The 110227-nt window shown below is 67.7% G+C and carries 110 protein-coding genes, 1 other RNA gene and 1 pseudogene (2 of these 112 running past the window's edge); 47 read left to right on the top strand and 65 right to left on the bottom strand.

Features of this window, described 5'->3' with window-relative positions; translation table 11 throughout:
• The 5 genes in view from AC1DF3_RS08480 to AC1DF3_RS08460 are tightly spaced (at most 38 nt apart) and all read left to right on the top strand, a layout consistent with a single transcriptional unit that may run on beyond the window.
• Nucleotides 1-884, top strand: partial view of a TRAP transporter substrate-binding protein gene (locus AC1DF3_RS08480; protein ID WP_478139341.1) — the 3' portion only. The gene continues 196 nt to the left of window position 1, outside the view; only the last 884 of its 1080 coding nucleotides appear in the window; the start codon falls outside the window, past its left edge; it ends in the stop codon at nt 882-884.
• A 38-nt stretch (nt 885-922) separates the two neighbouring features.
• On the top strand, nt 923-2143 hold the full coding sequence (locus tag AC1DF3_RS08475) for an SUMF1/EgtB/PvdO family nonheme iron enzyme (RefSeq protein WP_286535707.1): 1221 nt from the start codon (nt 923-925) through the stop codon (nt 2141-2143).
• A 33-nt stretch (nt 2144-2176) separates the two neighbouring features.
• Nucleotides 2177-2926 carry an ABC transporter permease gene (locus tag AC1DF3_RS08470; protein ID WP_286535522.1) on the top strand — a complete coding sequence of 250 codons (750 nt, stop codon included), beginning with the start codon at nt 2177-2179 and terminating at the stop codon, nt 2924-2926.
• Nucleotides 2923-3621 (top strand): ATP-binding cassette domain-containing protein, encoded by a 699-nt coding sequence (locus tag AC1DF3_RS08465; RefSeq protein WP_478139340.1) that lies wholly within the window; start codon nt 2923-2925, stop codon nt 3619-3621. Before AC1DF3_RS08470 ends, AC1DF3_RS08465 begins: the two co-directional genes overlap by 4 nt.
• Before the next feature lie 2 nt (nt 3622-3623).
• A complete protein-coding gene (locus tag AC1DF3_RS08460; protein WP_478139412.1) occupies nt 3624-4463 on the top strand; it encodes an ABC transporter substrate-binding protein in 840 nt (279 codons plus the stop codon).
• A 79-nt stretch (nt 4464-4542) separates the two neighbouring features.
• On the opposite strand, the gene AC1DF3_RS08455 is transcribed toward AC1DF3_RS08460, so the two are convergent.
• Genes AC1DF3_RS08455 through AC1DF3_RS08410 form a run of 10 tightly spaced genes read right to left on the bottom strand, consistent with a single transcriptional unit; the run spans nt 4543 to nt 12823 of the window.
• Nucleotides 4543-4950: a VOC family protein gene (locus AC1DF3_RS08455; protein ID WP_478139339.1), complete on the bottom strand. Its 408-nt coding sequence runs from the start codon at nt 4948-4950 to the stop codon at nt 4543-4545.
• Nucleotides 4947-5438: a helix-turn-helix transcriptional regulator gene (locus tag AC1DF3_RS08450; protein ID WP_286535526.1), complete on the bottom strand. Its 492-nt coding sequence runs from the start codon at nt 5436-5438 to the stop codon at nt 4947-4949. Before AC1DF3_RS08450 ends, AC1DF3_RS08455 begins: the two co-directional genes overlap by 4 nt.
• A gap of 55 nt (nt 5439-5493) precedes the next feature.
• Nucleotides 5494-6294 (bottom strand): ParB N-terminal domain-containing protein, encoded by an 801-nt coding sequence (locus AC1DF3_RS08445; protein WP_478139338.1) that lies wholly within the window; start codon nt 6292-6294, stop codon nt 5494-5496.
• 60 nt (nt 6295-6354) lie between these two features.
• Entirely contained in the window at nt 6355-7506 is a 1152-nt protein-coding gene (locus tag AC1DF3_RS08440) for an acyl-CoA dehydrogenase family protein (RefSeq protein WP_286535528.1), read from the bottom strand.
• Nucleotides 7507-7527: 21 nt separating this feature from the next.
• Nucleotides 7528-8313 carry an enoyl-CoA hydratase/isomerase family protein gene (locus AC1DF3_RS08435; protein WP_478139337.1) on the bottom strand — a complete coding sequence of 262 codons (786 nt, stop codon included), beginning with the start codon at nt 8311-8313 and terminating at the stop codon, nt 7528-7530.
• Between the two features lie 2 nt (nt 8314-8315).
• On the bottom strand, nt 8316-9146 hold the full coding sequence (locus tag AC1DF3_RS08430; RefSeq protein WP_301805413.1) for an SDR family NAD(P)-dependent oxidoreductase: 831 nt from the start codon (nt 9144-9146) through the stop codon (nt 8316-8318).
• Between the two features lie 19 nt (nt 9147-9165).
• A complete protein-coding gene (locus AC1DF3_RS08425) occupies nt 9166-9585 on the bottom strand; it encodes a MaoC family dehydratase (RefSeq protein WP_301805415.1) in 420 nt (139 codons plus the stop codon).
• Between the two features lie 12 nt (nt 9586-9597).
• The gene (locus AC1DF3_RS08420) at nt 9598-10038 is read right to left on the bottom strand and encodes a MaoC family dehydratase N-terminal domain-containing protein (protein ID WP_286535535.1); all 441 of its coding nucleotides are present in this window, start codon (nt 10036-10038) and stop codon (nt 9598-9600) included.
• A gap of 13 nt (nt 10039-10051) precedes the next feature.
• The gene (locus AC1DF3_RS08415; protein ID WP_478139336.1) at nt 10052-11236 is read right to left on the bottom strand and encodes a lipid-transfer protein; all 1185 of its coding nucleotides are present in this window, start codon (nt 11234-11236) and stop codon (nt 10052-10054) included.
• A gap of 27 nt (nt 11237-11263) precedes the next feature.
• A complete protein-coding gene (locus AC1DF3_RS08410; protein ID WP_478139335.1) occupies nt 11264-12823 on the bottom strand; it encodes a long-chain-fatty-acid--CoA ligase in 1560 nt (519 codons plus the stop codon).
• A gap of 130 nt (nt 12824-12953) precedes the next feature.
• On the opposite strand from AC1DF3_RS08410, the gene AC1DF3_RS08405 reads away from it, so the two are divergent.
• Nucleotides 12954-13976 (top strand): AraC family transcriptional regulator, encoded by a 1023-nt coding sequence (locus AC1DF3_RS08405; protein ID WP_478139334.1) that lies wholly within the window; start codon nt 12954-12956, stop codon nt 13974-13976.
• 7 nt (nt 13977-13983) lie between these two features.
• Here the strand turns inward: AC1DF3_RS08405 and AC1DF3_RS08400 are convergent, their stop codons facing one another.
• Entirely contained in the window at nt 13984-14451 is a 468-nt protein-coding gene (locus AC1DF3_RS08400; RefSeq protein ID WP_286535539.1) for a winged helix-turn-helix transcriptional regulator, read from the bottom strand.
• 129 nt (nt 14452-14580) lie between these two features.
• Here AC1DF3_RS08400 and AC1DF3_RS08395 point away from each other — a divergent pair, with 129 nt between their 5' ends.
• From AC1DF3_RS08395 to AC1DF3_RS08385, 3 genes are all read left to right on the top strand, one after another.
• Complete coding sequence (locus AC1DF3_RS08395) at nt 14581-15891, top strand: D-amino acid dehydrogenase (protein ID WP_286535541.1); 1311 nt, start codon at nt 14581-14583, stop codon at nt 15889-15891.
• A gap of 112 nt (nt 15892-16003) precedes the next feature.
• A complete protein-coding gene (locus AC1DF3_RS08390; RefSeq protein ID WP_301805428.1) occupies nt 16004-16381 on the top strand; it encodes a nuclear transport factor 2 family protein in 378 nt (125 codons plus the stop codon).
• 41 nt (nt 16382-16422) lie between these two features.
• On the top strand, nt 16423-17208 hold the full coding sequence (locus AC1DF3_RS08385) for a TOBE domain-containing protein (protein ID WP_478139333.1): 786 nt from the start codon (nt 16423-16425) through the stop codon (nt 17206-17208).
• 7 nt (nt 17209-17215) lie between these two features.
• On the opposite strand, the gene AC1DF3_RS08380 is transcribed toward AC1DF3_RS08385, so the two are convergent.
• The 3 genes from AC1DF3_RS08380 to AC1DF3_RS08370 form a co-directional block, all read right to left on the bottom strand.
• Nucleotides 17216-17542 carry a thioredoxin family protein gene (locus AC1DF3_RS08380; RefSeq protein ID WP_478139332.1) on the bottom strand — a complete coding sequence of 109 codons (327 nt, stop codon included), beginning with the start codon at nt 17540-17542 and terminating at the stop codon, nt 17216-17218.
• Between the two features lie 52 nt (nt 17543-17594).
• Nucleotides 17595-18764, bottom strand: coding sequence for an ABC transporter substrate-binding protein (locus AC1DF3_RS08375; RefSeq protein ID WP_286535546.1), 1170 nt, complete (start codon nt 18762-18764; stop codon nt 17595-17597).
• 109 nt (nt 18765-18873) lie between these two features.
• Complete coding sequence (locus AC1DF3_RS08370; RefSeq protein WP_478139331.1) at nt 18874-19992, bottom strand: helix-turn-helix domain-containing protein; 1119 nt, start codon at nt 19990-19992, stop codon at nt 18874-18876.
• A gap of 181 nt (nt 19993-20173) precedes the next feature.
• On the opposite strand from AC1DF3_RS08370, the gene AC1DF3_RS08365 reads away from it, so the two are divergent.
• From AC1DF3_RS08365 to AC1DF3_RS08335, 7 genes are all read left to right on the top strand, one after another.
• A complete protein-coding gene (locus tag AC1DF3_RS08365) occupies nt 20174-20668 on the top strand; it encodes a (2Fe-2S)-binding protein (protein WP_286526348.1) in 495 nt (164 codons plus the stop codon).
• Between the two features lie 10 nt (nt 20669-20678).
• Nucleotides 20679-23111 (top strand): xanthine dehydrogenase family protein molybdopterin-binding subunit, encoded by a 2433-nt coding sequence (locus tag AC1DF3_RS08360; RefSeq protein ID WP_301805444.1) that lies wholly within the window; start codon nt 20679-20681, stop codon nt 23109-23111.
• Nucleotides 23112-23131: 20 nt separating this feature from the next.
• Nucleotides 23132-23923 carry an FAD binding domain-containing protein gene (locus AC1DF3_RS08355; protein WP_301805448.1) on the top strand — a complete coding sequence of 264 codons (792 nt, stop codon included), beginning with the start codon at nt 23132-23134 and terminating at the stop codon, nt 23921-23923.
• A gap of 106 nt (nt 23924-24029) precedes the next feature.
• Nucleotides 24030-24959, top strand: coding sequence for an AAA family ATPase (locus AC1DF3_RS08350; RefSeq protein ID WP_286535550.1), 930 nt, complete (start codon nt 24030-24032; stop codon nt 24957-24959).
• Nucleotides 24956-26161, top strand: coding sequence for a vWA domain-containing protein (locus AC1DF3_RS08345; RefSeq protein WP_478139330.1), 1206 nt, complete (start codon nt 24956-24958; stop codon nt 26159-26161). Before AC1DF3_RS08350 ends, AC1DF3_RS08345 begins: the two co-directional genes overlap by 4 nt.
• Nucleotides 26162-26198: 37 nt before the next feature.
• Nucleotides 26199-26771, top strand: coding sequence for an SRPBCC family protein (locus AC1DF3_RS08340; RefSeq protein WP_286526342.1), 573 nt, complete (start codon nt 26199-26201; stop codon nt 26769-26771).
• A gap of 3 nt (nt 26772-26774) precedes the next feature.
• The gene (locus AC1DF3_RS08335; protein WP_286535552.1) at nt 26775-27779 is read left to right on the top strand and encodes an XdhC family protein; all 1005 of its coding nucleotides are present in this window, start codon (nt 26775-26777) and stop codon (nt 27777-27779) included.
• A gap of 5 nt (nt 27780-27784) precedes the next feature.
• Here the strand turns inward: AC1DF3_RS08335 and AC1DF3_RS08330 are convergent, their stop codons facing one another.
• Complete coding sequence (locus tag AC1DF3_RS08330; RefSeq protein ID WP_286535554.1) at nt 27785-28012, bottom strand: hypothetical protein; 228 nt, start codon at nt 28010-28012, stop codon at nt 27785-27787.
• A 75-nt stretch (nt 28013-28087) separates the two neighbouring features.
• Between AC1DF3_RS08330 and AC1DF3_RS08325 the strand changes: the two genes are divergently transcribed.
• From AC1DF3_RS08325 to AC1DF3_RS08310, 4 genes are read left to right on the top strand one after another with little or no spacing between them, the layout of a single operon-like run.
• Nucleotides 28088-29086 (top strand): zinc-dependent alcohol dehydrogenase, encoded by a 999-nt coding sequence (locus AC1DF3_RS08325; protein WP_286535555.1) that lies wholly within the window; start codon nt 28088-28090, stop codon nt 29084-29086.
• Between the two features lie 25 nt (nt 29087-29111).
• Nucleotides 29112-29525 (top strand): 6-pyruvoyl trahydropterin synthase family protein, encoded by a 414-nt coding sequence (locus AC1DF3_RS08320; protein WP_286535556.1) that lies wholly within the window; start codon nt 29112-29114, stop codon nt 29523-29525.
• Between the two features lie 5 nt (nt 29526-29530).
• Complete coding sequence (locus tag AC1DF3_RS08315; RefSeq protein ID WP_478139329.1) at nt 29531-30595, top strand: glycosyltransferase family 4 protein; 1065 nt, start codon at nt 29531-29533, stop codon at nt 30593-30595.
• Complete coding sequence (locus AC1DF3_RS08310; RefSeq protein WP_478139328.1) at nt 30592-31479, top strand: hypothetical protein; 888 nt, start codon at nt 30592-30594, stop codon at nt 31477-31479. Before AC1DF3_RS08315 ends, AC1DF3_RS08310 begins: the two co-directional genes overlap by 4 nt.
• Here AC1DF3_RS08310 and AC1DF3_RS08305 read toward each other — a convergent pair.
• From AC1DF3_RS08305 to AC1DF3_RS08295, 3 genes are all read right to left on the bottom strand, one after another.
• Nucleotides 31476-32363 carry a RibD family protein gene (locus AC1DF3_RS08305; protein WP_478139327.1) on the bottom strand — a complete coding sequence of 296 codons (888 nt, stop codon included), beginning with the start codon at nt 32361-32363 and terminating at the stop codon, nt 31476-31478. The genes AC1DF3_RS08310 and AC1DF3_RS08305 overlap by 4 nt on opposite strands.
• Nucleotides 32360-33223, bottom strand: coding sequence for a hypothetical protein (locus AC1DF3_RS08300; protein ID WP_286535560.1), 864 nt, complete (start codon nt 33221-33223; stop codon nt 32360-32362). Before AC1DF3_RS08300 ends, AC1DF3_RS08305 begins: the two co-directional genes overlap by 4 nt.
• Nucleotides 33224-33284: 61 nt before the next feature.
• Nucleotides 33285-33974 (bottom strand): glutathione S-transferase family protein, encoded by a 690-nt coding sequence (locus tag AC1DF3_RS08295; RefSeq protein WP_286535561.1) that lies wholly within the window; start codon nt 33972-33974, stop codon nt 33285-33287.
• 150 nt (nt 33975-34124) lie between these two features.
• Between AC1DF3_RS08295 and AC1DF3_RS08290 the strand changes: the two genes are divergently transcribed.
• Entirely contained in the window at nt 34125-35348 is a 1224-nt protein-coding gene (locus tag AC1DF3_RS08290) for an NAD(P)/FAD-dependent oxidoreductase (protein WP_286535562.1), read from the top strand.
• 29 nt (nt 35349-35377) lie between these two features.
• Here AC1DF3_RS08290 and AC1DF3_RS08285 read toward each other — a convergent pair whose 3' ends face one another.
• Nucleotides 35378-35593 (bottom strand): hypothetical protein, encoded by a 216-nt coding sequence (locus AC1DF3_RS08285; protein ID WP_286535564.1) that lies wholly within the window; start codon nt 35591-35593, stop codon nt 35378-35380.
• 71 nt (nt 35594-35664) lie between these two features.
• Nucleotides 35665-36462 carry an SDR family NAD(P)-dependent oxidoreductase gene (locus tag AC1DF3_RS08280; RefSeq protein WP_286535567.1) on the bottom strand — a complete coding sequence of 266 codons (798 nt, stop codon included), beginning with the start codon at nt 36460-36462 and terminating at the stop codon, nt 35665-35667.
• Between the two features lie 146 nt (nt 36463-36608).
• Between AC1DF3_RS08280 and AC1DF3_RS08275 the strand changes: the two genes are divergently transcribed.
• Complete coding sequence (locus tag AC1DF3_RS08275; protein ID WP_478139326.1) at nt 36609-36803, top strand: hypothetical protein; 195 nt, start codon at nt 36609-36611, stop codon at nt 36801-36803.
• A 143-nt stretch (nt 36804-36946) separates the two neighbouring features.
• Here the strand turns inward: AC1DF3_RS08275 and AC1DF3_RS08270 are convergent, their stop codons facing one another.
• From AC1DF3_RS08270 to cyoA, 7 genes are read right to left on the bottom strand one after another with little or no spacing between them, the layout of a single operon-like run.
• Nucleotides 36947-37483 (bottom strand): response regulator transcription factor, encoded by a 537-nt coding sequence (locus AC1DF3_RS08270; protein ID WP_478139325.1) that lies wholly within the window; start codon nt 37481-37483, stop codon nt 36947-36949.
• Nucleotides 37473-38777 carry an ATP-binding protein gene (locus AC1DF3_RS08265; RefSeq protein ID WP_478139324.1) on the bottom strand — a complete coding sequence of 435 codons (1305 nt, stop codon included), beginning with the start codon at nt 38775-38777 and terminating at the stop codon, nt 37473-37475. The genes AC1DF3_RS08270 and AC1DF3_RS08265 overlap by 11 nt, the downstream gene beginning before the upstream one ends.
• Nucleotides 38761-39519 (bottom strand): SURF1 family protein, encoded by a 759-nt coding sequence (locus AC1DF3_RS08260; RefSeq protein WP_478139323.1) that lies wholly within the window; start codon nt 39517-39519, stop codon nt 38761-38763. The genes AC1DF3_RS08265 and AC1DF3_RS08260 overlap by 17 nt, the downstream gene beginning before the upstream one ends.
• A 23-nt stretch (nt 39520-39542) precedes the next feature.
• The gene (gene cyoD, locus AC1DF3_RS08255) at nt 39543-39944 is read right to left on the bottom strand and encodes a cytochrome o ubiquinol oxidase subunit IV (protein WP_286535571.1); all 402 of its coding nucleotides are present in this window, start codon (nt 39942-39944) and stop codon (nt 39543-39545) included.
• A complete protein-coding gene (gene cyoC, locus AC1DF3_RS08250) occupies nt 39941-40582 on the bottom strand; it encodes a cytochrome o ubiquinol oxidase subunit III (protein ID WP_286535573.1) in 642 nt (213 codons plus the stop codon). Before cyoC ends, cyoD begins: the two co-directional genes overlap by 4 nt.
• Nucleotides 40575-42578, bottom strand: coding sequence for a cytochrome o ubiquinol oxidase subunit I (gene cyoB / locus AC1DF3_RS08245; protein ID WP_286508204.1), 2004 nt, complete (start codon nt 42576-42578; stop codon nt 40575-40577). The genes cyoC and cyoB overlap by 8 nt, the downstream gene beginning before the upstream one ends.
• A gap of 2 nt (nt 42579-42580) precedes the next feature.
• Entirely contained in the window at nt 42581-43642 is a 1062-nt protein-coding gene (cyoA, locus tag AC1DF3_RS08240; protein WP_286535574.1) for a ubiquinol oxidase subunit II, read from the bottom strand.
• Nucleotides 43643-43788: 146 nt separating this feature from the next.
• Here cyoA and AC1DF3_RS08235 point away from each other — a divergent pair, with 146 nt between their 5' ends.
• Complete coding sequence (locus AC1DF3_RS08235; RefSeq protein ID WP_286535575.1) at nt 43789-45129, top strand: MFS transporter; 1341 nt, start codon at nt 43789-43791, stop codon at nt 45127-45129.
• 10 nt (nt 45130-45139) lie between these two features.
• On the opposite strand, the gene AC1DF3_RS08230 is transcribed toward AC1DF3_RS08235, so the two are convergent.
• From AC1DF3_RS08230 to gyrA, 22 genes are all read right to left on the bottom strand, one after another.
• Nucleotides 45140-45691, bottom strand: coding sequence for a DedA family protein (locus AC1DF3_RS08230; protein ID WP_478139322.1), 552 nt, complete (start codon nt 45689-45691; stop codon nt 45140-45142).
• A gap of 12 nt (nt 45692-45703) precedes the next feature.
• The gene (mnhG, locus tag AC1DF3_RS08225) at nt 45704-46039 is read right to left on the bottom strand and encodes a monovalent cation/H(+) antiporter subunit G (RefSeq protein WP_286526313.1); all 336 of its coding nucleotides are present in this window, start codon (nt 46037-46039) and stop codon (nt 45704-45706) included.
• Nucleotides 46040-46121: 82 nt separating this feature from the next.
• A complete protein-coding gene (locus tag AC1DF3_RS08220) occupies nt 46122-46400 on the bottom strand; it encodes a K+/H+ antiporter subunit F (RefSeq protein WP_286535577.1) in 279 nt (92 codons plus the stop codon).
• Nucleotides 46397-46891 (bottom strand): Na+/H+ antiporter subunit E, encoded by a 495-nt coding sequence (locus AC1DF3_RS08215; protein WP_436411548.1) that lies wholly within the window; start codon nt 46889-46891, stop codon nt 46397-46399. The genes AC1DF3_RS08220 and AC1DF3_RS08215 overlap by 4 nt, the downstream gene beginning before the upstream one ends.
• Nucleotides 46888-48588, bottom strand: coding sequence for a monovalent cation/H+ antiporter subunit D (locus AC1DF3_RS08210; RefSeq protein ID WP_478139321.1), 1701 nt, complete (start codon nt 48586-48588; stop codon nt 46888-46890). The genes AC1DF3_RS08215 and AC1DF3_RS08210 overlap by 4 nt, the downstream gene beginning before the upstream one ends.
• Nucleotides 48585-48938 (bottom strand): Na+/H+ antiporter subunit C, encoded by a 354-nt coding sequence (locus tag AC1DF3_RS08205; RefSeq protein ID WP_301805514.1) that lies wholly within the window; start codon nt 48936-48938, stop codon nt 48585-48587. The genes AC1DF3_RS08210 and AC1DF3_RS08205 overlap by 4 nt, the downstream gene beginning before the upstream one ends.
• Nucleotides 48938-51877 (bottom strand): monovalent cation/H+ antiporter subunit A, encoded by a 2940-nt coding sequence (locus tag AC1DF3_RS08200; RefSeq protein WP_478139320.1) that lies wholly within the window; start codon nt 51875-51877, stop codon nt 48938-48940. The genes AC1DF3_RS08205 and AC1DF3_RS08200 overlap by 1 nt, the downstream gene beginning before the upstream one ends.
• 42 nt (nt 51878-51919) lie before the next feature.
• Complete coding sequence (crcB, locus tag AC1DF3_RS08195; RefSeq protein ID WP_286535582.1) at nt 51920-52297, bottom strand: fluoride efflux transporter CrcB; 378 nt, start codon at nt 52295-52297, stop codon at nt 51920-51922.
• Nucleotides 52298-52313: 16 nt separating this feature from the next.
• A complete protein-coding gene (locus AC1DF3_RS08190) occupies nt 52314-53615 on the bottom strand; it encodes a TRAP transporter large permease (protein ID WP_286535583.1) in 1302 nt (433 codons plus the stop codon).
• The gene (locus tag AC1DF3_RS08185) at nt 53608-54114 is read right to left on the bottom strand and encodes a TRAP transporter small permease (protein ID WP_301805524.1); all 507 of its coding nucleotides are present in this window, start codon (nt 54112-54114) and stop codon (nt 53608-53610) included. Before AC1DF3_RS08185 ends, AC1DF3_RS08190 begins: the two co-directional genes overlap by 8 nt.
• A 20-nt stretch (nt 54115-54134) precedes the next feature.
• The gene (locus AC1DF3_RS08180) at nt 54135-55103 is read right to left on the bottom strand and encodes a TRAP transporter substrate-binding protein (RefSeq protein WP_286535585.1); all 969 of its coding nucleotides are present in this window, start codon (nt 55101-55103) and stop codon (nt 54135-54137) included.
• A gap of 172 nt (nt 55104-55275) precedes the next feature.
• Nucleotides 55276-55641, bottom strand: coding sequence for a ComEA family DNA-binding protein (locus AC1DF3_RS08175; RefSeq protein ID WP_286535586.1), 366 nt, complete (start codon nt 55639-55641; stop codon nt 55276-55278).
• Nucleotides 55642-55748: 107 nt separating this feature from the next.
• Nucleotides 55749-56933, bottom strand: a complete 1185-nt coding sequence (lapB, locus tag AC1DF3_RS08170) for a lipopolysaccharide assembly protein LapB (RefSeq protein WP_286535588.1) — start codon at nt 56931-56933, stop codon at nt 55749-55751.
• Complete coding sequence (locus AC1DF3_RS08165; RefSeq protein ID WP_286526303.1) at nt 56923-57240, bottom strand: LapA family protein; 318 nt, start codon at nt 57238-57240, stop codon at nt 56923-56925. Before AC1DF3_RS08165 ends, lapB begins: the two co-directional genes overlap by 11 nt.
• A 32-nt stretch (nt 57241-57272) precedes the next feature.
• Entirely contained in the window at nt 57273-57590 is a 318-nt protein-coding gene (locus tag AC1DF3_RS08160; protein WP_286508188.1) for an integration host factor subunit beta, read from the bottom strand.
• Between the two features lie 68 nt (nt 57591-57658).
• Entirely contained in the window at nt 57659-59344 is a 1686-nt protein-coding gene (gene rpsA / locus AC1DF3_RS08155; protein ID WP_286526302.1) for a 30S ribosomal protein S1, read from the bottom strand.
• A gap of 162 nt (nt 59345-59506) precedes the next feature.
• On the bottom strand, nt 59507-61501 hold the full coding sequence (locus tag AC1DF3_RS08150; RefSeq protein WP_478139319.1) for a bifunctional 3-phosphoshikimate 1-carboxyvinyltransferase/cytidylate kinase: 1995 nt from the start codon (nt 61499-61501) through the stop codon (nt 59507-59509).
• Between the two features lie 2 nt (nt 61502-61503).
• Nucleotides 61504-62382, bottom strand: a complete 879-nt coding sequence (locus AC1DF3_RS08145; RefSeq protein WP_286535591.1) for a prephenate dehydrogenase — start codon at nt 62380-62382, stop codon at nt 61504-61506.
• A gap of 82 nt (nt 62383-62464) precedes the next feature.
• Entirely contained in the window at nt 62465-63583 is a 1119-nt protein-coding gene (gene pheA / locus AC1DF3_RS08140) for a prephenate dehydratase (RefSeq protein ID WP_286535592.1), read from the bottom strand.
• Between the two features lie 113 nt (nt 63584-63696).
• A complete protein-coding gene (gene serC / locus AC1DF3_RS08135) occupies nt 63697-64764 on the bottom strand; it encodes a 3-phosphoserine/phosphohydroxythreonine transaminase (RefSeq protein WP_478139411.1) in 1068 nt (355 codons plus the stop codon).
• Nucleotides 64765-64814: 50 nt separating this feature from the next.
• Nucleotides 64815-65399, bottom strand: coding sequence for a DUF2059 domain-containing protein (locus tag AC1DF3_RS08130; protein ID WP_286535593.1), 585 nt, complete (start codon nt 65397-65399; stop codon nt 64815-64817).
• Entirely contained in the window at nt 65396-68047 is a 2652-nt protein-coding gene (gyrA, locus tag AC1DF3_RS08125; RefSeq protein WP_286535594.1) for a DNA gyrase subunit A, read from the bottom strand. Before gyrA ends, AC1DF3_RS08130 begins: the two co-directional genes overlap by 4 nt.
• A gap of 225 nt (nt 68048-68272) precedes the next feature.
• Between gyrA and ompA the strand changes: the two genes are divergently transcribed.
• The 15 genes from ompA to ntrC all read left to right on the top strand — a co-directional run bounded on the left by ompA (nt 68273) and on the right by ntrC (nt 82896).
• Entirely contained in the window at nt 68273-68920 is a 648-nt protein-coding gene (gene ompA, locus AC1DF3_RS08120; protein ID WP_286526293.1) for an outer membrane protein OmpA, read from the top strand.
• A 97-nt stretch (nt 68921-69017) separates the two neighbouring features.
• Nucleotides 69018-69737, top strand: coding sequence for a bifunctional 2-polyprenyl-6-hydroxyphenol methylase/3-demethylubiquinol 3-O-methyltransferase UbiG (gene ubiG / locus AC1DF3_RS08115; protein ID WP_478139318.1), 720 nt, complete (start codon nt 69018-69020; stop codon nt 69735-69737).
• Nucleotides 69734-70402 carry a phosphoglycolate phosphatase gene (gph, locus tag AC1DF3_RS08110; protein WP_286535596.1) on the top strand — a complete coding sequence of 223 codons (669 nt, stop codon included), beginning with the start codon at nt 69734-69736 and terminating at the stop codon, nt 70400-70402. Before ubiG ends, gph begins: the two co-directional genes overlap by 4 nt.
• A 12-nt stretch (nt 70403-70414) precedes the next feature.
• Nucleotides 70415-70802: a transfer-messenger RNA gene (gene ssrA / locus AC1DF3_RS08105) on the top strand.
• A 91-nt stretch (nt 70803-70893) separates the two neighbouring features.
• The gene (gene ggt, locus AC1DF3_RS08100; RefSeq protein ID WP_478139317.1) at nt 70894-72672 is read left to right on the top strand and encodes a gamma-glutamyltransferase; all 1779 of its coding nucleotides are present in this window, start codon (nt 70894-70896) and stop codon (nt 72670-72672) included.
• A complete protein-coding gene (locus AC1DF3_RS08095) occupies nt 72673-73431 on the top strand; it encodes a pseudouridine synthase (RefSeq protein ID WP_478139316.1) in 759 nt (252 codons plus the stop codon). It begins immediately after the preceding gene.
• A gap of 48 nt (nt 73432-73479) precedes the next feature.
• Entirely contained in the window at nt 73480-74451 is a 972-nt protein-coding gene (locus tag AC1DF3_RS08090; protein WP_478139410.1) for a YncE family protein, read from the top strand.
• 133 nt (nt 74452-74584) lie between these two features.
• Nucleotides 74585-75352 carry a polysaccharide deacetylase family protein gene (locus AC1DF3_RS08085; protein ID WP_478139315.1) on the top strand — a complete coding sequence of 256 codons (768 nt, stop codon included), beginning with the start codon at nt 74585-74587 and terminating at the stop codon, nt 75350-75352.
• 31 nt (nt 75353-75383) lie between these two features.
• Nucleotides 75384-76355, top strand: coding sequence for a sterol desaturase family protein (locus AC1DF3_RS08080; protein WP_478139314.1), 972 nt, complete (start codon nt 75384-75386; stop codon nt 76353-76355).
• 38 nt (nt 76356-76393) lie between these two features.
• The gene (locus tag AC1DF3_RS08075) at nt 76394-77266 is read left to right on the top strand and encodes an EI24 domain-containing protein (RefSeq protein WP_286535601.1); all 873 of its coding nucleotides are present in this window, start codon (nt 76394-76396) and stop codon (nt 77264-77266) included.
• Complete coding sequence (locus AC1DF3_RS08070; RefSeq protein WP_286535602.1) at nt 77263-78063, top strand: competence/damage-inducible protein A; 801 nt, start codon at nt 77263-77265, stop codon at nt 78061-78063. The genes AC1DF3_RS08075 and AC1DF3_RS08070 overlap by 4 nt, the downstream gene beginning before the upstream one ends.
• Nucleotides 78064-78211: 148 nt before the next feature.
• Nucleotides 78212-79627 (top strand): type I glutamate--ammonia ligase, encoded by a 1416-nt coding sequence (gene glnA, locus AC1DF3_RS08065; protein WP_286526283.1) that lies wholly within the window; start codon nt 78212-78214, stop codon nt 79625-79627.
• Nucleotides 79628-79768: 141 nt separating this feature from the next.
• The gene (locus AC1DF3_RS08060; protein WP_286535604.1) at nt 79769-80281 is read left to right on the top strand and encodes a hypothetical protein; all 513 of its coding nucleotides are present in this window, start codon (nt 79769-79771) and stop codon (nt 80279-80281) included.
• A 4-nt stretch (nt 80282-80285) separates the two neighbouring features.
• The gene (gene glnL / locus AC1DF3_RS08055) at nt 80286-81362 is read left to right on the top strand and encodes a nitrogen regulation protein NR(II) (protein ID WP_286535605.1); all 1077 of its coding nucleotides are present in this window, start codon (nt 80286-80288) and stop codon (nt 81360-81362) included.
• A 22-nt stretch (nt 81363-81384) separates the two neighbouring features.
• Nucleotides 81385-82896: a nitrogen regulation protein NR(I) gene (gene ntrC, locus AC1DF3_RS08050; RefSeq protein ID WP_478139313.1), complete on the top strand. Its 1512-nt coding sequence runs from the start codon at nt 81385-81387 to the stop codon at nt 82894-82896.
• Nucleotides 82897-83034: 138 nt separating this feature from the next.
• Here ntrC and AC1DF3_RS08045 read toward each other — a convergent pair whose 3' ends face one another.
• Both AC1DF3_RS08045 and xth read right to left on the bottom strand, forming a co-directional pair.
• Nucleotides 83035-83535, bottom strand: coding sequence for a hypothetical protein (locus tag AC1DF3_RS08045; RefSeq protein ID WP_286535609.1), 501 nt, complete (start codon nt 83533-83535; stop codon nt 83035-83037).
• Nucleotides 83532-84311 (bottom strand): exodeoxyribonuclease III, encoded by a 780-nt coding sequence (xth, locus tag AC1DF3_RS08040; RefSeq protein WP_478139312.1) that lies wholly within the window; start codon nt 84309-84311, stop codon nt 83532-83534. Before xth ends, AC1DF3_RS08045 begins: the two co-directional genes overlap by 4 nt.
• Before the next feature lie 608 nt (nt 84312-84919).
• Here xth and AC1DF3_RS08035 point away from each other — a divergent pair.
• The 7 genes and pseudogenes from AC1DF3_RS08035 to AC1DF3_RS08005 all read left to right on the top strand — a co-directional run bounded on the left by AC1DF3_RS08035 (nt 84920) and on the right by AC1DF3_RS08005 (nt 94979).
• On the top strand, nt 84920-86680 hold the full coding sequence (locus tag AC1DF3_RS08035; protein ID WP_286535612.1) for a polysaccharide biosynthesis/export family protein: 1761 nt from the start codon (nt 84920-84922) through the stop codon (nt 86678-86680).
• Between the two features lie 67 nt (nt 86681-86747).
• Complete coding sequence (locus tag AC1DF3_RS08030; protein WP_478139311.1) at nt 86748-89000, top strand: capsular polysaccharide export protein, LipB/KpsS family; 2253 nt, start codon at nt 86748-86750, stop codon at nt 88998-89000.
• Between the two features lie 56 nt (nt 89001-89056).
• Nucleotides 89057-89668, top strand: coding sequence for an acyltransferase (locus tag AC1DF3_RS08025; protein WP_478139310.1), 612 nt, complete (start codon nt 89057-89059; stop codon nt 89666-89668).
• 6 nt (nt 89669-89674) lie between these two features.
• Nucleotides 89675-90525: pseudogene (gene kdsA, locus AC1DF3_RS08020) on the top strand (3-deoxy-8-phosphooctulonate synthase).
• The gene (gene kdsB, locus AC1DF3_RS08015; protein WP_478139309.1) at nt 90522-91847 is read left to right on the top strand and encodes a 3-deoxy-manno-octulosonate cytidylyltransferase; all 1326 of its coding nucleotides are present in this window, start codon (nt 90522-90524) and stop codon (nt 91845-91847) included. Before kdsA ends, kdsB begins: the two are co-directional and overlap by 4 nt.
• A gap of 76 nt (nt 91848-91923) precedes the next feature.
• Nucleotides 91924-92916, top strand: coding sequence for a KpsF/GutQ family sugar-phosphate isomerase (locus AC1DF3_RS08010; protein ID WP_478139308.1), 993 nt, complete (start codon nt 91924-91926; stop codon nt 92914-92916).
• On the top strand, nt 92913-94979 hold the full coding sequence (locus AC1DF3_RS08005) for a capsular polysaccharide biosynthesis protein (protein WP_286535623.1): 2067 nt from the start codon (nt 92913-92915) through the stop codon (nt 94977-94979). Before AC1DF3_RS08010 ends, AC1DF3_RS08005 begins: the two co-directional genes overlap by 4 nt.
• Nucleotides 94980-95006: 27 nt before the next feature.
• Here the strand turns inward: AC1DF3_RS08005 and AC1DF3_RS08000 are convergent, their stop codons facing one another.
• The 12 genes from AC1DF3_RS08000 to AC1DF3_RS07945 all read right to left on the bottom strand — a co-directional run bounded on the left by AC1DF3_RS08000 (nt 95007) and on the right by AC1DF3_RS07945 (nt 106309).
• Nucleotides 95007-96071 carry a KpsE/RkpR family capsule polysaccharide export protein gene (locus tag AC1DF3_RS08000; RefSeq protein WP_478139307.1) on the bottom strand — a complete coding sequence of 355 codons (1065 nt, stop codon included), beginning with the start codon at nt 96069-96071 and terminating at the stop codon, nt 95007-95009.
• Nucleotides 96072-96193: 122 nt separating this feature from the next.
• Entirely contained in the window at nt 96194-96859 is a 666-nt protein-coding gene (locus tag AC1DF3_RS07995; RefSeq protein ID WP_286535625.1) for an ABC transporter ATP-binding protein, read from the bottom strand.
• Nucleotides 96856-97671, bottom strand: coding sequence for an ABC transporter permease (locus AC1DF3_RS07990; protein ID WP_478139306.1), 816 nt, complete (start codon nt 97669-97671; stop codon nt 96856-96858). The genes AC1DF3_RS07995 and AC1DF3_RS07990 overlap by 4 nt, the downstream gene beginning before the upstream one ends.
• A gap of 248 nt (nt 97672-97919) precedes the next feature.
• Nucleotides 97920-98909, bottom strand: coding sequence for a dihydroxyacetone kinase subunit DhaK (gene dhaK / locus AC1DF3_RS07985; RefSeq protein ID WP_478139305.1), 990 nt, complete (start codon nt 98907-98909; stop codon nt 97920-97922).
• A 9-nt stretch (nt 98910-98918) separates the two neighbouring features.
• Nucleotides 98919-99539: a dihydroxyacetone kinase subunit DhaL gene (gene dhaL, locus AC1DF3_RS07980; protein ID WP_286535629.1), complete on the bottom strand. Its 621-nt coding sequence runs from the start codon at nt 99537-99539 to the stop codon at nt 98919-98921.
• A 27-nt stretch (nt 99540-99566) separates the two neighbouring features.
• Nucleotides 99567-100607 (bottom strand): ABC transporter ATP-binding protein, encoded by a 1041-nt coding sequence (locus tag AC1DF3_RS07975; RefSeq protein ID WP_286535631.1) that lies wholly within the window; start codon nt 100605-100607, stop codon nt 99567-99569.
• On the bottom strand, nt 100600-101721 hold the full coding sequence (locus AC1DF3_RS07970; protein WP_286535632.1) for an ABC transporter ATP-binding protein: 1122 nt from the start codon (nt 101719-101721) through the stop codon (nt 100600-100602). The genes AC1DF3_RS07975 and AC1DF3_RS07970 overlap by 8 nt, the downstream gene beginning before the upstream one ends.
• Nucleotides 101722-101726: 5 nt before the next feature.
• Entirely contained in the window at nt 101727-101930 is a 204-nt protein-coding gene (locus AC1DF3_RS07965) for a hypothetical protein (RefSeq protein ID WP_286535633.1), read from the bottom strand.
• Between the two features lie 11 nt (nt 101931-101941).
• Entirely contained in the window at nt 101942-102898 is a 957-nt protein-coding gene (locus tag AC1DF3_RS07960) for a carbohydrate ABC transporter permease (protein ID WP_478139304.1), read from the bottom strand.
• Nucleotides 102899-102906: 8 nt separating this feature from the next.
• Nucleotides 102907-103860 (bottom strand): carbohydrate ABC transporter permease, encoded by a 954-nt coding sequence (locus AC1DF3_RS07955; protein ID WP_286526263.1) that lies wholly within the window; start codon nt 103858-103860, stop codon nt 102907-102909.
• 25 nt (nt 103861-103885) lie between these two features.
• Nucleotides 103886-105217 carry an ABC transporter substrate-binding protein gene (locus AC1DF3_RS07950; protein ID WP_478139409.1) on the bottom strand — a complete coding sequence of 444 codons (1332 nt, stop codon included), beginning with the start codon at nt 105215-105217 and terminating at the stop codon, nt 103886-103888.
• A gap of 60 nt (nt 105218-105277) precedes the next feature.
• Nucleotides 105278-106309, bottom strand: a complete 1032-nt coding sequence (locus AC1DF3_RS07945; protein WP_478139303.1) for a LacI family DNA-binding transcriptional regulator — start codon at nt 106307-106309, stop codon at nt 105278-105280.
• 147 nt (nt 106310-106456) lie between these two features.
• Between AC1DF3_RS07945 and AC1DF3_RS07940 the strand changes: the two genes are divergently transcribed.
• Nucleotides 106457-107953 (top strand): serine/threonine protein kinase, encoded by a 1497-nt coding sequence (locus tag AC1DF3_RS07940; RefSeq protein WP_478139302.1) that lies wholly within the window; start codon nt 106457-106459, stop codon nt 107951-107953.
• Nucleotides 107950-109146 (top strand): OmpA family protein, encoded by a 1197-nt coding sequence (locus AC1DF3_RS07935; protein ID WP_478139301.1) that lies wholly within the window; start codon nt 107950-107952, stop codon nt 109144-109146. Before AC1DF3_RS07940 ends, AC1DF3_RS07935 begins: the two co-directional genes overlap by 4 nt.
• A gap of 9 nt (nt 109147-109155) precedes the next feature.
• Here the strand turns inward: AC1DF3_RS07935 and AC1DF3_RS07930 are convergent, their stop codons facing one another.
• Together AC1DF3_RS07930 and AC1DF3_RS07925 are read right to left on the bottom strand one after the other, a co-directional pair.
• Nucleotides 109156-109647 (bottom strand): dihydrofolate reductase, encoded by a 492-nt coding sequence (locus AC1DF3_RS07930; RefSeq protein WP_286535643.1) that lies wholly within the window; start codon nt 109645-109647, stop codon nt 109156-109158.
• 3 nt (nt 109648-109650) lie between these two features.
• On the bottom strand, nt 109651-110227 hold the 3' portion of the coding sequence (locus AC1DF3_RS07925) for a thymidylate synthase (protein ID WP_286526250.1). It continues 257 nt past the right edge of the window; 577 of the gene's 834 nt are visible here — the last part of the coding sequence; its start codon lies beyond the right edge, outside the window — the gene reads right to left on this strand; it ends in the stop codon at nt 109651-109653.

The raw sequence follows: 110227 nt of genomic DNA, 5'->3' as shown, positions 1-110227 counted from the left end.
TCGAGGTCCATGCCGCCGGTGAACTGATGTCGGCGCGGGACGTGCTCGACGGCGTGCAGCGCGGCGCGATCGAGGCCTGCCACACCTCGGGCGCCTTGTTCGTCGACCACAACGAGGCCTTCGCCTTCGGCGCCGCGATCCCCTTCGGCATGAACGCGCGCCAACTGAACGCCTGGATGACCGAAGGCAATGGCCTCAGGCTCAGCCGCGAGTTCCACGCCGGCTTCGGCGCGGTCGGCTTTCCGTGCGGCAGCGCGGGGGCCCAGCGGCTCGGCTGGTTCGCCCGCGAACTGCGCGGCGCGAACGACTTCAAGGGCCTGAAGGTCCGCTTCGATGGCCTGGCCGGACGGGTGATCGCTCGCCTGGGCGGGGTGGTGCAGGGCCCGGCGTCGGGCAGCGACCTGCGCGAGGCCTTCTCCAAGGGCCTGGGCGCGGCCGAGGGCCTGAGCCCCTACGACGACCAGAAGCTCGGGCTGCCCAAGGTCGCGCGCTTCTGCCATACACCGGGCTGGTGGGCCGGCGCGATGCAGCTCGACCTGCTGGTCAACCAGAAGGCCTTCGATGCGCTGACGCCCGACTACAAGGCGATCCTGCAGTCCGCCAGCGCCACGGTTCACGCCGAGCTGATCGGCCGCTACGACGCCCGGAACCCGGCGGCGCTGCGGGAACTGGCCGGCGCGGGGGCGCAGATCAAGCCCTTCCCCCGGCCGCTGCTCGACGCCGCCTTCAAGGCGTCGATGGACCTGTGCCACGCCCTCGATCGCAGCAACCCGGCCTGGAAAAAGCTCCACGGCGACTACCGTGCCTTCCAGCAGGGCCAGCTGTTCGCGGACCGTTTCACCGAGGCGCCGTTCGACGCCTACCTGCAGGGCGCCAAGCTGTGAGCCCGGCCGGCACCTCGCCGTCGATCGACTCCCCCGACATGCGCCGGGCCGGCAGGGAACTGCTCTCGCTGGCATTGATCGATGCCCGCAACCACACGCTGCACCTGCTGTCGCTCTACGAGCAGGCGCTGGGCGGCGAGACGCTCGCGGTGCCGCGCGTCGCGGGCATCGACCCGCCGGTCTGGCTGGCCGGCCACATCGGCTGGTTCGCCGAATGGTGGATCGGCCGCAACACGCAGCGCGCCTTCGGTGAAGAGTGCCCGGTGCGTCCCACGCGGCTGGCGGCGATCGAGCCCGACGCCGACGACTGGTGGAACCCGGCCCAGCGCGCGCCCGCGGATCGGGATGCGCCCGGGCTGCCCGACCTGGCCCAGACCAAGGCCTATCTGCTCGACACGCTCGAAAGCACGCTCGAGCTGCTCGAGCATGCGGCCGAGACCGACGCCGGCCTCTACTTCTATCGGCTCGCGCTGTTCCATGAGGACCTGCGCGGCGAGCAATTGCTGGTCATGGCGCAGACCTTGGGCCTGCCGTTGAAGGTCGAGCTGCCGCCGGCCGCGGTGACGCGGCCGCCGCTCTCGCTGCCTGCCACGCCGTGGGAGCTCGGCCTGGCGGAGGGTGGCTTTGCCTTTGCACAGGACCGCGGCATCGAGCGCGTCGACGTGCCCGAGTTCGAGATCGATGCCCAGCCCGTGACCTGGAGCCAATACGTCGAATTCGTCGACGACGGCGGCTACGACCGGCCCGAGCTGTGGCGCACCGAAGGCCTCGCATGGCTGGCGCGGCAGACCGAAGGCCGGCGCGGGCCGCGCCATGTGGAGCAGATCGGTGCGGCCCGCCATGGCACCGGCGGCTCGGTGCTGCAGCAGCAGTTCGGCCGCACGGTGCGTGCCGCCGGCAACCGCAGCGCCGTCCATGTCGCCTGGTGGGAGGCCGATGCCTGGGCCCGCTGGGCCGGCCGGCGCCTTGCGACCGAGGTCGAATGGGAAATCGCCGCCCACACGGCGGCCCGGCGCGGCTTCCGCTGGGCCGACGTCCACGAATGGACCGCCGGGACGCTGCACCCCTGGCCGGGCTTTCGCGCCGATCCTTGGAGCCAGGGCGGCGAGTTCGATCCCCAGCCCGCCTTCGGCCAGGCCCGCGTGCTGCGCGGCGCCTCGTTCGCCACCCGGGCGCGGCTGCGCTCGCCGAAGCGCCGCGGCTTCGCGCTGCCCGAGCGCGACGACGGCTTCTTCGGCTTCAGGACCTGCGCGCTCTGAGCGCGCTCCTGCGCTTCGCCTCCCACGCCCCGCATGAACACCTTCGTCGACAGCGCCGCTGCCGCCTGGCAATTGGTCGTTGCCGCCGATCCGCTGCTGTGGGCCATCGTCGGGCGCTCGCTGGCGGTCAGCGCGACGGCTTGCCTGCTGGCCTGCGGCTTCGGCCTGCTGCTCGGTGCCTGGCTGGCGGTGGCGCGCTTCCCCGGGCGCGGCCTGCTGCTGACACTGCTGAACACGCTGCTGGCGCTGCCTTCGGTGGTGGTGGGCCTGGTGATCTACCTGCTGCTCTCGCGCTCCGGCCCGCTCGGCTTCCTGGGCTGGCTGTTCTCGTTCAAGGCCATGGTGCTGGCGCAGACCATCCTGGTGCTGCCGGTGGTCACGGCACTGACGCGGCAGGCGATCGAGGACGCCGACCGCGCCCATGGCGAGCAGCTGCGCTCGCTCGGCGCCCGCAGCCTCGCGCGCGGCCTGCTGCTGGCGGCCGACGAGCGCTATGCGCTGGTCACGGTGGTGATCACCGCCTTCGGCCGCGCTGTGTCGGAGGTCGGCGCCGTGATGATCGTCGGCGGCAACATCGACGGCTTCACGCGCGTGATGACCACCGCCATCGCGCTCGAGACCAGCAAGGGCGACCTGCCGCTGGCGCTGGCCCTCGGGCTGGTGCTGCTGGCGGTGGTGCTGGCGCTGAACCTGGCGATCGCGGCGCTGCGCGCCTGGCGCGAGCGGGTCGACGGCGGGGCGGCCGATGCGATGCGCGTGCGGGCGCTGGAGGTCGGGCCATGACGGCCGGGGCGCCGCTGTTCAGCCTGCGCGGGATCGTGCTGCGCTTCGGCATGGTGCAGGCCCTGACCGGCGTCGACCTGGAGATCCGGGCGGGCGAACGGGTGGCGCTGATCGGTGCCAACGGCAGCGGCAAGAGCAGCCTGCTGAGGCTGCTGCACGGCTTGCTGCCGCACGCGGGCGGCGCCTTCGAGAGCCATGTGCCGCCGATGTCGCAGGCCATGCTGTTCCAGCGGCCGCACATGCTTCGCGCCAGCGTCCGCAACAACGTCGCGCTGGCACTCTGGCTGAAGGGTTCGCGCTGGCGCGATGCGCAGCGCGAGGCCATCGTCGCGCTCGACAGGGTCGGGCTGGCCGAGCTCGCGGGGCGCAATGCCCGCACGCTGTCGGGCGGCCAGCAGCAGCGCATGGCGCTGGCGCGCGCCTGGGCGCTGCATCCCGAGGTGCTGCTGCTCGACGAGCCGACCGCCAGCCTCGACCCCACCGCCAAGCGCGATGTCGAGGCGCTGATCGCAGATGCGGCGCAGGGCCGCACGCTGGTCTTTGCCAGCCATAACCTCGGACAGGTCAAGCGGCTCGCGAGCCGCGTCGTCTATCTCGAGCACGGCCGGAAGGTGGCCGACCTGCCGGTCCATGATTTCTTCCACGGGCCGCTGCCCGAGGAAGCCCGTCTGTTTGTCAAAGGAGAACTGGTGTGAAGCTGTTCAATCTGTCCAAGGCCCTGGTGCGCGCCTTCGGGGCCGCCACGCTGGCGGCGGGTGCGCTGGCGGCGCCGGCCGAGACCCTCACGATGGCGTCGACCACCTCGACCGAGCAGTCGGGCCTGTTCTCGCACCTGCTACCGGCCTTCAAGCAGTCCAGCGGGATCGACATCAAGGTGGTTGCGGTCGGTACCGGCCAGGCGATCGACATGGCCAGGCGCGGCGATGCCGACGTGCTGTTCGTGCACGACACCGCCGCCGAGGAAAAGTTCGTCGCCGAAGGTTTCGCGGTCCAGCGCTTTCCAGTCATGTACAACGACTTCGTGCTGGTCGGACCGAAGGCCGATCCGGCCGGCGTCAAGGGCCAGGACATCGTGGCCGCGCTGAAGAAGATCGCGTCGGTCAATGCGCCGTTGGTCTCGCGCGGCGACAAGAGCGGCACCGACGCCGCCGAACGCCGCCTGTGGACGCAGACCGGCATCGGCGAGGCCGGCCAGCCGCTGCCGAACGACAAGAAGGGCACGGGCTACAAGGAGTGCGGCTGCGGCATGGGGCCGGCGCTCAACATCGCAGCCTCGAGCGGCGCCTATGTGCTGGCCGATCGCGGCACCTGGCTCAGCTTCAAGAACCGCGCCGACCTGGCGGTGCTGGTGGAAGGCGACAAGCGGCTGTTCAACCAGTACGGCGTGATGGTGGTGAGCCCGGCCAAGTTCCCGAATCTCAACAGCGCGGGGGCCCAGAAGTTCGTCGACTGGGTGATCTCGCCGGCCGGGCAGTCGACCATCGCGGCCTACAAGATCGGCGGCGAGCAACTCTTCTTTCCCAACGCCACGCGATAGGATGAAACACCCTGGAAGCGCCCTACGGCCGTTTCATGTGTCGTGGGTCACGTGATCGCTTGGAGCAAGCGCGCGCGCCTCAATCGCGCCGCTGGATGAGCTTCCACCCGTTGCCCGACGGGTCGCGAAACCCGGCGTCCACCGTGCCATAGCGATCCACCGGCTCCTGCGTGAACTCGACCCCCTGGGCGAGCATCCGGCCGTAGGCGGCGCGGCAGTCGTCGACGGTCAGCACGAGCGGCGGCATGGCGCCCTTGGCAACGATCTCGCGCACCGTCTGCGCCGTGGCCGCATCGAGCGCCGGCGGCCCGGGAATGAACAGGCCGAGCTGGAACGACGGCTGGTCCGGGTGCTGCACCGTGAGCCAGCGATAGTTGCCGTTTCCCACGTTCGTGTGGACGCGGAATCCGAGCTTCTCCGTATAGAAGGCGAGTGCTTCGTCTTGATCGCGCACGTACAAACCGACCACTTCGATGCCTTGATTCATGGAATCTCCTGTTGTTCGGGCCCGTTTGTACCGTCCATGGCCCGACGCCGCTTCTCCGAAACTGCGGTCTTGAGGTCGGGCCGGCGCGCGGCGCTGACGACGCAAGCCGGCACGCGTCCGAGTTCCTGCGCCGTCGCCTTCCCGCGCGCGCGGATCGCACCCGGGCTGTCGCCGGTGATGTCGCGGAAGGTGCGCCCGAACGTACCCAGGCTGGTCCAGCCAGTGGAAAAGGCGATGTCGGTGATGGACAGATCGGTTTCACGCAGCAGCGTCATCGCCCGCTCGATGCGCCGCGTGAGCAGGTAGCGGTGCGGCGGGATGCCGAAGGCCTGCTTGAACGATCGCGCGAAGTGGGCCATGGAGACGCCGCTCACCTGCGCCAGCCGCGCCACGGACCATGCCTCGTGCGACGCGGCGTCCAGCCGGTCCTTCGCTCGCAGCAATCGCCGCAGCAGGGCGGGGTCCTGGGTGGCCGAGGGGATGCTCATGGGACCGTGGGAGACAGCGACGCCATCGTTCTCGCGGGCGAGGACGCTGCGCGCGTCAGGCTTCGGCCGCCAGCAGCGCGTGCAGCGAGGCCACCTGGCGGCGCAGGTCCGCGTTCTCGGCCGTCAGTTCGGCGACCCGCTGCGTGAGGCGCTGAACCTCGTCGGGTTCATCCGAGGCTTCGGCCTTCGCAGGCTCCGGGCGTGCCGGGCGCTTCGCCTCGCGCACCCGCTTGGCGGCCTGCTTGAGCTCGTCCTTGCCGCCGTTGGCCGCGGCGATCTGCTCTTCGGCCGGCAGGGACGCCACGGCCGCCGCCGCATTGATCGAGATCGTGCCGGACTTGACCGCGGCCACCAGCTCGGGCGCCGCCTGCTTCTGGATCTTCTCGATCATCACGACCTGGCTGCTGCTCAGGCGCGCGGCCTTGGCGATGGCCTCGCGGCTGTTGAGCGGCGCCGCCGGCGGCAGCGCTGGATCGGCATCGAAGGGCGGGTCGTCGGCGTCATCCGCGGGCGCCGCGGCGGCCCGGGCCTTCTGGCCGGCCACGATGTCCTTCTTGCGCAGCGCGAGCACGCCGCGCAGGAAGTCCGATACGCTGCGCCGGCCCAGGTGCTGGTCGATCATCCACAGGTGCACGTCCTCGATGGACTTGAAGCGCGTGTTCTGCACCGTCTGGAACGGCAGCCCGTGCTTCTGGCAGATGCCGTAGCGGTTGTGGCCGTCGACCAGCACGTCGCCCCACAGCACCAGCGCATCGCGGCAGCCCTCGGTGAGGATGCTGCGCTCCAGGGATTCGTATTCGTCCGGGGTCAACGGGTCGATATAGGATTTCAGTTCTTCGTTGACGACGATGTTCATGGAGCGCGATGCGGACGGGGGACAAGGGGCGGGATTCTAGCGAGCCCCTGCCCGCACCCTTCAGGCGCCGAGTTTTCGCGCGATCAGGTCCTTCATGATTTCGCTGGTGCCGCCGTAGATGCGCTGGATGCGGGCGTCGGCGTACATGCGGGCGATCGGGTACTCGGTCATGTAGCCATAGCCGCCGAACAGCTGCAGGCATTCGTCGGTGACCTTGCCTTGCTGCTCGGTGCACCACAACTTGGCCATGTACGCCGCCTCGGGCTCGAGCTGGCCGTCGAGCAGGCGCTGGATGCAGTCGTTGACGAAGCTGCGCACCACATGCGCGAGGGTCGCGCACTCGGCCAGCTTGAAGCGGGTGTTCTGGAAATCGAACACGCTCTGGCCGAAGGCCTTGCGCTGCTGCGTGTAGGCCAGCGTGAGCTCGACCGCGCGTTCGATCACCGCGGCCGCCGGCACGCACAGCAGCAGGCGTTCGTAGGGCAGCTGGCTCATCAGCTGCACGAAGCCTTCGCCTTCTTTTTCGCCCAGCAGGTGGTCGGCAGGCACGCGCACGCCGTCGAAGAACAGCTCGGCCGTGTCGGATGCGTGCTGGCCCAGCTTCTCCAGCCTTCGGCCGACCCTGAATCCCGGCAGGTCGTCGGTCTCGAGCACCACCAGCGAGACGCCGCGGCTGCCGGCGTCGCCGGTGCGCACGGCCACCACCAGCAGGCTGGCGGTGAAGCCGTTGGTGATGAAGGTCTTGGCGCCGTCGATCAGGTAGGCATCGCCGTCGCGCCGGGCGCGCGTGCGCAAGGCCTTCAGGTCGGAGCCGCAGCCGGGCTCGGTCAGCGCGATGCCGGCCAGCAGCTCGCCGCTGGCGAGCCGCGGCAGCCAGCGCTGCTTCTGGGCCTGGGTGCCGTAGTCGAGGATGTAGTGCGCCGCGAGGTTGTGGACCGCGGTGTTGGCCGGCACCTCGGCCTTGGCGAGTTCGTCCTGCACCACCAGCTGATAGGCCAGCGAAACGCCAGCGCCGCCGTGGGCTTCGTCCAGTTCGGGCAGCAGGAATCCCAGCTCGCCGAACGGGCGCCAGACCTCGCGCGGGATGTAGCCCTGGCGGCGCCAGCCGTCCAGATGGGGCGCCAGTTCGGCCGCGATGTAGCGGCGCACGGGGGCGCGGAAGGCTTCGATGTCGTCGTCCATCCAGCGATGGCGCAGCAGTGTGGGGAGCATGGATCGGGTTCGTCAGTGACGTCAGCCCGCGCGGGCCAGGAAGCGCGCGCAGGCATCGTTGAAGAAGGGGCCGGCGACGTGCCGGCGCTGCGCCGTGCGCTCGCAGGCGAGCTGCTGTTCGAGGCTGTGGGCGGGGGCCGCGTCGATCAGCCGGCGCGTGTCGCGCAGCGCGGCCGCCGACGCGCGGCGCAGCCGCCGCGCCAGGGCCTGGGCTTCGGCCTGCAGTTCGGCATCGGCGATGCAGCGCCAGACCAGGCCCCATTGCTCGGCTTGCGCGGCGTCGATCCGCTCCCCGAGCAGCGCGATGCCCAGGGCGCGGCTGCGCCCGAGCAGGCGCGACAGCAGCCAGGTGGCGCCGAGGTCCGGCACGGCGCCGAGCTGTGGCACCTGCGGCACCAGGAAGTACGCCGAACGCGCAGCCAGCACGAGGTCGGCCGCCAGCGCGATGCCGACCGCACCGCCGACGCAGGGTCCGTTGACCGCCGCGACCACCGGCACCGGGCATTCGGCGATGGCTTGCGTGAGCGGGTTGCCGACGTCTTCCATGTAGCGGCCGATCTCGGCCTGCGCGTGCAGTCCGCCGCCGGCCAGAACCTCGCCGAACCAGCCGATGTCGCCGCCGGCCGAGAAGGCGCGGCCGGCGCCGGTCAGCACGATCGCGCGCGTGCGCTCGTCGGCGACGGCGGCACGCAGCGCCTGCGCGAGTTCGACCATCAATGGCGGCGAGAGCGCGTTGAGCGCCTCGGCGCGGTCGAGCGTGAGAGTGGTCACGCCGTCGTGGAGGGCACTGCGTACGAGGGCGGTCATCCCTAGATCCCGGTCAGCCCGCCGCTGCACATCAGCGTCTGGCCGCTCACGTAGTCCGACTCTGGAATGCACAGCAGGTACACCGCGCCGGCCGCCTCGTCGGGCGTGCCGCCGCGGCCGAGCGGGATGCTGCGCTCCATCGCGGCCATGAGGTCGGGGTTGACGCCGACCTTGATGTCGCGGCCGTCGATGCGGGCGGTGCCGCCATCGGCGGCGCTGCCTGTGAGCCGGGTCTTGATGAAACCGTAGGCCACGCAGTTGACCGTGACGTTCATGCGGCCCCATTCCTTGGCCAGCGTCTGTGTCAGGCCGACGATGCCGGCCTTGGCGGTCGAATAGTTGGCCTGGCCCGCATTGCCGAACAGGCCGGCCACCGACGAGATGTTGACCACCTTGCGCATCACGCGCTGGCCGGCTTCGCCTTCGGCCTTGGCGAGCGCCCGGATCACCGGCTGCGCCGCGCGCAGGATGCGGAACGGCGCCGTCAGGTGGCAGTCGAGCATCGCGTACCACTGCTCGTCCGTCATCTTCTGGATCACGTTGTCCCAGGTGTAGCCGGCGTTGTTGACGATGATGTCCAGGCCCTTGTATTCGTTCACCGCGGTGGCGACGAAGCGCTCGGCGAAATCCGGCGCCGTGACGTTGCCGATGCAGGCGACCGCCTGGCCGCCGGCCTCGCGGATGGCCTGCACGGCTTCCTGGGCCGGCTCCGCGTCGAGGTCGTTGACGACGATGCGCGCGCCTTCGCTGGCCAGCTTCAGCGCGATCGAGCGCCCGATGCCGCGGCCCGAGCCGGTGATGAGGGCGACCTTGCCTTCGAGTTTGCTTGTCATGCTTTTCCTTCTTTGGGTTTCAGGGCAGCGCGACCAGCGCCTCGCCGACGATCTTGGTCTGGCCGAACTGGTTGGCGCTCAGCAGCTCGATGCGCACGCAGCGCTCGCCGGCCTGCTCGAGCTTCTCGACCACGGTGCCGCTGCAGCGCATCGCGTTGCCCAGGTGGGTGATGCCCTGGAAGCGGGCGTCGAAGCGGCGCAGCCGGCTCTGCGGCGCCCAGGCGGTGAGCAGGCGGCCGAGCCAGGCCATGCCCAGCATGCCTTGCGCGAAGACGTCGGGCATGCCGGCGCGGCGCGCCACGTCGATGTCGATGTGGATCGGGTTGTGATCGCCCGAGGCGCCGGCGAACAGGGCCAGCGTGGTGCGGTCGACCGGGGGCGGCTGCAGCGGCGGCAAGGCGTCGCCGACCTGCACGCTGTCGAAGGTGGGAGGGTTCATTCGGACATGCTCCTAGTGGCGGCAGACGATGACGGTGCGCAGTTCGGCGACCAGCTCGCCGTGCTGGTTGGTGGCGCGCGCGGTCTTGACGACGAACTCGAGCGCGCCGTTCTTCTTGTCGTAGATGTCGCTGATCGTGCTGCGCACGGTCACGGTGTCGCCGGCGCAGGCCGCCACATGAAAGCTGAAGCCCTGCTCGCCGTGCAGCAGCTTGGCGATCGGGATCTGCAGGTCGGCGAGCAACTGCTCGGAGGCGCCCGAGTCGAGCTCGGCCGCGAACAGGAAGGTCGGCGGTGCCGGCAGGTCGGGGTAGCCGGCATCGCGCGCCGCGGCGACGTCGGTGTAGACCGGATCGGTCTCGCCGATCGCCTTGGCGAAGAACTGCAGCCGGCTGCGCTCGATCGGCAACACCGATGCGGGCAGTTCGTGGCCGATCCATTTCTTGTCGATCATGGGCGCTCCTTTTTCAGACGCGTTCGTAGAGGGTCACGACACAGGCGCCGCCGAGCCCGAGGTTGTGCTGCAGCGCCAGCCGGGCGCCTTCGACCTGCCGCTGTTCGGCCGTGCCGCGCAGCTGGTGGGTGAGCTCGTAGCACTGGGCCAGGCCGGTGGCGCCCAGCGGATGCCCCTTGCTCAGCAATCCGCCCGAGGGGTTGGTGACCACCTTGCCGCCGTAGCTGTTGTCGCCGTCGCAGATGAACTGCTCGGCGCCGCCGGGCCCGCACAGGCCGAGCGCCTCGTAGCTGATCAGTTCGTTCTGCGCGAAGCAGTCGTGCAGCTCGACGACGTCGAGCTCGTCCGGCCCGATGCCCGCGGCCTCGTAGACCTGCCGTGCCGCCGCCTGCGCCATGCCGAAGCCGACCACCTCGCGCATGTCGCGGGCCTCGAAGGTGGCGGGGCGGTCGGTGGTCATGGCCTGCGCCTTGATGCGCACACTGCGCTGGATGCCGTGCCGCTCGGCGAAGGCCTTCGAGCAGATGACGGCCGCGGCCGCGCCGCAGGTCGGCGGGCAGGCCATCAGGCGGGTCATCACGCCGGGCCACATCACGGGCGCATTCATGACCTCTTCCTCGGTCACCACCTTGCGAAGCATGGCCAGCGGGTTGTTGGCCGCATGGCGGCTGGCCTTGGCGCGCACCTTCGCGAAGGTCGACAGCTGCGTGCCGTACTGCTGCATGTGGGCGAGGCCGGCGCCGCCGAAGTAGCGCAGCGCCAGCGGGATCTCGTCGTGCCCGACGAGATCAGCGCAGGCCTGGTCGAAGCGCTCGAAGGGGCTCGGCCGATCGTTGAAGACCGCGCCGAGCGCGCCCGGGCGCATCTGCTCGAAGCCGAGCGCCAGCACGCAATCGGCAGCGCCGCTGGCCACCGCCTGGCGCGCCAGGAACAGCGCGGTCGAGCCGGTCGAGCAGTTGTTGTTGACGTTGACGATCGGAATGCCGCTCAGCCCGACCTCGTACAGCGCGTGCTGTCCGGCGGTGGAGTCGCCATAGACATAGCCGACGTAGGCCTGCTGCACCTGCTCGTAGCCGATGCCGGCGTCGGCGAGCGCCTGCCGGGTGGCCTGGGCCGCCATCTGCGGATAGGCCTCGCCGGCCCCGGGCTTGGTGAAGGGGATCATGCCGACCCCGGCGACGTAGACGTCCTGTGTCATGAAAGGCTCCTTGGTGTGGGTATGGGTTCAGGCCACGGCGCGCTCGCGGCCCTGCCAGAAGGGTTCGCGCAGCCGGGTCTTGAGCACCTTGCCGGCGCCCGACAGCGGCAGCGCATCGACGAAGTCGACGCTGCGCGGGCACTTGTAGCCCGCGATCAGGGACTTGCAGTGGGCGATCAGCGCGGCCTGTCCGACCGCTTGTTCGGGCCGCCGCACCACCACCGCATGCACGCTCTCGCCCCACTCGTCGCTCGGGATCGCGATCACCGCGCAGGCCAGCACCGCGGGATGCTGCGCCAGGGCGTTCTCGACCTCGGCCGAATAGACGTTCTCGCCGCCCGTGATGATCATGTCCTTGAGCCGGTCGGCGATGAAGATGAAGCCGTCGTCGTCCATCCAGGCGCCATCGCCGGTGTGCATCCAGCCGTCGCGCAGCGCCGCCGCGGTGAGCCCCGGCTGGTTCCAGTAGCCCTGCATCACGTTGGGCCCGCGCACGATGACTTCGCCGACCGTGCCGCGCGGCACCTCGACGCCCTGCGGGTCGACGATGCGGACCTCGGTGCAATGGCTGGCCCGGCCCGCCGAGCGCAGCTTGCCGAGGTGGCGGGCCTCGCGGGTGTGGTACCAGGGTGGATTGAGGGTCGCTAGCGGCGACAGTTCGGTCATGCCGTAGGCCTGCGCGAACTCGACGCCGGGCAGGGCGTTCATGGCGCGTTCGAGCACCGCCTCGGCGATCGTCGAGGCACCGTACGCGATGGCGCGCAGCGAACTCAGGTCGCGCGGCTTCTTCATCGCCGGGTGGTCGACAAGCATCTGGATCATGGTCGGCACCAGCAGCGCGTGCGTGACCCGGTCGCGCTCGATGACGTCGAGCACCTGCTCCGGGTTGAAGACCGGGATGATCGAATGCGTGTTGCCCTCGATCCAGTGCGGCATCGCCAGTCCCATGTCGGCCAGGTGGAACATCGGCGCGCAATGCAGGTAGGTGCCGTCGGGCCCGGCCAGGCCCTCGGCGCGCAGCGCCATGCCCGAGCTGCACATGTTGGTGTGGCTCAGCATCACGCCCTTGGGAAAGCCGGTGGTGCCGCCGGTGTAGAAGATGCCGGCCAGGTCTTCGCCGCGGCGCAGCGCGTCGGGCACCGGCACGGCCTCGGCCAGCAGGGCCTCGTAGCCGTGCATGCCGGCGGGCGCCTCGCCGTCGCCGCAGAACACGACCTCGCGCAAGCTGGTGGCCTCGCGCCTGAACGGCTCGACCAGCGGGGCGAAACTCGCATCGACCAGCAGGATGGTCGAGCCCGAGTCGTTCAGCGAATAGAGGATCTCTGCCGCCGACCAGCGGATGTTGCAGGGGTTGAGCACGCCGCCGCCCCAGGGCACGGCCATCTGGTATTCGAGGTAGCGGTCGGAGTTGAGCGACAGCATCGCGACCCGGTCGCCGCGCTGCATGCCGAGCGTCTGCAGGGCCGCTGCCAGGCGCGCCACCCGGTCGATAAGTTCGCCAAAGCTGCGTTGGCGGTCGCCGAAGCGCAGCGCCACGCGATCCGGATGCTGCTGCGCCGCGCGGTGCAGTGCTTGGGTGAGGTACATGCCTTTGTCTCCTTCCGACCCCGGGATTCCGTGGCCTTGTTCTGGGTGGGCTCATGGTAGAAACCGCCGGCCATGCGGACGATTGCGTTTCGCATCGATCCGATGGCAAAAGACCTCAAACCTCGCCCTCATGAGCCATCGATCGATGCTGCGTCCTCCGGTCACGATCTCGATCGCGTTCGTCAAGGGCATGGTGTCCGGCATCCAGGCGCGCGGCTGCTGCTGCGACGACCTGCTGGCCGAGGCCGGCATTCCGCCCGGGCTGCTGCAGGAACCCGGTGCGCGCGTCACGGCCGACCAGTACGTGGCGCTGTTCGGGCTCCTGATCGAGCGCTTCGACGACGAATGCCTGGGCTTCCTGTCGCGGCCCGTCAGGCGGGGCAGCCTGGCCCTCATGACCCGCGCCGCGATCGACGCGCCGACGCTCGAAGCCGCGACCCGCCGCGTCGCCCACGTGTTTCGCCTGCTGCAGGACGACCTGCTGCTGGAACCGGTGCGCGACGGCGCTCTGGCGGGCGTGGCGCTGCGCGTGGTGGATCCGTCGCAGGCGCGCCCGGCCTTCCTGCACGAACTGATGCTGCGCGTCATCTGGCGTCTGCTGGCCTGGCTGGCGGGCGGGCAGCTGCCGGCGGTGCGCTTCGATTTCGCGTTCCAGAGTCCGGCCTACGCCAGCAGCTACGGCAAGGTGTTTCCGGCGCCGCTGCACTTCGGCTGCGCGCAGTCGGCGTTCTGGTTCGACGCCGCGCAGCTGAAGAAGCCGGTGCGCCGCGACGAGGCCGCGATGCGGGCCTTCCTGGCCGACGCGCGGGCCCAGGTGATCGTGCCGCGGCGCGGCGACGACCTGTGCAGCGCGCGCGTGCGCGGCCACCTGCAGCACACCCAGCCGGCATGGCCCGACCTCGCGGCCACCGCCGAGGCGCTGCACATGTCGACCTCGACCCTGCAGCGGCGGCTGGCCAGCGAAGGCACCTCGTTCCAGTCGCTCAAGGACGAACTGCGCCGCGACACCGCGATCGTTCGCCTGATCTCGGGCACGGTGCCGCTCGCGACCTTGGCCTTCGAACTGGGCTTTGCCGACAGCGCGGCGTTCCAGCGCGCCTTCAAGGTGTGGACCGGCAGCGCGCCCGGCGCCTACCGCCGCGGCGGCCCTTGATGTCGAATCAGCGGTCCATCGGCAGGTAGAGGCTTTCCTTGATCTCCTCCATCACCACGTAGCTGTTCGACTCGGCCGGCACCGGCAGCTTCTTCAGCAGGTCGCCGAGCAGGTTGCGGTAGTCGCTCATGGCGCGCAGGCGGGCCTTGACGAGATAGTCGAAGCCGCCCGACACCAGGTGGCATTCCATCACCTCGGGCACGTGCAGGAGCTCCTGGCGGACCTTGTCGAAGACATCGGCCGACTTCGACGACAACGTGATCTCGACGAACACCAGCAAGGTCTTGCCGAGTGCCTGCGGGTCGATGCGCGCGTGGTAGCCGCTGATGACGCCCTCGCGCTCCATGCGTCGCACCCGCTCGGAGCATGGCGAGGTCGACAGGCCGATCTGCTCGGCCAGGTCGGTCATCGAGATGCGTCCCTGGCGCTGCAGGATGTCGAGGATTTTCCGGTCGGTGCGGTCGAGGTCGGTCATTTCACTCCTTGGAGCCCTCTGGCAGGCTTGGAACAGCTGAAAACACTGCAACGCGGCTGAATTTCAGTGGAGTTTACCGACGATCAATTCATAACATTGACTCCTTTCCTGCTTTCTTGGAGTTCTGCGATGAAAGTGATCGTTCTGGGCGGTGGCGTGATCGGCGTCACCACCGCGTACTACCTGGCGCGCAATGGCGCCGAGGTGACCCTGATCGATCGCCAGGGCGGCCCGGCGCAGGAAACCAGCTTCGCCAATGCCGGCCAGGTGTCGCCCGGCTACTCGACGCCCTGGGCGGCGCCGGGCATCCCGCTGAAGGCCCTGAAGTGGATGTTCCAGAAGCACGCGCCGCTGTCGATCCGCCCCGACGGCTCGCTGTTCCAGCTGCGCTGGATGGCGCAGATGCTCAGGAACTGCTCGCCCGATCGCTATGCGCTCAACAAGGAACGCATGATGCGCGTCGCCGAGTACAGCCGCGACTGCCTGCGCGCGCTGCGCGCCGAGACCGGCATCCGCTACGAGCAGCGCACCCAGGGCACGCTCCAGCTGTTTCGCACCCAGGCGCAGCTCGACGCGGTGCAGCGCGACCTGGCCGTGCTCGAAGAATGCGGCGTGCCCTACACGCTGCTCGACCGCAGCCGCCTGGCGAGCGTCGAACCGGCCCTGGCGCGCACCGGCGACCTGCTCTCCGGCGGCCTGCACCTGCCGAACGACGAGACCGGCGACTGCAACCTGTTCACCCAGGGCCTGGCGGCGATCGCCCGCGGGCTGGGCGTCGACTTCCGCTTCGACCAGCCGGTCGACGGCCTGGTCACGGAAGGCGGCCGGATCACCGGCGTGCGCCTGGGCGGCGCGGCGAGCGAAGTGCTCACCGCCGATCGCTACGTGCTGGCCTTCGGCAGCTATTCGCGCGACTTCATCGCGCCGCTGGGGCTCGACATCCCGGTCTATCCTGTCAAGGGCTATTCGCTGACGGTGCCGCTGGTCGAGCCCTCGCTGGCGCCCCAGTCCACGGTGCTCGACGAGACCTACAAGGTGGCGGTCACGCGCTTCGACGACCGCATCCGGGTCGGCGGCATGGCCGAACTCGGCGGCTTCGACCTGCGCCTGAACCCGCGCCGGCGCGAGACCCTGGAGCGCGTCATCACCGACCTGTTCCCCTGCGGCGACCTGCCGCGCGCCAGCTTCTGGACCGGCCTGAGGCCGATGACGCCCGACAGCACGCCGATCGTCGGCCCGACCCGCTACGGCAACCTGTTCCTCAACACCGGGCACGGCACGCTGGGCTGGACCATGGCCTGCGGTTCCGGCAAGCTGGTGGCCGACCAGGTGACGGGGCGGCGTCCGGAGATTCGCACCGACGGGCTGTCGGTCGATCGCTACCTGCCGGTCGCGCCGGGACGTGGCAGCGCGGGCCGACCGCAAGGCGTGCCGGCCTGAGAACCTGCTCGCAATGGGTCCATGACCTCCGGGGTCATCGACCCGCGGAGGCCGCACGGCGACCATTCGTTCACCCCGCGCTGTTGCGGGTCGTGAATCGAAAGGAAACGCCATGAACACCGCCACCATCGATGCCACCCGCGTGGCCGAGCACTACATCGCCGTCTGGAACGAGACCGATGCCGAGCGCCGCCTGAGGCTGCTCGAAACCCACTGGACCGAGGACGCGCGCTATGTCGATCCGCTGGCGCAGGCCAGCGGCCGCACGCAGATCAGCGCGCTCGTCGGCGGCGTGCAGCAGCGCTTTCCCGGCTTTCGCTTCGCCCTCAAGGGCCAGCCCGACGCGCACGGCGACCGGCTGCGCTTCTCGTGGACCCTGGGCCCCAGCGGCGCCGAGGACCTGATCGAGGGGACCGACTTCGCGCAGCTCGAAGCCGGCCGGCTGCAGTCGGTCACGGGTTTCCTGGACAAGGTGCCGGTCGGGGCCTGATCCGGGGCAGGGCGCGTGCGCGCCGTCGGCACAATGCCGCCATGGCGAAAGCACAAGCAACCGCATCCCCCCGCTTCGGCGACGCGCTCGGCCACGGCATGAGCGACAAGCGCATCGACATCCTTCGCGGCATCGGGCGCACCGGCAGCATCTCGCAGGCCGCGCGCGACGCCGGCGTCAGCTACAAGGCCGCCTGGCAGGCGGTCGCGACCTTGACCAACCTGGCCGGCGTGCCCCTGGTGGCGAGTGCGGTCGGTGGTGCCGGCGGCGGCGGCGCCACGCTGACGGCGCACGGTACGCAGCTGCTCGAGCTCGCACAGGCGCTGGAGGTGGCGCGGCGCGCGGTGCAGACGCACGCCGAAGCGGCGGGCGGCTCGGCCGCCGGCGCCGGCAACGCGGTGGCGCGGCTCGCGATCCGCACCAGCATGCGCAACCAGCTGCCGGCCACCGTCGAGGCGATCGAGTCGACCGGCCGGCTGGTGCGGGTGCGCCTGGCGCTGGGCGGGAGCCAGCGCCTTGCCGCCCGCATCACGCAGGAGAGCGCGGAACTGCTCGGCCTGGCCGAGGGCATGCAGGCGATCGCGCTGTGCAAGGCAACCGCCGTTCGGGTCGAGCGAGCCTCTGCCGAGCGCCGACCCAGGGGCAATCAGCTGGCCGGCGTGGTCGCCGGCGTGGCGCGTGGCGAGGACGGCGACGAGATCTCGGTGACGCTGGAAGGCGGCCTGCAGCTGGTGGGCTTCGCGCCCAGCGGCACGGCGCTGCGCGGGCGCCAGCGCGTGCTGGCGATGGTCGAGGAGGCGGCGGTGGTGGTGGCGCTGCCCGGCTGACCTGGGCTCAGGCCACCGTGCCGAGCCGGCCGAGTTCCTGTCGGATCAGCTCCGCGCTGGCAGGGCGCACCAGCCGGCCGACCTCCCGGCCGTCGCGCATGAAGACCAGCGTCGGCCACAGCTTGACCTTGAACGAACGGCCCAGCGCGCGGCCGCTGCCGTCTTCGATCTTGAGGTGGCGCAGCGCGGGCGCCGCGGCCAGCGCTTCGGCCAGCAGCGGCTGCGCCGCCTTGCAGAAGCCGCACCAGTCGGTGCCGAACTCGACCAGGGTGGGGCCGGGCAGTGCGTCGACCTCTGCGCGCGAAGGCGCGACCGTTGAATAGCTCGAAATCATCCGGCGATTCTGCGCGAGCCGCGCGAAACCCGCTCGCGGCCGGCGCCCCCGTTCAGCTGATCAAACGGCCGTTCGAGCTGATCACCGCGACATCCACGAACTGGTTGCCTTCGCGGTTGCCGCGGCCGTAGTTGATCTTCACGCCGCCCAGGTCGTAGCCCTCGATGTGCTCCAGCGCGGCGATCACGCCGGCGCGCGTCGGCGACGGACCGGCGCGGCGCAGGCCCTCGGCCAGCACGCAGGCGTCCATGTAGCCCTCCAGGCTCGGCAGCGAGAACTCCTTGACGCCGTTGGCTAGCATGTCGGCCTGGTAGCGCCGCACGATCTCGAACTTGGTCGCGAAGGGCGAGGGCACGACGATCGCGAAGCCCAGGCCATGGGCCAGGTCGCCCATCGCGCCGAGCGCGCTGGCCGTGATCGACAGGCCGTAGGCGCTGCTCTTGCCGCCGGCCTTGCGCAGCGCGCGAACGAAGGCCGGCGCGGTGCCGGCCAGGCCGATGATGACGATCTGCGGCTCGGCCGCTGCGATCTTGGCGGCGGCTGCGTCGACCTCCATGCTGGTGGTGCTCGGCGTGCTGGCGATCACCGCCGGCTCGAGCTTGGCCTTGGCGAGCGCGGCCTTGAAACCCGCCAGCAGCGACTGGCCGAGCGGGTCTTCCGAATAGACGATGCCGATGCGCGACTGTCCCAGCACGGCGGCGGTGGCGATCAGCCGGTCGAGTTCCTGGTCGTAGTTGGCGCGCACCCAGAAGGTGTTGGGTGCTGCCTTCTTGCGCAGCGAGACGGTGCCGGTGTTCGGGCCGACCACCGCCATGCCGGGCACGGCATCGCTGATCTCGGCGGTCTGCCGCGTGCCCAGCGGGTGCACCATGGCCAGCACCGAGCTGTCGGCGGCGAAGGCCAGGGCGTTGGCTTTGGCGATGTCGGGCTTGAACTGGTCATCGGCCATCACCAGCTCGACCTTGGTGCCATTGATGCCGCCGGCGCGGTTCAGGCCGTTGAAGTAGGCCGACGATCCCACGAAGAGGGCGATGCCGTTGGCCTTCTCGACGCTGCTGTTGTCGAACGAAGCACCGATGCGGATGGTCCGGGCCTGGGCGAACGCGGGCAGTCCGAAGCCGGCTGCGGCAGCAAGGCCGGCGGCGCCGGCGATGCGGGTGATGACTTGGCGCCGATTGGGTTTCGACGGCAGGGAAAAGCTATTGGCCTCGGGCTCACGCATGGTCAACGTCCAATCAGGCCGCCGGGTTCGGCGCGCAGGTTTTAACAGGCGCTGACAATAGCAACAATTTGTAAAATTGTCACTAGGGCGATGCCGGGCGTGAGGTCCGTCAGCGCCCCCGGCCGAGCTTTCTGTAGACGGTGGCGCGGCTGATGCCCAGGGCCCGCGCGGCTTCCGCCACATTGCCGCGGGCGTCGTCGACGGCCTTGCGGATCAGGGCCGACTCGACGTCGCGCAGCCGTGGCGCGCTGGCGCCAGCGACCGCGCCCGTCCTGGGCTGCCGCGCCAGCCGCGGCCGGGCCTGGACCCGCAAGCCCGACCACAGCGGCACCTCGAGCACGGCGTCGCCGCGCCGGGCGGCATCGAACAGCATCTGCGGCGGCAGTGCGAAGAGGTCGTTGCAATGGAGCGACGGTCGCCCGCCGAGCGGCTGGTGCAGCATCTGGCGCGCCGCGGCATTGGCGCCGCTGATGCCGCCGTCGGCGTCGATGCACAGCAGGCCTTCGGTGTCGGTGCCGGCGACGCTGCCCGGCCAGCCGATCTGCAGCAGCAGCTCGCAGGGGTGGCCTTGCACCAGTGCGTTCTCGATGCTGCGGGCCGAGGACGCCGCGAGGTGGCGCAGCTCGGGCCGCTCGACCACCTGGACACCGGTCAGGTCGAGCATCCCGATGCATTCGCCCCGCGGGCCGAACAGCGGCGCGCCGGCGCAGCTGTAGATGCTGGTGTCGTCGAAGAAATGTTCGCCGCGATGCAGCCAGACCGAGGCGTGCTCGGCCAGCGCCGCACCGATCGCCGTGGTGCCGACGGCGCGCTCCGACAGGTCGACGCCGATGCGCGCGATGTCGCGCGCATGCCGAGCGGCCGGGGTGCTGCCGGAGGGCAGGGCGCCGACGTCGACCACGATGCCGTCGGCGTCGGTCAGGATGGCGAAATAGCGGGTGTCGGCGATCGCCCGCGACAGGCGGTCGAGCACCGGCCGCGCTGCTGTGACCAGCGCGCGGTTGCGCTCGGCCACCCGCTGCGCCTGCTCGGCCGAGACCGGATCGAAGCTCACGTGCTGCCGCGGGCGGTGGCCGGCGGCCAGGCAGCGCTGCCACGAGCGAACCAGCCACGGCTCGACCGGCGCCGCCAGTGGATCGGCCGGGCGCTCGCCGTCGATCCATGCGCGGCGCGCCTGGGCGATGGACAGGGTGCGCTCGGGCGGGGGAGAAGCGAAAGAGGGCGTCATCGTGTGGACATCGGGCCTCGGCGGCGCCTGTTCGGGACTCGCCGGAGGGCGAGCTGTTTCATTTTGAGAATTTCAAGGACAACGCGCAAGCGCCTAGGGTTTTGCCTAGGATCGTGCCTTTGCCGCCCGTCCAAGATCATGCGGCCGAAGTTCAGCCATCACCTACAACGGAGACAGCCACATGCAGGTTCCTTTCACGGTCAACGGCCGCGAGGTCACGGTCGACGCCCCCCCGAACACCTTCCTCGTGCAAGCGATTCGCGAGCATCTCCACCTGACCGGGACGCATGTCGGCTGCGACACCGCGCAATGCGGCGCCTGCACCGTCCACGTCAACGGCCGGGCGGTCAAGTCGTGCAACGTGCTGGTCGCGCAGGTGGCCGGCGCCCAGATCACCACCATCGAGGGCATCGCCCAGCCCGACGGCACCATGCACCCGATGCAGGCCGCCTTCAAGGAGTGCCACGGCCTGCAATGCGGCTTCTGCACGCCGGGCATGGTGATGAGCGCCATCGACCTGTGCACCCACCATCCGAAGTCCAGCGAGACCGAGATCCGCGAACTGCTCGACGGCAACCTCTGCCGCTGCACCGGCTACCAGAACATCGTCAAGGCGGTGCAGATGGGTGGCGAGGCGATGTCCGCCGCGCCCGCCAAGACCACGGCCACCGCTTGAGGAGCACGACATGGGCGCACCCGACTTCGCAGGCCTGCCGCACATCGGCGAGGCCCTCAAGCGCAAGGAAGACTATCGCTTCCTGACTGGCGCCGGCCAGTACACCGACGACATCGACCTGGCCAACCAGGCCCACTGCATCTTCGTGCGCTCGCCGCACGCGCATGCCACGATCAAGTCCGTCGACATTGCCGCGGCATCGAAGATGCCCGGCGTGGTCGGCATCTTCAGCGGCAAGGACATCGAGGGAAAGATGGGCGGGCTGCCCTGCGGCTGGCTCATCAACAACCCCGACGGCACGCCGATGAAGGAGCCGATGCACCCGATCCTCGCGATCAAGAAGGTGCGCTATGTCGGCGACCATGTCGCGATGGTGGTGGCCGAGACCGTCGAGCAGGCCAAGAACGCGGCCGAGGCGGTGGTGGTCGACTACGACGTGCACCCGGCGCTGGTCAGCGTGGCCGATGCCGCGAAGAAGCAGAGCGGCGTCACGATCCACGACGAGGCGCCCGACAACCAATGCTACAAGTGGGCGATCGGCGACAAGGCGGCGGTCGATGCCGCGTTTGCCAATGCGGCGCACGTCACCAAGCTCGACCTGGTCAACAACCGGCTGATCCCGAACCCGATGGAGCCGCGCGTGGCCATCGGCAGCTACAGCCGCGCCAACGAAGAGTACGTGCTCTACGTGTCGAACCAGAATCCGCACGTCGAACGGCTCCTGATGACCGCCTTCGTGCTCGGCCTGCCCGAGCACAAGGTGCGCGTGATCGCGCCCGACGTCGGCGGCGGATTCGGCTCCAAGATCTATCTCTATGCCGAGGACGTCTGCCTGACCTGGGCCTCGAAGCAGCTCAACCGCAGCATCAAGTGGACCGGCGAGCGCTCCGAGTGCTTCCTGTCCGACGCCCACGGCCGCGACCACGTGAGCCATGCCGAGATGGCGATGGACGCCCAGGGCAAGTTCCTGGCGCTGCGGGTGCACACCAACGCCAACCTGGGTGCCTACCTGTCGACCTTCGCGACCGCGGTGCCGACCATCCTCTACGCCACGCTGCTGGCCGGCCAATACACGACGCCGCAGATCTACGTCGAGGTCGATGCCTGGTTCACCAACACCGCGCCGGTCGATGCCTACCGCGGCGCCGGCCGACCCGAGGCCACCTACCTGCTCGAACGGCTGGTGTCGCGCTGCGCCTGGGAAATGAACCTGGGCCAGGACGAGATCCGCAAGCGCAACTTCATCACCACCTTCCCCTACCAGACGCCGGTGGCGCTGCAGTACGACACGGGCGACTTCCACGCCTGCATGGACAAGTCGAGGCAGTTGGCCGACGTCGCCGGGTTTGCTGCGCGCAAGTCGGCCAGCGAGGCGAAGGGCAAGCTGCGCGGCATGGGCTACTCGAGCTACATCGAGGCCTGCGGCATCGCGCCGTCGAACATCGCGGGTGCGCTCGGCGCGCGCGCGGGCCTGTTCGAATGCGGCGAGATCCGGGTCCATCCGACCGGCAGCGTGACCGTGTTCACGGGCTCCCACAGCCATGGCCAGGGCCACGAGACGACCTTTGCACAGGTGGTGGCGGCGCGACTGGGCATCGCGGTCGAGGCGGTCGACGTGGTGCACGGCGATACAGGCCGCGTGCCCTTCGGCATGGGCACCTACGGCTCGCGCTCGATCTCGGTGGGCGGCGCGGCAATCATGAAGGCGCTCGACAAGATCGAGGCCAAGGCCAAGAAGATCGCGGCCCACCTCATGGAAGCCAGCGACGCCGACATCGAGTTCGCCAACGGCGAGTTCACGGTCAAGGGCACCGACAAGAAGATCCCGTTCGGCCAGGTGGCGCTGACGGCCTACGTGCCGCACAACTACCCGCTCGACAAGCTCGAGCCCGGCCTCAACGAAACCGCCTTCTACGACCCGACCAACTTCACCTTCCCGGGCGGCACCTACATCTGCGAGGTCGAGATCGACAAGCAGACCGGCGAGGTCAAGGTCGACCGCTTCACGGCGGTCGACGACTTCGGCACCATCATCAATCCGATGATCGTCGAGGGCCAGGTGCATGGCGGCCTGGTGCAGGGCATCGGCCAGGCGCTGATGGAAAACTGCGTCTACGACAGCGAAGGCCAGCTGCTCACCGGCAGCTTCATGGACTACGCGATGCCGCGCGCCGAAGATTTCCCGATGTTCAAGCTCGACACCGTCTGCACGCCCTGCACCCACAACCCGCTGGGCACCAAGGGCTGCGGCGAGGCCGGCGCCATCGGCTCGCCGCCGGCCGTGATCAACGCGGTGCTCGATGCGCTGGCGCCGCTGGGCGTCAAGGACTTCGACATGCCGGCGTCGCCGCACCGCGTCTGGGAGGCCATGCAGAAGGGCAGCGCGAGCACGACCCCGCAACCCTCGCTCGCGGCCAGCACCCAAGGCCGTCCGGCTCCCTGAACACCGAAGGAAAAAACACCATGTACGCCTTCACCCTCGAACGTCCCACCACCCTGGCCGACGCGGTCAAGCTGGCCGCTGCCGGCGCCAAGCCGCTGGCCGGCGGCCAGACCCTGCTGGCTTCCATGAAGCTGCGCCTCTCGGCCCCGGAGCAACTGGCCGACCTGAGCGGCGTCAAGGAGCTCACCGGGATCACTCGCGATGGCAACAGCTTCGTCATCGGCGCCATGTCCCGGCACCTGGATGTTGCCAACCACGCCGACATCCAGGCCGCCTTTCCGGCGCTCGCCTACCTGGCGGCGCACATCGGCGACCGCCAGGTGCGTGCCATGGGCACCCTCGGTGGCTCGGTCGCCAACAACGATCCGGCCGCCTGCTATCCCAGCGCGGTGCTGGCGACCGGCGCGACGGTCGTGACGAACAAGCGCGAGATCGCGGCCGACGACTTCTTCCAGGGACTGTTCACCACCGCACTTGAAGACGGCGAACTGATCAAGGCCATCCGGTTCCCGATCCCGAAGCGGGCGGCCTACGAGAAGCTGCGCCAGAAGGCCTCGAACTTCCCGCTGGTCGGCATCTTCGTCGCCCAGTCCGACAGCGGCGTGCGGGTGGCGGTCACGGGCGCTGGCAACGGCGTGTTCCGGCACAAGGGCCTCGAGGACGCGCTCGCCAAGGCGTTCACGCCCGAGTCCGCGGCCGGCGTCAAGATCGACGCCTCCGACCTCAACAGCGACTTGCATGCCTCGGCCGACTACCGGGCCAACCTGATCAGCGTGCTGACCCAGCGCGCGGTCGCCAAGGCCCTCGGCTGAATGTGGCCCCCACGCTCGGCACTGCGTGTCCTCGCTGCCCCCCGAGGGGGCCGCAGGCCGCCTTGGGGCGGCCCGGCGCCGGCCTGGCCGCCGGTATCCTCCCGTCATGACTGACACCACGCCTGCCGCGACCTCGCCTTTCTCCTCCATCGATGCGGTCGTGCAGGCGCTGCAAGGCGTCGGCTACTTCGCCGATCGACGGCTGGCGACGGCGGTGTTCCTGGCTCTCAAGCTGCAGCGTCCGCTGCTGCTCGAGGGCGAGCCCGGGGTCGGCAAGACCGAGCTCGCCAAGGCCCTGTCGGCCGCCCTCGGGCGCGAACTGCTGCGCCTGCAGTGCTACGACGGGCTCGAGCAGCGCGAGGCGCTCTACGAATGGAACTACGCGGCCCAACTGCTCCACATGCGGGCCGCCGAGGCGCAGGGCGCATCGAGCGACATCGAGTCCGAGGTCTACCAGCCGCGCTACCTGATCCGTCGGCCGCTGCTGCAGGCGCTGCAGGCCGCGCCGCCCGGCGCGGTGCTCCTCATCGACGAGGTCGACCGCGCCGACGAGCCCTTCGAGGCCTTCCTGCTCGAATACCTGGGCGAGTATCAGGTCAGCATCCCCGAACTCGGCACGGTGCGGGCGCTGGTGCCGCCGGTCACGCTGCTCACCAGCAACCGCACGCGCGAACTCAACGACGCGGTCAAGCGGCGCTGCCTCTATCACTGGCTCGACTACCCGGAGCGCGAACGCGAGCTGGCGATCGTGCGGGCCCAGGTGCCGGAGGCCGGCCGGGTGCTGTCGGAGCAGGTCGCGGCCTTCGTCGGCCGGCTGCGCACGGCCCCGTTCGCCAGCGCCTTCCAGCGGGCGCCGGGCATCGCCGAGAGCGTCGAATGGGCCAAGGCCCTGATCGCGCTCGACACGGTCGAACTCGACCCCGAGGTGGTGGCCGACACCGCCGGCATCCTGTTCAAGCAGCGCGACGATGTCGCCGCGCTGACGCGCGAGCTGGCCTCCGACCTGCTCAAGCCCGAGGAGGAGGCCCCGTCTTGACAGAGCGAGTGCAGCAGCTCGGCGATGCCCGCCACGGCAAGCTCGCAGGCAACCTGGCGGGCTTCGGCCGTGCGCTGCGGCGCGCCGGCGTGCGCACCGACGCCATGCGCATCGGGCTGGCGGCCGAGGCCGCGATGCTGGTCGGCGTCGACAGCCGCGGCGACCTGGCGTCCGCGATGGAGGCCGTGATGATCAGCCGCGAGGAAGACCGGGGGGTGTTCCGCGAGCTCTTCGACGCCTGGTTCCGCGATCCCGAGCTGGCCAACAAGCTGCTGGCCCAGATGCTGCCGAGCGCCGAAGGCAAGGCCGAGCCGTCGAAGCGCCGGCCGCGGGTGCGCGAGGCGCTGGCGGCCCCGCGCGATGCGGTCAAGCCAGCGCAGACCGAGCGCGAGATCGACTTCGATGCCGCGATGACCGCCAGCGACCGGCAGCGGGTCCACCATGCCGATTTCAACGCGCTCGGTGCCGCCGAATACCGGCTGGTCGAGCGGCTGGCGCGCGACATCGCGCTGCCGGTGCCGACCCTGCCCTCGCGCCGGCTGCGGGTGGCCGGCGACGGCGGCGTGCATTCGCGCATGCACTGGCCCGGCGTGCTGCACGAGGCGGCGCGCACCGGCGGCGAAATGCTGCGGCTGCCGAAGCTCTCGCGCCGCCGCCAGCCGCTGCCGCTGCTGGTGCTGATCGACGTCTCGGGATCGATGGAACGCTACGCCCGCCTGCTGCTGGCCTTCCTGCATGCGTCGACCCGGCGCGCGGGCCGGCGCGACGTGTTCGCCTTCGGCACCCACTTGACCGACCTGACACCGGCCTTCCGGATCGCCGACACCGATGCGATGCTGGCCGCGGCCGGCGCCGCCATCGACGATTTCGCCGGCGGCACCCGCCTGGGCGATTCGCTGGCCCAGCTGCGCCACAGGCACGCGCGTCGCCTCACCGGACGCCGCACGCTGGTGCTGGTGATCAGCGACGGCCTCGACACCGGCGAGCCCGAGGCGCTGGAGCACGAACTGCTGTGGCTCAAGCGGCATTCGCGGCGCGTGCTGTGGCTCAACCCGTTGCTGCGCTACGAGGGCTACGCTCCCCTTGCGCGCGGTGCGGCCATGTTGCACCGCCATGCAGACGCGATGCTCGCGGTCCACAATCTGAGCGCCCTCGAACAGCTGGCTTCGAGCCTCGCGGCGCTGATGCGCGCAGGTCGATAGCGGCCCGTTCACCCACCAAGACAACAAGGAATCCACCATGGAAATGCTCGGCAACCGCCGTCTCGGCGTCACGCAGCAACAGGCCTGGGATGCGCTCAACGATCCCGAGACCTTGAAGAAGTGCATCCCGGGCTGCGACCGGTTCGAGCTCACCGGCGAGAACGAGTACTCGGTCGGGCTGGCGCTGAAGATCGGGCCGGTGTCGGCCAAGTTCAGCGGCAAGGTCACGCTGGCCGACATCCTGGCGCCCGACAGCTACAAGCTGTCTTTCGAGGGCCAGGGCGGTGTCGCCGGATTCGCCAAGGGTGCGTCGAGCGTGTCGCTCAAGCCGGTGGCCGACGGCGCCGAGGGCTGCGAGCTCGACTACACCGTGCAGGCCCAGGTCGGCGGCAAGATCGCGCAGATGGGCCAGCGGCTGATCGACGGCGCCGCCAAGTCCACGGCCGACGATTTCTTCAAGCGCTTCGATGCCGAGATGCAGAGCCGCTACGGCCCGCCGCCCGAGGCGGCGGCCGAAGCGCCGGCCGAGAAGGTCGGTGCCGTGGCCGGCTTCATGCAGAAGCTAGGCATTGGCAAGAAGGCCGACACCGACAACAAGGACCCCGACTGAGCCATGGAAAACCTGGACGTCATGGTGCTGCGCACCCTGCGCGACTGGCGGCTGGCGGGCCGCCGTGCGCTGCTGTCGACCGTGGTCCGCACCTGGGGTTCGTCGCCGCGCCCGGTCGGCTCGATCATGGCGCTGGCCGAGGACGGCGCGGTGGTCGGCTCGGTCTCGGGCGGTTGCATCGAGGACGACCTGATCGCCCGCTACAGCCGCGCCCACGGCGACGGCGTCATGCCCACGGGCGCGCCGGCGCTGGTCAAGTACGGCATCACGGCCGACGAGGCGCATCGCTTCGGGCTGCCCTGCGGCGGCACGCTGGAGCTGCTGCTCGAATACGACCCCGACGCCGAATCCCTGAAGACGCTGGTGGCGGCGCTCGAGCAGGGGCAGCTGATGCAGCGCACGGTGCAGCTGGCGGATGGCGCGGTGGCGCTGGCCGAGGCGACCTCACCGGCCGAGCTGCTGGTCGACGACACCGAACTGGTGAACACCTTCGGCCCCGAATACCGCATGCTGCTGATCGGTGCCGGCCAGCTGGCCGAATACCTGGCGACGATGGCCAAGTTCAGCGGCTTCGCGGTCACGCTGTGCGACCCGCGCACCGAATACCACACGGCCTGGACCTTGCCCGGCGTCGCCATCACCACCGAGATGCCCGACGATGCCGTGACCGCGTTCAAGCCCGATCGCCGGACCTGCGTGGTGGCGCTCACGCACGACCCCAAGCTCGACGACCTGGCGCTGCTGGAGGCGCTGCAGAGCGAGGCCTTCTATGTCGGCGCGATCGGATCGCGGCGCAATGCCGAGGCCCGGCGCGAACGGATGATCGAGCACTTCGAGCAGACCGAGCAATCGCTGGCGCGCCTGCGCGGCCCGATCGGCATCTACATCGGCAGCAAGACGCCGCCCGAGATCGCGGTCAGCGTGATGGCGGAGATCCTGGCGGTGAAGAACGCGGTGGCCTTGCCGCGCGAAGCGGCGGTGGCGGTGGCCAAGGCGGCCGTGGGCTGAATCCGTCAGCGCTTTCGCGGGCCCAGCAGCTCCGCCAGGAAGCTCGTGTTGCGGCCCATCGCCCGCTGCATCTGGCGCGACTCGCGGGCTTCGGTGCGGGCCATCGAGAAGGCGAAGAAGCCGGCCACGAGCACGAAGCAGAGGCCGGCCGCAATCAGGACGCCGGTCAGCGAGGCCGCCCACCAGGCGATCGCGAGCAGGGCGACATTGAGGATCAGGATGAGGGCGCGCATGGCGTCAGGCTAACAGAGCCGATCAGTCTGCAGCGTGAACTAATGCACGGGCATCGCCTTAAGATGGAAAGCAGCATGCCAGCCCACCCATCCCCAGTCACTGCCGCCGCACCGCGCGCCTGCTGGATCGAAGCGCCGGGCCGCGCCGCGATCCGGATCGAGCCGATGGCCGCGCCCGGCGCCGGCGAGGTCGAGGTCCGGACGCTGCACAGTGCGGTCAGCCGCGGCACCGAGTCGCTGGTGTTCCGCGGCGAGGTGCCGACCAGCGAATTCGAGCGCATGCGCGCACCGTTTCAAGCGGGCGCGTTCCCCGCACCGGTCAAGTACGGCTACGCCAGCGTCGGCATCGTCGAGCAGGGCCCCGAAGGTTGGCGGGGCCGTCCTGTCTTCTGCCTGCATCCGCACCAGACCCGCTACGTGGTGCCGGTCGATGCGGTGCACCCGCTGCCCGAAGGCCTGCCGCCCGGGCGCGCGGTGCTGGCCGCCAACATGGAGACCGCGGTCAATGCGCTCTGGGATGCGGCGCCGCGTGTCGGCGATCGCATCACGGTGGTGGGCGGCGGGGTCGTCGGCCTGCTGGTCGCCTGGCTGGCTGCAAGGCTGCCGGGCTGCGAGGTCGAACTGGTCGACGTGCGGTCCTCGCGGCGCGCAGTGGCGGAGCGGCTCGGCGTCGCCTTCTCGCTGCCGGAGCACGCGCGGCCCGAGGCCGACCTGGTGCTGCATGCCAGCGGCCAGCCCCAGGGCCTGGCCACGGCGCTGGCACTGGCAGCCTTCGAGGCCACCGTGATCGAGCTCAGCTGGTACGGGGAGCGGCCGGTGTCGCTGGCGCTCGGCGAGGCCTTTCATTCGCGCCGGCTGGTGCTCAAGAGCTCCCAGGTCGGCCACGTGGCGCCGGCCCAGCGCAGCCGCTGGCCGCACCGGCGGCGGCTGGCGCTGGCCTTGTCGCTGCTGCGCGACCCGGTGCTCGACCTGCTGGTGACCGACACCGCGCCCTTCGACCAACTGCCCGAGGTGCTGGCGCGCCTTGCCGCCGGTGCGCCGGACACGCTGTGCCAGCGCATCGACTACGCCTGAGACCCAACCTGCCAGGAGCCCCCGCATGTACAGCGTCAACGTCCGCGACCACTTCATGGTCGCCCACAGCTTTCGCGGCGAGGCCTTCGGCCCGGCCCAGCGCCTGCACGGCGCGACCTACGTGGTCGATCTCGAGTTTCGCCGCGCCGAACTCGATGCCGACGGCATGGTGGTCGACATCGCGCGGGCGACCGAGGTGCTGCGCAGCGTGCTGGGCGAGTTCAACCTGCGCAACCTCGACGACGACCCGGCCTTCGAGGGACGCAACACGACCACCGAGTTCATGGCCCGCGTGATCTTCGATCGGGTCGCCGCGCGGATCCCGGTCGGCGACCTCGGGCCGCACGCCAGCGGGCTGTCGGGCCTGAGGGTGCGGCTCAACGAATCGCACGTGGCTTGGGCCGCCTACGAGGGCGCATTGCCGGCCGAGGCGGGTTGAATCCATTGAACGCGCGCTGCAGCTTCCTCGTGCCGGGCGATCTCGGCACCCGCACCGGCGGCTATGGCTACGACCGCCGGATCATCGACGGCCTGCGCGCGGCCGGCTGGCAGGTCGACGTGCAGTCACTGGGACCCGGCTTTCCCGATCCCGATGCATCGGCCCTGGCGTTGGCTCGCCGCCTGATCGAGGCCCTTCCCGATGGCACGCTGGTGGTGGTCGACGGGCTGGGCTTCGGCGTGCTGCCCGACCTCGCTGCCGCTCATGCGCAGAGGCTGCGCTGGGTCGCGCTGGTGCACCATCCGCTGTCGCTCGAGACCGGGCTGGCGCCCGATCGGCAGCGGGTGCTGTTCGAGAGCGAGCGGCGCGCGCTGGCGTCCGCACGCGGCGTCGTCGTCACCGGCCCGGCCACGGCGCGGGCGCTGGCGGCCTTCGACGTCGAGGACGCCCGCATCACGGTGGTCGAGCCGGGCACCGATCCCGCGCCGCTGGCAAAGGGGTCGGGCGTGGCCGCACTGGCGCTGTTGTGCGTTGCCAGCGTGACGCCGCGCAAGGGCCATGCCTTGCTGGTCGATGCGCTGGCCGGCCTGCGCGATCGGCCGTGGACGCTGGATTGCGCCGGCAGCCTCGCGATGGACCCGGCCTGCGCGGCGGCCCTGGCGGCCGCGATCGAAGCCCGGGGCCTGCAAGATCGCGTGCGGCTCCACGGTGAATGCGACGAGGCCGGCCTGCGCGCGCTCTACCAGGCTGCCGATGTCTTCGTGCTGCCGTCCTTCCACGAAGGCTACGGCATGGCGCTGGCCGAGGCCCTGGCGCACGGCCTGCCGGTGATCAGCACGCTGGCCGGCGCCATTCCAGACACCGTGCCGAGCACGGCGGGCCTGCTGGTTCCGCCGGGCGAGGTCGACGCGTTGCGGGCTGCGTTGCGGCGCCTGCTGGACGAAGACGGCCTGCGGGCCCGGCTGGCCGAGGGCGCCCGTGAAGCCCGGCGCGGCTTGCCGACCTGGGCGTCGCGTGCAGCGCGCTTTGCCGTCGCCCTCGACGCCGCCGCGCGCGCACCGTTGCCATGACCGGATTCAGCGCCGACTGGCTCGCGCTGCGCGAGCCCTTCGATCGGGCCGCACGCGAGGCATCGGCCGCTGCCTTCGACCTGGTCGGCCTGGCCCGCCGATTGCGCGGTGATGGCGCCACGCTCGGCGTGCTCGATCTGGCCTGCGGCACCGGGGCCAACCTGCGCGAACTGGCGCCCCGCCTGGGCGGCGCGCAGCACTGGCGGCTGGTCGATCACGATCCGCGGCTGCTGGCGGCATTGCCCGGCGCGCTCGCGGCCTGGGCGGCGGCGCAGGGCTTCGCGGTGCGCACGCAAGGGGATCGGCTGCGCATCGAAGGACCGGACTGGCAGGCCGATGTGGAAGTCGTGCACCTCGATCTCGCCCGCGAGCTGGCCGCGCTGCCGCTGGCCGGGGTCGGGTTGATCACGGCGTCGGCGCTGCTCGACCTGGTGTCGGCCGCCTGGCTCGACCAACTGCTGGCCCGCGCCTGCGCGGCGAAGGCGGCGCTGCTGTTCGCGTTGACGGTCGACGGGCGCGTCGACTGGACCCCGAAGCGGGCGGCCGATGAGGCGGTTCTGCGTCTGTTCGAGGCGCACCAGCGGGGCGACAAGGGCTTCGGCCCGGCGCTGGGCGGCAGGGCGGTGGAGGCGGTGGCCGATCGGCTGCGCGCGCTGGGCTGCGAGCTTCAGCGCATCGCCAGCGACTGGCACATCGACGCTCGCGACGGCGCCCAGGCACAGGCGATGCTGGCCGCGCTGATCGAAGGCAGCGCGGCCGCCGCGCGCGAGCAGGACGCCGGCGCCGCCGCATCGGTGGCCGCATGGTCGGCCGAACGGATGCAACTGCTCGTGCGCACCCGGCTTCGCATCGGCCACGCGGACTTGCTTGCCGTCTGGCCCTAATCCGCAGGCCGCGCGGCGCGCAGATCAAGGTCCCAGAGCACGTCGGCGCCCATGCGGAACAGGCGCCCCGGCGGTCGCAGGCAATCGCGCATCGCGGCGCTGCGCGGCAATTGCAATCCTGGCCGGCCGGCCCCGATGATCACCGGCGCGATGCTGAGATGCAGCCGGTCGAGGCAACCCTGCGCGATGAAGCGCGACACGGTGACGCCGCCGCCTTCGACGAACAGCACGCCCAGGCCGCGCTGCTGCAAGGCAGCTTGCAATGCGTGCAGGTCGGCGCTGCCATCGGGACGCAGCAGGCCAGGCACGCCGAGCACCTGGTCGGCACCCACGCGGCGCGCCGCTTCGGACGTGCGTGCGGCGTCGCAGGCCAGCAGGGTGGCTGACTGGCGGTCGCAGAAGACGCGCAGCGTCGCCGGCAGTCGCAGCGCCGGGTCGAGCAGCACCCGTACCGGGTGCGGGCCCGGCACCCGCCGCGTCGTCAGTTGCGGGTTGTCGATGGCCGCGGTGCCGGCGCCGACGATGACCGCGTCGCACAGCGCGCGCAGGCGGTGCAGGTGCACCAGCATCTCCGGCCCGTTGACGTAGTTGGAGTCACCGCCATGCGTGGCCACGCAGCCATCCAGGCTCTGGCCGAGCTGGCCGATCGCCCAGGGCGTGCCCGCGCGCGGCTGGTCGAGCAGGGGCTTGAGCAGATCGAACAGCTCGAGCGCCTGGTCGTCCCACAGCCCCTGCAACGCGAAGCCCCCCGCCGCGTTCCAGGCGATCGGCGCGCCGGCGTCCGCCGCCGGCGGCGGCTGGCGACTGCGCCGGCGCGACGCGATCTCCAGGCACAGCGGCCACAGCACATCGATGCCGGGGAGGGTGGGAGAGGCGTGCATCATGGCTTGTCAGCAAGGCGTGGGGGCGTGGAATGGGGGGTGTCCGGCGTCTGGCGAGCTGCCTGGGCCTCGCCATGAAGCGCCAGCGCGAGCGCGCCTGCGACCCACAGCGCCGCCAGGCCCGCGACGATCACCGCATCGATCGCAGGGCGTCGGCCGCGCCGCAGCCACTGCACTGTCGGCCCCGACGTCAGGGCACAAGCGAGCAGCAACAGTACCTCGGGCTGCACTGGCGTCAGCAGGGCGAGGCCCTGCGCCAGCGTCAGCCAGGCGATGACGCAGACCACCGCACCACTGGCGCCGAAGCCGATGCGGACCTTGGGCCAAAGCCACAAGGCGCAGCCGGCAATGGCGGCGGCGATCGCCAGGCCGAGCTCGAACAGCAGCGGCGATCCGGAAATGAAAGCCACCGCCGACAGTCCGAGGCCGGCGATCAGCAGGCTGGCCGGCGCGTCGGCCTGCTCGAGCGGCGCGCCCAGCACCGCCGCGATCACCGCGGCGCCGACCGCCCAGGTGGCGACCTGCAGCACCGCGGGCTGGTCGCTGAGCCCTATCAGCACCAGCGCCCACAGCACGCAGCAGGCGAGCCAGGTCGTGCGCTTCATCGCACGCATGCCTTCCAGGCCGATGCCGAGCAAGGCGGCCGAGGCGTAGATCCAGGGCAGCTCCTCGGTCAGCTCGCCCGGCCACATCTGCCAGCCGAGCACCCAGGCCGAGGCGACCAGGATCGCCGGCGCCACGCCCGCCGAGGCCCAGCGCCGGCCATGCACCCCGCCGAGGACGGCGCGCAGCAGGCCGGTGGCCCCGAACGACAGCACCAGCGGCAGCGCCAGGCTCTCGAACAGCGGGTTGTGGAAGTCCATGCCCGTTTAGTTTATGCAGGCCGGCCGGGGCCGCCGTCAATGCGACAGGTCGGCGGCGCCATCAGGCAGACTCCACCGGTGGCGGACGCGTCGAGGTCCAGGGCGAGACGCCCTGCGCCACGGCCGCGTCGTGCTGGGCGGCCAGCGCGCGCCGGAAACCGTCGCGTTGCTGAAGCCGCTCCCAGTACGTGGCCACCGCGGCCGGAAAGCGCGGCACCAGGTCGAGTTCGTTGGCCAGCAGCAGCGCGTAGCCGACCGAGATGTCGGCCACCGTGAAGCGGTCGGCGGCCAGGAAGGCATGCTGCTGCAGCACCGCGTCGATGCCGCGCAGGCGGGCGATGAACCACTTGGCATAGTCGTCCGCCGCCTGCGGCAGCTTGCGCTCCTCGGGCTCGAAGCGGCCGTAGCGCAGCACGATGGTCTGCGGGAAGGTCAGCGTGGCCTCGCCGTGATGCAGCCAGTTGAGCCAGGCGCCGAAGCCGGGCTCGTCGGGCCGCACCGCGAGGCCGTGCCGGTTGCCGGGGTCGCAGCGCTGCACCAGGTACTGGCACATGGCCGACGACTCGGTCATGCGCGTGTCGCCGTCGAGCAGCAGCGGCACGGTGCCGAGCGGATTGAGCGCGAGGTAGCTGCGCTGGAGCGCGCGCGGGGGAAAGGGCAGCATGCGCAACTGGTAGGGCGCGCCCAGTTCCTCGAGCGCCCAGAGCGGGCGGAACGAACGTGCGCTGACACAGTGATAGAGCTCGATCATGCGGGTCCTTGTCTCCTGGCGGCGAACTCGCCGCCGTTCGGCGTCCGCCATCCTAAGCCCAAGGCCGCCCCGGGGCGCAGTAGCATTCGGTGCGCTGCAGCGACCCCGGGGACCCGGGCCGATCGGCCGCCACACGACCAGAGAGCATTCATGAGCACCAACATCGTCATCGTCGGAGGCGGCCATGCCGCCGCCCAGCTGTGCGCCGGCCTGGCCGAGGCCGGGCAGGGCGGGCGCGTCCACCTGGTCTGCGAGGAAGCGACCATTCCCTATCACCGGCCGCCGCTGTCCAAGACCTTCCTGAAGAGCCCGGACGAGCAGCCGCAGCAGCATCGGGCCGAAGCCTGGTATGCCGAATCGGGCATCACGATGCACCTGGGCGATGCGGCACTGGCGATCGACCGCGCCGCCCGCACGGTCACGCTGCAATCGGGGGCCGTGCTCGGCTGGGAGCGCCTGGTGCTCGCGACCGGCACCCGTGCCCGCCGCCTGTCGGCGCTGGCGGGACTGTCCAACGTGGCCCTGCTGCGCGCCGCCGACGAAGCGGCGCAGCTGCGCAGCCTGCTGGCCGCGGCGCAGCACGTGACCGTGCTCGGCGGCGGCTTCATCGGCCTCGAGGTGGCCGCCACCGCGCTGGCGCTCGGCAAGCAGGTGCTGGTGCTCGAAAGCGCGCCGCGGCTGTTGAGCCGCGCCGTGTCCCCCGAGCTGTCGGCGCACGTGCTGGCGACCCACCGCGCCGCCGGCATGGACCTGCGCGTGGGCGTGCAGAGCGGCGCGATGCAGATCGACGGGCCGCGGCTGATGGCGATCGAGGTCGACGGCGCGCCGCAGCCGATCGACCTGCTGCTGCTCGGCATCGGTGCGGTGCCCGAGACCGCGCTGGCCGAGGCCGCCGGCCTGGAGTGCGCCGACGGCATCGTGGTCGACGCCTACATGCAGACCAGCGACGAGCGCGTGCTGGCGGTGGGCGATTGCACGCGCTTCCCGGACCGGCGCGCCGGCCAGGCGCTGCGCCTGGAGTCGGTGCAGAACGCCAACGACCAGGCCCGCACCGCCGTGGCGACCCTGACCGGTGCGCCGCGGCCGCACGACGCGGTGCCGTGGTTCTGGTCGGATCAGGGCAGCCTGCGGCTGCAGATGGCCGGCCTGGTGCCGGCGCCCGGCGCGCCCGGCCACGTCACGGTGCGGCGCCCCGGGGCCAGCGCGGCTGCGTTCTCGCTGCTGCACTACGTGGACGGCCAGCTGCGCTGCGTCGAATCGGTCAACGCGCCGGTCGACCACATGATGAGCCGCAAGCTGCTGGAAGCGGGGCGCAGCCCCGAGCCGGCGGTCGCGGCCGATCCGGCCGTGCCGCTCAAGACGCACCTGGCCTGAGGGTCAACAGGCCCCGGCGGCCGGCAGGTTCAGGCCGTGCCCGCCGGGTGCGGCGCCATGTTCTTGCGAATCTCGGCGTCCATCATGCGGGTGCCGGCCGCCAGCGCGGCCTCGTAGGTGTCGGCGCCGTATTCGGCGGCGCGCACCACCTTGTGGGGGACGCCACCGGCGTCGCATTCGAGCAGCGTCCAGAGAAAAGACCCGGGCGCCGGCTCGTCGATAACGAGTTTGATCGGATTTTTCATGCCTTGATGGTGGGCTTTTCGCTTGGGCTTTTCTGTAGGAGAAGGCCTACGTTACGTGCGAATCGTCGCTCTCAATCGACCAGGAAGCCGCCGCTGAGATTGGCGACGGTGCCGGTGATGGCGCCGGCATGCTTCGAGGCCAGAAAGACCGCCGTGTTCGCGACCTGATCGAGGGTCGGCAGGCGCTTCAGCAAGGTGCCGGCGGCGGCGCCCGCGAGCATCTGCTCGATCGTCAGCCCGGCGCGCTCGGCCATCGGGGCGAACACCTCGCGGGTGTGGGAGCCCATGGCGGCGGCCTCGGGGATCGCATGCGGCCTGATGCAGACCACGCGGACGCCCCGGGCGCCGAGTTCGCCCGCGAGATGGCGCGACAACGCCTCGACCGCGGCGCTCGCGACGCAGTTGCCCAGGTAGCCCGGTCCCGGAAGCCGCGCGCCGGGCGTCGACAGCGTGAGGATGACGCCCGATCGCCTGGCGGCCATGTGGCGCGCCGCCGCCTTGGCGGTGATGAAATTGGCCCGCGCGTAAGTCGTGATCGGCAGTTCGTAGTCGGCGAGCGAAAGATCGGCCAGCGGCGTGCCTTGCACGTGCGCGATGCCGATCGCGTTCAGCGCGACGTCGATCCGTCCCGTCCGTGCCGCCACGGCATCGGCGTGGCGTTCGACCGCATCGGTGTCGAGGGCATCGAGCCGGGCGGTCTCGACCTGCCCGCCGGCCGCGCGGATGTCGTTCGCGACGGCGTCGAGGCGGGACTGGGTCCGGCCGGTGAGGAACACCCGTGCGCCTTCGCGCGCGAAGGCGCGGGCCACGGCGCCGCCGATCGCACCGCCCCCACCGTGGACCACCGCGCTCTGGTTCTGGAGCAGCATCCGCATCTCCTGCATTGTGTACGGTATCCACAAACCATAGCAGGGATTCTGGACGGCGTCCACATAGGATGCCTCGGCGTTGAGATGGGTATCGACTCAACGTGGGGCTTGTCAAAAATCATGTAATGTTAGTTAAAATGTATTACATGAACACCGAGCGAGACAACTTCCACGACTGGGCCCGGGACAAGCCTGATTCGACGTCGTTTTCGGGCCTCCACCGTTCCGAACTGCACGATCTGAACAGCCATCCCCGCGTCCGATGGGGACGGCTGTTCTTGCTGGTCGTGCTGGCGGTGGCAATGGGCGCCGGTTTCAAATACCTGGCGGCGGCGGCCTAGTTTTCCACGCCCGGCCGGCCTGCCCGTTTTGCAGGCAATGCGGTGGGAACCCGCATGGGGACTGGGCCCGCGCGCTCGCTTCCACGCCCTTCGCACAGCGTTATCCACAGAAGCCCGGTACAAGTCCGGCGACCGCGGCCGTCTTATTTGACCTGCTGCTTGACCAGCTTTCGCGCCAGCGTCCGCCGATGCATGCCGAGCCGCCGCGCGGTCTCGGAAATATTGAAGCCGGTTTCGGCCAGTGTCTCGTGGATCCGTTCCCATTCGAGCGTCTTGATCGAGGTCGAGCGGTTGGTCAGCTCGATGTCGGTGTCGCCCTCGGCGCGTCCGAAGGCGGCCTCGATGTCGTCGGTGTTGGAGGGCTTGGCCAGGTAGTGGCAGGCGCCCAGCTTGATCGCCTCGACCGCGGTCGCGATGCTCGCGAAGCCGGTCAGGACCACGATCAGCATCGCCGGGTCGTGCCGGTTCAGGAGTTGGACGCAGGCCAGCCCCGAGGCCTCGCCGCTGAGCTTGAGGTCGACCACCGCGTAGCGCGGCGAATGGGTCGGGAGCAGGGAAGCGACCTCGTCGACGTTGGCCGCCAGCAGCACCGTGTAGCCGCGCCGCTCGAACGAGCGCCCGAGTGTGCGGGCGAAGGCCGCGTCGTCCTCGACGATCAGCAGCAGGCGTTCAGCTTCCATTTCCTTCGTCTTCCTCCTCTTCGAGAATGATCGATGCCAGCGGCAGGGTCAGCGTCACTTCGGCGCCGCCTTCGGGGCGGTTGCGGGCGCTCACCTTGCCGCCCAGCGTGCGCGCCACGTTGACCACCAGGAACAGCCCGAGCCCGCCTTCCGGCCGGCCCTTGGTCGACAGGTAGGGCTTGCCGAAATCGGCCAGCATCCCTGGCGCGAAGCCGGGCCCGGCATCGGTGACCGTGAGCCGCAGGGTGTCGCCGTCGTGGGTCGCTTCGAGGCGCACCCAGTCGGGCGACGCCTGCAGCGCATTGTCGAGCACGTTGCAAAGGGTCTGCTTCAGGGCCGAGTCGGAGACCATCGGCAGGTCGTGGCCGAAGCGGTTCTCGTACTCGAAGGCCAGCACCGGCCGGGTCGAGCGCCACTCCTCGGCCGTGTCGTCGAGGAAAGTGCTGACCGTGGTTTCGAGCGACGACTCGCCGCGCGCCTCGCCGGCCGACAGCAGGATGCCGCTCAGGGTCGCCTTGCAGCGCTGCACCTGGGCCTGCATCTCGTCGATCTCTGCGAGCAGTTCGGGGTCGGAGGTGAAATGCGGCAGGTGCCGCCAGTCGCCGAGGATCACCGACAGCGTGGCCAGCGGCGTGCCCAGGTCGTGCGCGGCGCCGGAGGCCAGCAGGCCCATGCGCACGATGTGCTCTTCCTCGGCGGCGCGTTCGCGCAGCGCGGCCAGCCGGGCGTCGCGGGCCCGCAGGTTGCGGCTGATGCGGCTGATGAACACCACCAGCAGCGCCGCGTTGAGGCCGAAGCAGATCAGCATGCCCAGGATGTACGGGCTCAGCAGGCCGCGCCCGTGCTCGATCGGCAGCTGCAGCGGACCGCTGAAGATCGCCAGCCCGGCGAAGCAGGCGCTGGTGATGCCGACGATGGTCCAGGTCGACCAGGCCTCCAGCAGCACCGCGCCCAGGATCACCTGCAGCAGGTACAGGAAGACGAAAGGGTTGGCGGCACCGCCGCTCAGGTAGAGCTGCGCGGTCAGCATCGCGACGTCGACCAGCAGGGCGACGAAGAGCTCGCCGTTGCTGACGTCGCGGTGGATGCGCCAGCGCAGCTGGCTGGCGGCATTGAAGGCAGCCAGGAACGCCAGCACCGCCAGCATCTGGTCGAGCGGCAGGCGGATGCCGAAGCCGTAGTGCACCACCGCGATCGTCGCCACCTGGCCGACCACCGCCATCCAGCGCAGCTGGATCAGCTGCTGCATGTTCTCGAGGCCGGTGGCGTCGCCGTAGTCAGTCGTGCGTGCCATCGGGGCTTCCTTCCTCGGCGCGCCGGCGTTCCTGGCGGACCACGATCCAGGTCGCGCCCGCGATCATCAGGGCCAGGCCATACCAGGTCAGTGCGTAGACCAGGTGGTTGTTGGGAAAGGCGATCACGGTCAGCCCGCCGACCGGGCCACCCGGCGCCGCCGCCCCTGCATCGGCATCGACGAAGTAGGGCGCGACGTCGCTCAGGCCGCGCGCCAGCGCGATCGCCTGGACGTCGCGCGAATACCAGCGATCGGCGCCCGGGTCGTTGTCGCGCAGCAGGGCGCCGCGCGGCTCGGTCATCCGCAGCAGGCCGGTGACAGTGACCGACTCAGCCGGTTCAGCCGGTCCGCTTTCGCGGCGCGCCGCACGCTGCTTCTGCTGCGCCGGCGTCACGAAGCCGCGGTTGACCAGCAGCGAGCGGCCGTCGGCCATGCGCAGGGGCGTCAGTACCCAGTAGCCGCTGCCCAGTTCGGTCGTGGCCTGGACCAGGGTCTCGCGGTCGTGGAGGAAGCGGCCGGTGGCACGCACATGCCGGTATTCGTCGGCGGCCCGATTGACTGTCGGCCATTGGCCGGGTCCCGGTGCGTCGACGGCGGGCGCGTGGACCCGCTGGTCGACGCGCTCGATCAGGTCCAGCTTCCAGGCCCTGCGCTCGAGCTGCCAGGTGCCGAGCGCAAAGAAGCCTGCGAAGGCCGAGAGCGCGCACAAGGCCAGCGCCAGCCGCGGAAGAAGTCTCCTCACCGAAGCGCCGTGCCTTGGGCCGGTCAAGGCATCTTGTGCGTCTCGTTCATCAGGCCCGGCATCATGTTGTGGTTCATGTGATACATCACCCACAGCGAGCCGCTCAGCGTGATCACGACCACCACCACAGTGAAGATCAGGGCCAGCATGGTCCAGCCATGCTCGGACTTCGCGTTCATGTGCAGGAAGTAGATCATGTGGACGACCATCTGCACGGCTGCGAAGGCGAGGATCACGAAGGCGGTCGTGCTGCTCTTGTCGAACACGTTGCCCATCACGATCCAGAACGGGATCGCGGTCAGGATCACCGACAGGATGAAGCCGGTCAGGTAGCCCTTGACGGTGGCGTGCGGGGCGCCGTCGTCATGGTCGTCGTGGTGATCGCCATGGCCGCCGTGGGCGGCGTGTTCGTTGTGCGCGCTCATGGCAACACTCCCATCAGGTACACGAAGGTGAAGACGCCGATCCAGACCACGTCCAGAAAGTGCCAGAACATCGACAGGCACATCAGCCGGCGGCGGTTCTCGGGGATGAAGCCGCGCTTGGTCACCTGCACCATCAGCACCACCAGCCAGACCAGGCCGAAGGTGACGTGCAGGCCGTGGGTGCCGACCAGTGCGAAGAACGACGACAGGAAGGCGCTGCGCTGCGGCACGGCGCCTTCGCGGATCAGGTGCGCGAACTCGTACAGCTCGACGCCGATGAACGCGGCGCCGAACAGGGCCGTGATGGCCAGCCAGGCCATCATTGCGCCCTTGCGCTTGCGCTGCATCTCGATCATCGCGAAACCGTAGGTGATCGACGAGAACAGCAGGAAGGCGGTGTTGAGCGCCACCAGCCGGAGGTCGAACAGGTCGGCGCCCGAGGGGCCGGCCGCGAAGCTGCGGCCCAGCACCGCGAAGACCGCGAACAGGCAGGCGAACACCAGGCAGTCGCTCATCAGGTAGAGCCAGAACCCGAGCAGGGTGCCGTTCTCCGGGTGATGCTCGCCCGGCAGGTGGAAGGGCGGGTGCTGGCCGGCGCTCACGGCGCCGTGGGAGGAGAGGACGGTGGTATCAGACATGGCCGGCGAGCAGGCGGGTACGGGCGCCTTCGGTGCGGACGACTTCCTCGGTGGGGATGTGGTAGTCGCGCTTGTAGTTGAAGGTATGGATGATCACGGCGAGCAGCATGGCGACGAAGGACACGCCGGCCAGCAGCCACATCTGCCAGATCAAGGTGAAGCCGCAGGCCGCGGCCAGGGCCGCAATGATGAAGCCGGCGCCGGTGTTCTTCGGCATGTGGATCGGGATGAAGCCTTCGAGCGGCCGAACGTAGCCGTGCTTCTTCATGTAGGTCCAGGCGTCGTTGTCGTACACGCGGGGCGTGAAGGCGAAGTTGTAGGCCGGCGGCGGCGAGGAGGTCGACCACTCGAGGGTGCGGCCGTCCCACGGGTCGCCGGTCAGGTCGCGCAGCGAATCGCGGCGCACGTAGCTCACCACCAGCTGGATCAGGAAGCAGGCGATGCCCAGGGCGATCAGCACGGCGCCGAAGGCCGCGATCTGGAACCAGATCTGGTAGGACGGGTCCTCGAAGTGGCTCAGGCGGCGGGTCACGCCCATCAGGCCCAGCACGTACAGCGGCATGAAGGCGAAGTAGAAGCCGATGACCCAGAACCAGAACGAGCACTTGCCCCAGAACTCGTCGAGCTTGTAGCCGAAGGCCTTCGGATACCAGTAGGTGATGCCGGCCAGCAGGCCGAACAGCACGCCGCCGATGATCACGTTGTGGAAGTGGGCGATCAGGAACAGGCTGTTGTGCAGCACGAAGTCGGCCGGCGGAACCGCCAGCAGCACGCCGGTCATGCCGCCGATCACGAAGGTGATCATGAAGGCGATGGTCCACATCATGGGCAGCTCGAAGCGGATGCGGCCCTTGTACATCGTGAACAGCCAGTTGAAGATCTTCGCCCCGGTCGGGATCGAGATGATCATCGTCGTGATGCCGAAGAACGAGTTGACGCTGGCCCCCGAGCCCATCGTGAAGAAGTGGTGCAGCCACACGAGGTACGACAGGATCGTGATCACCAGCGTGGCATAGACCATCGACGCGTAGCCGAACAGGCGCTTGCCGCAGAAGGTGGCGACGACTTCAGAGAACACGCCGAAGGCCGGCAGGATCAGGATGTAGACCTCGGGGTGGCCCCAGATCCAGATCAGGTTCACGTACATCATCGCGTTGCCGCCGAAGTCGTTCGTGAAGAAGTTGGTGCCGACATAGCGGTCGAGCGACAGCAGGGCCAGCACGGCGGTCAGCACCGGGAAGGCGGCGACGATCAGGATGTTGGTGCAGAGCGCGGTCCAGGTGAACACCGGCATCTTCATCAGCGACATGCCCGGGGCGCGCATCTTGACGATGGTCGCGATCAGGTTGATGCCCGACAGCAATGTGCCGACCCCCGCGATCTGCAAGGACCATATGTAGTAGTCGACCCCGACGTCCGGACTGAACTCCAGCCCCGACAGCGGCGGGTAGGCCAGCCAGCCGGTGCGCGCGAACTCGCCCACGAACAGCGAGGCCATCACCAGCCCGGCGCCGAAGGTGGTCATCCAGAAGCTGAAGTTGTTCAGGAACGGGAAGGCGACGTCGCGGGCACCGATCTGCAGCGGCACCACGAAGTTCATCAGGCCCGTCACCAGCGGCATCGCGACGAAGAAGATCATGATCACGCCGTGGGCGGTGAAGATCTGGTCGTAGTGGTGCGGCGGCAGGAAGCCGGCGTTGTCGCCGAAGGCGAAGGCCTGCTGGGCCCGCATCATGATGGCGTCGGAGAAGCCGCGCAGCAGCATCACCAGGCCGAGGATGATGTACATGATGCCGATCTTCTTGTGGTCGATGCTGGTGATCCAGTCGCGCCACAACGTGCCCCAGACACGGAAATAGGTGATCGCGCCGAGCACCGCCACGCCGCCGAGAACGACGGCGATGAAGGTGAACAGCAGGATCGGTTCGTGGAAGGGGATGGCCTCCCAGGAGAGGCGGCCGAAGACGAGCTTCGTCAGGTCGAGATGGTCGAGCATCTTTATTCTTCTCGGATGCGGGCGGTGGAAAGCGGAAGCGAAAGTCCGGCGGGGTCGTTGACGCTGCACATGGCCGTCACGTAGGTGCGGGGCGGGATGCCGGCGTCGGGCTGCCAGGGGCGCGGCGAGACGTTGTAGGCGCCGACCTTGCCGAGGCCGCCATCGGCGTCGATGGCCATCATCTGCTCCATGCACATCTTGTTGCGGTCGACGCAACGGTTGACGATCGCATGGTAGAGGTCGGGCTCGACGCTGGCGAAGCGGCGCACGGGGTCGCGCTCGCTGGGGCGCTCGAGTTCGAGGTAGGCCGCGCGGGTCAGCGCGCCGCCGGCGGTCTTCGACTTCTGGACCCAGGCCTCGAAGTCGGGCTCGCTCACGCCATGGAAGCGGAAGCGCATGCCGGAGAAGCCGGCGCCGCTGTAGTTGGCCGAGAAGCCTTCGAAGTCACCGGGCTTGTTGATGACCGCGTTGAGCTTGGTCTCCATGCCCGGCATGGCGTAGATCTGGCCGGCCAGCGCCGGGATGAAGAAGGAGTTCATCACCGAGGAGGCGGTGATCTTGAAGACGATCGGACGGTCGATCGGCGCCGCCAGCTCGTTCACCGTGGCGATGCCCTGCTCCGGGTAGATGAACAGCCACTTCCAGTCGAGGGCCACCACCTCGACGGTCAGCGGCTTGACCTCGGACGGCACCGGGCGCCCGGGCTCGATGCGGCGCAGCGGGCGGTAGGGGTCGAGGGTGTGGGTGCTGATCCAGGTGATCGCGCCGAGGGCGATGATGATCAGCAGCGGCGCGCCCCAGATCGCCAGTTCGAGCTCGGTGGAGTGGTCCCAGTCGGGCGAATAGTTCGCCTCCTTGTTCGTCTGCCGGTAGCGCCAGGCGAAATAGATGGTAAGACCGATCACCGGCACGATGATCAGCAGCATCAGGACCGTGGAGACCACGATCAGCTGGCCTTGCTGGCGCGCGATGTCGCCGGACGCATTGAACAGCACCATGTCGCAGCCCGCCAACAGGGCGAGCGGGAGCAGGAGCAGTCCGCGGAGTTTCTTGAGGGGAGGCATGCCGGAGGATGAGCGTTTGGTGCGCAAAGGGACCACAATCTACTTCGTTTGGCGACTGCGGGATATTGGACGTTTTGTCCTATGGCGGCAATCTCGATTCAGTGAGACCCTCGGGGAATCCAGTTGAACACGACCCAAAAGCAGAAATGACGACGTCCAGCATCAGTCCCGGCGGCTCCTCGCCGCTGCACGACACTCAGCACGACAGCCCCGACGCCGCCTCGGACCATTCGCCGATCGCCCCGGGCGAGATCGCGGTCGGCGTGATCATCGGCCGCGCCTCCGAGTATTTCGACTTCTTCGTCTACGGCATCGCCTCGGTGCTGGTGTTCCCGGCGGTCTTCTTCCCGATGGAAAACCGCCTCGAGGGCACGCTCTACGCCTTCGTGATCTTCTCCTTCGCCTTCATCGCCCGGCCCTTCGGCACCGTGGCCTCGATGGCGATCCAGCGCCGCTTCGGGCGCGAGGCCAAGCTGACGGCGGCGCTGTTCATGCTCGGCATCTCGACCGCAGGCATCGCCTTCCTGCCGGGCTACGCGAGCATGGGCTTCGCCTCGATCATCGCGCTGTCGATCCTGCGCGTCGGCCAGGGCATCGCGCTCGGCGGCTCCTGGGACGGCCTGCCCTCGCTGCTGGCGCTCAATGCGCCGCCGAACCGCCGCGGCTGGTACGCCATGCTGGGCCAATTGGGTGCGCCAGTTGGCTTTTTCGTCGCCAGCGCCCTGTTCGCGTTCCTGTATTCCAGCCTGTCGACCGAGGACTTCCTCGATTGGGGTTGGCGTTACACCTTTTACGTCGCGTTTGCGATCAATGTCGTGGCGCTGTTCGCCCGGCTGCGGCTGGTGGCCACCAACGAATACGACCGCCTGCTCGAAGAGCGCGAGCTGGAGCCGGCCAGCGTGGTCGAGATCACCCGTTCGCAGGGCTCCAACCTCGTCATCGGCGCCTTCGCCGCCCTGGCCAGCTATGCGCTGTTCCACCTGATCACGGTGTTTCCGCTGTCGTGGATCACCCTCTACTCCACCCAGTCGGTGAGCGAATTCCTGGTCATCCAGATGGTCGGCGCGGTGCTCGGTGCCATCGGTATCGTGATCTCCGGCGTGATCGCCGACCGCATCGGCCGCCGCAACACCCTGGGCAGCCTGGCGGTGGCGATCGCCGTGTTCAGCGGTTTCGCCCCGACCTTGCTCGACGGCGGCAAGCTCGGCCAGGACGTCTTCATCCTGGTCGGCTTCGTGATCCTGGGCCTGTCCTATGGCCAGGCGGCCGGGGCGGTGACAGCCAATTTCGAGTCGCGTTACCGCTACACCGGCGCCGCGCTGACGGCCGACCTGGCCTGGCTGATCGGCGCCGCCTTCGCGCCGCTGGTGGCGCTGGGCCTGTCGGCCAACTTCGGCCTGGGCTATGTCAGCGTCTACCTGCTGTCGGGCGCGCTGTGCACGCTGGCCGCGCTGCGGGTCAACAAGGCGCTCGAAATCCGGGACTAGCGCGGCGCCACTACCGCCGCGCGTGCCACTGGCGCCACAGCGCCAGGGCCAGCGTGATCACCAGCGCGCCGAGGATCAGTTGATGCTCGTACGGCTTCAGGTGGCCGATCGCCGCGTGCAGCCAGCCCGTCAGCTTGAGCCCGAACACGCTCACGATGGCCGCCCACAGCAGCGCGGCCACGGCGTCGAGCACTGCAAAGAGCGGGGCCCGCATCGGGCCCATGCCCAGCGTCGCCGGCAGCGCGATGCGCAGGCCCCAGGCGAAGCGCATCAGGAAGATCGTCGCCACCGGATGCCGGTCGACGAAGCCGTTGACCCGTTCGATGTGGGCCCGCAGCTTGGGCCGGCTCGCCAGCAGTGCGGCGCCCTTGCGGCGCCCCAGGTGGAAGTAGAACTGGTCGGTCAGGAACGCCGCCGCCGCACCGCAGGCGATCAGCGGTCCCAGCGAGAGGTAGCCCTGGTGCACCGCGAAGGCGCCCAGCATCAGGATCGTCTCACCCTCGAAGATGCCGGCCACGAAGACCACGATGTAGCCGTATTGCTGGAGCAGCTCGGACAGCATCGGAAGGTGGCCTCAGCCCGGCGGCGGGACGTCGCTTTTCTTCTGCCGCTCGCGGAACAGCGCCGCACGCATCAGGAAGATGGTGGTGACCGGCGCGGTGAGGGCGACGAAGAGGGCGATCAGCACCGCGTGCAGGAACAGGCTGCGCCCCTGCACCGAGAAGTAGATGATGGTGGCCAGCGTCATGCACCAGACGCCGAGCGTCGCGCCCAGCGTGGGCGCGTGGATGCGGCGGAAGAAGGTCGGGATGCGCACCAGGCCGAAGGAGCCGATGGCGGCGAACGCGGCGCCGACCACCGCGAAGACTGCAGTCAGCACCTCGGCCCACAGTGGCAATGCCTCATTCATTGCAGCCCCCACGCTCGGCACTTCGTGTCCTCGCTGCCCCCCGAGGGGGCGCGAGCTTGCTTGGGGCGGCCCGGCGCGGCGCTCATTCGATCACCTCCCCGCGCAACAGGAACTTGGCGATCGCCGTCGACCCGACGAAGCCGAACAGCGCGATCAGCATCGCGGCCTCGAAGTAGACGTTGCTCGCGTAGACGATGCCCAGCACCAGCATCATGAGCATGCCGTTGATGTAGAGGCAGTCGAGCGCCATCACCCGGTCTTGCGCGGTCGGCCCGACGAGCAGGCGGAACAGCGCGCACAGCATCGCCACCGCCAGCAGCATCAGCGCCAGCTTGAGGGCCCAGAAGAGCACGGGCGTCATGATTCGAAGATCTCCATCAGCGGGGCTTCATAGCGGGTCTTGACCATGGCGATGAAGGCCGGCACGTCGTCGAGGTCGAACACGTGGATCAGCAGGGTCGAGCGGTCGAGCGCGATCTCGGCCCAGGCGGTGCCGGGCGTCAGGCAGATGATCATGGCCAGCACCGCGAGCGCGTTGGGGTCGCGCATCTCGAGAGGCACGCGCACGAAGCAAGGCGACATCTGTGCGCTGCGGCGGGTCAGCAGCAGGCGCGCGACGCTCAGCGCCGACTCGACCAGGTCATGGGCCACCACACCCGAGAGCCGCAGCGCCACCGCCGGGCGGCGCATGTGCGCGCGGGCCGGCCGCAGCGACTGGGTCAGCAGCGGCACCGCGATCGCGAGGATCGCCGCCAGCAGCAGGGTGGCGGCATCGAGCGACTGGTTCAGCAGCAGCCACACCACGAACAGCGCGATCGACAGCGACGGCGCCGGCAGCCAGCGCGCGATCATTTCGCAGCTCCCGGCTTGGCGGGCGGATTGGGCACCTGCGCCGCACCGAGCACGGCCCGGCGGTAGGCGGTGGGCGAGAACAGGCCCTCGGCGGTTGCGGCCGCGTGGTGCATCACCGGGCCGGCTTCGATCGTCAACGCCAGGCAGGCGGCCAGCAGCGCCGCGACCGGAAGCACCTCGAGGGCTGGCAAGGCCGGCAAGGTGGCGTGGGCCTGGGTCCAGAAATGCCGGATGCCGGTACGGCCCAGCGCCAGCAGCGAGAAAAGGCCCGAGAACATCAGCAGCCCGAGAAAGACCCAGCCCGCCGGCGTGACGTGCTCGGCGCCGAGCAGGCCCGACAGCATCGCGAACTTGCCGACGAAGCCCGACAGCGGCGGCATGCCCGCCAGCAGCAGCGTGCAGCAGACGAAGCTGAGCCCGAGGAAGGCGACGCCGGCCGGGATGGCGCGGCCGTAGAGCGCCTGTGCATCGTCGTCGAGGTTGACGTCGTCGAGCCGGCGCAGGTCCTTGGACAGGAAGGGCGCGTCGCCCGCCGCCTCGTGCGGCGCGATGCTCCGGCCCTCGTTGCGCCAGCGCTCGATCATGTCGATGAGCATGAAGAAGGCGGCCACCGCCAGGGTCGAGGTCAGCAGGTAGTACAGCGCGCCGGCCCATATCGCGGGCTGGCCGAAGCCGATCGCCGCCAGCAGCGTGCCGGCCGAGACCAGCACGCTGAAGCCGGCCAGGTTCGACAACCGCTGGGTCCCCACGATACCGAAGGCGCCAACGAACAGCGTCGCCATGCCGATCGTGGTCAGCACGCCCTGGCCGACTTGCGCCGAGGCGCCGGTGTCGGGTGCGAACAGCACGGTCCAGAGCCGCAGGATGGTGTAGATGCCCAGCTTGGTCAGCAGCGAGAACACCGCCCCCACCGGGGCCACCGCCGCGCTGTAGGCCGGCACCAGCCAGAAATTGAGCGGCCAGGCCCCGGCCTTGGCGAAGAAGGCCGTCCCGAGGATGGCCGCGGCCGCGTGCACCAGCCCGCGGTCGGCGGGATCCAGCTGCGCGATGCGCACGCCCAGGTCGGCCATGTTGAGCGTGCCGGTCACGCCGTAGAGCAGCGCGGCGCCGACCAGGAACAGCGACGAGGCGGCCAGGTTGATGGCCACGTAGTGCAGCCCCGCCTGCACCCGCAGCCGCCCCGAGCCGTGCAGCAGCAGCCCGTACGACGCGGCCAGCATGACCTCGAAGAAGACGAACAGGTTGAACAGGTCGCCGGTGAGGAAGGCGCCGTTGAGCCCCATCAGCTGCAGCTGCAGCAGCGGATGGAAATGGACGCCCGCGCGGTCCCAGCGCGAGGTCGAGTAGATCGAGGCGGCAAAGGCGACCACGCCGGTCAGCGCGACCATCATGGTCGACAGCCGGTCGGCCACCAGCACGATGCCGAAGGGCGCGCGCCAGTTGCCCGGCAGGTAGACGCCGATCGAGCCGGGGCCGCCGCCGGTGTCTGGCGCGTTGACCCAGCGCAGCAAAGCCAGCGCGGTCAAGAGGCCGATCAGGCCCGAGGCCACGCTGAGCGCCGACTTGCTGCGGCGGTGTTCCTCGCCGAGCAGCAGCATCAGGGCGGCGGTCAGCATCGGCACCAGGATCGGCACCGCGATCAGGTGCGGCATGCTGAACTCGAGCAGCCGGTCGAGGAAGGCGAAGAGCTCGTTCATTCCTGCGCCTCCGTGCGTTCCCTGCCGTCGACGTGGTCGGTGCCGGTCAGGCCGCGCGACGCCAGCAGCACGACCAGGAACAGCGCCGTCATCGCGAAGCCGATCACGATCGCGGTCAGGACCAGCGCCTGCGGCATCGGATCGGCGGTGTTGGCGAGCGTCGCGACCAGGCCCGGTTCGAGCACCGGCTCGCTGTCGACCTTGAGCCGCCCCATGCTGAAGATGAACAGGTTGACGGCGTAGGAGATCAGGGTGAGGCCCATGATCACCTGGAACGTGCGCGGACGCAGCAGCAGGTACACGCCCGACCCGGTGACGATGCCGATGGCGATGGCGAGCACGACTTCCATCAGGCGGTCGCTCCGGCTTCGGCCGCGACGCGCGCGGCCTCCCGCTCGGCCTGCTCGTCGGACCAGCGATGGCTGCGCACCGACTGGTGGGCCAGCGCGGTGAGGATCAGCATGGTCGCGCCGAGCACCAGCGAGAACACGCCCATGTCGAAGAACAGCGCGCTCGGCACGTGAACCTCGCCGAGCAACGGCAGGTGCAGGTGTGCGGTGTGCGTGGTGAGGAACGGATAGCCGAGCACCACCGCGCCGCCGCCGGTGGCCAGGGCCAGCAGCAGGCCGACCGCGATCCAGCGGCGCGGATAGATCCGCAGGTGCTCCTCGACCCACTCGGTGCCCGAGACGATGAACTGCAGCAGCAGCGCCACCGACATCACCAGACCGGCGACGAAGCCGCCGCCCGGCTGGTTGTGGCCGCGCATGAAGAAATAGACCGAGACCAGCACCGACAGCGGCAGCAACAGCCGCACCAGCACCGCCGGCACCATCAGGTAGCCGACGGCCGTGTCCTTGGCCCGGCGCGGATTCAGCAGGTCGCTGCTGCCGTCGGCCGGCTGCAGCCGCTGCTGGATCGGCAGCGCCATCGACTCGATCGCCGGCCGGAAGCGCCGCAGCAGCGCATACACCGTCAGCGCGACCACCCCGAGCACCGTGATCTCGCCGAAGGTGTCGAAGCCGCGGAAGTCGACCAGCATCACGTTGACCACGTTGCTGCCGCCGCCCAGGAACAGCGCGTTGTCGAGGAAGAAGGGCGAGATGCTGAGCGGGAACGGCCGCGTCATGACGCTCCAGGCGATGGCCGACATGCCGGCGCCGGCGGCGATCGCGATGGCGAGGTCGCGTCCGCGCCGGCTCCAGTGGCGCAGTGGCGCGCCGACCGGCTCCGACTTGGCGCTGCGCATCGGCAGCCAGCGCAGCCCGAGCAGGATCAGCACCGTGGTGACGGCCTCGACCACCAGTTGCGTCAGCGCCAGGTCGGGCGCCGAGAACCAGATGTAGGTGATGCAGCACACCAGGCCCGCGCCCGAGGCCAGCATCAGCGAAGCGAGCCGGTGGAACTTGGCCTGCCAGGCCGCGCTCACCGCGCAGGTGGCGCCGATCAGCCAGGTCATCGCGAACATCGGGGAGAAGGTGAGCAGTTCGCGCGAGCCGCGCGCGACCGGCGTGACCCAAAGTGCCGCGCCGGCGCCTGCCAGCGCCACGGCGACCAGCAGCAGCAACTGCATCTGCAGCCGGCGGGTGCCGAGCAGCCGGCGGCTGCGGCGGCCGGCTTCGCTGAGGCGCGCCATCAGGTTCTCGAAGATCCGCTGGCCGTCGAAGTAGTGCAGCAGCGGCGTGGTCGAGAGCACGCCGCGAGCGCGGCCGTGCCGCTGCAGCAGGTAGAGCAGGGCGCCGCCCGCCAGAGCGATGAAGCTCATCAAGAGCGGCAGGTTGAAGCCGTGCCATAGCGCCAGGCTGTAGGCCGGCAGCTCGCCGCCGACCACCGGCGCCGCTGCGGCGGCCAAGAAGGCACCGACCGACCAGGCCGGCGCAATGCCGACCACCAGGCAGATCAGGACCAGCAGCTCGGCCGGCACCCGCATCCAGTGCGGCGGCTCGTGCGGCGTCTTCGGGACATCGGACCCGCATGGCGGACCGAAGAACACATCGAACACGAAACGGGCCGAGTAGGCGACGCTGAAGATCCCGGCGATCGTGGCGATCACCGGCAGGCCGCGGTCGACCCAGACGTTCGACTGGATGAAGACCGTCTCGGCGAAGAACATCTCTTTCGACAGGAAGCCGTTGAGCAGCGGCACGCCGGCCATCGAGGCGCTGGCGATGATCGCCAGCGTGCCGGTGATCGGCATCAGCTTCATGAGGCCGCTGAGCTTGCTGATGTCGCGGGTGCCGCTCTCGTGGTCGATGATGCCGGCCGCCATGAACAGCGAGGCCTTGAAGGTCGCGTGGTTCATGATGTGGAACACCGCCGCGACCGCCGCCAGCGGGCTGTTGAGCCCGAGCAGCAGCGTGATGAGCCCGAGGTGCGAGATGGTCGAATAGGCCAGCAGCGCCTTCAGGTCGCGCTGGAACATCGCGATGTAGCCGCCCAGCAGCAAGGTGATCGCGCCGGCGCCGCCGACCAGCCAGAACCAGGGCTCGGTGCCCGACAGCACCGGCCACAGCCGCGCCATCAGGAACACGCCGAGCTTCACCATCGTGGCCGAATGCAGGTAGGCCGAGACCGGCGTCGGTGCCGCCATCGCGCGCGGCAGCCAGAAGTGGAAAGGAAACTGCGCGCTCTTGGTGAAGGCGCCCAGCAGCACCAGCACCAGCGCGGCGGGATAGAGCGGGTTGGCGCGGATCAGGTCGCCCGAGGCCAGCACCATGTCGAGGTCATAGCTGCCGACGATGCGCCCGAGGATCAGCACCCCGGCCAGCAGGCAGAGCCCGCCGGCGGCGGTGACCGTGAGCGCCATGCTGGCGCCGCGCCGGGCATCGCGCCGGTGGTGCCAGTAGCCGATCAGCAGGAACGAGAACAGGCTGGTGAGCTCCCAGAACATCACCATCTGGATCAGGTTGCCCGACAGCACCACGCCCATCATGGCGCCCATGAAGGCGAGGAAGAACGAGAAGAAGCGCGGCACCGGGTCGGAGGCCGACATGTAGTAGCGTGCGTAGAGCACCACCAGCGCGCCGATGCCCAGCACCAGCATGCAGAACAACCAGGCGAAGCCGTCCATGCGGAACGTGAGGTCGAGCCCGAGCACGGGCAGCCATTCGACCCGCTGGCGGATCACGTTGCCGTTGGCGAGGCTCGGAAAGAACCAGGCGGCCTGGATCGCGCAGCCCAGCGCGACCAGCCCGGCCAGCGTCGATTCCCGGTTGCGCGCATCCGATGGCAGCAGCGCGGCGAGCACGCTGGCGACAAAGGGAAGGGCAACGAGGAAGACAAGGGGCATTGCGGTCGATTCTATCGACCGGCCCCGCGGCAATTCCCCAGGTCAGGCCATGAAATGCTGCACCGTCCGGATGCCGAGCCAGGTGAGGGCCAGCGAGCCCGCCACGTGCAGCATCGCGGTGCCGAATGCGAGACCCAGGCGGCCCTGCATGAGCATGGCGACGACTTCGGCGGAGAAGCTCGAGAAGGTGGTCAGTCCGCCCAGGAAGCCGGTGATCAGCGCGAGGCGCCAGACCGGGTCGAGTTGCGGCATCGCCTGGAAGCTCGCGACGGCAATGCCGATGAGGTAGCCGCCGACCAGGTTGGCGGCCACGGTTCCCCAGGGCAGCGAACCCGGCGGCGACAACCACAGGCCGAGGCCCCAGCGGCTCAGTGCGCCGATGGAGGCACCGGCGGAGATGGAGAGGACGTGAACGAGCATGCGGGCCGCGATGTTCTCACGGCGCCATCTGCTGCGGCAACCAGGTCACGAGCTGCGGTATGAAGTAGATGATGAGCACCGCCGCCACCATGAGGAAGAACATCGGCAGCGTCACGCGTGCGATGTAGATCAGGTCGCGCCCGGTCATGCCTTGCAGCACGAACAGGTTGAAGCCCACCGGCGGAGTGATCTGCGCCATCTCCACCACCAGCACGATGAAGATGCCGAACCAGACCGGGTCGATGCCCGCTGCGGTCACGGTCGGCATGATCACGCCCATCGTCAGCACCACCATCGAGATGCCGTCCAGGAAGCAGCCGAGCACGATGTAGAACACCGCCAGCATCAGGATCAGCTGGAACTTCGACAGCCCGAGCGAGCCGATCCACTCGGCCAGGTGCCGCGGCAGTCCGATGTAGCCCATCGCCAGCGTGAGGAACGCGGCTCCCGCGAGGATCAGCGCCATCATGCAATAGAGCCGTGTCGCGCCCAGCAGCGATTCCTTGAAGGTGCCCCAGGTCAGCGAGCGCTGCAGGCCCGAGATGACCAGCGCGCCGACCACGCCCACCGCGGCGGCTTCGGTGGCGGTCGCGATGCCGGCGTAGATCGAGCCGAGCACCGAGAGGATCAGCAACGCGACCGGGATCAGGCTCAGCGAGGCGCGCAGCTTGTCGCCGAAGGGCATCGGCGGATCTGCGGGCGGCACCCGGTCCGGATGAAGCAGTGCCCAGATGGCGATGTAGCCGGAGAACAGCAGGGCCAGCAGAATGCCGGGCACCACGCCGGCGATGAAGAGCCGCGCGATCGAGACGTCGGCGCTGACGCCGTAGACGATCATGATGATCGAAGGCGGAATCAACAGGCCCAGGGTGCCGGCGCCCGCCAGCGTGCCGATCACCATGTCGTCCGGATAGCCGCGCCGCTGGAGCTCGGGCAGCGTCATCTTGCCGATCGTCGCGCAGGTGGCGGCGCTCGATCCCGACACCGCGGCGAACACGGCGCAGCCCGCGACGTTGGTGTGCAGCAGGCGCCCGGGCAGGCTCTGCATCCAGGGTGCGAGACCCTTGAACATGTCCTGCGAGAGCCGGGTGCGGAACAGGATCTCGCCCATCCAAAGGAACAGCGGCAGCGCGGTCAGCGTCCAGCCCGAGGCCGAGCCCCAGATGGTCACCGCCATCGCGTCACCGGCGGGCCGGGCGGAAAACAGCTGCATGCCGATCCAGGCGACGCCCGAGAGCGTCAGGCCGATCCAGACGCCGCTGCCGAGGATCAGGAACAAGGTGAGGATCAGCAGGCCTGCGGTGGCGATGTCACTCATGGCGCAGCGCCTCGGCGTTGGCTTGCAGCGGGCGCCCGTTCCACTCGACGAAGAACTCGTCGACCGCGGCGATCGCGAACACCACGGCACCGACGGCCATGCCCAGCTGCGGCAGCCACAGCGGCGTGGCGTCGTTGCCGGTGGAGATGTCGTTGTAGCCGTGCGATTGCCAGGCCAGGCGCACGCTGTAGAAGGCGAACAGCGCCGCCAGCAGCGCCCCGACGCCGCAGGCCCAGCGTTCCAGCCAGCGGCGCCCGGCCGGCCCCAGCCGCGAGACGATCAGCGTGACGCGGATATGCTCGCCGCGCTTCAGCGTGTGGGCCAGCGCCAGGAAGCCGGTGCCCGCCATCAGGTAGCCGGCATAGGCGTCGATGCCCGGGATGTTGAAGTACAGCTGCCGTCCGATGATCGACAGCAGCACCATGGCCAGCAGTCCGACCATGAAAAGCGCCGCCAGGGCGGCGGCGCTGTCATAGAGAAAGTCGAGTGTCTTGCGCATTGGGGGCCAGGCGTTCGCCCTTACATCTTCTTGTAGGCGTCGACCACGCTCTGACCCTCGGGGCCGGCTTTCTCGAGCCATTCCTTGATCATCGTGTCGCCCACTTTCTTCATGTCCGACTTGAGCTGGGCGGAGGGAACGTGAACGGTCATGCCGTTCTTCTTCAGCAGGTCGAGGTACTCGAGGTTCTTCTTCTTCGACAGTTCCCAGCCGCGCTTCTCCGCCTCGGCGCCGGCCTTCAGCAAGGCCTCCTGCGATGGCTTGTCCAGCGCGTCGAAGGCCTTCTTGTTGACCAGCACCGCGTTCTTCGGCAGCCAGGCCTGCGTGTCGTAGAAGTTCTTGATGTATTCGTAGGTCTTGGTGTCGTAGCCGGTCGATCCGGAGGACATGTAGGACTCGATCACGCCGGTGGCCATGGCCTGCGACAGCTCGGCCTGCTGCACCGTGACGGGCTGGGCGCCGACCAGTTCGCCGATGCGTGCGGTCGCGGGGCTGTAGGCGCGCCACTTGACGCCCTTCAGGTCGGCGGCCGAGGCAATCTCCTTCTTGACGAAGATGCCCTGCGGCGGCCATGCGACCGCGTACAGCAGCATGATGCCCTGCTCGGCCAGCTTCTTCTCGAGCACCGGCTTCTGGGCCTGATAGAGCTTCCAGGCCGCGTCGTAGCTGTCGGCCAGGAACGGGATGCCGTCGGCACCGAACATCTGCCATTCGTTCTGGTAGTTGACCAGCAGGATCTCGCCCATCTGCGCCTGGCCGCCCTGCACCGCACGCTTGATCTCCGGTGCCTTGAACAAGGCCGCATTCGAATGCACCGTGATCTTGAGCTTGCCGGCGCTCGCCTTGTCCACGTCGCTCGCGAACTGAGTGATGTTCTCCGTGTGGAAGTTGGTTGCGGGGTAGGCCGTGGGCAGGTCCCACTTGGTCTGCGCGAAGGCGGCGGCGCCGAGGGTCAGGCCAGCGAGGGCAATGCCGAACTTGTGATGCATGGACTCTCCAGAAGGTGCGGAAGTAGAAAGGCGATCGGCAGCATACGTGCAAATATCGGGCCACTGCTCGGGCCTTTCCCTGCCACGGCAGTCCCGATGGGCGACTGGCTCGGGCCACGAAAAAGCCGCCCGGAGGCGGCCTCGTGTTGTTGTCCGGCGTGGCCGGAACGGTTCAGGGCTTGGCTGCGGCCTTGACCGGCGCCGGCGCCGCTGCGGCCTTGCCCGCCGCCTTCGGCTCGACCTTCGCCGCCGTGACGGCGGGCGCCGCCGGCGCGCCGAAGCCCTGGCCATCGATCGTCAGCCCTTCGGCCGACAGCTGGGTCGCCGCCTTGTCCTTCACGCCTTTGACCCGGCTCATGAAGTCGGCCCAGTCCTTGAACGGCGCCTCCTTGCGGGCGTCCGTGATGCGCTTGGACATGGCCGGGCCCACGCCCTTGATCCCGAGCAGCTCCGCCTCGGTGGCCTTGTTGGCATCGACTGCGGCCCAGGAGCCGACAGCAAACAGCATGGCCGCGATGGCCACTATCTTCTTCATCATCTTTTTTCTCTCCCTGACATGGTGTGGGAGGTGCCGAAGCACCCCGCCGCGCGCCGAGTGCGCCCGGCGCGGACCATGATATCGGCGAAGCGCCTCGGCAGGGGCGGTCAGAGTTCCTCGACGCGCCGTGGGGGGTAGCTGTCCCAGGCCTGGCAGCCCGGGCAGTGCCAGAAGTACTGGTGGGCCTCGAACCCGCAGGCCGCGCAGCGGTAGCGCATCAGCGGCCGGGTGGCCTGGTCGAGCGAGCGCTGCACCTGCGGGTGGAATTGCTCGTGTTCGAAACGCTCGCCGGCCAGCCAGCGCGAGGCCGCCACCAGCGAGGGATGGTGCGCCAGATGGGCGATGTAGCCGTCGCGCGGCTGCGCCGAGATCGCCGCATCCGAGGGCGCATCGTCGGGCAATGCCGGCGTGCCGCCCAGCGCGATGATCGCCTCGAGCACATCGATCGATGGCGACGCCACGTAGCGCCGCTGCAGCAGGGCGAGCGCCTCGCCGGAGCGCTGCGAAGCCACGGCGGCCTGCTGCATCGCCGCCGCGTACAGGGGCAGCGCCAGCGGCGCGGTCTCGCTCAGTGCCGCCAGCGTGTCGAAGGCTGCCGCCGCATCGCCCTTGCGCAGTTGCAGCGTGGCGCTGTCGATGGCCGGCCGCGGCGCCTCGGGCGCCAGCGCGACGGCCTGCTGCAGCAGCCGGCCCGCGCCCCCGAGGTCGCCGGCGGCCACGCGTTCGGCCGCCTGTTCGCACAGATGGTGGGCCCGGCGGGTGCCGTAGCTGGCTTGGTCGGATTCATCGAGCTTCTGTGCCACGTCCTCGGCCTGCGCCCATTCGCGCGAACGTTCGTAGATGGCGAGCAGCGAGAGCCGGGCCTCGTTCTCGTAGCGCGTGCCTTCGAGCTTCTGCAGCGCGGCCTCGGCGCGGTCGAGCAGCCCGGCGCGCAGGAAATCCTGCGCCAGCGCGTGCTGCGCGCGGTCGCGATCGGCGCGGCTCAGATCGCCCCGGCCCAGCAGGTGCTCGTGCACGCGGACTGCGCGCTGGTATTCGCCCCGGCGCCGGAACAGGTTGCCCAGCGCGAAATGCAGCTCCTGCGTGTCGGGGTCGTTCTGCACCGCCTCGATGAAGGCGTCGATGGCCTGGTCCTGCTGCTCGTTGAGCAGGAAGTTCAGGCCGCGGAAATAGGCCTTGGGCGCCTGGCGGTTCTCGATCCTGAGCTGCCGCAGGTCGAAGCGCGAAGCGAGCCAGCCGAGCACGAAGGCGATCGGCAGGCCGAGCAGCAGCCAGCTGAAATCAAAGTCCATGTTGGCGAACGGCGGGCAGGTCGGTGGTGGCAGGCGCGGGCGGCGCCGCGGGCGAGGCCGTCGTCGGGGCGACCGGGGCGGCCGGTCGCTGGGCGGCGGCGCTGCGGTGTTTCCACCAGCCCGGCAGCATGCCGAGCGCGCCGACCACCAGGCCGCCGGCAAAGGCGGCCAGCACCACCAGCACCAGCGGCGCGCGCCACGAGGTGCCGAAGAAGAAGTAGACGGTGGCGTCGTGCTGGTTGTTCAGCGCGAAGGCGAAGAGGGTAAAAAAAATGGCTGCCTTGAGCAGCCACAGGAGGTATTTCATGCGGGTCCCCGATGGCCGGGGAATTCTATGCCTCAGCGGGCCTTGTTCTTCTCGGCGTCGAGGATCGCGGTCTGGGCGTCGACCGCCTCGCGCAGGGCCTTGCCCGGCTTGAAGTGGGGCACCCGCTTCTCGGGGATCTGGACGCTCTCGCCGGACCGCGGGTTGCGTCCGATGCGCGGCGGGCGCCGGTTGACCGTGAAGCTGCCGAAGCCGCGGATCTCGATGCGGTGCCCGCGCACCAGCGCGTCGCCCATGGCGTCAAGAATGGTCTTGACGGCGTATTCGGCATCGCGGTGCGTGAGTTGCGCAAAGCGGGCTGCGAGTTCTTCGACGAGATCGGAGCGGGTCATGGCAAGAAATGTAGGCGAAAAAAAAGACAGGGTGGCGCCCGGCGCCGACCCTGTCCCCGGGACCCGGATTACTTGTCCGAGTTGTCCAGCTTGGCGCGCAGCAGGGCGCCCAGGCTGGTCGTGCCCGCGTTCTCGCGTGCCGACTGCTGGCTCAGGCTGGCCATGGCGCCTTGCTCGTCGACCATGTCCTTCTGCTTGATCGACAGCTGGATGTTGCGGGTCTTGCGATCCACATTGACCACCACGGCCGTGACTTCGTCGCCTTCCTTGAGCACGTTGCGTGCATCTTCCACGCGGTCGCGGGAGATTTCGCTGGCGCGCAGGTAGCCGATGATGTCTTCGCCGAGGTCGATTTCAGCGCCGCGGGCGTCCACGGTCTTGACCTTGCCGGTCACGACCTGGCCCTTGTCGTTCACGGTCGTGAACGTGGTGAACGGATCGCTGTCGAGCTGCTTGATGCCCAGCGAGATGCGCTCGCGGTCGACGTCGACGGCCAGCACGATCGCTTCGACTTCCTGGCCCTTCTTGTAGTTGCGAACGGCGGTCTCGCCGGTTTCGTTCCACGAGAGGTCGGACAGGTGGACCAGGCCGTCGATGCCGGCAGCCAGACCCACGAAGACGCCGAAGTCGGTGATCGACTTGATCGGGCCCTTGACGCGGTCGCCGCGCTTGGTGTTCTGCGCGAACTCTTGCCACGGGTTGGCCTTGCACTGCTTCATGCCCAGGCTGATGCGGCGCTTGTCTTCGTCGATCTCGAGGACCATGACTTCGACTTCGTCGCCGAGCGAGACGATCTTGTTCGGCGCGATGTTCTTGTTGGTCCAGTCCATTTCGGAGACGTGCACCAGGCCTTCGATGCCGGGTTCGAGTTCGACGAACGCGCCGTAGTCGGCGATGTTCGTGACCTTGCCGAACAGGCGGGTCGATTGCGGGTAGCGGCGCGAAACACCCATCCACGGGTCGTCGCCCATTTGCTTCAGACCCAGCGAGACACGGTTCTTCTCGGTGTCGAACTTGAGGATCTTGGCGGTGATTTCCTGGCCGGCCTGCACCACTTCGCTCGGGTGGCGGACACGGCGCCATGCCATGTCGGTGATGTGCAGCAGACCGTCGATGCCGCCGAGGTCGACGAACGCACCGTATTCGGTGATGTTCTTGACGACGCCGCGCACGACTGCGCCTTCCTTCAGGGTTTCCATCAGCTTGGCGCGTTCTTCGCCCATGCTGGCTTCGACCACGGCACGGCGCGACAGCACGACGTTGTTGCGCTTGCGGTCGAGCTTGATGACCTTGAATTCGAGGGTCTTGTTCTCGTACGGGGTCAGGTCCTTGATCGGACGGGTGTCGATCAGCGAACCCGGCAGGAAGGCGCGGATGCCGTTGACCAGCACCGTGAGGCCGCCCTTGACCTTGCCGCTCGTGGTGCCGGTGACGAAGTCGCCGGATTCGAGGGCCTTCTCGAGCGCGAGCCACGAAGCCAGACGCTTGGCGGTGTCGCGCGAGAGGATGGTGTCGCCGTAGCCGTTTTCGACGCTGCCGATGGCCACGGAAACGAAATCGCCGGCCTGGACTTCGAGCTCGCCCTTGTCGTTCTTGAACTCTTCGATCGGCACGTAGGCTTCGGACTTGAGGCCTGCGTTGACGACGACGTGGTTGTGTTCGACACGCACGACTTCGGCGGTGATGACCTCACCGGTGCGCATCTCCGAACGCTTCAGGGATTCTTCGAATAGGTCGGCAAAAGATTCAGACATGTGTTTTTCCTTCCGTCACGCAGGGTTTGCAGCGGCACTATTGCAGCTGGCTTGGATCTGACGACGGCGGTTGTGTGGGCATGAAGCCCGGTTAGGGTTGAACAACCAGCAGGGCCGATGCGCTGTCGCGCGGCGGGGACCCGGCTGGATCGAAAACACCGTTCAAGCGGACTCGAACGGCTGTACTTCCTGCCACCAGGCAAGCACCTGCACGACCGATTGCTCGATCGTCTGGTGCGAGTTGTCCAGGAGGCGGGCATCAGGCGCCGGCTTGAGTGGCGCGACGCTGCGGGACGAGTCCCGAAGGTCACGCGCTTCCAGGTCGGCGCGAAGACTGTCGATTGTAGTCGAAATACCCTTTGAAATCAACTGCTTATAGCGCCGTTCGGCACGGTGGGCGGCGCTCGCCGTGAGGTAGACCTTGAGCCCGGCGTCCGGGAAGATCACGGTGCCCATGTCGCGGCCGTCGGCCACCAGGCCCGGCAGGCGCCGGAAGCTGCGCTGCAGGGCCAGCAGGGCAGCCCGCACCGCCGGCAGCACCGAGACGCGCGAGGCGTCCATGCCGGCGGCCTCGGTGCGCAAGTCCTCGCTCACATCCTCGCCTGCCAACAGCACCTTGCCCTCGTTGAACACGAGAGGCAGGGCCCGCGCCAGGTCGGCGATGCGGGCCTCGTGGGCGGGTTCGGCGTCGAGTCCGGCGCGCCGCATCGCCAGCCCGGTCACGCGGTAGAGCGTGCCCGAGTCCAGGTAGTGATAGCCGAGCCGCCGTGCCACCTCGACAGTCAGCGTGCCCTTGCCCGAGGCGGTCGGGCCGTCGATGCAGATCACCGGCACCTCGGGCGCATGGGCGACCGAGAACAGGGTCTCGAAATAATCGGGGAAGGTCTTGGCGACGCAGTGCGGATCGAGGATGCGCACCGCGACGCCGTCCGGATTGAAGGCCGCCAGCGAAAAGCACATCGCCACCCGGTGGTCGTCGTAGGTCTTGATGCTGGCCGGCCGCCAGCTGCCGGCCGGCAGCGGGTGGACGCGGATGAAGTCGGGGCCGTCCTCGACCGTGGCCCCGAGCTTGCGCAGCTCGTTGGCCATGGCGTCGATGCGGTCGGTTTCCTTGACGCGCCAGCTGGCGATGTTGCGCAGCGTGCTCGGGCCATCGGCGTAGAGCGCCATCACGGCCAGCGTCATCGCGGCATCGGGAATGTGGTTGGCGTCGAGGTCGATGGCCCGGAGCGGCCAGGCGCCGCGCGAGATCGCCAGCCAGTTCGGGCCGCTGTCGACCCTGGCGCCCATCTGGCGCGCGGCCTCGATGAAGCGGATGTCGCCCTGGATCGATTCGGCGCCGACGCCCTCGATCCGGATGCCTGTTCCTTCGGCGATGGCGCCGAGCGCGATGAAGTAGCTGGCCGACGACGCATCGGCCTCGACGTGGATGTCGCCCGGCGAGCGGTACTGGCTGCCGGCCGGAATCGTGAAGCGCTGCCAGCCCTCGCGCTGCACGGTGATCCCGAAGCGCGCCAGCAGGTTGAGCGTGATCTCGATGTAGGGCTTGGAGATCAGTTCGCCGACCACGTCGATCACGATGTCGCGCCGGGCGGCTAGGGGCAGGGCCAGCAGCAGCGCGGTCAGGAACTGGCTGGAGACGTCGCCGCGGACGCGGATCGGGGCGTCGAGCTGCAGGTCGTCGAGCGCGACCGGATGGATCTGCAGCGGCGGATAGCCCGGGTTGCCGAGGTAGTCGACACGGCAGCCGAGCTGGGTCAGGGCGTCGACCAGGTCGCCGATCGGGCGCTCGTGCATCCGCGGCACGCCGCGCAGCTCGAACTCGCCGCCCAGCAGGGCCAGCGCGGCGGTCAGCGGCCGCATCGCGGTGCCGGCGTTGCCGAGGAACAGCGACGCCGAGGGCGTCTTCAACCGGCCGCCGAGCCCTTCGATGCGCAGGGTGTCGCCGGCGCGCTCGACGCTGCAGCCGAGCGCGGCCAGCGCATCGAGCATGACCCGCGTGTCGTCCGAATCGAGCAGGTCGTGCACGGTCGTCGTGCCGCTGGCCAGTGCCGCCAGCAGCAGCACGCGGTTGGAAATGCTCTTGGAGCCCGGCAGCCGGACGGTGCCGGCGGCCGCGTCCAGCGGCGGGATGTCGAGGAAGGGGGTCGTGAACATGGTCAGTCCGGCGAGGCGGCCACGCCGGGCTGCCACAGGGAGCGAGTGCCGCTCGCCGCCGCGATCGCGTCTTCCAGCTCCTGGGCGTTGCCGGTGCGCACCAGCGCCTCGAGGTGGGCCAGGGCCTCGCGGAAGCCCTGGGCCTGCAGCAGCACCTGCTCGCGGTTGGCCAGCAGGACGTCGCGCCACATGGTCGGGTCGCTGGCGGCGATGCGCGTGAAGTCGCGGAAGCCCGGGCCCGCCAGTTCGAGGAAGCGGCTCCCCTGGGGGTGCGCGGTCATGGCGTTGATGAAGGCGAAGGCCAGCAGGTGCGGCAGGTGGCTCACGGCCGCGAAGGCGCTGTCATGGGCCTCGGGCGTCATCGTCACCACCTTGGCACCGATGGCGGTCCAGACCTTGGAGGCCCGCTGCACGTTCGAGCGCAGCGTGGCCTTGACCGGCGTGAGCACCACCTGGCGCCCGGCGTACAGGTCGGCATCCGCATGCTCGACCCCGGCAACCTCCTTGCCGGCGATCGGGTGGGCCGGGACGAAGGCGCCGATCTGGTCCTGCAGGCCGCGCCGCGCCGCCTCGATGACGTCGCCCTTGGTCGAGCCGACGTCCATCACGAACATCTTGTCGTTGATGCCGTGGCGGATCGCCTTGAAAGTCTGCTCGGAAGCGCCGACCGGGACCGCGATCAGCACCAGGTCGGCGCCCGACATCGCCAGCAGCGCCGATGGCGCCGCGACGTCGATGACACCAAGCTGCCGGGCGCGTTCGGTGGTCGAGGGCGACTTGCTGTAGCCGACCACCCGCTTCACCAGTTTCGCGCGCTTGAGCGCCAGCGCGAACGAGCCGCCCATCAATCCGCAGCCGATCAGGCCCAGTTGTTCGATCATCGTCAGTGCCCGCCCGGCCGCCCGAAGGGCACTGAGCGCGCCCTCGGGGGGCAGCGATACGCGAAGCGATGAGCGTGGGGGTTCATGCCGTGATGGGGTAGGCGCCGAGAACCTTGTAGAACGCGCACAGCTTGCGCAGTTCGACGAGCGCGGCGGCCACGTTGGGCTGCGAGGGATGGCCGTCGAGGTCGATGTAGAAGTAGTACTCCCACTGGCCGGTGCGGGCCGGCCGCGACTCGAAGCGGGTCATCGAGACGTTGTTGGCCTTGAGCGGCACCAGCAGGTCGTGCACCGCGCCGGGCTGGTTGGGCACCGACACCACGAGGCTGGTGCAGTCGCGCCCGGTCGCCGGCGGCATCGCCAGCGTCTGCGGCAGGCAGATGACGGCGAAGCGGGTGCGGTTGTAGGAGTCGTCCTGGATCGCGTGGGCCACGATGTGCAGGCCGAAGCGGGTGGCCGCGCGTTCGCTGGCCAGGCCTGCCCAGGCCGGGTTGCCGGCCGCCAGCCGGGCGCCTTCGGCGTTGCTCGACACGGCGCGCCGCTCGGCGTTCGGCAGGTGCTTGGCGAGCCAGGTCTGGCACTGGGCCAGCGCCTGCGGATGGGCCAGCACCGCCTCGATGCCCTCGAGCGAGTTGCTCGAACGCAGCAGGTGGTGGCGCACCAGCAGGCTGACCTCGCCGACCACGTGGGTCGGCGAGTGCAGGAACAGGTCGAGCGAGCGCGTGACCACGCCCTCGGTGGAGTTCTCGACCCCGACCACGCCGTACTGGGCGCTGCCGGCGGCGGTGGCATGGAAGACCTCGTCGAAGCTGGCGCAATAGACCAGGTCGGCGGCGCCGCCGAAGTACTCGACCGCGGCCTGCTCGCAGAAAGTGCCTTCGGGGCCGAGCACGGCGACCCGCTGCGGCGATTCGAGCGCCAGGCAGGCCGACATGATCTCGCGCCAGATGGCGGCCACGTGCAGCGCCTTCAGCGGGCCGCCGTTGCTCTGCTGCATCTTCTCGATCACCTGGGCCACGCGGTCGGGCCGGAAGAACGGCGTGCCCTCGCGCTTCTTGACCTCGCCGACCTGTTCGGCCACGCGGGCGCGCCGGTTCAGGAGGTCGAGGAGCTGCTGGTCGAGCGAGTCGATCTGCACGCGCAGATCGGCCAGGCCGGGGGAGGTTTCGGGGGTGGAGGGCGGTGTGGCTGGTGCGGTCATTGGTCAAGTGCTCGGTGTCTGCAGGTCCCTAGGCCGGCGCCGGGCCGCCCCAAGGCGGCCTGCGGCCCCCTCGGGGGGCAGCGACACACGCAGTGAGGAGCGTGGGGGTCAGATCAGGCACGCGACCGTTCGAATTCTCGCATGTAGGCCACCAGCGCCTGCACGCCGGCCAGCGGCATGGCGTTGTAGATGCTGGCGCGCATGCCGCCGACCGACTTGTGGCCCTTGAGCTGCAGCAGCCCGGCCTCGCGGGCGCCGGCCAGGAAGGCCTCGTTGCGGCTTTCGTCGGCCAGGAAGAAAGGGACGTTCATGCGCGAGCGGCAGCTGGGGTCGACCTTGTTGGCGTAGAAGTCGGAGCCGTCGATGAAGTCGTACAGCAGCCGCGCCTTGGCGACGTTGCGCGCCTCCATGGCCGCGATGCCGCGCAGTTCGCCTTCCTGCTGCTCCCGCAGCCACTGGAAGGTCAGGCCGGCGATGTAGATGCCCCAGGTCGGGGGCGTGTTGTACATCGACTGGTTGTCCGCCACCGTCTTGTAGTTGAAGGCGCTCGGGCAGATCTGGAGCGCGTGGCCGAGCAGGTCGTCGCGCACGATCACGATCGTGAGGCCGGCCGGGCCGAGGTTCTTCTGGGCGCCGCCGAAGGCCAGGCCCACGCGCGACCAGTCGACCGGGCGCGACGCCACGTGCGACGAGAAGTCGATCACCAGCGGTGCCTTGCTGCCGAGCGCGGCGAGGTCGGGCAGCTGCTGGAATTCGATGCCGTTGATGGTCTCGTTGGTGCAGACGTGGACGTAGGACGCATCGGACGAGAGCTGCCAGCCGGCCGGATCCGGCAGCCGCGTGTGGCCGTCCGCCGCATTGCTCGCCACCACCTTCGCCTCGCAGTAGCGCTGGGCTTCCTTGTGCGACTTGATGCTCCAGCTGCCCGTGAGGACGAAGTCGGCACGCGTGCCGCGCGACAGGTTCATCGGCACGATCGCGTTCTCGCCCAGCCCACCGCCCTGCATGAACAGGATGTGGAACTGCGACGGTACCGCGAGCAGTTCGCGGATGTCGGCCTCGGCCTGCGTGCAGATCGCGCCGAACTCCTTGCCGCGATGGCTCATTTCCATCACGCCCATGCCGCTGCCGTGCCAGTCGAGCATCTCGGCGGCGGCGCGCTGCAGCACCGCCTCCGGCATCGCGGCCGGACCGGCGGAGAAGTTGTACGGGCGCGGACCCGCGGGCTTCGTCACTTCTTGGCAGGCGCCTTGGCGGGCGCTGCGGGCTTGCCGGCACCAGCGGCTCCGCCGGTCGGTGCGCCCAGGGCCTTGGCGACGCTGGCGTCGAGCGCGACCATCTTCGGCTCGATCGTGGCGCGGGTGTCAGCCACCAGCTTTTCGGTCAGGGCGGTCTGCAGCTTGGGGTTGACCTCCTGGTACTTCTTGCTCAGCGGCGAGCTGATCCAGGCCATGAGCTGCTTGAGTTCGTCTTCGCTGAAGTTCTGCTCCATGATCGGGGTCAGGGCGCCCGGTGCCAGTTGCACGGCCTTGTCGCGCACGATCGGGTAGGCCTCGTCGAAGTACTTCTTGAGTTCGGCATCGGCGGCCTTGGCGGCGGCTTCGCGCTTCTCGGCCGGCACCTGCGTCTGCAGGTACTGGGAGCCGGCCTGGGCGATCGGGGCGCTCGACTGTTCGACCAGTCCGCGCGCCAGCGATTCGATGCCGGGGCGCTGCATGTCGATGAACTGCTTGATCAAGGTCGCCTTGTCCTGGGCCATGGCCAGCGAGCTGCCGGCAAGCGCGGCCGTGAGGAGCGCGAGTTTGATTTTTTTCACTGAGGGTTCTCCGTTGAAGGGGGGGTGGAAGTGTCGTCGTCGGCGCCGGGTTCATTCTCGATATTCGCGTCATTCTCGACGATGCGCTGCAGCCCGCTGAGCTTGGCGCCTTCGTCGAGTCCGATCAGGGTGACGCCTTGCGTCGCTCGCCCCAGTTCGCGGATTTCGGAGACTCGGGTGCGCACGAGGACACCCTTGTCGGTGATGAGCATGATCTCGTCATCGGCATGCACGAGAGTCGCCGCCACCACTTTGCCGTTACGTTCACTTTGTTGAATCGCGATCATGCCCTTGGTTCCCCGGCCGTGACGCGTGTACTCGGTAATGCTTGTACGTTTTCCGTAACCGTTTTCGGTCGCGGTGAGCACGCTCTGCTCTTCGTCCTCGGCCACCAGCATGGCGATCACGCCCTGGCCGTCTTCCAGCGTCATGCCGCGCACGCCGCGGGCGTTGCGGCCCATCGGGCGGACGTCGTTCTCGTCGAAGCGCACCGCCTTGCCGCCATCGGAGAACAGCATCACGTCATGGGCGCCGTCGGTCAGGGCGGCACCGATCAGGTAGTCGCCCGGGTCGAGGTCGACCGCGATGATGCCGGCCTTGCGCGGGTTGCTGAATTCGTCGAGCGCGGTCTTCTTGACCGTGCCCATCGAGGTCGCCATGAAGACGTACTGGTTGGCCGGGAAGGTGCGTTTCTCGCCGGTGAGCGCCAGCACGACGTTGATCTTCTCGCCTTCCTGCAGCGGGAACATGTTGACGATCGGCCGTCCGCGCGAGCCGCGCGAGCCCGCCGGCACCTCCCAGACCTTGAGCCAGTAGAGCCGGCCGCGGTTCGAGAAGCACAGGATGTAGTCGTGCGTGTTGGCGATGAACAGCTGGTCGATCCAGTCGTCTTCCTTGGTCGCCGTCGCCTGCTTGCCGCGGCCGCCGCGCTTCTGGGCCCGGTACTCGCTGAGCGGCTGGCTCTTGATGTAGCCGCTGTGCGACAGGGTCACGACCATGTCGGTGGGCGTGATCAGGTCCTCGGTCGAGAGGTCGAAGGCGCTGTGTTCGACCAGGCTGCGGCGGGCGCCCAGCTTGCTCTGGCCGAACTCCTGCTTGATCGCGCCGAGCTCGTCGCCGATGATCACCGAGACCCGCTCCGGCTTGGCCAGGATGTCGAGCAGGTCGTCGATCTCGGCCATCACGTCCTTGTATTCGGCGACGATCTTGTCCTGTTCGAGGCCGGTCAGGCGCTGCAGGCGCATCTGCAGGATTTCCTGGGCCTGGGTGTCCGACAGCTTGTAGAGGCCGTCGGCGTGCATGCCGTATTCGCGCTCGAGGCCGTCCGGCCGGTAGTCGTCGGCGTTGATCACGCCGCCATCGGCGCGGGTGCGGGTCAGCATCTCGCGCACCAGCTTGCTGTCCCAGGCGCGGCTCATCAGCTCGGCCTTGGCGACCGGAGGCGTCGGCGCGTTGCGGATGATCGCGATGAATTCGTCGATGTTGGCCAGCGCCACCGCCAGGCCTTCGAGCACATGGCCGCGCTCGCGCGCCTTGCGCAGGGTGAACACGGTGCGGCGAGTGACCACTTCGCGGCGGTGCTGCAGGAAGACCTCGATCAGGTCCTTGAGGTTGCAGAGCTTCGGCTGGCCGTCGACCAGCGCCACCATGTTGATGCCGAAGGTGTCCTGCAGCTGGGTCTGCTTGTAGAGGTTGTTGAGCACCACCTCGGGCACTTCGCCGCGCTTGAGCTCGATCACCAGCCGCATGCCGGACTTGTCGGATTCGTCCTGGATGTGGCTGATGCCTTCTATCTTCTTCTCGTGCACCAGCTCGGCCATGCGCTCCTGAAGCGTCTTCTTGTTGACCTGGTAGGGCAGCTCGTCGACGATGATCGCCTGCCTCTGGCCACGGTCGATGTCCTCGAAGTGGCACTTGGCGCGCATCACGACCTTGCCGCGGCCGGTGCGGTAGCCGTCCTTGATCCCATTGATGCCGTAGATGATGCCGGCGGTGGGGAAGTCGGGCGCCGGCACGATCTCCATCAGGTCGTCGATGCTGGCGTCGGGGTGGCGCAGCAGGTGCAGGCAGGCGTCGACCACCTCGTTCAGGTTGTGCGGCGGGATGTTGGTCGCCATGCCGACCGCGATGCCGCCGGCGCCATTGACCAGTAGATTTGGCAGTTTGCTCGGCAATACCAGCGGCTCTTTTTCGGAGCCGTCGTAATTGGGGCCGAAATCGACTGTTTCCTTGTCGATATCTCCCAGCATTTCGTGGGCAATTTTGGCCAGCCGGATCTCGGTATAGCGCATGGCGGCCGCCATATCGCCGTCGACCGAGCCGAAATTGCCCTGACCGTCAACCAGCATGTGGCGCATCGAGAAGTTCTGCGCCATCCGAACGATGGTGTCGTAGACCGACTGGTCGCCGTGCGGGTGGTACTTGCCGATGACGTCGCCGACGATACGGGCCGACTTCTTGTAGGGCCGGTTCCAGTCGTTGTTGAGCTCGTGCATGGCGAAAAGCACGCGCCGATGCACCGGTTTGAGGCCGTCCCGGGCGTCCGGAAGGGCGCGCCCGACGATCACGCTCATGGCGTAATCCAGGTAGCTGCGACGCATTTCCTCTTCGAGGCTGATGGGCAGTGTTTCTTTGGCGAACGAGGTCATGGGCGGCACGCTGACGGCAAGGGAGGCGGAATTTTACGCTGTGGACGGTGTCGCACCGCCGCAACACAAGGCCGGTATTCCGCCTCCGTCCTACGTTTCCGGGGCGTCTGCGGGGGGGTTTGCCAAAGACCCTATGGCACAATCGCCTCAACGTTTTGGGTGGTGGTCACTTAAAGCGTCCTTGATTCGCAGCGCGGCTGCGGCTTTTTCCCCAAGAGGAGAACCATGAAGAAACTGAATAAAGTGGCGATGATGTTTGCAGTCGCTGCGCTCGCCACTGCCGCCGGCGCGCAGACCCGTGTCACCGCTGCGAATGGCGGACCGGTCATCGATAACTGGCAAAACGGCACGGGCGAACTGGTCTGGAAGAACGGCACGAACGAACTGTGCTGGCGCGATGCCAACTGGACGCCCGCAACGGCTGCCGCTGGTTGCGACGGCGCTCTGGTTCCGGCACCTCCTGTGGCTGCTGCACCTGCTCCGGCACCGGCTCCGGTTCCCCCGGCAGTCGCTGCTTCGAAGGTCACCTTCGCCGCTGACGCATTCTTCGACTTCGACAAGTACGTCCTGAAGCCTGAAGGCCGCGCCAAGCTCACCGACCTGGTCTCCAAGATCAAGGACGTGAACCTGGAAGTCATCATCGCCGTGGGTCACACCGACTGGATCGGTACCGTTGCGTACAACCAGAAGCTGTCGGTCCGCCGCGCTGAAGCCGTCAAGGCCTTCCTGGTCTCGCAAGGCGTCGAAAAGAACCGCGTGTACACCGAAGGCAAGGGCAAGAGCCAGCCGATCGCTGACAACCGCACCGCCGAAGGCCGCGCCAAGAACCGCCGCGTGGAAATCGAAGTGGTCGGCACCCGCCCCAACAAGTGATTCGCCAGAATCGCTGATGAAAACCCCGCCTCGGCGGGGTTTTTTTATGGCCGGCCGCGCGCCGGCATTTCAATTCGCGACGTTTCATAATCGCTGCATGACAGATACCGTGAATGCCGATCCGGCGGAACTCGCCAAATTTTCCGAACTCGCGCACCGCTGGTGGGATCTCGAAAGTGAATTCCGGCCACTGCACGAAATCAATCCGCTGCGGCTCGACTGGATCGACGGCATCGCACCGATTGCCGGGCGCAAGGTGCTCGACGTGGGCTGCGGCGGCGGAATCCTGGCCGACTCGATGGCGCGCAAGGGCGCCGAGGTGCTGGGTGTCGACCTGGCCGACAAGGCGCTCAAGGTGGCGCAGTTGCATGCCCTTGAGGCCGGCACGCGCGGCGTCAAGTACCGTTCGGTCAGTGCCGAGGCGCTGGCGGCCGAGCAGCCAGCCACTTTCGACGTCGTGACCTGCATGGAGATGCTCGAACACGTGCCCGATCCGGCCTCCGTCGTCAAGGCCTGCGCCGACCTCGCCAAGCCCGGCGGCTGGGTCTTCTTTTCGACCATCAACCGCAACCTCAAGTCCTTCATGCTGGCGATCGTGGGGGCCGAGTACCTGCTGGGCATGCTGCCGCGCGGCACCCACGAATACCAGAAGCTGATCCGGCCGAGCGAGCTGGCCGCCCATTGCCGTGCGGCCGGACTCGATCTGCGCCACACCCGCGGCCTGGAGCACAACCCGCTGACCCGGCGCTACTGGCTGAGCGGCGACACCAGCGTCAACTACATGTTCGCGACCCGCAAGCCGGCGGCTCCCCTGTGAGCACGCGCCGCACCGAAGCCGTCCTGTTCGACCTCGACGGCACCCTGATCGACAGCGCCCCCGACCTGGGCGCCGCGGCCGACCAGATGCGGACCGAGCGCGGCCTGCCTTCGCTGCCGCTCGCGCGCTATCGCCCGATGGCGGGCGCCGGCGCGCGGGGCATGCTGGGCGTGGCGTTCGGCATCACGCCCGAGGCGCCCGATTTCCCGGTACTGCGGGAAGAGTTCTTCGTCAAGTACGAATCGCGGATGCTGCTCAACACGCAGGTCTTCGAAGGCGTGGCCGAGCTGGTCGAGGCGCTGAGGGCATCGGGCCTGCAGTGGGGCGTCGTCACCAACAAGTCCGAGCGCTTCACGGTGCCGTTGACACGCGCGATGGCGCTGTTCGAGAGTGCGCGCGCGATCGTCAGCGGCGACACCACGCCGCATGCGAAGCCGCATCCGGAGCCGCTGTTCGAGGCGGCGCGCCGGCTGGGCGTCGCGCCGGAGCACTGTGTCTACGTGGGCGACGACGAACGCGACATGATGGCCGGCCGGGCCGCCGGCATGCGGACCGTGGCTGCGACCTACGGCTACATGGGCGAGCAGGCGGAAGTCGCGCGCTGGGAGGCCGACGCCGCCATCGCTTCGCCGATGGAGCTCTTGCAATGGCTGAAACAGGCCTAAAATGCGAGGCTTGGGGCTGCACTGGTTTCGACGTGGGTTCGGAATCGCAGCGGGGCATGTCGAGCTGAATGCGCTCGTAAAACAGATTCAAACAAACTAACTGCAAACGACGAACGTTTCGCACTCGCCGCTTAATTGCCGGTGAGCTTTGCAACAGCAGGCCGATGGGCTGGGCAAGGGGGCGCTAGAGCAATCTGACGCCTCCCGGCTGCAAAGATAATCTACATGGGCTGGTCCTGATCCGGGTACCTTGGGTCGGGACGAGAAAATAGGGTGCTGGCGGCCGGTGTAGCGTGCGACTGCGCGACACCGGTGGCGAGACTCAAATCAGATCGCTAAACATGTAGATCTGCGCGACGAAGGCTTGCGGACGGGGGTTCAAATCCCCCCAGCTCCACCACTCAAGAACGCGCCGCCGATGCATTTTGCATCGGCGGCGCATCTGCGATCCAATCCCTCCACGGCACCCCCTGTCCCGTGCAAAGAGGCCCATGGATTCATCGAAGACGACATTGACGACCCACAGCGACGTGCATGCGCGGCGCCACTGCTGGACGAAGGCGCTGCGCTTGGGCGTGGCAGCGGCATTCACGTGGGCCGGCGCCTTTGCGCAGGCGGCCTCGCAGGCACCGGTCACCGCCGAGAACGGCATGGTCGTGAGCGCCCAAACCCTGGCGACCCAGGTGGGCGTCAATGTGCTCAAGCGCGGCGGCAACGCGTTCGACGCCGCGGTGGCGGTGGGCTACGCGCTGGCGGTGGTCTATCCGGCGGCCGGAAATCTCGGCGGCGGCGGATTCATGACGGCGCAGCTGGCCGACGGCCGCAAGACCTTCCTGGATTTCCGCGAGAAGGCGCCGCTGGCGGCAACGCCCGACATGTACCTCGACAAGACCGGCAACCTGATTCCGGGCCTCAGCACCCGGGGCCACCTCGCGGTCGGTGTGCCCGGCACGGTCGCCGGCCTCGAGCGGGCCCGCGAACAGTACGGCACCATGAAGCGCAGCGCGCTGGTCGCGCCGGCGATCGCGCTGGCCGAACGCGGCTTCGTGCTGCAGCAGGGCGACATCGACATGCTGGCGACCGCCACCACCGATTTCAGCAGCGATCCGGCGTCGGCGGCGGTGTTCCTGAACAAGGGCGAAGCCTTCGCCGTGGGGCAGAAGCTGGTCCAGAAAGACCTGGCGAAGACCTTGAAGGCGATCAGCCGCCACGGGGTCGACGGCTTCTACAAGGGGCCCGTGGGCAGCGCGATCGTGGCCTCGAACCAGGCCGGGGGCGGGCTGATCACGCAGGCCGACCTCGACCAGTACAAGGCGCGCGAACTGCTTCCGATCGAGTGCAGCTACCGCGGCTATCGCGTCATTTCGGCGCCGCCGCCGAGTTCGGGCGGCGTGGTGCTCTGCGAGATGCTGAACATCCTCGAGGGCTACCCGCTCAAGTCGCTGGGCTTCCGGTCGGCCCAGGGCGTGCACTACCAGATCGAGGCCATGCGCCATGCCTACGTCGACCGCAACAGCCAGCTGGGCGACCCGGACTTCGTGAAGAACCCGGTCGAGCGCCTGATCGACAAGCGCTATGCCGACAAGATCCGCAGCACCATCGATCCGGCGCGCGCCGGCGTGTCCAAGGACCTGCGCAACGGGGTCGCGCCGCACGAAGGCAGCAACACCACGCACTATTCGATCCTCGACCAGTGGGGCAATGCGGTGTCGGTGACCTACACCCTCAACGACTGGTTCGGCGCCAAGGTCATGGCGGCAGGCACCGGCGTGCTGCTCAACAACGAGATGGACGACTTCACCTCGAAGGCGGGCGAACCCAACATGTACGGGCTGATCCAGGGCGAAGCCAACGCGATCGCGCCGGGAAAACGGCCCCTGAGCTCGATGAGCCCGACCATCGTCTCGCGGGACGGACGGCCGGTGCTGGTGGTCGGCACGCCGGGCGGCAGCCGCATCATCACGACGGTGCTCCACAGCATCCTGAACCTGGTCGACTACGGCATGGACGTGCAGGAAGCCGTGGACGCGCCGCGCTTCCACCAGCAGTGGATGCCGGACGTGACCAACGTCGAGCCGTTCGCGCTGTCGCCGGACACCCGCAAGATCCTGCTCGACATGGGCCACGAATTCGGCGAGGCCCAGCCCGCCAACCACCTGGCGGCGATCCTGGTCGGCGCGCCCACGCTGGGGGGCCGGCCGGTGGGCGCCAACCGCTTCTATGGCGCCAACGATCCGCGCCGCAACACGGGCCTCGCGCTCGGCTACTGAATGCATATCGAAGAAATTCTCTACACCCAGGGCTTCGGTACCCGGCGCGTGTGCGCCGGACTGGTCCAGCAGGGCTTCGTCACGATCGACGGCGCCCCGGTCACCGATCCCGGCGCTGACGTGGCGACCGACGGCCTGCACTTCACGGTCCAGGGCACTGCCTGGGCGTACCACGAGAAGGCCTACCTGATGCTGCACAAGCCGGCCGGCACCGAATGCTCGCAGAAGCCGTCGACCTACCCGAGCATCTACACGCTGCTGCCTTCGCCGCTGCGGCTGCGGCCGAACAAGGGGGCCGTGCAGGGCGTGCAGGCGATCGGTCGCCTCGACCAGGACACCACGGGCCTGCTGCTGCTGACCGACGACGGCCAGTTCATCCATCGGATGGGGTCTCCGAAGCACCATGTGCCGAAGGTCTACGAGGTCACGACCAAGCATCCGGTCGACCCGGGCCAGATCGACCGGCTGCTGGCCGGCGTGGTGCTCGACGACGACCCGAAGCCGGTCCGGGCCGCCGCCTGCGAGGCCACCGGCCCGCTGCAGCTGAGCCTGACCTTGACCGAAGGCAAGTACCACCAGGTCAAGCGCATGCTGGCGGCGGTCGGCAACCGGGTCGAGGCGCTGCATCGCTCGCGCATCGGGCAACTGGCGCTGCCGGACGACCTGGCGCCCGGCCAGTGGCGCTGGCTTGACGCGGATCAAGTCGAAGGCCTGCGCAGCGCGCGCGGCGGTCAGCCAACGGTGGGTGTGGGTCGTTAAGATAGCCAGTCTTCGTCCGGAACTCCTCCCTTGCGCTCCATTTCCTCCCTGACGGGCCGTTTCGCGGCCTTTTTGTTTGTCTGCGCGTCGGTGGCTTCCCAGGCCGCCGAACCCCCGCCAGTCTTCGTGCTCAACTCCCTCGACGCCACCGTCAGCGTGATCGAGCCCACCGGCTGGACCGAGAAGACGCGCATCCCGACCGGCAAGGAGCCGCACCATCTCTACCTGGCGCCCGATGAGCATTCGCTGATCGTCGCCAACTCGGCCGGTGACTCGCTGACCTTCCTCGATCCGCGCACGGCCGAGGTGCAGCGCGTGGTCTACGGGATCATCGACCCCTACCACCTGCGCTTCTCGCCCGACATGAAGTGGTTCGTCACCGCGGGCAACCGCCTGAACCACGTCGACGTCTACCGCTGGGACGGCAAGGAGCCCAAGCTGGTCAAGCGCATCCCGACCGGCAAGACGCCCAGCCACATCTGGATCGACGGCAAGAGCACCACGGCCTATGTCTCGATGCAGGACAGCGACGAACTGATCGCGGTCGACCTGGCGACGCAGACCATCCGCTGGCGCACCGCGACCGGCCCGATGCCGGCAGACATCTTCGGCATCCACGACGGCAAGACGCTGCTGGTGGGCCTGACCGGCAGCGATGGCGTGCAGGTGTTCGACGTCGCGGGCGCCCAGCCCAAGCTGGTCGGCAAGATCCCGACCGGCAAGGGCGCCCATGCCTTCCGCGCCGCCGGCGACGGCGGCCGCAGCGTGTTCGTCAGCAACCGGGTGGCCAACACCATCAGCCGCATCGACCTCGCGACGCTGCAGGTGACCGACACCTACCCGGTGCCCGGCGGACCCGACTGCATGGACGTCTCGGCCGACGGCAAGACCCTCTACGTGACCTCGCGCTGGGCCAAGAAGCTCAGCGTGGTCGACCTGGCCAGCCGCAAGGTGGTGCGGCAGGTGAACGTCGGCCGGTCGCCGCACGGGGTGTGGACGCTCGACCATGCCAAGTCCTGAATGGCCCCCACGCTCCCCCACTGCGTGTGGGTCGCTGCCCCCCGAGGGGGAGTCAGCAGGCCGCCAGTCTGCGCGAAGCGCGGACTTCGCCGCGCTGGCGGCCCGGCGCCGGCCTAGGCTTGCCGCCGGCGCATTGCTGCTGGCGGCCTGCGCGGCCGTCTCGGGCCAGGCGCTGGCCCAGGCCTGCGCCAAGCCGGTCTACCTGACCTTCGATACCGGCCACATGGGCATTGCGCCGCTGGTGGCCGAGGTGCTCAAGCGGCAGGACGTCCGCGTGACCTTCTTCGCCGCCGCCGAGCGCACCCAGACCGACGGCGACAGCCTCGACAACCATTGGGCGCCGTGGTGGAAGGCGAGGGCGGCCGAGGGCCACGAGTTCGCCTCCCACACCTACGACCATGCCTACTGGCGCGGCGACATCAAGGGCGTCGAGCCGCGCTTCCGGATCCGCCCGACGGCCGGCGCCTTCGCCGGCCGCGAGTTCACCTGGAGCGCCGCCGAATACTGCGCCAATGTCGCCAAGTCCTCCGAGCGGCTGCAGCTCATCACGGGCAAGAAGCCGCTGCCGCTGTTCCGCGCGCCGGGCGGCAAGACCTCGCCCAAGCTGCTGGCGGCCGCCAAGGCCTGCGGCTTCGAGCACGTGGCCTGGGCGCCGGCCGGCTTCCTGGGCGACGAACTGCCGAGCGAGACCTACAGCAACGCGCAGCTGCTGGCCCAGGCGCTCGACAAGATCCAGCCCGGCGACATCCTGCTTGCGCACCTGGGCATCTGGTCGCGCAAGGACCCGTGGGCGCCGGCCGACCTCGAGCCGCTGATCGTCGGCCTCAAGGCCCGCGGCTTCTGCTTCGAGACGCTGCGCCAGCATCCGGCCTACCGCGCCTGGATCGCGGCCCATTCCTGAACCTTCGGTCGTTCCCGCGGATCGCACGCAGATGGATTGGCTCACCGACCTCTTCTCGTCCTTGCAGCAATGGCTGTTCGAGGCCGCCGTCCAGCCGCTGGTCTATGCCATCGGCCTGGGCGGCTGGGTCGAGGATGCCTTCGACGCCACCGGCTGGCTGCTGGTCGGCCTGATCCAGATCGCGGTGCTGGTCGCGGTCATCGGCCCGCTGCAGCGCTGGCGGCCAGCCGAGCCGGTGGTCGACCGGCGCGCGATCCGCACCGACATCCTCTACACGCTGATCCACCGGCTCGGGCTGTTCCGGCTGGCCATGTTCTTCGCCGTGCAACCGCTGTTCGACGACCTGCTGGGGGCGGCGCGCGCGGCCGGCTGGGGCAGCATGCACCTGGACGAACTCTGGCCCGGCGTGACCGACGTGCCCTGGATCGCGTTCGCGATCTACCTGGTCGTGCTGGACTTCGTCGAGTACCTGATCCACCGCGGCCAGCATCGCTTCCGCTGGTGGTGGGCGCTGCATTCGCTGCACCACTCGCAGCGCCAGATGACGATGTGGAGCGACAACCGCAACCACCTGCTCGACGACCTGATCCACGACGCGATCATCGTCCTCGTGGCGCAGCTGATCGGCGTCGCGCCGGGGCAGTTCATCGCGATCGTCGCTTTCACCCAGCTCAGCGAGAGCCTGCAGCATGCCAACCTGCGCCTCGGCTTCGGCGCCATCGGCGAGCGCCTGTGGATCAGCCCGCGCTTCCATCGGGTGCACCACGCGATCGGCATCGGGCACGAGTCCCAGGAACCGAAGACCTTGGGAGGCCACAATTTCGGCGTGCTGCTGCCCTGGTGGGACATGCTCTTTCGGAGCGTCAACTTCGAAGACCGCTACGACGCCACCGGCATCCGCGACCAGGTCGAGCCCGATGCGAGTGGCCGGGTGCGCGACTACGGGCGCGGCTTCTGGGCCCAGCAATGGCTCGGGCTGCGGCGCCTGGTCGGCAGGGATTGAGGCGCCGCGGTCACCGCTGGCGTTATCCTCGGCACCCGATGCGTCTTCTCCTCGATTCCTTCTGGCGCGCGGTCGCCTACTGCCTGCACCCGCGGGTGATCGTGCTGTCGCTGCTGCCGCTCGGCCTGATGATCGCGCTGGCGACGGTGCTCGGCTATTTCTACTGGGACGCCGCGGTGGCCTGGACCCGCTCGGCGCTCGATGCCTGGCCCCTGCTGGCCGGCTTCTGGGGCTGGATCGGCCGCTTCTTCTCCGGCGACGTCACGGCCGCGCTGGCGCCGCTGGTGGTGGTCTTCGCCGCCACGCCGCTGATCGTCGTGGTGTCGCTGCTGATCGTGGCCGGCATCATGGCGCCGGCGCTCACCCGGCTGGTGGCCGAGCGGCGCTTCGCCAGCCTGGAGCAGAAGAAGGGCGCCTCTTTCTTCGGCAGCATGGCCCGTTCGATCGGCCTCACGGTGCTGGCGCTGCTGGCGCTGGTGGTGTCGATGCCGCTGTGGCTGATCCCGCCGCTGGTGCTGATCCTTCCGCCGTTGATCTGGGGCTGGCTGACCTACCGCGTGATGAGCTTCGACGCGCTGGCCGAGCACGCCAGCCCCGAGGAGCGCGACACGCTGCTGCGCACCCACCGCCTGCCGCTGCTGGGCATCGGCGTGCTGTGCGGCTACCTCGGTGCGGCACCCAGCATCGTCTGGGCTTCAGGCCTCTTGTTCGCCGCCGCCTTCTTCGTGCTGGCGCCGCTGGCCATCTGGATCTATACCCTGGTGTTCGCCTTCTCGGCGCTGTGGTTTGCCCACTATTGCCTCGATGCGCTGGCCCAGTTGCGGGCGCAGCGTGCCGCGGCCGCCGTTTCCTCTTCCGCGGTCGAAGTGCTGGATGCCAGCGCGGCCGCGAGCCAATGGAGTGCCCCATGAGCCGTTCTTTCGGTCTGATCGTCGTCGGCGACGAAATCCTGTCGGGCAAGCGCGTCGACAAGCACATGCCCAAGGTGATCGAGTTGCTCGCCGCGCGCGGGCTCGAGCTCGGCTGGGCGGAGTACGTGGGCGACGTGCCGGTGCGCATCACGGCGGCGCTGGGCCGCGCCTTCGCGTCGGGCGACATCGTGTTCTCGACCGGCGGCATCGGCGCCACGCCCGACGACCACACGCGCCAGTGCGCGGCGGCCGCTCTGGGCGTGCCGCTGGCGCTGCATCCCGAAGCCGAGGCACTGATCCGCGAGCGCATGCAGGACACGGCGCGCGAGCAGGGCACGGTCTACGAGCCCGACCGCCCGGACAACGTCCACCGCCTGAACATGGGCGTGTTCCCGCTCGGCGCCAAGATCATTCCGAACACCTACAACAAGATCCCCGGCTTCAGCGTCGGCGACGTCCACTTCGTGCCCGGCTTCCCGGTGATGGCCTGGCCGATGATCGAATCGGTGCTCGACGGCCGCTACGCCGGCCTGTTCGCGCGCGGCCGCGCCGGCGAAAAATCGGTGATCGTCTACGGCGCCATGGAGGCGACCCTGACGCCGCTCATGCAGGCGGTCGAGCGCGACCATCCCGGCATCAAGGTGTTCAGCCTGCCGAGCGTCGACCACCCGCAGCACGGACGCCACATCGAGCTCGGCGTCAAGGGCGATGCGAGCCGGGTCGAAGCCGCCTACAGCCAGCTGCTGGCCGGTCTGCACGGCTTTGATGCACGGCTTGGCCCCGAAATGGTGCGTTGACAAACGACGCACCATATTGGTTACAACTTGCCTTGTTTTGGGGGTTCCCCGGGGCGCCGAGGCGCTCCCGGCCCCTGTGACAATGGCATAGAAACTGCATCCTGAATTCCCGTACTTCCAACCCCCTGTCTATACCAAGGAGAACCTGATGGCCAAGACCGTCGCCGACGTACTCAAACTCGTGAAGGAAAACGAGGTCAAGTTCGTCGATTTCCGCTTCACCGACACCCGCGGCAAAGAGCAGCACGTGACCGTGCCCGTTTCCGCGTTCGATGAAGACAAGTTCACTTCGGGCCACGCATTCGATGGCTCCTCGATCGCCGGTTGGAAGGGCATCGAAGCGTCGGACATGCAGCTCATGCCCGATCCGAACACGGCCAACATCGATCCGTTCTTCGAAGAAACGACGATGATCCTGACCTGCGACGTGGTCGACCCGTCGGATGGCAAGCCCTACGAACGCGACCCGCGCTCGCTGGCCAAGCGCGCCGAAGCCTACATGAAGGCCTCGGGCCTCGGCGACACCGCCTTCTTCGGACCGGAACCCGAATTCTTCGTCTTCGACGGCGTGCGCTGGTCGAACGACATGTCCGGCTGCTTCGTGAAGATCGAGTCCGAAGAAGCCGCCTGGAACACCGGCAAGGAATTCGAGCACGGCAACACCGGCCACCGTCCCGCGGTCAAGGGCGGCTACTTCCCGGTGCCCCCGGTCGACAGCTTCCAGGACATGCGCTCCGAGATGTGCCTGGTGCTCGAATCGCTGGGCATCCCGGTCGAAGTGCATCACCATGAAGTGGCCAACGCCGGCCAGATGGAGCTCGGCACCAAGTTCAGCACGCTGATCCAGCGCGCCGACTGGGTCCAGCTGCAGAAGTACGTGATCCACAACGTGGCCCACGCCTACGGCAAGACCGCCACCTTCATGCCGAAGCCGATCGTCGGCGACAACGGCTCGGGCATGCACGTGCACCAGTCGGTCTGGAAGGACGGCAAGAACCTGTTCGCAGGCGACGGCTACGCCGGCCTGAGCGACTTCGCGCTGCACTACATCGGCGGCATCATCAAGCACGCCCGCGCGCTGAACGCCATCACGAACCCCGGCACCAACAGCTACAAGCGCCTGGTGCCCGGCTTCGAAGCCCCGGTCAAGCTGGCCTATTCGGCCAAGAACCGCTCGGCCTCGATCCGCATCCCGTTCGTGGCGAACCCGAAGGGCCGCCGCGTCGAAGCCCGCTTCCCGGACCCGCTGATGAACCCGTACCTGGGCTTCGCGGCGCTGCTGATGGCCGGCCTCGACGGCGTCGAGAACAAGATCCATCCGGGCGAAGCCGCCAGCAAGGACCTGTACCACCTGCCGCCGGAAGAAGACGCGCTGATCCCGACCGTCTGCCACAGCCTCGACCAGGCGCTCGAGTACCTCGACAAGGACCGTGCCTTCCTGACCAAGGGCGGCGTGTTCACCGATTCGTACATCGATGCCTACATCGACCTCAAGATGCAGGAAGTGACGCGCTTCCGCATGGCGACGCATCCGGTCGAGTTCGACATGTATTATTCTTTGTGATTCGTGATCAGCTCGGGCTTGCGCCGGAGCGTTAAAAAAGGACGGCTGCGGCCGTCCTTTTTGTTTGGGCGGGAACATCCGGGTCGGATCTGTTTCGAATTGCATGAAAATGCCGACTTGCGGCGCACTACACCCAAGACCATGAAGACTCTCTCCGTTCTCCTGCTGACCACCGTGGCGGCGGCCGGCGTGCCTTTGCAGGCCCAGGCGCAGCAAGAGCGCGTCTGGCGCTGCGGCAACGAATACACCAACAACGCGACCGTCGCCCAGCAGCGCGGCTGCAAGATCATGGAAGGCGGCAACCTGACCATCGTTCAGGGCACCCGGCCGGTCGCCTCGGCCGCGCCGGCCGCCGGCGGGACCGCGGTGCGCGCGCCGGCCGGCAGCCCGCGGGTCGAAGGCGCCGACCAGCGTGCGCGCGACGGCGAGGCCCGCTCGGTGCTGGAGGCCGAACTGCGCAAGGCCCAGGAGCGGCAAACCCAGCTGCTCAGGGACTACAACAACGGCGAGCCCGAGAAGCAGGGCAGCGAAAGCAAGAACTACCAGAAGTATCTCGACCGCGTGGCCGAGATGAAGGCCGAGATCGCCCGCAACGAGAGCGACATCGCCGGCCTTCAACGCGAGATCGGCCGCCTGCCCGCGGTCAATCGCTGACCGGATGGCCTTTGGTAAATCGGCTGGACCGGGCAAGCGTTTCCAGGCCTTCGACCTGCTGTCGACGCTGATCGCGGTGGTGCGGGTCGACGGCTCGGTGCTGTTCGCGAACGCGGGCCTCGAGGACGCGCTCGGCACCTCGCGCCGCACGCTCGAGGGCTCGCAGTTCGGGGCCTGCTTCCAGGAGCCTCAGGTGCTGCGCACCGCCATCGACGGCGCCCGCAGCAACGACTTCGCGACGCTGCGCTACGAGGCCTTGCTGCGCCGCGTCAACCACGAACTGATGCCGGTGCTGGTGACGCTGGCCCAGAGCGACAAGGCGGGCGAGCTGATCATCGAGATGTCGCCGCTCGAGCAGCAGGCGCGGCAGGACCGCGAGGAGCGGCTGCTCGACCAGGCGCAGGCCAACAAGGAGCTGATCCGCAATCTCGCGCACGAGATCAAGAATCCGCTCGGCGGCATTCGCGGCGCCGCGCAACTGCTGCAGATGGAGGTCGAGTCGCGCGACCTGATCGAGTACACGCAGGTCATCATCCACGAGGCCGACCGGCTGCAGACGCTGGTCGACCGGCTGCTGGCGCCACACCGCCGGCCGCACGTGGTGGGCGACGTCAACATCCACGAGGTCTGCGAGCGGGTGCGTTCGGTGATCCTGGCGGAGTTTCCGCGCGACCTCCACATCGAGCGCGACTTCGACGTCTCGATTCCCGAGTTTCGCGGCGATCGCGAGCAGCTGATCCAGGCCACGCTCAACATTGTCCACAACGCCGCCCAGGCCCTGGCCGAGCGGCGTGCCGCGGGCGATGCGCAGATCACTTTCAAGACCCGCATCGCGCGTCAGGTTATCTTCAATAAGCAGTGGTATCGACTGGCACTGGAATTGCATGTCATCGACAACGGACCGGGCGTGCCGGACGCGATCAAGGACCGCATTTTTTACCCGCTGGTGTCGGGCAGGGATGGCGGGACAGGCTTGGGATTGACGCTTGCGCAAACTTTTGTGCAACAGCATCACGGCGTGATCGAGTGCGACAGCGTCCCGGGACGGACCGATTTCAAGATACTGATACCGCTGCCCTAGCAGCCAAGCAACAAGGAGCTGCATGAAGCCGATCTGGATAGTGGATGATGATCAATCAATCCGCTTCGTGCTGGAAAAAGCGCTGCTGCGCGAAGACCTGCCGACCCGTAGCTTCACCAATCCGCGCGAGGTTCTTGCCGCCCTCGACGCGGCCGCCGACGACGAGACCCAGGGCCCGCAGGTCCTGGTCAGCGACATCCGCATGCCCGGTGGCTCGGGGCTCGACCTGCTCGACAAGATCAAGGCCAAGCATCCTGGCCTGCCGGTGATCATCATGACGGCCTTCTCCGACCTCGATAGCGCCGTCTCGGCCTTCCAGGGCGGCGCCTTCGAATACCTGCCGAAGCCTTTCGATCTGCCGCGCGCGGTCGAACTGATCCGCCGCGCGGTCGACGAAAGCCAGCGCGAGGAAGTGGCCGAGGAGCGCATGGCGGCCGCGCCCGAGATGCTCGGGCAGGCGCCGGCGATGCAGGACGTGTTCCGTGCCATCGGCCGGCTGTCGCAAAGCAATGTCACGGTGTTGATCACCGGCGAATCGGGCTCGGGCAAGGAACTGGTGGCGCGGGCGCTGCACAAGCATTCGCCGCGCGCGAGCGGCCCGTTCGTCGCCATCAACACGGCCGCGATCCCGAAGGACCTGCTCGAGAGCGAGCTGTTCGGCCACGAGCGCGGCGCCTTCACCGGCGCCCAGACCATGCGCCGCGGCCGTTTCGAACAGGCCGAAGGCGGCACGCTGTTTCTCGACGAGATCGGCGACATGCCCTTCGACCTGCAGACGCGCCTGCTGCGCGTCCTGAGCGATGGGCATTTCTATCGCGTCGGCGGCCACAACTCGGTCAAGGCCAACGTGCGGGTGATCGCGGCGACCCACCAGGACCTCGAACAGCGCGTGAAGCTCGGCGGCTTCCGCGAAGACCTGTTCCACCGGCTCAACGTGATCCGGCTGCGGCTGCCGGCGCTGCGCGAGCGCGGCGAGGACGTGCCGGCGCTGACGCGGCATTTCCTGCAGCAGAGCGCCAAGCAGCTCGGCGTCGAGCCGAAGCGCATCTCCGATGCGGCGCTGGCGCAGCTGGCGACCTTCGGTTTTCCGGGCAACGTTCGCCAGCTCGAGAACATCTGCCACTGGCTGACCGTGATGGCGCCGGCGCAGTTGATCGAGGCCAAGGACCTGCCGCCCGAAGTGATGGCGATCGCCCCGGCCGCTGAGCCGCATGCGGTGGCCGCGCCGGTGGCGGCCGAGCGCGAGCCGCTGGGGATGCCCGCGTCGACGGCCGTTGCGGCGCCTGCCGCCGCGGGTGTGCCGGCGGCGGCAGGCGCCTCGCTGGCGTGGGAGAGCGGCCTGGAGCTTGAAGCCCAGAGCATGCTGGCGGCGGGCCGCACGGATGTCTGGGACGCGCTGTCGCGCCGCTTCGAGTCGCGGCTGATCCTGACGGCGCTGGCCAGCACGAGGGGCCGCCGCATCGAGGCGGCCCAGAAGCTCGGCATCGGCCGCAACACCATCACCCGCAAGATCCAGGAATTGGGGCTGGAGTAAGAATGCAGCCGAGCTTCGCCTCAGGGCGTTGATGCGGATGCAGCCAATGCCAGGGATACCGCGGAGCCGGCTTTGCCGGGCCGCAGGTATCGCCCCCGGAGGGGGAGGCGCCGCAGGCGCTTCGGGGGTGAGCCGTTGCTAGCGATTGCGCTGGCCCAGGGTCAGCGTGTCTAGCTGGAACTGGCCGCTCTTGTCCCACAGCCAGGTGTCGACATAGGTGTGAGCGCCGATCTTGCCCGGGCTGGGCAACGGCGACGCGCCCTTGATCAGCTCGGCGATCATGCCGCTCACCTCGGGCGCGTGGCTGGGCGTGCGGGAGAAGTAAACGCCTTTGACTCGGCCGTCGGCATCGACGTCGGTCTCGGTCACCACCACGGCATAGACCAGCGGCGGAATCTTGCCCTTGTAGATGCGCTGCGGGTACTTCTTGTAGATGGCCGCCGCGCCGACCTTGCGGTAGGCCTTCACGGCCGGTGTCTGGGCCGTGATCAGTCGCGAGGGGGAGGCCTCGGTCGAGGATGCTGCGGTATCGGGCGCTGCGGCCGGCGCGGCGGCTGTCGTCGCTTCCGGCTTCAACACGCTGCAGCCCGAAAGTCCGAGCAGCAGCGCGAGCGTGGTGAGCGCAAGCGGGTTCTTCATGGGGCCAGCTCCATGATCACCGGCGCGTGGTCGCTGGGCTTTTCCCATTTGCGCGGCACGCGATCGATCACGCAGCTCTTGACGCGTGGCACCAGCGGCTGGCTGACCAGGACATGGTCGATGCGCAGTCCGCGGTTCTTCTGGTAGCCGAGCATGCGGTAGTCCCACCAGGAGTAGCTCTTGGGCGGCTGCTCGAAGAGCCGGAAGCTGTCCGCCAGGCCAAGTTGCAGCAGCGCGTTGAAATGCGCGCGCTCCTGGGGCGTGTGGTGGATCGTCCCGGCGAGGCCGACCGGGTCGTAGCTGTCGCGGTCTTCGGGGGCGACGTTGAAATCGCCGAGCAGGACCAGGTTCGGATGGGCCACCAGTTCCTGGCGCAGCCAGTCGTGCAGGCCGTCGAGCCACTTCATCTTGTAGAMGAACTTCTCGCTGTCGGGCGCCTGGCCGTTGACGAAGTAGCCATTGACGATGCGCAGCGCGCCGGCCGGCGTGTCGAGCGTGCCGCTGATGACGCGTGAATGATCGTCGGCGAAACCGCCGATGTTCTTCAGGACGTCGCGAACCGGCGCGCGGCTCAGGATCGCGACCCCGTTGTAGGTTTTCTGGCCGAACACGGCCGAATCGTAGCCAGCGTCCTTGAGCACCTCAAGCGGAAACTTGTCGTCGCTCATCTTGAGTTCTTGCAGGCACAGGACATCGACCGGATTGGCGGCCAGCCAGTCGAGGACGTGCTGCAGGCGGGCGGTGAGGGAGTTGACGTTCCAGGTGGCCAGCTTCATTGCAAGTCGTTGAATCTATGGGGATCGTGTCGGGGGGTCGGATGACTATACCCGCCTGGTTGGCGGCTGCTGCGACCCTGGGCACGCGGATCGCCGGCGATCGCCGATCGCGCGCTTTGAGCGCCTGGCACCCCAGGGCCTTCTGAGAATATTCTCATGTGCCTTTCGGCGGGGGCCTACATTTTCAAGCGAAGAAAGTGGGAAATTTCCGTGCTAATTGAAGACATTGCGCGCTCGCCAATGGCGCACGGCCGATATACGGGTGCTCATGAATAAACATAATTTAGCCCCTTATGAGTGAGAACAAAAGCGCCGGAATTTGCATGAACGCCGACCTCTTTCCGGTCTGCCACTGCCAAGGTTGCTGGCCAATGGCGCAAGCCATCATCAGTGGTCCATCGCAGCTTCATTGAGCATTGACGCGGGGGGTGCGATCCCGCGACATCCAGCGGCTGCTCGGCGACCCGTTCACTCGAATCAGGTCAGCGCGCGGCATCCGTCCACTTTCATTTTGTTTGAGCGGCTTCCGGTGCACTCGCATCCGTTGCCGGAGTCGCTCGCCTTCTTTCGACGATGAATCCCGGCGACATCCGCGGATCCCCAGTTTCATGACTCTCCTGCGCAAGTTCTGTTGTCTGGCTTCGGCTGTGGCGATTTCGTGCTCGTCCCTGGGTGTGGCTTCGGCTCAGGGCCTGGATGCCAACGCGTCGCCCTATGACGCGGCCATCCGGAATGCCGCTGACCCGGCGAGCGGGCAGGGCGCGCTCGCCCCCTTGCGCCAGGCCCCGCCGGCCACGGGGTTGGGCGGCCCGTCGGCCCCGATCCCCCAGGTGGTACCCACCGCGCCGCAAGGCTTGGACTACCGCGCCAACCTGCAGAGCGACGTGTTCGGTGCCCAGCTCTTCACCGGCGCTTTTGCCAATGCGGGCGCGACCCAGTTCAACCCCGACTACCTCATTGCCAGCGGCGACAGCCTGCAGGTGCGGCTGTGGGGTGCGTTCGAGTTCGACGCGCCGCTCACGGTGGATCCCCAGGGCAACGTCTTCCTGCCGCACGTGGGCCCGGTCAGCGTGCGCGGTGTTCGCAACCAGGAGTTGCAGGGGGTGGTGGCGGCCGCGGTGCGGCGCGTGTTCCGCGCCAACGTCAACAGCTATGCGAGCCTGGCGGCGGCGCAGCCGGTGCGCGTGTTCGTCGGCGGTTATGTGTATCGCCCGGGCCTGTACAGCGGCACCAGCATGGACAGCCTGCTGCACTTCCTCGATCAGGCCGGCGGCATCGATCCCGAGCGTGGTTCCTTCTTGAACGTTCAGGTCAAGCGCGGGGCGCAGGTGCGGGCGACGGTCAACCTGTACGACTTTCTCTTGAGCGGCAGCATGCCGCTGAACCAGTTGGGGACCGGCGACGTCATTTTTGTCGGACCGCGCCAGAGCATGGTGAAGGTGACGGGATTGGTGGAAAGCGCCAAGCGCTTCGAATTCGCCAATGCCGTGAAGCCGACCGTGGACGACCTGGCGCACATGGCCAAGCCCAACCCGCAGGCAACCCACGTGCGCGTGGTTCGCAACACCGGCACCACGCGCAACACTGAGTACTTTCCGCTCGACCAGGCGCGCGACGTCCGGCTGCAGGGCGGCGACGAGCTCGAATTCACGGCCGACAAGAAGCCCGGGACGATCAGCGTGCGCGTCGAAGGCGAGCACATGAGCGCACAGGAATACGTCCTGCCTTACGGCACGCGCCTGGGCACCTTGATGCAGCAGGTCGAGTTGAACGAGCGCTCGGAAGGCCAGAGCGTGCAGCTGTTCCGCCAGAGCGTGAAGCAGCGTCAGAAGGAGATGCTGGCGACGTCGCTGCACAGCCTGGAGAGCGCGTTGCTGACTGCGCGCAGTGGGTCCGAGGGGGAGGCGCTGCTGCGCAAGACCGAGGCCGAATTGACGCTGCAATGGATCGATCGCGCCAAGAAGATCGAGCCCCTGGGCCAGGTCGTCATTTCTCAGGCGAAAGAGCGCGACGACCTGCTGCTGGAGAACGGCGACGTGTTGCGCGTCCCGACCCGCGACGGACTGGTGCTGGTGAGCGGCGAGGTGCTGTTCCCGAATGCCGTGGTCTATCAGAACACGCTGACGCTCAAGGACTACATCGACCGTGCTGGTGGCTATACGCAGAGCGCTGATGTCACGCGTCTGGTGATCGCACGCCGCGATGGCAGTTTTGACCAGACGGAAACGGGCAGCAGCCTGCCTGTTCGGCCCGGTGACCAGGTGATGGTGCTGCCGAAGGTGGATGACAAGAAGAGGCAGTTCTGGAAGGAGATGTTCCAGATCGTTTATCAGATTGCGGTGAGTGCGCGGGTGGTGGTTGGGCTTTGATTGAAAAAAAAGCCGAGTGCAAAAAATTGAAATGAAAAAAGAAACTATTTCGAAAAATAATACATCCATGCTGACAGTGATTATTCCGATCCGTGCATCTTCTGACAGAAAGGATGCGATTCATCGACTTTCGTTCGTCATGCAGGACATGATGATTCCAAAATCGGTGAAATTTCTGGTCGTTGACGATGGCTCGCATTTGAACGAGGCCTTGGCAATCATGGGGGAATGCGAGCGACTCGGATTTGAATATTTGAGAATCGAAAGCGAGTTGCAAATATTCTCGGCTGGCCGTGCGAGGAATTTTGCCGTGCAGCACGCGATGAGCAAGTATGTTTTATTCCAGGACCTTGATCTCTTGCCCTATCCTGGTTTTTATCGTGACGCGTTGAATGAGATCGAAATTCAGGGGTTGAATCAGGCCGCTGAACGCTTTCTTATGTTCGGAGTGATCTATCTGACCAAGGAGGCTACGACTGAATATTTTGAAACTCCGGCTGAATTGAGGAAGAGCAAATATATTCAAGCTCTTTTGGATAACGATCGCTCCAGAGTCGAAAAATTCTCGACTGGCACTTCTGTAACTGTTTGGGATCGTCGCTACTATCTTTCTTGTGGGGGCAATGATCCGGAGTTCGAGGGATGGGGTTATGAGGATCTTGAGTTTACATGTCGATCGATACGGCGTGGCAGAAAATTTCCGCTGCCGGATGAATTCATGTTGGACTACAAGAATTTCCAAAAAGTATCCGAATATCGAGGGTGGAAGTCAATATACAGACTTTATGGCGATCTGACTTTTCAAAAGGGCATGATCATGTTTCACGCCTGGCATCCTGTCGACGAAAGCGGCCGGTATATCAAGGCAAAGGAAAGAAATAGAAAAATATTCGAGAGCAAGATGCGTGCATTCGGAAGCAGGCGAGAAGAGCCATTGCCGCTCCCGCAGGCTGAGCGGGGGCGATCAGTGATTTTTCGAAATAATCCCTGGGTGTACAACCGCTGGGTTGCTCCTGCATTTGGGGAATTGATTCATGTCGATGAAGGTGCATTCACTCCTGATGCATTCTTTGAATTTCTCGACCAAAGAAATATAGATCGAGTCGTGTTTCATAATCCCTACGCCAATGACAGTATGCTGGCTATCTACGAGGCGGTGAAGCTGAGAAAAAAACCCTTCATCGTCTGCGAGCGTGGCGCATTGCCTGGATCCGTATTTTTTGATGAAAATGGATTCAATGGCGAAAGCTCCAGCTATGCGACCTCTCGATGGCTTGGGTTGATCGATGATGAGGCGATTGCAAAGACCAGTGAATACGTCAAAATTTTCAAAGAAGAGGGAGATGATCTAGAAGATCAACCAGAAAGGATCGGATCCGCGGCTCTCAGGAAAAAGCTCGGCCTCCGAGCAGGAGTAAAAATACTTTTCGTCCCGCTTCAGAGGCCGTCTGATACCGTGATCAGTCATCTGTCAGGCCCTATAGAAAGCTATGAAAATTTTCTCAATCTCGTTCGGGACGTCGCCGAAAATCTACCTCCCGACTGGGTGGTTGTAGCAAAGCGGCATCCATTAGAAGTCGTATCGCCTGATTTGCCATCCGTCGTTCTTATAAACGATGGAAATATCAACGACTTGGTCGAGTCTTCCAGCGCTATTTTGTTGATCAATTCAGGGGTAGGCCTGGTTGGGTTGATGTACGAAAAACCCGTCCTGTATGCAGGAACGGCCTTCTATGGCCACGAAGAAATCGCCCGCCAAGTTTGTAGCAGCCATGAAGTTTTCAATGCATTGGCCGTTTTTCGACCGAACAAGGAGATGATCATAAAGTTTCTTCACTATTTGATCTTCGAGTTCTATTCTTTTGCGGAGTTCAAGACAAGAAAGGTGCCGTGGAAAGATGGCTCTTTCATGACGGCAACGACAGAAATTAATTACAAAACCATAAGAATTCCGGGTTGCGAAGAACTGAACTTAGAGTTGCGCAAATCCGTTCAGGTCGGACATGATTCCGTTTTATTTGATCGATATCGCCGTCCCGATGGGGGGATTGCTGGCGCTCCGATGCCGAAGAAACCCGAGATAAGAAAAGACGATTTGGCATCAAATCGGTTGCTAGAGCGACAGGTTGAAAATAAGGGGCGTTTGCAGCTCACTGTTGCACACGAAAATCTAGAAAAGGCGAACCCGCCTCAGGACGTGCTGCGACGGTCAAGTTGGTCGAGAAAATTCAAGAAGCTAAGGCAGAATCCAATTATGTTCCTGAGGGATTCCAAATTCTTCTCCGTGAGAAACGTTGGAAACTCAATCAAGTTGAATTGAGATAGAAAATTTCACCTTGGAGGTTGGCGGTGTTTTCGAAAAGATCGGCTGGTCGTGTGAATAATAAGTTTCGAGTTCTTGAGCTCTCAGGTGGAAATTTTCTCTCAATTGATGATGCAGTCGACGTCAGTGACTTGGAAGTCGTGATCCGAGGGGTGGGGAATTCTATAAAGATTGGTCGCGGATGTGTTCTCTCAAAAATGTCGATCCTGATCGAGAGTGATGGAAATTCGATTCATTTATCTGAAAATGTCAGATTTTCAGGAAAGATAATAATGAAAATATCGTCGGGAAATTCTCTGAAGATCGGTTCCAGAACCACGATTGGTGGGGTCAACATCATTTGCGGAGAGTCGACTGCGATAAAGATCGGTAGCGACTGCATGTTGAGTTGGGGGCTGGAAATTCGGTCCACCGACAGTCATGCGATCTACGATGTTGAGTCGAATTGCCGAGTAAATCCTGCCGAGAACATTGACGTCGGCGACGATGTCTGGGTTGGGGCGCGCGCCATGATCGTCAAGGGCGCTCGAATAGGCAATGGCTGCGTTGTCGGGATGGGATCGCTTGTTTCGAATGGAGGAGAGCTGGAAAACTGTGTTTATGCTGGCGTTCCGGCTCGGGTTGTTCGAAAAGGGGTCAGATGGGAAAGAAAGCTGCTTGGATGATAATTTATGAATTCTCAATCTATTAATCTTGGTGGCTTTTCAGTTGGAAATGACCGTTCCTTTGCCTTGTTTGGCGGCGTCAATGTGCTCGAATCTGCCGATCTTGCCAAGCGAGTTTGTGCTGAGTACGTGCGCGTTACGGAAAAGCTGAAAATTCCCTACATTTTCAAGGCGAGTTTTGACAAGGCGAATCGATCCTCTATCCATTCTTATCGTGGACCTGGCCTGGAGAAAGGGCTGCGCATTTTCGAAGCCGTCAAGGATGAGTTCGGAGTGCCGGTCGTCACAGATGTGCACGTCCTTGGCAGGCGACCCTGGTGGCTGAAGTCGTCGATGTCCTTCAGTTGCCGGCGTTTTTGGCTCGCCAGACAGACTTGGTCGTCGCGATGGCAAAAACAGGGCGAGCGATCAATATCAAGAAGCCTCAGTTCCTCAGCCCTACACAGGTTCTGAATATCGTGGAGAAGTTCAGGGAGGCCGGCAATGATCGATTGATTCTGTGCGACCGCGGAACCTGCTTCGGCTATGACAACCTCGTCGTCGACATGTTGGGCTTCGGTGTCATGAAGAAGACTTGCAGCGACCTGCCGATCATCTTCGACGTCACTCACTCGCTTCAGCAACGGGACGCGATGGGCGCGGCCTCAGGTGGGCGGCGCGAGCAGGTCGTCGATCTGGCCCGTGCCGGGATGGCTGTCGGCCTGGCGGGGTTGTTCTTGGAAGCGCATCCGGATCCAAGTGCCGCGAAATGCGATGGACCGAGCGCATTGCCGCTCGATCTGCTGGAACCCTTCCTGTCTCAAATCAAATCGCTCGACGATTTGGTCAAGTCGTTTCCGAAGCTGCACATTTCATGAGCACGATGGCCGCGCATGAGCAGGCGAAGGGGCGCTTGGCGATCGTGATCCCGGCGCGCTACGGTTCGACTCGGCTGCCGGGAAAGCCGCTGGTCGACATCCTGGGAAAACCGATGGTTCAGCACGTCTACGAACGTGCGCTGGAGGTGCCTGATGTCGATGCGGTCGTGGTTGCAACGGATGACCAACGCATCGTCGATGCTGTCGCGGCATTCGGAGGACGCAGTGTCATGACCTCTCCTTACCATGCTTCAGGTACGGACAGGCTCGTCGAAGTCATGGCCTCGGTGGAAGCGGATCTCTACATCAATCTGCAAGGTGATGAGCCATTGGTTCGTCCAGCGGACCTTCATGCGCTTGCCCGCGGCATGTGGCGCGACACGTCCGTAGTGGTTGGCACGTTGTGCCACCGTATGCTGGCGGAAGAAGCAAAGGACCCCAATCAAGTCAAGGTGGTGCTGGCAGACAACGGCGATGCCTTGTATTTCAGCCGCGCACCGATCCCCTACGTACGCGACGACAGCAGCGCCGACTACGAACACTTCAAACACGTGGGCGTCTACGCCTATCGGCGAGAAGTGCTGGCAGCCTATTCCAAGTTGTCACCGCCGATGCTCGAGCAAGCCGAGAAGTTGGAGCAACTGCGACTGCTGGCCGCGGGATTGCGCATTCGCGCCTTTCAAGTCGAGCCGACGGGGCCGGGTGTGGATACGCCGGAAGGTCTCGAAGAAGTCCGCGCTTTGATGGCTGGCAGCGGGGCGTGCAAACCGGCGAGCACATGCCCGAACTCGCTCGCAGGCGTTCGACTTGTGATCACCGACGTGGATGGCGTGCTGACAGATGGCGGCATCTACTACGACGCGTCGGGTGAATCCTTCAAACGCTTCCACGTCCGCGATGGCTTGGGAATGCGCATGCTGGAATCCTGCGGCGTCAAGGTGGCGGTCCTCTCGGGCCGGGACTCCAACGCCCTTCGCAGGCGCGTCAGCGATCTGGGCGTCTCGTTCGCGATGTTCGGAGTGAAGGACAAGGCCGAGGCCTGTCTTGCGCTGATGAAGCAGGCAGGGGCAGTGGCCGAGCAGACGGCTTGCATCGGCGACGACAGCATTGATTTGCCGGCGTTTGCCGTGTGCGGCATCTCATTCGCGGTGGCCGATGCCCCGCTGTATGTGCAACAGGCAGCATCGCGGACTTTGTCGCTTGCAGGTGGACAAGGTGCCTTCCGCGCAGTCGCCGACGAGATTCTCCAGGCCCAAGACAAGCATCACGTGCTGGCGACTGCAGTTGGGTATGCGTCAGTCCGCGATTCGATGGCGCAGTAGGGTCGAGAAAGAAGACCCTTGAGTTGAATACGAGGAAAGAATGATTGCAGTAGATGTAGCAAGGAACGTGGTCTCGATGGAGATCCAGGCCTTGGAAAGCATGTCGAATCGGCTGGACGACAGCTTCGCCAATGCGGTGGCCATCATCCAGGAAGCGCGTGGCCGCGTGGTCGTGCTCGGCATGGGCAAGTCGGGCATCATCGGCAGGAAGATCGCTGCGACGATGGCCTCCACGGGCACTGCGTCTTTTTTTGTTCATCCAGGTGAAGCCTTCCACGGCGATCTGGGCATGCTTCGAGCGATCGATGTCGCGTTGATGATCTCGAACAGCGGCGAGACGGAGGAGTTGATCCGGCTGCTGCCCTTCATGGAGCATCAGCAGATCCGCGTCATCGCGATGACCGGCGGCCTGGATTCGACCTTGGCTCGACACGCCGACGCGGTCCTCAATGTCTCGGTGCAGAAGGAAGCGTGCAGCAACAATCTTGCGCCCACCAGTTCGACCACCGCCACGCTGGTCATGGGCGACGCACTGGCGGTCGCGTTGTCGACGTTGAAGGGATTCCAGCCTGAGGACTTCGCTCGTTTCCATCCCGGCGGCAGCCTGGGTCGCCGGTTGCTGACGCGCGTCGGTGATGTCATGCGCAGCGGCAACCTGCCGATCTGCCAGGCCACTTCGACATTGCGCGATGTCGTGCAGACCATCACCAGCGGTCGCTTGGGGTTGGCGCTCGTGATGGAGGGCGCGAACTTGCTGGGCCTGGTGACGGACGGCGACATTCGACGCGCCTTCGATCAATCCGAGAATCCCTTGGCGCTTGTCGCCAGCCAGATCATGACTGCGCGGCCGATGACCGTGGATGTCGGCGAGCGCTTCTCCGTCGCTGAAGAGCGAATGCGCGAAGCCAAGATCAATTCGCTCGTCGTGAAAGACGATGACGGCAAGGTGGCCGGTGTCTTGCAGATCTACGATCTGGACAGTGGGCCCGCACGAAGGTCACTCTCATTGCCGTGGAGAGCGGTCCGGGGGCGATCTTCCTGCCATGGCGCTGCCTCGAGGCCTAGATGATCGGGACGTTTTCTGCTGGAGTTCTGCGCCATCCCCAATTGAGCGCCCTATTGGGTGAAGAGATCTGCAAGGTCAGCCGTCTGTCCGTGGGTCGGCGCGTGAGCGCCGTAGCTGGATGGGGACGTAAGGCCAATGTCCGCTGCGCTGAGGCCTACGCGAGGCGTCATGGTCTGGAACTATGGCGTCTTGAAGACGGGTTTCTTCGCTCGTTCGGAACAGGGGACCGGTTCCCGTTGCTGTCGTTGGTCGCGGACAATCAGGGCATTCACTACGACGGTACTCGGCCGAGTGGGCTTGAAACGCTGCTCAATTCGCGTGAGGACTTGCTGGCAGGTATCGGCGCAGACGTCGAGATGGCTCGAGAGCGACTGCTCCGCCTGCGTCTGAGCAAGTACAACGAGGCAGCGGATCTGGACGAGTCGGTGCTGCGCGTTGGCGACGTGCAACGGGTGCTGCTTGTGGATCAGACGTTCGGCGACTTGAGCGTCAAGCTGGGCGCTGCCGACGCGGTGACGTTCACCACCATGCTCGATGCCGCGCGGGCCGAGAATCCCGACGCGACGATCTATATCAAGACCCATCCCGAAGTCAGTTCCGGCCGCAAGCGCGGCTACCTGACTGCAGTGCAGGACGACGCTCGCACGGTGGTTCTACGGCAGGGCATCAGTCCCCTCAGCCTCATTGAACGCATGGACCGCGTGTACGTCGTCACCTCGACCATGGGCTTCGAAGCGCTGCTAGTTGGCAAGCCAGTGACCGTGTTCGGCATGCCTTGGTATGCAGGTTGGGGTGCGACAGACGATCGGCAACGATGTCCGCGTCGCAGCCGTACGCGTACCGTCGACGAGCTCTTTGCCGCGGGTTATTTCCACTACTCGCGCTATCTGGACCCGACCACCGGTGAGCGGGGAACGATCTTCGACGTGATCGATTGGCTGGCGCGTCAGCGTTCCATGGCCTCTCGCTTCGACGCAACAGGCGGTCCTGGTCGCATGCTGTGCGTGGGTTTCCGTCGCTGGAAGGCGGCCAACGTACGCCCGATGCTGTCACTGCATTCTGATCGCGTGCATTTCGTTCGCGACGCCGGAACTGCGGATCGGCTCACGCCTGGGCCAGACGACTACTTGGTGCATTGGGGCCGCACTGCACCGCCAGGTGTCGAGGCCCTTGCGGCAAGGAGCGGGGCGCGCCTGCTGCGCATGGAAGACGGCTTCGTGCGCTCGGTAGGTCTCGGCGCCGATCTGGTCCCGCCGCTCTCGCTGGTGCTCGACGATCGTGGGATCTACTTCGATCCCCTTCGTGCGTCCGGGCTCGAGCACCTGCTCAACACGCGGCGCTTCACGGTCGAAGACCGTGCCCGAGCCCGCGCTGTGACGCAAGTGATCGTGGCGCACGGCATCACCAAATACAACACCGAGCCGCGCCGCTCCGCGACCTGGGCGAGCCAAGCGGCGGGGCGGACGGTGGTGCTGGTGCCCGGGCAGGTCGAGGACGACGCTTCCATTCGTTTCGGCTGCGAAGACGTCGACACCAACCTCGCATTGCTGGAGGCCGCCCGCGTGGCGCATCCTGAGGGCTTCATCGTCTACAAGCCGCATCCCGATGTGTTGGCCCGCAATCGCGTGGGCGCCGTGGCGTTGACGGCTGCCCGGCGTTTCGCCGATCACGTGGAGACGGAGGTGTCAGTGGTGAGTTGCATCGAGGCATGCGACGCGGTCCACACGATGACCTCGCTGACGGGCTTCGACGCCCTGTTGCGCGGCAAGCAGGTGGTCGTGTACGGCCGGCCGTTCTACGCGGGCTGGGGCTTGACGGAAGACCGGCTGCCGATGCCACGCCGCGAGCGCACGTTGAGCATCGACGAACTGGTGGCCGGCGCTCTGCTTCACTACCCGCTGTATTGGGACTGGGAACTCAAGGGCTACACAACATGCGAGGCGGTGCTGCATCGCATCGTCGAGACACGCGCCCGACTGGAAGCCAAGGGTGGCCACATGCAGGTCGGCCATCTGCGCCGACAGTGGCGCAAGCTGAAGGTGCTCCTGCGGAACTGGCGAGGGTGATGCGTCGCGCCGCCCGGGCCGCGGCGCTCAGTCCTTGTGGTCGCGCACAATCGCCAACAACAACTGCGCAATACCACCCAGGGTCAGCACGACCAACGCAAACACCAGCAAGTTGTAAAGCCTCTCCGGCTGCTCCGGATACTCCGGCAGCGTCGCACTCTGCAGCACCGACAGCTTCTTGAGCGTGCGGCCCGCTTCGAGTCGCCCTTTCTCCAGCCCCACCAAAGATGTGCGGTACACATCCTGCGCAAAGTTCGCCTCCATCTCGAGCCTCTGATACTCCTCGACCCGGCTGTTCAGCGTGCTGCCCTGCGGCGCGGCGAGGCGTTTCTGCTCTTCGGCGAGCTGTCGCTCCAAGGCGCCGACCTGAAGGTCGATCTGCGCGACGTCAGGCGCCTGCGGGCTGAGATAGCCGATCATCGCCGCACGCCGCGCCTTCAGTTCCGAGAGCTGGCCTTCCAGCCGGGCCGTGATGGCGACCAGGCTTTCGGCCTTGGCCTGCGGAGAGATCAGGCCGGTCTTGTTCTGGAAGTTCAGCAGGGCGGTGCGCGCCTTCAGCGCGCGCTCACCACTCTCGGCGACCTGCTTCTCCAGAAACCCCACTTGCTCGCGCGCGAGGCGATGGCCCATCTCGTTCATGAAGGCCTCGCCTTCTTCGAGCAGGACCTTGGCGATCGCCTGCGCGGTCCGCTCGTCGTAGGCCTGTGCACGGATGCGAAGCACCCCGGCCGCCTCGTCCATCTCGATGCTGACCCGGCTCAGGTAGTGGCGCAGGAAGAATTCCTGCGGCACCGTGGCCGACCACATGCGCGACAGCGGGTCGCGGCTTCGGTCGCTGTAGTGCGCGCGCAGGTCGAGCCGTGCCTGCAGCCTGGCCAGCATGTCGGTCGAGCGCAGATGGTCGCGCAGCAGCAGCATGTCGGCCTGGTTGCGAGCGCCGCCGCCGGTGATCAGGCTGCTCAGGTCGACGTTCTGGCCCACGCTGAAGTCGGTGCGGTCGACCACCACGCGCGCTTCCGACACGTAGCGGTCCGAGGCCACCAGGCACCAGTAGATCGCCGCCAGCAGGATCAGCAGGCCGGCGGCGCTCATCGTCGGATGGCTTCGAATCCAGGCCAGGACGGCGTGGAGGCGTCCTCGTTCGGACGGGGGGCGGGGGGCTGCGAGGGAGGGCGCTGTCGCCGCCGCGCCGACGGCGACCGGTAGGATGTCGGTCATGTGTGGATGCTTTCCTTGTAGTGGGCCAGTGCGTCGTCGAGCTTGTCGAACCAATGCGCATGGCCGTCACGGAGCCAGATGCCGCTTTCGCAGAATTCCCGCAGCGTCGATTCGCCGTGCGAGACCATGATCACGCTGCTGCGGTCGGCCAGTTGGTTGAATGCGGCGCGGGCCTTCTTGCGAAAGGCCGCGTCGCCGACGGAAGTCAGCTCGTCCACGAGGTAGACCTCGAAGTCGAAGGCCATGCTCATCGCGAACTTGAGCCTGGCCTGCATGCCGCTCGAATAGGTCTTGATCGGCTCGTCGAAGGCAGCGCCGATTTCAGCGAAGTCCGCGATGAAGGCGAGCTTTTCAGGGATGTCGGCTTCCTGGCCGTGGATGCGACACACGAAAGTGGCGTTCTGCCGGCCCGTCAATGCGCTTTGCAGGCCGCCGGCCAGGCCCAGCGGCCAGGAGGTGCGGCAATGGCGCACCACTTTTCCCTTGGTCGGCGTGTCGATGCCGCCGATCAGCCTGAGCAATGTCGATTTGCCTTCGCCGTTCGCCCCGAGAAGTCCGACGCTGCGCTGCGCGGGAATGTCGAGCGTAATGCCCTTGAGCACCCATCGCCCCGCACCGTGCGTCGTGCGATAGCGCTTGTGAACGTCGCGCAGTTCGATCATTGCGCGGCCACCTGTATCGCGAAGCGGCGATGCAGCGCCAGGCCCAGGAGCCAGAAAGCCAGGCCGAACGATGCGAGGTAGCCGGCGCTGAGCCCCTGCACCAGGTGATAGCCCGGGAAGAACGCGGCCCGCCCCAGTTCAAGCCCATGCACGATGGGGTTGTAGAGCAGCCATTCCTGAAGACGCGCCGGCATGGCGGCCGGGGAGAAGAGCACGCCCGATGCGAAGTAGAGCGGCATGAAGACAAAGCCCATGATCTTCTCGATCTCCGGCACCAGCGCGTAGCCGACCGACAGTGCCAGGCCCAGGCCCGAGCCGAAGAGCCACAGCAGAAGGTAGGCCTCCAGCGCCAGCAAAGGATCGTGTGGCAGCACGTCGAACCGGAACAGCGCCGCGCCGGACAACAACGCCAGCCCGACCAGCAGTTGAAGGCTGCCCTCGACCACCGCGCGCACCAGCACGGTATCGACCGGCAGCACCTGGCGGTACGCCAGCAGCCCGCGATTGGCTGCGAGCGCCGACGCGCTGCGCTGCGCTGTGTTGGTGAAGAGCTGGTAGCCGAGCAAACCGAGCGCGAGGAACAGCGCGAAATCGGCACCGGCCAACGTGCGTTGGCGCAGCGTCGAGAACAACAACATCAACAAGGCGATGTGCACCACCGGCTGCAGCAGCAACCAGACCCAGCCGTAACGCTGCGACGACACGCGCGACAGCGCCTCGCGCATGAAGAGCGCGCGCCAGACCGACAGGCTCACCTGCAGCGCGCTGCGGGGCGAGGCGGAAGGTGGGCGGGGGAGGGAGGACGGCGTCAAAGGGCGCCTTCGAGGGCGCTCGCATGGCGCCGGGAACATGGGCAGGACATTCACTGATCCGAGAGTCAGGCGCCCGGCTGGTGGGCGCCGACAGGGGGCCGAGGCGGGCCCCGTGGCGAAGCAGAAATTTTATTTGGCGCTTGCCGGCCGGATGGGGGCGAATTCCGAGTGCCGTTGCTGCGGCCCCTGCTTATTCCATGGATGCTTCTTTCGATGGCGTCAGACGCTTCTTTTTCGTTGGATTCCGCTCACATCCCCCAACGCAGCGCCGCCGTGTGCACCGGCGCATCCCACAGCGCCAGCGTCGCCGCATCCATCGCGCTCACTGTCACCGAGCACCCCGCCATCTCCAGCGAAGTCACATACGACCCGGTGAGGCAGCGAGCGATCTTCAGCCGATGCCCATCCAGTATCTTGCGCACCGCGTTCACCATCAGGTACAGCTCCATCAGCGGCGTGCCGCCGAAGCCGTTGACCAGCAGCAGCACCTCCTGGCCCTGCTTGAGCGACAGGTCCTTGAGGATCGCGCCGCTCAGCTCGGCCGCGATGTCGTCGGCCGATGCCAGCCGGACCCGGCGCCGGCCCGGCTCGCCGTGGATGCCGACGCCCATCTCCATCTCGTCGGCACCGATCTGGAAGGTCGGCTTGCCGGCGGCCGGCACGGTGCACGAGGTCAGCGCCACGCCCATCGAGGCCGTCGCCTTGTTGACCGAATCGCCAAGCGCCTTCAGCGCCGCCAGTCCATCGCCGCGCTCGGCGGCGGCGCCGACGATCTTCTCGACGATCAAGGTGCCGGCAACGCCGCGCCGGCCGGTCGTGTAGGTCGAGTTCTCGACCGCCACGTCGTCGTTGACGATGACCGTGGCGTTGTCGCAGTCGATCATCTCGGCGGCCATCTGGAAGTTCATCATGTCGCCGGAGTAGTTCTTGACGATGAACAGCACGCCCGCGCCGGTGTCCACCGCCTGCGCCGCCGCCAGCATCTGGTCGGGCGTCGGCGAAGTGAACACCTGGCCCGGGCAGGCCGCGTCGAGCATGCCGTGGCCGACGAAGCCGGTGTGCAGCGGCTCGTGGCCCGAGCCTCCGCCCGAGATCAGCGCGACCTTGCCGGGCTTGGGCGTGCGCCGGCGGACGAACTGGCCGCCCTCGCCGAGCGTCACGATGTCGGCGTGCGCGGCCGCGAAGCCGTCCAGCGATTCGGACAACAGGGACTCGACGTCGTTGATGAGCTTTTTCATGGTGCGCTTTCAGGCGGATTGGGAGGTCGGTTGCGCGCGCGATTGCAGGCCGTCGCAGATCGCGCCGATGATCAGGGCGACCGAGCGCGAGCCCGGGTCGACATGGCCCAGCGCGCGTTCGCCGAGGAACGAGGCGCGGCCCTTGATGGCATCCATCGCCGCCGTGGCGTCGGCGCTCGCGAAGGCGCAGTCGCGCACGCGGCCGGCCAGTTGCCCGCCGCCTTCGGCGAGCACTTTCTGCACCGGGTCGAGCACGTCGAGCAGGGTCTTCTGGCCGACCTCGGCCTTGCCCAGCCGCGTCAGCGCCTTGATGCCGGCATCGAGTGCGCCGGCCAGCGCGGCGGCGGTAGGCGGGTCGGGCAGTTCCTTGCCGAGGGTGACCAGCAAGGTGCCGAACACCGGGCCCGACGAGCCCCCGATGGTCGACATGCAGGCCATGCCCATGGTGCGCAGCGCCTCGTTGAGCGATTGGCTGGCGAGCTCGTCGAGCCGGGCCTGGATGGCGAGCGCGCCGCGGCGCATGTTGAGCCCGTGGTCGCCGTCGCCGATCGCCTGGTCGAGGGCCGTCAGTTCGTCGACATGGTCGATCAGGGTCTGGGTCGCGTTGCGTATCAGGTCGATGTCGGCCATGGGGTCTCCCGTGTGGATGTGCCGTGTTCAGGCATGGATGCGCTGGCCCTCGGCATCGAACCAGAGCGGGCGCAGCAGTTCGACCTGCACCGCGTCGTTCGGCTCGAAGCTCTCGTTGGCGGGCGCCGAGACGATCAGCTCCTGGCCGCTGTCGTCGAGGCCGACATGCACCAGGTGCAGGTCGCTCAGGCGCTCGATGCGCCTGACGCTGGCGCCCCGGTGCGCCAGGCCGGGGCCGCTCGCCGCCGGCCGGCGGTGCAGCCGCAGGTGCTCGGCGCGGATGCCGACCGTCACCGCGCGCTCGGGCCCGTCGAGCTGCGGGAACAGCCCGCGGGCGACCAGGTTGATGCGCGGCGAGCCGAGCCGCGAGGCGACGTGCGCGCTGCCCGGGTTCTCGTAGATCTGCTGCGGCGTGCCGACCTGTACCAGCCGGCCGGCGTCGAGCACGCCGATGCGGGTGGCCAGGGTCATGGCCTCGATCTGGTCGTGCGTCACGTAGAGCATGGTGGCGCCCAGATCCTGCTGGATGCGCTTGAGCTCCAGCCGCAGGTCGTTGCGCAGCTTGGCATCCAGCGAGGACAGCGGTTCGTCCATCAGGTAGAGCGCGGGGCTGCGCACCAGGGCGCGGCCGATCGCCACCCGCTGCATCTGGCCCCCCGACAGCCGGGTGGCGGGGTTCTGCAGCTTGTCGTGGATGCGCAGCATGCGGGCGACCTCCTCGACCTTGCGGCGCACCTCGGTTTCCGGCGAGGGGCGCAGCGGCGAGCGCAGCGGGAACGCCAGGTTGTCGAAGACGCTCAGGTGCGGATAGAGCGAATACTGCTGGAACACGAAGGCCACGTCGCGCAGCGCCGGCGCGAGCGCCGTGACGTCGCGCCCACCGATCGAGACGCGGCCGGCGTCCGGCCGCTCGAGGCCCGCCACCAGGCGCAGCGTGGTCGTCTTGCCGGCGCCGCTCGGGCCCAGCAGGACGAAGAACTCGCCGCTCGGAATGTCGAGGCCGACGCCGTCGACCGCGGTCACGCCGCCGAAGCGCTTGACGACGCCCGAGAGTCGAAGCTCAGCCATGGCGCGCCCTCCGTCCGGCCCGCAGCGGCGTCTCATCGCGCGCGCTGCGCAGCGCCCGGCCCGATGCGGCATCGAACAGCGAGATCTTCGCGGCATCGAAGGCCAGTCCGACATGGTCGCCGCGCGCCACCGGGATGTCGACGTCGACCTTGGCGCGCACCGTGGTGCCTTGCGCGGTGGCCAGCGTCACGACGGTGCGGGTACCGAGGTATTCGGTCGCGAGCACCTCGGCGCGCAGCCCGGACGCGTCGTCGAAGCGCACGTGCTCGGGGCGCACGCCGCACAGCAGCGCTCGCGGCGACAGGTCTTCGCGCAGGGGCGGCACGGCGATCCGTGCCGGGCCGATCAGGATCGCATCGTCGCCGCTCGCCAGGCCGGCCTCGAAGGGCAGGAAGTTCATCGACGGCGCGCCGATGAAGTCGGCCACGAAGACGCTGGCGGGCCGCTCGTAGACCTCGAGCGGAGCCCCGAGCTGCTCGATCACGCCCTCGTTCATGATCGCGATGACGTCGGCCATGGCCATCGCCTCCATCTGGTCGTGCGTCACGTACACGGTGGTGGCCTGCAGCCGGTCGTGCAGGGCGCGCAGTTCGTGGCACATCACTTCGCGGAACTCGGCGTCGAGGGCGCCGAGCGGCTCGTCCATCAGGAAGGCCAGCGGCTGGCGCACGATCGCGCGGCCCAGCGCCACGCGCTGGCGGTCGCCGCTCGACAGCTGCGACACCGGCTTGTCGAGCAGGTGCGTGATGCGCAGCGTGCGCGCCGCCTGCTCGACCTGGCGGCCGATCTCGTCGCGCGCCATGCCCTGGGAGACCAGCGGGAAGGCGATGTTCCGGCGCACGTTCATGTGCGGGTAGAGCGCGAACATCTGGAACACGAAGGCGATGTCGCGCGCCGACGCCCGCTTGAAGCTCACGTCCTCGTCGCCGAGGAAGATCTGGCCGGAGGTCGGCAGCTCGAGCCCGGCGATCATGCGCAGGGTGGTGGTCTTGCCGCAGCCCGAGGGGCCGAGCAGGCAGAAGAACTCGCCGTTGCGCACGGCGAAGCTCGAGCTCTTCACCGCGGTGAAGTCGGTGAACGCCTTGTGCAGTTCGTGGACGCGGATCTCGGCCATGGCGTTCAGGCGGGAAACTTGGACACGATCATGAACAGCGCGGTGCCGAACAGGGTGGTCAGGAACGACCAGGTGAACAGGCTCATCGCCAGCGGCTGCAGCATCATCACGAGCCCGGCCGTGATCACGACGCAGGCCACGATCTCCATCGGACCGCGGCGCAGCCAGCGCGGCCAGCGGCGGTGGACGGGCAGGGAAGGGGTCGACATGGCCGGAGCTCCTACTTGCGCACTGCGCCGAAGGTGATGCCGCGCAGCAGGTGCTTGCGCAGCAACACCGTGAAGACCAGGATCGGGATCAGGAACAAGGTGGTGCCGGCGGCCACGGCCGGCCAGTCCTGTCCGCCCTCGCCGATGATGATCGGAATGAAAGGCGGCGCCGTTTGCGCAGTGCCCGAGGTCAGCAGCACCGCGAAGGCGTATTCGTTCCAGGCGAAGATCAGGCAGAAGATCGAGGTGGCGACGATGCCGGTGGTCGCCTGCGGCAGCACCACCTTGCGGAAGGCCTGCAGCCGGGTGTAGCCGTCGACCATCGCGGCTTCCTCGTACTCGCGCGGAATCTCGTCGATGAAACCCTTGAGCAGCCACACCGCGAGTGACACGTTGACCGCGCTGTACAGCAGGATCATGCCGAGGCGCGTGTCCGACAGGCCGAGCTCGCGGTACATCAGGTAGATCGGGATCGCCACCGCGATCGGCGGCATCATCCGCGTCGACAAAATGAAGAACAGCATGTCGTCCTTCAGCGGCACGTTGAAGCGCGAGAAGGCGTAGGCGGCCATCACGCCGAAGCCGACCGACAGCACKGTCGAGCCGAAGGCGATGATCAGCGAGTTGACGAAGCGCGGGATGTAGTTCGACCGTCCCGCGACCACCATGTTGTCGTCGCGTGCCACCTTGTCGCAGATCTCGGTCGCGGGCGGCAGCGCGGCGATGTATTCGGGCGTCTGGCGCGAGCGCGTTGTGAACAGGTTGCAGTAGCCCTGGGGGGAGGGCGTGAACAGCACCTTCGGCGGGTAGCTGATCGAGTCGGGCGGCGTCTTGAAGCCGGTCAGGATGATCCAGACCAGCGGGATCATCGTCAGGAGCGCATACGCGACCACGACCGCGCCGGCCGCGAAGCGGGTGCGCGCGCTCGGCTCGACGACGGAGTGGGCGGTGCTGATGCCGGTGCGCATGGGTTGCCTCAGCGGTTCTTCACGTGGTTGAGCGCCTTGACGTAGATGTTGGCCAGGCCGAACACCGCCACGAAAAGGATGATCGCGAACGCCGACGAATAGCCGGTGCGCCATTTCTCGAAGGCCTCGCGCTTGAGCGTGATCGACGCCAGCTCGGTCGCCGAGCCCGGGCCGCCCGAGGTCAGCAGGTTGACCATGTCGAACATCTTGAAGTTCTCGATGCCGCGGAACAGCACCGCCAGCATGATGAAGGGCAGCACCATCGGCAGCGTGATCGACCAGAACTGGCGCCACTTCGAGGCCCGGTCGACCTCGGCCGCCTCGTAGATGTAGTCGGGGATCGAGCGCAGGCCGGCCAGGCAGATCAGCATCACGTAGGGCGTCCACATCCAGGTGTCGACGATGATGATTGCCCAGGGCGCGAGCTTGACCGAGCCGATCATCTCGAACGACGAGGCCGGGATGCCCGACAGGAACGACACCGCGTAGTTGAACAGGCCCGTCTGCGGCTGGTACAGGAAGGCCCAGAAATTGCCGACCACCGCGGGCGACAGCATCATCGGGATCAGGATCATCGTGGTCCAGAAGCCGTGGCCGCGGAACTTGCGGTCGATCAGGTAGGCCAGTGCGAAGCCGATCAGCACCTGCAGCAGGATGGTCCAGAACAGGAAGTGGGCGGTGGCCTGCATCGCCAGCCAGATGTCCGGGTCGGTCAGCACCGAGACGTAGTTGTCGATGCCGACGTCGACCACCGCCGCGTTGGGCCGGTTGGCCCGGTAGTTGGTGAACGACAGCTTGATGGTCCAGATCAGCGGGAAGATGTTGATCGCCAGCAGCAGCAGCATCGTCGGYGCCACGAACAGCCAGGCGATCGCGCGGTCGGAGAGACCGCGCATCCGCGACGCCACCCCGGCCGGCGTGGCCTGGGCGGCGCGGGCGACGAGGGCGGCGGGAGTGCTCATGCCGTGTTTCGCCTGGGCCTGGCCGTCACTTCGCCTTGCCGTCGTCCTTGAAGACCTTCTTCCAGTCGACCACCAGTGCATCGAGCGCCTCCTTGGCGGTGCCCTTGTCGGCCACCACGTAATCATGCACGCGCTTCTGCATCGACAACAGCAATTGCGCGTACGAGGGCTCGGCCCAGAAGTCGACCACCATGTCCATCGAGTCGAGGAAGGGCTGGGCGAAGGGCGAGCTCTTCGGGTAGGCCGGGTCGTTGAGCACCGCCTTGGCGGCCGACGAGCCGCCGATGGCCTGCCACTTCTTCTGCACGTCGGGGTTGGCGAACCACTTGATGTACTGCAGCGCCTCGTTGCGGTTCGGCGAGTACGACACCACCGAGATGCCCTGGCCGCCGAGCTGCACGCCCTTGGCCTTGTCCGACGGGTTGACGAAGAAGCCGATCTTGTCGCCGCCGACGTTCGGGTCCTTGTAGAGGCCGGGGAAGAAGGCGAACCAGTTCATCATCATCGCCACCTGGCCCGACTTGAAGGCGTCGAGGCCTTCGGTCATGTAGGCGTTGGTGAGGCCGGGCGGGGTGCTGCCCTTGTAGAGCGCCTTGTAGAACTCGAGGCCGCGCACCGCATCCGGCGAGTTGACGAAGCCGTCCATGGCATAGGGCTTCTTGGGGTCCTCGTACTTGAAGCCCATCGGGTAGAGCACGTTGGTCACGCCCATCGTGATGCCTTCGGAGCCGCGCTCGGTGAAGAGGTAGGCGCCGTAGACCTTCTTGCCGTCGATCATGCGGCCCTGGAAGAACTCGGCCACCTCCTTGAACTCGGTCCAGGTCTTGGGCGGTGCGAGGTCGCGGTTGTACTTCTTCTTGAACTCGGCCTGCAGCTCGGGCTTGGCGAACCAGTCCTTGCGGTAGGTCCAGCCGACCGCGTCGGCCATGGCCGGCAGCGCCCAGTAGTTGGGCGTGTTCTTGGGCCACTCTGCATAGCCCACCACGGTGGCGGGCGCGAAGTCGGTCATCTTGATGCCTTCCTTGTCGAAGAACTCGTTGAGCTTGACGTACTGGCCCTGCTCGGCGGCGCCGCCGATCCACTGGCTGTCGCCGATGATCAGGTCGCACAGCTTGCCCTTGGAGTTGAGCTCGTTGAGCATGCGGTCGGCGAAGCTGGTCCACGGCACGAACTCGAACTTCATCTTGATGCCGGTCTTGGTGGTGAAGTCCTTCGAGAGTTCGACCAGCGCGTTGGCCGGGTCCCAGGCGGCCCAGCACAGGGTGATGGTCTTGTCCTGCGCGCGCACGTCGGCGCCGGTCAGGCTGAGCACGGTGGCAGCGGCGAGGGCGATCACGCCCGGGAGCATCTTCGACATCGATTTCATGAGCTGTCTCCAAAAAAGGTTTGGGTTCAGGGGCACGTACCGGGCGTCCGCTCAGTGAAGGTTCTCGGCCGTCAGGATCTCGATGCGCGGCTGCACCACGTTGAGTGCGCCGCGGACGTTCTCGCACAGCGCGCGCAGCACACGCGCCGCCGTCAATACGCAGTAATGGATGTCCTGGTGCAGGACGTAGGACAGGGCGTTGGCGCTCAGAAGCGAGGCGTTTTCGTCGGTGAAGTCGTGCGCCGCCACGCCGGCATGGGCCGCCAGGCCGGCCTCGGCCAGTGCGCGCGCCACGCCGGCGCTGCCCGAGCCGACGTTGTAGATGCCGGCGACGCGCGCCGGGTCGATGTCGTCGCGCAGGGCCTGCAGCAACGCGCGACAGGCGCCGTCGTCGTCGGCCGGCAGGTCGGGCGTGCGCACCATGTGCAGCCGGGGGAATCGCTCCTCGATGACGTGGGCGAAGCCGATGCGCCGCTCGATCTCGGCCGACAGCCGGGTCGCCTGCGACGACAGCAGCAAGGTGTCGCGCCGGCTGTCGTTGGCCATTCGCGCCAGCAGCAGGCCGGCGGTGCGGCCGGCGGCCCGGTTGTCGGCGCCGATGCAGGTCTCGCGCATCGAGCCCGCGACGTCGGAGAACAAGGTCACCACGTGCACGCCGGCGCGCACCAGCTCGTTGATGGCGCGCTTGATCGGAGGCAGGTCGGGCGCCAGCAGGGCGATGCCCTCGCAGTCGCCGACCTGCGCGAGTTCTTCGGCGAAGCGCCCGGGGTCGGTGCTGTCGATGCGGTGCGTGACCTCGGTGATGTGGGCATGCCGGAAGTCGCCGGCGGCCTGCGCAATCTGTCTTTCGACCAGTTCCAGGAAGGGGGAGTCGTCCGCCGGCAGCACATAGGCGAAGCGGGCGTTGGCGCCGCGCCGCGGGCGGCCCGGCTGCTGCGGCGCGCCCAGTTCCTCGACCACCTGCAGCACGCGCTGCACGGTCTCGGCGTTGACGCCGGCGCGCCGGTTGAGCACCCGGTCGACCGTGGCGGTGCCGACGCCGGCGGTGCGGGCGATGTCGGCGATCGTGGGGGCGCTGGACATGGCTGAAATGCGGTTTGAGGGCATCATCGTATTAACATCAATAAATAAATCAATCAGGGTTTTGGAGCATGCCAGGTGACCTGGCGTCCATTCGGCTAGTGCGTCCGGTGAATGTCGACGACGGCCGGGCGACGTAGAGTCGACGCCATGAACAGCGCCCTTGCGCTCGACCTCCGTACCGGGCACCGCCCGACGTCGGGGAGACGCGCGCAGACCGCCCCGGAGGCTTCCGACGAGGCGCCGGCGCGCGACATCCATGCGCTGCCCGAAGGCTTCAGGTTGTTCGACTACGAGATCGTCGGCACCATCGGCGAGAACGAGAAGGGCATCGTCTACCTGGCCTGGGACCATGTGCTCGAGCAGCACGTGGCGGTGCGGGAATACCTGCCCGGCGCACTGGCGTCGAGGGACCCCGTGTCGGCGACGGTGGTCGCGAAGTCGAAGGGCCGGGTGACGGCGTTCCAGGTTGGGCTGTGCAGCTTCATCAACCAGGCCCGGATGCTGGGGCGATTCGATCACCCCTCGCTGCCCAGGGTGCTGCATTTCTGGGAAGGCAACGGCACGGCCTACATGGCGATGCCGTACTACGAGGGCGCGACGCTGGCGCGCGTGCTGGTGGAACTCGGCCGGCCGCCCGACGAGGCCCAGCTGTGCAGCTGGCTGCGTCCCCTGCTCGATGCGCTCGGCACGTTGCACGCGTCGCAGTGCGTGCACGGCGGGATCGCGACGCACCGCATCCTGCTCACCGACGACGGCCCGGTGCTGACGGCGTTCGGCGGCATCCGGGACGTGGGCGACGACCTCGACGCCCCGCTGTCCGATCTGCGTGCGCTGGCGGGCGTGGTGTACGCGGCCATTGCCGGCCAGCCCCCGTCGCGCCGGAACGATCGGGTCCGGCCGCTCGCCGAAGTGGCGCGGCGTCGCTACAGCGGCCATTTCATGGATGCGGTCGACGCGGCGCTGTCGCCGATTCCCCAGGGCGGTTGCACGAGCGCGGCTGAACTCTGGAACCGGCTGAGCGGCGCCCACGATCGCCGGGACCAGGACCTCGACCTGCTGAGTGCGACCGACCGGCCCGATGTCGTCTTCGAGACCGCCTTCGACAGCGAGGCGCCCGCGCTCCCGGGCCGTGAGCTGGCGCCGCGCCGCAGCCGCACCCAGGCCGTCACGCGGCTGGCGCTGGGGTTGCTGGTGGGCGTTGGCGCAGCCGCCGCCATCCGGCTCGGCGATCCGGGCCTGCCGCCGCCGCTGCCCGAGCCGCAACGGATGGTGTCGCTGCCGGCGGCGCCCGCGCCCGTCGCTGAACCTGTGCCCGCGCAGGCGCAGGTGCCTGAGCAGGCGCTGCCCGAAACGGCCCTGGCGCTGACCGAGTCGCTGCCCCGCGTGATCGCCTCGGAGCCAATCGCGCCTGAACCGGCCCGAAGAACAGCGCAACAACGGCCGCGCGCCGAGCCTGCCCGCGAGGCCGCCCGCGAGGCCGCCCGCGAGCCCGCCCGCGAGCGCGCGCGCGAGACGCAAGCACCGCTGGCCACCGCTCAAGCGGGGCCGGGCCGGACGCAATGCGTCGAGTCCTTGCAACGGGCCTCTCTCGGTCCCCTCACGGCGGCCGAGGCCGCAATGCTCAGGAAGGACTGCGCACCATGAAATGGAACGGCTGGCTGCACATCGTGTTCCTGTCGCTTGCCGCGTGGTTGGCGACGGGCCTCGGCGGCTGCGCGGCGCCGCCGGTCACCGCGTCCGGGGCCCCGCTGCCCTTTGCCGAAGCCGTGGTGCAAGCCAGCGATGCGCTGGTCGTCCAGACCCAGACGCAGCCGCTGTTTCTCGACCGGATCGGCGGCCGGCGCAGCGTGGTGCTCGATCCGATGCTCGATGCCGCCAGCGGCCAGCAGACGATCGCGACGCTGCAGCTGCAGGACCGCGTGATCGAGCGCATGGGCACCAAGTACGACGCGATCGAGGTCCTGCCCTTCGACAGCGAAAACCTCGGCAAGGCCCGCTACCTGCTCACCGGCACCATGACGCGGGTCGCGCCCAGCCAGCCGCAGGGCCCGTTGCGGATCGACCTCGCCCTGACCGAACTGAAGAGCGGCACGGTGGTCGCGCACGCGTCATCGCTGGTGCGTGATGAGGGCCTGGACCACACACCGCTGCCCTATGACCGCGACACGCCGGTGCCGACGCGGGACCCGCTGGTCGAAGGCTACGTGCGCACCACCGCCGCGGCGGCCGGCCAGCGTGCCGACCCGGCCTACCTGGCGCGGCTCTCGGCGGCGCCGACGATCAAGGCGGCCACCGCGCACTACAACGCGGGACGCTATCCGGAGGCGCTGGCGCAGTACAGCGCCGCGGCCGCGACGTCGGACGGCGAGCAGCTGCGCGTGCTCAACGGCATCTATCTGTCGTCGGCCAAGTTGGGCCGCACGGCCGAGGCCGAGCAGGCGTTCGGCAAGATCGTCGCCTACGGCATCGCCAACCGGCAACTCGGCGTCAAGTTCCTCTTCAATCCGAACACCACCGTGTTCTGGTCCGATGGCCGGATCAGCGGCCCCTATCCGATGTGGCTGCATCAGATCGCCAAGGCCAGCACCGACGCCGGGATCTGCATGGACATCATCGGCCACACCAGCCACACCGGTCCGGTGGCGTACAACGAGGCGCTGTCGCTGCAGCGCGCGGCCTACATCCGACAGCGGCTGGTGAACGACTCGACCGCACTGGGCCCGCGCACCACGACCAGCGGCAAGGGCTTTCGCGAGAACATCATCGGCAGCGGCACCGACGACGCCGTCGATGCGCTCGACCGCCGGGTCGAATTCAAGATCGAGGCCTGCGGCTGAGAACTCGGCTCAGCGCCGCTCCAGCGTGACGAAGCTGAACGGCAGGCCGTTGGCCGCGATGTGCGATTCGCGCGCGGTCTCGTGCCAGCCGCAATCGAAGGCGGGTGCCCAGGCGTCGCCCTCGAAGTCGCGCGCGATCTCGGTCAGCACCACGCGCTGGGCCAGCGGCTCCGCCTCGGCGTAGATCTGGGCGCCGCCGATCACCCAGGCTTCGTCGCTGCGGGCGTGTTCGCACAGGGCGATGGCTTCCGGCAAGCTTCCGGCCCGCTCGGCGCCTTCGGCCTGCCAATCGGCATTGCGCGTGACCACGATGTTGCGCCGGCCGGCCAGCGGACGGAAGCGCGGCGGGATCGAGTCCCAGGTCTTGCGGCCCATGATCACGGGCGCACCCGCGGTCTGGCGCTTGAAGTGGGCCATGTCCTCGGGCAGGTGCCAGGGCATCGTGCCGCCGAGTCCGATCGCGCCGTTGGCGGCGCGCGCGAGGAGCAGGTTGACGCGCATCTGTCAGACCGCCACGGGCGCCTTGATCGCGGGATGCGGGTCGTAGCCCTCGACCGCGAAATCCTCGTACTGGTAGTCGAAGATCGAGGCCGGCTTGCGACGGATGACCAGCGTCGGATAGGCGCGCGGTGCACGGCTCAGCTGCAGTGCGACCTGCTCGGCGTGGTTGCTGTAGATATGGCAGTCGCCGCCGGTCCAGATGAAATCGCCGACATCCAGCTCGCACTGCTGCGCCACCATGTGCGTCAGCAGCGCGTAGCTGGCGATATTGAACGGCACGCCGAGGAAGATGTCGGCGCTGCGCTGGTAGAGCTGGCAGCTCAGCTTGCCGCGCTCGCCAGGGGCTTGCGGCGGCGCCACGTAGAACTGGAAGAAGGCGTGGCAGGGCATCAGCGCCATCTTCGAGAGCTCGGCCACGTTCCAGGCGCTGACGATGATGCGGCGCGAGTCGGGGTTGCTCTTGAGGGTGTCGATCACCTGCTGGATCTGGTCGATGTGGCCGCCGTCGGGCGTCGGCCAGCTGCGCCATTGCACGCCGTAGACCGGGCCCAGGTCGCCGTCCTCGCGGGCCCATTCGTCC

The sequence above is a fragment of the Variovorax sp. 10N432 genome (assembly GCF_056394465.1).
This window is presented reverse-complemented; position numbering and strand designations above follow the sequence as displayed.

Excerpts from the sequence above, each read along its gene's own strand:
- AC1DF3_RS08475 (WP_286535707.1), top strand. The coding sequence starts at position 923 with ATGCGCCGGGCCGGCAGGGAACTGCTCTCGCTGGCATTGATCGATGCC.
- AC1DF3_RS08470 (WP_286535522.1), top strand. The coding sequence starts at position 2,177 with ATGAACACCTTCGTCGACAGCGCCGCTGCCGCCTGGCAATTGGTCGTT.
- AC1DF3_RS08465 (WP_478139340.1), top strand. The coding sequence starts at position 2,923 with ATGACGGCCGGGGCGCCGCTGTTCAGCCTGCGCGGGATCGTGCTGCGC.
- AC1DF3_RS08455 (WP_478139339.1), bottom strand. The coding sequence starts at position 4,950 with ATGAATCAAGGCATCGAAGTGGTCGGTTTGTACGTGCGCGATCAAGAC.
- AC1DF3_RS08450 (WP_286535526.1), bottom strand. The coding sequence starts at position 5,438 with ATGAGCATCCCCTCGGCCACCCAGGACCCCGCCCTGCTGCGGCGATTG.
- AC1DF3_RS08445 (WP_478139338.1), bottom strand. The coding sequence starts at position 6,294 with ATGAACATCGTCGTCAACGAAGAACTGAAATCCTATATCGACCCGTTG.
- AC1DF3_RS08440 (WP_286535528.1), bottom strand. The coding sequence starts at position 7,506 with ATGCTCCCCACACTGCTGCGCCATCGCTGGATGGACGACGACATCGAA.
- AC1DF3_RS08435 (WP_478139337.1), bottom strand. The coding sequence starts at position 8,313 with ATGACCGCCCTCGTACGCAGTGCCCTCCACGACGGCGTGACCACTCTC.
- AC1DF3_RS08430 (WP_301805413.1), bottom strand. The coding sequence starts at position 9,146 with ATGACAAGCAAACTCGAAGGCAAGGTCGCCCTCATCACCGGCTCGGGC.
- AC1DF3_RS08425 (WP_301805415.1), bottom strand. The coding sequence starts at position 9,585 with ATGAACCCTCCCACCTTCGACAGCGTGCAGGTCGGCGACGCCTTGCCG.
- AC1DF3_RS08420 (WP_286535535.1), bottom strand. The coding sequence starts at position 10,038 with ATGATCGACAAGAAATGGATCGGCCACGAACTGCCCGCATCGGTGTTG.
- AC1DF3_RS08415 (WP_478139336.1), bottom strand. The coding sequence starts at position 11,236 with ATGACACAGGACGTCTACGTCGCCGGGGTCGGCATGATCCCCTTCACC.
- AC1DF3_RS08410 (WP_478139335.1), bottom strand. The coding sequence starts at position 12,823 with ATGTACCTCACCCAAGCACTGCACCGCGCGGCGCAGCAGCATCCGGAT.
- AC1DF3_RS08405 (WP_478139334.1), top strand. The coding sequence starts at position 12,954 with ATGAGCCATCGATCGATGCTGCGTCCTCCGGTCACGATCTCGATCGCG.
- AC1DF3_RS08400 (WP_286535539.1), bottom strand. The coding sequence starts at position 14,451 with ATGACCGACCTCGACCGCACCGACCGGAAAATCCTCGACATCCTGCAG.
- AC1DF3_RS08395 (WP_286535541.1), top strand. The coding sequence starts at position 14,581 with ATGAAAGTGATCGTTCTGGGCGGTGGCGTGATCGGCGTCACCACCGCG.
- AC1DF3_RS08390 (WP_301805428.1), top strand. The coding sequence starts at position 16,004 with ATGAACACCGCCACCATCGATGCCACCCGCGTGGCCGAGCACTACATC.
- AC1DF3_RS08385 (WP_478139333.1), top strand. The coding sequence starts at position 16,423 with ATGGCGAAAGCACAAGCAACCGCATCCCCCCGCTTCGGCGACGCGCTC.
- AC1DF3_RS08380 (WP_478139332.1), bottom strand. The coding sequence starts at position 17,542 with ATGATTTCGAGCTATTCAACGGTCGCGCCTTCGCGCGCAGAGGTCGAC.
- AC1DF3_RS08375 (WP_286535546.1), bottom strand. The coding sequence starts at position 18,764 with ATGCGTGAGCCCGAGGCCAATAGCTTTTCCCTGCCGTCGAAACCCAAT.
- AC1DF3_RS08370 (WP_478139331.1), bottom strand. The coding sequence starts at position 19,992 with ATGACGCCCTCTTTCGCTTCTCCCCCGCCCGAGCGCACCCTGTCCATC.
- AC1DF3_RS08365 (WP_286526348.1), top strand. The coding sequence starts at position 20,174 with ATGCAGGTTCCTTTCACGGTCAACGGCCGCGAGGTCACGGTCGACGCC.
- AC1DF3_RS08360 (WP_301805444.1), top strand. The coding sequence starts at position 20,679 with ATGGGCGCACCCGACTTCGCAGGCCTGCCGCACATCGGCGAGGCCCTC.
- AC1DF3_RS08355 (WP_301805448.1), top strand. The coding sequence starts at position 23,132 with ATGTACGCCTTCACCCTCGAACGTCCCACCACCCTGGCCGACGCGGTC.
- AC1DF3_RS08350 (WP_286535550.1), top strand. The coding sequence starts at position 24,030 with ATGACTGACACCACGCCTGCCGCGACCTCGCCTTTCTCCTCCATCGAT.
- AC1DF3_RS08340 (WP_286526342.1), top strand. The coding sequence starts at position 26,199 with ATGGAAATGCTCGGCAACCGCCGTCTCGGCGTCACGCAGCAACAGGCC.
- AC1DF3_RS08335 (WP_286535552.1), top strand. The coding sequence starts at position 26,775 with ATGGAAAACCTGGACGTCATGGTGCTGCGCACCCTGCGCGACTGGCGG.
- AC1DF3_RS08330 (WP_286535554.1), bottom strand. The coding sequence starts at position 28,012 with ATGCGCGCCCTCATCCTGATCCTCAATGTCGCCCTGCTCGCGATCGCC.
- AC1DF3_RS08325 (WP_286535555.1), top strand. The coding sequence starts at position 28,088 with ATGCCAGCCCACCCATCCCCAGTCACTGCCGCCGCACCGCGCGCCTGC.
- AC1DF3_RS08320 (WP_286535556.1), top strand. The coding sequence starts at position 29,112 with ATGTACAGCGTCAACGTCCGCGACCACTTCATGGTCGCCCACAGCTTT.
- AC1DF3_RS08310 (WP_478139328.1), top strand. The coding sequence starts at position 30,592 with ATGACCGGATTCAGCGCCGACTGGCTCGCGCTGCGCGAGCCCTTCGAT.
- AC1DF3_RS08305 (WP_478139327.1), bottom strand. The coding sequence starts at position 32,363 with ATGATGCACGCCTCTCCCACCCTCCCCGGCATCGATGTGCTGTGGCCG.
- AC1DF3_RS08300 (WP_286535560.1), bottom strand. The coding sequence starts at position 33,223 with ATGGACTTCCACAACCCGCTGTTCGAGAGCCTGGCGCTGCCGCTGGTG.
- AC1DF3_RS08295 (WP_286535561.1), bottom strand. The coding sequence starts at position 33,974 with ATGATCGAGCTCTATCACTGTGTCAGCGCACGTTCGTTCCGCCCGCTC.
- AC1DF3_RS08290 (WP_286535562.1), top strand. The coding sequence starts at position 34,125 with ATGAGCACCAACATCGTCATCGTCGGAGGCGGCCATGCCGCCGCCCAG.
- AC1DF3_RS08285 (WP_286535564.1), bottom strand. The coding sequence starts at position 35,593 with ATGAAAAATCCGATCAAACTCGTTATCGACGAGCCGGCGCCCGGGTCT.
- AC1DF3_RS08280 (WP_286535567.1), bottom strand. The coding sequence starts at position 36,462 with ATGCTGCTCCAGAACCAGAGCGCGGTGGTCCACGGTGGGGGCGGTGCG.
- AC1DF3_RS08275 (WP_478139326.1), top strand. The coding sequence starts at position 36,609 with ATGAACACCGAGCGAGACAACTTCCACGACTGGGCCCGGGACAAGCCT.
- AC1DF3_RS08270 (WP_478139325.1), bottom strand. The coding sequence starts at position 37,483 with ATGGAAGCTGAACGCCTGCTGCTGATCGTCGAGGACGACGCGGCCTTC.
- AC1DF3_RS08265 (WP_478139324.1), bottom strand. The coding sequence starts at position 38,777 with ATGGCACGCACGACTGACTACGGCGACGCCACCGGCCTCGAGAACATG.
- cyoD (WP_286535571.1), bottom strand. The coding sequence starts at position 39,944 with ATGAGCGCGCACAACGAACACGCCGCCCACGGCGGCCATGGCGATCAC.
- cyoC (WP_286535573.1), bottom strand. The coding sequence starts at position 40,582 with ATGTCTGATACCACCGTCCTCTCCTCCCACGGCGCCGTGAGCGCCGGC.
- cyoB (WP_286508204.1), bottom strand. The coding sequence starts at position 42,578 with ATGCTCGACCATCTCGACCTGACGAAGCTCGTCTTCGGCCGCCTCTCC.
- cyoA (WP_286535574.1), bottom strand. The coding sequence starts at position 43,642 with ATGCCTCCCCTCAAGAAACTCCGCGGACTGCTCCTGCTCCCGCTCGCC.
- AC1DF3_RS08235 (WP_286535575.1), top strand. The coding sequence starts at position 43,789 with ATGACGACGTCCAGCATCAGTCCCGGCGGCTCCTCGCCGCTGCACGAC.
- AC1DF3_RS08230 (WP_478139322.1), bottom strand. The coding sequence starts at position 45,691 with ATGCTGTCCGAGCTGCTCCAGCAATACGGCTACATCGTGGTCTTCGTG.
- mnhG (WP_286526313.1), bottom strand. The coding sequence starts at position 46,039 with ATGAATGAGGCATTGCCACTGTGGGCCGAGGTGCTGACTGCAGTCTTC.
- AC1DF3_RS08220 (WP_286535577.1), bottom strand. The coding sequence starts at position 46,400 with ATGACGCCCGTGCTCTTCTGGGCCCTCAAGCTGGCGCTGATGCTGCTG.
- AC1DF3_RS08215 (WP_436411548.1), bottom strand. The coding sequence starts at position 46,891 with ATGATCGCGCGCTGGCTGCCGGCGCCGTCGCTGTCGATCGCGCTGTTC.
- AC1DF3_RS08210 (WP_478139321.1), bottom strand. The coding sequence starts at position 48,588 with ATGAACGAGCTCTTCGCCTTCCTCGACCGGCTGCTCGAGTTCAGCATG.
- AC1DF3_RS08205 (WP_301805514.1), bottom strand. The coding sequence starts at position 48,938 with ATGGAAGTCGTGCTCGCCATCGCCATCGGCATCGTCACCGGGTCGGGC.
- AC1DF3_RS08200 (WP_478139320.1), bottom strand. The coding sequence starts at position 51,877 with ATGCCCCTTGTCTTCCTCGTTGCCCTTCCCTTTGTCGCCAGCGTGCTC.
- crcB (WP_286535582.1), bottom strand. The coding sequence starts at position 52,297 with ATGCTCGTTCACGTCCTCTCCATCTCCGCCGGTGCCTCCATCGGCGCA.
- AC1DF3_RS08190 (WP_286535583.1), bottom strand. The coding sequence starts at position 53,615 with ATGAGTGACATCGCCACCGCAGGCCTGCTGATCCTCACCTTGTTCCTG.
- AC1DF3_RS08185 (WP_301805524.1), bottom strand. The coding sequence starts at position 54,114 with ATGCGCAAGACACTCGACTTTCTCTATGACAGCGCCGCCGCCCTGGCG.
- AC1DF3_RS08180 (WP_286535585.1), bottom strand. The coding sequence starts at position 55,103 with ATGCATCACAAGTTCGGCATTGCCCTCGCTGGCCTGACCCTCGGCGCC.
- AC1DF3_RS08175 (WP_286535586.1), bottom strand. The coding sequence starts at position 55,641 with ATGATGAAGAAGATAGTGGCCATCGCGGCCATGCTGTTTGCTGTCGGC.
- lapB (WP_286535588.1), bottom strand. The coding sequence starts at position 56,933 with ATGGACTTTGATTTCAGCTGGCTGCTGCTCGGCCTGCCGATCGCCTTC.
- AC1DF3_RS08165 (WP_286526303.1), bottom strand. The coding sequence starts at position 57,240 with ATGAAATACCTCCTGTGGCTGCTCAAGGCAGCCATTTTTTTTACCCTC.
- AC1DF3_RS08160 (WP_286508188.1), bottom strand. The coding sequence starts at position 57,590 with ATGACCCGCTCCGATCTCGTCGAAGAACTCGCAGCCCGCTTTGCGCAA.
- rpsA (WP_286526302.1), bottom strand. The coding sequence starts at position 59,344 with ATGTCTGAATCTTTTGCCGACCTATTCGAAGAATCCCTGAAGCGTTCG.
- AC1DF3_RS08150 (WP_478139319.1), bottom strand. The coding sequence starts at position 61,501 with ATGTTCACGACCCCCTTCCTCGACATCCCGCCGCTGGACGCGGCCGCC.
- AC1DF3_RS08145 (WP_286535591.1), bottom strand. The coding sequence starts at position 62,382 with ATGATCGAACAACTGGGCCTGATCGGCTGCGGATTGATGGGCGGCTCG.
- pheA (WP_286535592.1), bottom strand. The coding sequence starts at position 63,583 with ATGACCGCACCAGCCACACCGCCCTCCACCCCCGAAACCTCCCCCGGC.
- serC (WP_478139411.1), bottom strand. The coding sequence starts at position 64,764 with ATGCCGGAGGCGGTGCTGCAGCGCGCCGCCGCCGAGATGCTCGACTGG.
- gyrA (WP_286535594.1), bottom strand. The coding sequence starts at position 68,047 with ATGACCTCGTTCGCCAAAGAAACACTGCCCATCAGCCTCGAAGAGGAA.
- ompA (WP_286526293.1), top strand. The coding sequence starts at position 68,273 with ATGAAGAAACTGAATAAAGTGGCGATGATGTTTGCAGTCGCTGCGCTC.
- ubiG (WP_478139318.1), top strand. The coding sequence starts at position 69,018 with ATGACAGATACCGTGAATGCCGATCCGGCGGAACTCGCCAAATTTTCC.
- ggt (WP_478139317.1), top strand. The coding sequence starts at position 70,894 with ATGGATTCATCGAAGACGACATTGACGACCCACAGCGACGTGCATGCG.
- AC1DF3_RS08095 (WP_478139316.1), top strand. The coding sequence starts at position 72,673 with ATGCATATCGAAGAAATTCTCTACACCCAGGGCTTCGGTACCCGGCGC.
- AC1DF3_RS08080 (WP_478139314.1), top strand. The coding sequence starts at position 75,384 with ATGGATTGGCTCACCGACCTCTTCTCGTCCTTGCAGCAATGGCTGTTC.
- AC1DF3_RS08075 (WP_286535601.1), top strand. The coding sequence starts at position 76,394 with ATGCGTCTTCTCCTCGATTCCTTCTGGCGCGCGGTCGCCTACTGCCTG.
- AC1DF3_RS08070 (WP_286535602.1), top strand. The coding sequence starts at position 77,263 with ATGAGCCGTTCTTTCGGTCTGATCGTCGTCGGCGACGAAATCCTGTCG.
- glnA (WP_286526283.1), top strand. The coding sequence starts at position 78,212 with ATGGCCAAGACCGTCGCCGACGTACTCAAACTCGTGAAGGAAAACGAG.
- AC1DF3_RS08060 (WP_286535604.1), top strand. The coding sequence starts at position 79,769 with ATGAAGACTCTCTCCGTTCTCCTGCTGACCACCGTGGCGGCGGCCGGC.
- glnL (WP_286535605.1), top strand. The coding sequence starts at position 80,286 with ATGGCCTTTGGTAAATCGGCTGGACCGGGCAAGCGTTTCCAGGCCTTC.
- ntrC (WP_478139313.1), top strand. The coding sequence starts at position 81,385 with ATGAAGCCGATCTGGATAGTGGATGATGATCAATCAATCCGCTTCGTG.
- AC1DF3_RS08045 (WP_286535609.1), bottom strand. The coding sequence starts at position 83,535 with ATGAAGAACCCGCTTGCGCTCACCACGCTCGCGCTGCTGCTCGGACTT.
- AC1DF3_RS08035 (WP_286535612.1), top strand. The coding sequence starts at position 84,920 with ATGACTCTCCTGCGCAAGTTCTGTTGTCTGGCTTCGGCTGTGGCGATT.
- AC1DF3_RS08030 (WP_478139311.1), top strand. The coding sequence starts at position 86,748 with ATGCTGACAGTGATTATTCCGATCCGTGCATCTTCTGACAGAAAGGAT.
- kdsB (WP_478139309.1), top strand. The coding sequence starts at position 90,522 with ATGAGCACGATGGCCGCGCATGAGCAGGCGAAGGGGCGCTTGGCGATC.
- AC1DF3_RS08010 (WP_478139308.1), top strand. The coding sequence starts at position 91,924 with ATGGAGATCCAGGCCTTGGAAAGCATGTCGAATCGGCTGGACGACAGC.
- AC1DF3_RS08005 (WP_286535623.1), top strand. The coding sequence starts at position 92,913 with ATGATCGGGACGTTTTCTGCTGGAGTTCTGCGCCATCCCCAATTGAGC.
- AC1DF3_RS08000 (WP_478139307.1), bottom strand. The coding sequence starts at position 96,071 with ATGAGCGCCGCCGGCCTGCTGATCCTGCTGGCGGCGATCTACTGGTGC.
- AC1DF3_RS07995 (WP_286535625.1), bottom strand. The coding sequence starts at position 96,859 with ATGATCGAACTGCGCGACGTTCACAAGCGCTATCGCACGACGCACGGT.
- dhaK (WP_478139305.1), bottom strand. The coding sequence starts at position 98,909 with ATGAAAAAGCTCATCAACGACGTCGAGTCCCTGTTGTCCGAATCGCTG.
- dhaL (WP_286535629.1), bottom strand. The coding sequence starts at position 99,539 with ATGGCCGACATCGACCTGATACGCAACGCGACCCAGACCCTGATCGAC.
- AC1DF3_RS07975 (WP_286535631.1), bottom strand. The coding sequence starts at position 100,607 with ATGGCTGAGCTTCGACTCTCGGGCGTCGTCAAGCGCTTCGGCGGCGTG.
- AC1DF3_RS07970 (WP_286535632.1), bottom strand. The coding sequence starts at position 101,721 with ATGGCCGAGATCCGCGTCCACGAACTGCACAAGGCGTTCACCGACTTC.
- AC1DF3_RS07965 (WP_286535633.1), bottom strand. The coding sequence starts at position 101,930 with ATGTCGACCCCTTCCCTGCCCGTCCACCGCCGCTGGCCGCGCTGGCTG.
- AC1DF3_RS07950 (WP_478139409.1), bottom strand. The coding sequence starts at position 105,217 with ATGTCGAAGATGCTCCCGGGCGTGATCGCCCTCGCCGCTGCCACCGTG.
- AC1DF3_RS07945 (WP_478139303.1), bottom strand. The coding sequence starts at position 106,309 with ATGTCCAGCGCCCCCACGATCGCCGACATCGCCCGCACCGCCGGCGTC.
- AC1DF3_RS07940 (WP_478139302.1), top strand. The coding sequence starts at position 106,457 with ATGAACAGCGCCCTTGCGCTCGACCTCCGTACCGGGCACCGCCCGACG.
- AC1DF3_RS07935 (WP_478139301.1), top strand. The coding sequence starts at position 107,950 with ATGAAATGGAACGGCTGGCTGCACATCGTGTTCCTGTCGCTTGCCGCG.
- AC1DF3_RS07930 (WP_286535643.1), bottom strand. The coding sequence starts at position 109,647 with ATGCGCGTCAACCTGCTCCTCGCGCGCGCCGCCAACGGCGCGATCGGA.